This window comes from Streptomyces acidiscabies, from assembly GCF_020010905.1.
GTDB classification, from domain to species: Bacteria; Actinomycetota; Actinomycetes; order Streptomycetales; family Streptomycetaceae; genus Streptomyces; species Streptomyces acidiscabies.
Genome location: NZ_JAGJBY010000002.1, coordinates 1668522 through 1783864 on the forward strand (window position 1 = coordinate 1668522; position 115343 = coordinate 1783864).

The 115343-nt window shown below is 70.2% G+C and carries 104 protein-coding genes and 4 pseudogenes (2 of these 108 cut by a window edge); 69 read left to right on the top strand and 39 right to left on the bottom strand.

What is annotated here, in order from left to right:
* On the bottom strand, positions 1 to 332 hold the 5' portion of the coding sequence (locus J8M50_RS34445) for an HSP90 family protein (protein ID WP_029183882.1). Its footprint begins 1501 nt before the window's first position; only the first 332 of its 1833 coding nucleotides appear in the window; the start codon lies at positions 330 to 332; the stop codon falls past the left edge of the window.
* Positions 333 to 501: 169 nt separating this feature from the next.
* On the opposite strand from J8M50_RS34445, the gene J8M50_RS34450 reads away from it, so the two are divergent.
* The 8 genes and pseudogenes from J8M50_RS34450 (at position 502) to mutM (ending at position 8727) form a co-directional block, all read left to right on the top strand.
* Positions 502 to 3720: a helicase-related protein gene (locus tag J8M50_RS34450; RefSeq protein ID WP_010353880.1), complete on the top strand. Its 3219-nt coding sequence runs from the start codon at positions 502 to 504 to the stop codon at positions 3718 to 3720.
* A 31-nt stretch (positions 3721 to 3751) separates the two neighbouring features.
* A pseudogene (gene rsmD, locus J8M50_RS34455) lies at positions 3752 to 4363 on the top strand (16S rRNA (guanine(966)-N(2))-methyltransferase RsmD); the annotation flags it as partial.
* A gap of 26 nt (positions 4364 to 4389) precedes the next feature.
* Positions 4390 to 4869 (top strand): pantetheine-phosphate adenylyltransferase, encoded by a 480-nt coding sequence (gene coaD / locus J8M50_RS34460; protein WP_010353878.1) that lies wholly within the window; start codon positions 4390 to 4392, stop codon positions 4867 to 4869.
* 66 nt (positions 4870 to 4935) lie between these two features.
* Positions 4936 to 6024: a DivIVA domain-containing protein gene (locus J8M50_RS34465; protein ID WP_010353877.1), complete on the top strand. Its 1089-nt coding sequence runs from the start codon at positions 4936 to 4938 to the stop codon at positions 6022 to 6024.
* Between the two features lie 144 nt (positions 6025 to 6168).
* Positions 6169 to 6813 carry a YceD family protein gene (locus J8M50_RS34470; RefSeq protein WP_010353875.1) on the top strand — a complete coding sequence of 215 codons (645 nt, stop codon included), beginning with the start codon at positions 6169 to 6171 and terminating at the stop codon, positions 6811 to 6813.
* Positions 6814 to 6815: 2 nt separating this feature from the next.
* Positions 6816 to 6989 carry a 50S ribosomal protein L32 gene (gene rpmF, locus J8M50_RS34475; protein ID WP_007493396.1) on the top strand — a complete coding sequence of 58 codons (174 nt, stop codon included), beginning with the start codon at positions 6816 to 6818 and terminating at the stop codon, positions 6987 to 6989.
* Between the two features lie 17 nt (positions 6990 to 7006).
* A complete protein-coding gene (gene rnc / locus J8M50_RS34480; protein ID WP_010353874.1) occupies positions 7007 to 7798 on the top strand; it encodes a ribonuclease III in 792 nt (263 codons plus the stop codon).
* A 68-nt stretch (positions 7799 to 7866) separates the two neighbouring features.
* On the top strand, positions 7867 to 8727 hold the full coding sequence (mutM, locus tag J8M50_RS34485; RefSeq protein ID WP_010353873.1) for a bifunctional DNA-formamidopyrimidine glycosylase/DNA-(apurinic or apyrimidinic site) lyase: 861 nt from the start codon (positions 7867 to 7869) through the stop codon (positions 8725 to 8727).
* Here mutM and J8M50_RS34490 read toward each other — a convergent pair.
* Positions 8700 to 9098, bottom strand: coding sequence for a winged helix-turn-helix transcriptional regulator (locus J8M50_RS34490; protein ID WP_010353872.1), 399 nt, complete (start codon positions 9096 to 9098; stop codon positions 8700 to 8702). The two genes, mutM and J8M50_RS34490, sit on opposite strands and share 28 nt — an antisense overlap.
* A gap of 67 nt (positions 9099 to 9165) precedes the next feature.
* On the bottom strand, positions 9166 to 10179 hold the full coding sequence (locus J8M50_RS34495) for a CAP domain-containing protein (RefSeq protein WP_029183881.1): 1014 nt from the start codon (positions 10177 to 10179) through the stop codon (positions 9166 to 9168).
* A 136-nt stretch (positions 10180 to 10315) separates the two neighbouring features.
* Between J8M50_RS34495 and J8M50_RS34500 the strand changes: the two genes are divergently transcribed.
* From J8M50_RS34500 to J8M50_RS34515, 4 genes are all read left to right on the top strand, one after another.
* Positions 10316 to 10597 (top strand): acylphosphatase, encoded by a 282-nt coding sequence (locus J8M50_RS34500; protein ID WP_010353870.1) that lies wholly within the window; start codon positions 10316 to 10318, stop codon positions 10595 to 10597.
* A 367-nt stretch (positions 10598 to 10964) separates the two neighbouring features.
* The gene (locus J8M50_RS34505; RefSeq protein WP_010353869.1) at positions 10965 to 11168 is read left to right on the top strand and encodes a hypothetical protein; all 204 of its coding nucleotides are present in this window, start codon (positions 10965 to 10967) and stop codon (positions 11166 to 11168) included.
* Between the two features lie 200 nt (positions 11169 to 11368).
* Positions 11369 to 15268, top strand: coding sequence for an SMC hinge domain-related protein (locus J8M50_RS34510; protein ID WP_029183880.1), 3900 nt, complete (start codon positions 11369 to 11371; stop codon positions 15266 to 15268).
* A 192-nt stretch (positions 15269 to 15460) separates the two neighbouring features.
* Positions 15461 to 16876: a sugar porter family MFS transporter gene (locus tag J8M50_RS34515; RefSeq protein ID WP_010353867.1), complete on the top strand. Its 1416-nt coding sequence runs from the start codon at positions 15461 to 15463 to the stop codon at positions 16874 to 16876.
* Positions 16877 to 17000: 124 nt separating this feature from the next.
* On the opposite strand, the gene J8M50_RS34520 is transcribed toward J8M50_RS34515, so the two are convergent.
* A complete protein-coding gene (locus J8M50_RS34520) occupies positions 17001 to 17216 on the bottom strand; it encodes a hypothetical protein (RefSeq protein WP_010353866.1) in 216 nt (71 codons plus the stop codon).
* A gap of 55 nt (positions 17217 to 17271) precedes the next feature.
* Entirely contained in the window at positions 17272 to 18243 is a 972-nt protein-coding gene (locus J8M50_RS34525; protein ID WP_010353865.1) for an LLM class flavin-dependent oxidoreductase, read from the bottom strand.
* A 123-nt stretch (positions 18244 to 18366) separates the two neighbouring features.
* Here J8M50_RS34525 and ftsY point away from each other — a divergent pair, with 123 nt between their 5' ends.
* Complete coding sequence (ftsY, locus tag J8M50_RS34530; protein ID WP_010353864.1) at positions 18367 to 19545, top strand: signal recognition particle-docking protein FtsY; 1179 nt, start codon at positions 18367 to 18369, stop codon at positions 19543 to 19545.
* A gap of 146 nt (positions 19546 to 19691) precedes the next feature.
* Here ftsY and J8M50_RS34535 read toward each other — a convergent pair whose 3' ends face one another.
* Positions 19692 to 20345 (bottom strand): bifunctional DNA primase/polymerase, encoded by a 654-nt coding sequence (locus J8M50_RS34535; protein ID WP_010353863.1) that lies wholly within the window; start codon positions 20343 to 20345, stop codon positions 19692 to 19694.
* Positions 20346 to 20805: 460 nt separating this feature from the next.
* Between J8M50_RS34535 and nsdA the strand changes: the two genes are divergently transcribed.
* The 6 genes from nsdA to ftsH all read left to right on the top strand — a co-directional run bounded on the left by nsdA (position 20806) and on the right by ftsH (position 30431).
* A complete protein-coding gene (gene nsdA, locus J8M50_RS34540; protein ID WP_010353862.1) occupies positions 20806 to 22284 on the top strand; it encodes a transcriptional repressor NsdA in 1479 nt (492 codons plus the stop codon).
* A gap of 317 nt (positions 22285 to 22601) precedes the next feature.
* The gene (locus J8M50_RS34545) at positions 22602 to 23936 is read left to right on the top strand and encodes an ammonium transporter (RefSeq protein WP_010353861.1); all 1335 of its coding nucleotides are present in this window, start codon (positions 22602 to 22604) and stop codon (positions 23934 to 23936) included.
* A complete protein-coding gene (locus J8M50_RS34550; RefSeq protein ID WP_010353860.1) occupies positions 23933 to 24271 on the top strand; it encodes a P-II family nitrogen regulator in 339 nt (112 codons plus the stop codon). The genes J8M50_RS34545 and J8M50_RS34550 overlap by 4 nt, the downstream gene beginning before the upstream one ends.
* A 26-nt stretch (positions 24272 to 24297) precedes the next feature.
* Positions 24298 to 26739 (top strand): [protein-PII] uridylyltransferase, encoded by a 2442-nt coding sequence (locus tag J8M50_RS34555; RefSeq protein ID WP_010353859.1) that lies wholly within the window; start codon positions 24298 to 24300, stop codon positions 26737 to 26739.
* Positions 26740 to 26847: 108 nt separating this feature from the next.
* Positions 26848 to 28395, top strand: coding sequence for a signal recognition particle protein (gene ffh, locus J8M50_RS34560; protein WP_010353858.1), 1548 nt, complete (start codon positions 26848 to 26850; stop codon positions 28393 to 28395).
* A gap of 101 nt (positions 28396 to 28496) precedes the next feature.
* Entirely contained in the window at positions 28497 to 30431 is a 1935-nt protein-coding gene (gene ftsH, locus J8M50_RS34565) for an ATP-dependent zinc metalloprotease FtsH (RefSeq protein WP_010353857.1), read from the top strand.
* Here the strand turns inward: ftsH and J8M50_RS34570 are convergent.
* A complete protein-coding gene (locus J8M50_RS34570; protein ID WP_029183879.1) occupies positions 30428 to 31225 on the bottom strand; it encodes a class I SAM-dependent methyltransferase in 798 nt (265 codons plus the stop codon). The genes ftsH and J8M50_RS34570 overlap by 4 nt on opposite strands.
* A gap of 214 nt (positions 31226 to 31439) precedes the next feature.
* Between J8M50_RS34570 and proS the strand changes: the two genes are divergently transcribed.
* The 18 genes from proS to J8M50_RS34660 all read left to right on the top strand — a co-directional run bounded on the left by proS (position 31440) and on the right by J8M50_RS34660 (position 46198).
* Positions 31440 to 32855 (top strand): proline--tRNA ligase, encoded by a 1416-nt coding sequence (proS, locus tag J8M50_RS34575; RefSeq protein ID WP_010353855.1) that lies wholly within the window; start codon positions 31440 to 31442, stop codon positions 32853 to 32855.
* 262 nt (positions 32856 to 33117) lie between these two features.
* On the top strand, positions 33118 to 33723 hold the full coding sequence (locus J8M50_RS34580; RefSeq protein ID WP_029183878.1) for a hypothetical protein: 606 nt from the start codon (positions 33118 to 33120) through the stop codon (positions 33721 to 33723).
* A 254-nt stretch (positions 33724 to 33977) separates the two neighbouring features.
* Complete coding sequence (gene rpsP, locus J8M50_RS34585) at positions 33978 to 34397, top strand: 30S ribosomal protein S16 (protein ID WP_010353852.1); 420 nt, start codon at positions 33978 to 33980, stop codon at positions 34395 to 34397.
* 5 nt (positions 34398 to 34402) lie between these two features.
* Complete coding sequence (locus J8M50_RS34590; protein WP_003973401.1) at positions 34403 to 34642, top strand: RNA-binding protein; 240 nt, start codon at positions 34403 to 34405, stop codon at positions 34640 to 34642.
* 139 nt (positions 34643 to 34781) lie between these two features.
* Complete coding sequence (rimM, locus tag J8M50_RS34595) at positions 34782 to 35348, top strand: ribosome maturation factor RimM (RefSeq protein WP_010353849.1); 567 nt, start codon at positions 34782 to 34784, stop codon at positions 35346 to 35348.
* Complete coding sequence (trmD, locus tag J8M50_RS34600; protein WP_010353848.1) at positions 35348 to 36181, top strand: tRNA (guanosine(37)-N1)-methyltransferase TrmD; 834 nt, start codon at positions 35348 to 35350, stop codon at positions 36179 to 36181. The genes rimM and trmD overlap by 1 nt, the downstream gene beginning before the upstream one ends.
* Positions 36182 to 36316: 135 nt before the next feature.
* Positions 36317 to 36667, top strand: a complete 351-nt coding sequence (rplS, locus tag J8M50_RS34605; RefSeq protein ID WP_010353847.1) for a 50S ribosomal protein L19 — start codon at positions 36317 to 36319, stop codon at positions 36665 to 36667.
* Positions 36668 to 36703: 36 nt separating this feature from the next.
* The gene (gene lepB, locus J8M50_RS34610) at positions 36704 to 37381 is read left to right on the top strand and encodes a signal peptidase I (RefSeq protein WP_010353846.1); all 678 of its coding nucleotides are present in this window, start codon (positions 36704 to 36706) and stop codon (positions 37379 to 37381) included.
* Complete coding sequence (lepB, locus tag J8M50_RS34615; protein ID WP_029183877.1) at positions 37374 to 38477, top strand: signal peptidase I; 1104 nt, start codon at positions 37374 to 37376, stop codon at positions 38475 to 38477. The genes lepB (J8M50_RS34610) and lepB (J8M50_RS34615) overlap by 8 nt, the downstream gene beginning before the upstream one ends.
* Positions 38365 to 39339: a signal peptidase I gene (lepB, locus tag J8M50_RS34620; RefSeq protein ID WP_075661112.1), complete on the top strand. Its 975-nt coding sequence runs from the start codon at positions 38365 to 38367 to the stop codon at positions 39337 to 39339. Before lepB (J8M50_RS34615) ends, lepB (J8M50_RS34620) begins: the two co-directional genes overlap by 113 nt.
* Positions 39340 to 39456: 117 nt before the next feature.
* Entirely contained in the window at positions 39457 to 40254 is a 798-nt protein-coding gene (gene lepB / locus J8M50_RS34625; protein WP_029183876.1) for a signal peptidase I, read from the top strand.
* 76 nt (positions 40255 to 40330) lie between these two features.
* A complete protein-coding gene (locus J8M50_RS34630; RefSeq protein ID WP_029183875.1) occupies positions 40331 to 40822 on the top strand; it encodes an NUDIX hydrolase in 492 nt (163 codons plus the stop codon).
* A gap of 56 nt (positions 40823 to 40878) precedes the next feature.
* On the top strand, positions 40879 to 41187 hold the full coding sequence (locus J8M50_RS34635; RefSeq protein WP_010353840.1) for a DUF2469 domain-containing protein: 309 nt from the start codon (positions 40879 to 40881) through the stop codon (positions 41185 to 41187).
* 79 nt (positions 41188 to 41266) lie between these two features.
* Positions 41267 to 41668 (top strand): YraN family protein, encoded by a 402-nt coding sequence (locus tag J8M50_RS34640; RefSeq protein WP_075661110.1) that lies wholly within the window; start codon positions 41267 to 41269, stop codon positions 41666 to 41668.
* Position 41669: 1 nt separating this feature from the next.
* Positions 41670 to 43286: a YifB family Mg chelatase-like AAA ATPase gene (locus J8M50_RS34645; protein ID WP_010353838.1), complete on the top strand. Its 1617-nt coding sequence runs from the start codon at positions 41670 to 41672 to the stop codon at positions 43284 to 43286.
* A 61-nt stretch (positions 43287 to 43347) separates the two neighbouring features.
* Entirely contained in the window at positions 43348 to 44493 is a 1146-nt protein-coding gene (dprA, locus tag J8M50_RS34650; protein WP_010353837.1) for a DNA-processing protein DprA, read from the top strand.
* A gap of 253 nt (positions 44494 to 44746) precedes the next feature.
* On the top strand, positions 44747 to 45580 hold the full coding sequence (whiG, locus tag J8M50_RS34655) for an RNA polymerase sigma factor WhiG (RefSeq protein WP_029183874.1): 834 nt from the start codon (positions 44747 to 44749) through the stop codon (positions 45578 to 45580).
* Between the two features lie 63 nt (positions 45581 to 45643).
* Entirely contained in the window at positions 45644 to 46198 is a 555-nt protein-coding gene (locus tag J8M50_RS34660) for a TetR/AcrR family transcriptional regulator (RefSeq protein WP_029183873.1), read from the top strand.
* Between the two features lie 178 nt (positions 46199 to 46376).
* Here J8M50_RS34660 and J8M50_RS34665 read toward each other — a convergent pair whose 3' ends face one another.
* Positions 46377 to 46841, bottom strand: coding sequence for a murein hydrolase activator EnvC family protein (locus tag J8M50_RS34665; protein WP_010353834.1), 465 nt, complete (start codon positions 46839 to 46841; stop codon positions 46377 to 46379).
* A 267-nt stretch (positions 46842 to 47108) separates the two neighbouring features.
* Here J8M50_RS34665 and rpsB point away from each other — a divergent pair, with 267 nt between their 5' ends.
* From rpsB to J8M50_RS34715, 10 genes are all read left to right on the top strand, one after another.
* Positions 47109 to 48059, top strand: coding sequence for a 30S ribosomal protein S2 (rpsB, locus tag J8M50_RS34670; protein WP_010353833.1), 951 nt, complete (start codon positions 47109 to 47111; stop codon positions 48057 to 48059).
* A gap of 138 nt (positions 48060 to 48197) precedes the next feature.
* Complete coding sequence (gene tsf, locus J8M50_RS34675) at positions 48198 to 49034, top strand: translation elongation factor Ts (protein WP_010353832.1); 837 nt, start codon at positions 48198 to 48200, stop codon at positions 49032 to 49034.
* 161 nt (positions 49035 to 49195) lie between these two features.
* Positions 49196 to 49945 carry a UMP kinase gene (gene pyrH, locus J8M50_RS34680; RefSeq protein WP_010353831.1) on the top strand — a complete coding sequence of 250 codons (750 nt, stop codon included), beginning with the start codon at positions 49196 to 49198 and terminating at the stop codon, positions 49943 to 49945.
* Positions 49946 to 50063: 118 nt separating this feature from the next.
* Positions 50064 to 50621, top strand: coding sequence for a ribosome recycling factor (gene frr, locus J8M50_RS34685; RefSeq protein WP_010353830.1), 558 nt, complete (start codon positions 50064 to 50066; stop codon positions 50619 to 50621).
* The gene (locus J8M50_RS34690; RefSeq protein WP_086013999.1) at positions 50621 to 51724 is read left to right on the top strand and encodes a phosphatidate cytidylyltransferase; all 1104 of its coding nucleotides are present in this window, start codon (positions 50621 to 50623) and stop codon (positions 51722 to 51724) included. Before frr ends, J8M50_RS34690 begins: the two co-directional genes overlap by 1 nt.
* 102 nt (positions 51725 to 51826) lie before the next feature.
* Positions 51827 to 52933 (top strand): dual-specificity RNA methyltransferase RlmN, encoded by a 1107-nt coding sequence (gene rlmN, locus J8M50_RS34695; protein WP_010353828.1) that lies wholly within the window; start codon positions 51827 to 51829, stop codon positions 52931 to 52933.
* A gap of 159 nt (positions 52934 to 53092) precedes the next feature.
* Positions 53093 to 54133, top strand: coding sequence for a thiamine ABC transporter substrate-binding protein (locus J8M50_RS34700; protein ID WP_050987223.1), 1041 nt, complete (start codon positions 53093 to 53095; stop codon positions 54131 to 54133).
* A 14-nt stretch (positions 54134 to 54147) separates the two neighbouring features.
* On the top strand, positions 54148 to 55746 hold the full coding sequence (locus tag J8M50_RS34705; protein WP_010353826.1) for an ABC transporter permease: 1599 nt from the start codon (positions 54148 to 54150) through the stop codon (positions 55744 to 55746).
* Positions 55747 to 56772: an ABC transporter ATP-binding protein gene (locus J8M50_RS34710; RefSeq protein WP_010353825.1), complete on the top strand. Its 1026-nt coding sequence runs from the start codon at positions 55747 to 55749 to the stop codon at positions 56770 to 56772.
* Between the two features lie 9 nt (positions 56773 to 56781).
* Complete coding sequence (locus J8M50_RS34715; RefSeq protein ID WP_010353824.1) at positions 56782 to 57555, top strand: maleylpyruvate isomerase family mycothiol-dependent enzyme; 774 nt, start codon at positions 56782 to 56784, stop codon at positions 57553 to 57555.
* A gap of 33 nt (positions 57556 to 57588) precedes the next feature.
* On the opposite strand, the gene J8M50_RS34720 is transcribed toward J8M50_RS34715, so the two are convergent.
* The 7 genes from J8M50_RS34720 to J8M50_RS34750 all read right to left on the bottom strand — a co-directional run bounded on the left by J8M50_RS34720 (position 57589) and on the right by J8M50_RS34750 (position 64159).
* A complete protein-coding gene (locus J8M50_RS34720; protein ID WP_100216766.1) occupies positions 57589 to 58281 on the bottom strand; it encodes an LAETG motif-containing sortase-dependent surface protein in 693 nt (230 codons plus the stop codon).
* 158 nt (positions 58282 to 58439) lie between these two features.
* Positions 58440 to 59582: an LOG family protein gene (locus J8M50_RS34725; protein WP_010353820.1), complete on the bottom strand. Its 1143-nt coding sequence runs from the start codon at positions 59580 to 59582 to the stop codon at positions 58440 to 58442.
* 23 nt (positions 59583 to 59605) lie between these two features.
* On the bottom strand, positions 59606 to 60028 hold the full coding sequence (locus J8M50_RS34730) for a VOC family protein (RefSeq protein WP_010353819.1): 423 nt from the start codon (positions 60026 to 60028) through the stop codon (positions 59606 to 59608).
* Between the two features lie 100 nt (positions 60029 to 60128).
* Complete coding sequence (locus tag J8M50_RS34735) at positions 60129 to 61421, bottom strand: hypothetical protein (protein WP_010353818.1); 1293 nt, start codon at positions 61419 to 61421, stop codon at positions 60129 to 60131.
* Entirely contained in the window at positions 61403 to 62143 is a 741-nt protein-coding gene (locus tag J8M50_RS34740; RefSeq protein WP_010353817.1) for an ABC transporter ATP-binding protein, read from the bottom strand. The genes J8M50_RS34735 and J8M50_RS34740 overlap by 19 nt, the downstream gene beginning before the upstream one ends.
* Positions 62144 to 62324: 181 nt before the next feature.
* Positions 62325 to 63683 (bottom strand): aspartate aminotransferase family protein, encoded by a 1359-nt coding sequence (locus tag J8M50_RS34745; RefSeq protein WP_040836487.1) that lies wholly within the window; start codon positions 63681 to 63683, stop codon positions 62325 to 62327.
* Positions 63680 to 64159, bottom strand: coding sequence for an Lrp/AsnC family transcriptional regulator (locus tag J8M50_RS34750; protein WP_010353815.1), 480 nt, complete (start codon positions 64157 to 64159; stop codon positions 63680 to 63682). The genes J8M50_RS34745 and J8M50_RS34750 overlap by 4 nt, the downstream gene beginning before the upstream one ends.
* A gap of 184 nt (positions 64160 to 64343) precedes the next feature.
* On the opposite strand from J8M50_RS34750, the gene J8M50_RS34755 reads away from it, so the two are divergent.
* From J8M50_RS34755 to J8M50_RS34775, 5 genes are all read left to right on the top strand, one after another.
* Entirely contained in the window at positions 64344 to 65783 is a 1440-nt protein-coding gene (locus J8M50_RS34755; protein ID WP_010353814.1) for a gamma-aminobutyraldehyde dehydrogenase, read from the top strand.
* Positions 65784 to 65929: 146 nt separating this feature from the next.
* On the top strand, positions 65930 to 67162 hold the full coding sequence (locus tag J8M50_RS34760) for a sensor histidine kinase (protein ID WP_010353813.1): 1233 nt from the start codon (positions 65930 to 65932) through the stop codon (positions 67160 to 67162).
* Positions 67159 to 67842 (top strand): response regulator transcription factor, encoded by a 684-nt coding sequence (locus tag J8M50_RS34765; RefSeq protein ID WP_010353812.1) that lies wholly within the window; start codon positions 67159 to 67161, stop codon positions 67840 to 67842. Before J8M50_RS34760 ends, J8M50_RS34765 begins: the two co-directional genes overlap by 4 nt.
* Before the next feature lie 109 nt (positions 67843 to 67951).
* Complete coding sequence (locus J8M50_RS34770; protein ID WP_040836484.1) at positions 67952 to 68860, top strand: SGNH/GDSL hydrolase family protein; 909 nt, start codon at positions 67952 to 67954, stop codon at positions 68858 to 68860.
* Between the two features lie 142 nt (positions 68861 to 69002).
* On the top strand, positions 69003 to 71330 hold the full coding sequence (locus tag J8M50_RS34775) for an MMPL family transporter (protein ID WP_010353810.1): 2328 nt from the start codon (positions 69003 to 69005) through the stop codon (positions 71328 to 71330).
* 111 nt (positions 71331 to 71441) lie between these two features.
* On the opposite strand, the gene J8M50_RS34780 is transcribed toward J8M50_RS34775, so the two are convergent.
* The 6 genes from J8M50_RS34780 to J8M50_RS34800 all read right to left on the bottom strand — a co-directional run bounded on the left by J8M50_RS34780 (position 71442) and on the right by J8M50_RS34800 (position 76698).
* Positions 71442 to 72380 (bottom strand): protein-ADP-ribose hydrolase, encoded by a 939-nt coding sequence (locus J8M50_RS34780; protein ID WP_010353809.1) that lies wholly within the window; start codon positions 72378 to 72380, stop codon positions 71442 to 71444.
* A gap of 1 nt (position 72381) precedes the next feature.
* On the bottom strand, positions 72382 to 72504 hold the full coding sequence (locus J8M50_RS49385) for a hypothetical protein (RefSeq protein WP_010353808.1): 123 nt from the start codon (positions 72502 to 72504) through the stop codon (positions 72382 to 72384).
* Positions 72505 to 72619: 115 nt separating this feature from the next.
* Positions 72620 to 73438: an SIR2 family NAD-dependent protein deacylase gene (locus J8M50_RS34785; RefSeq protein WP_010353806.1), complete on the bottom strand. Its 819-nt coding sequence runs from the start codon at positions 73436 to 73438 to the stop codon at positions 72620 to 72622.
* A gap of 177 nt (positions 73439 to 73615) precedes the next feature.
* Positions 73616 to 74320, bottom strand: coding sequence for an LAETG motif-containing sortase-dependent surface protein (locus J8M50_RS34790; RefSeq protein WP_010353805.1), 705 nt, complete (start codon positions 74318 to 74320; stop codon positions 73616 to 73618).
* Positions 74321 to 74484: 164 nt separating this feature from the next.
* Complete coding sequence (locus J8M50_RS34795) at positions 74485 to 75390, bottom strand: DUF8832 domain-containing protein (RefSeq protein ID WP_010353803.1); 906 nt, start codon at positions 75388 to 75390, stop codon at positions 74485 to 74487.
* Between the two features lie 117 nt (positions 75391 to 75507).
* Positions 75508 to 76698 carry a serine hydrolase domain-containing protein gene (locus J8M50_RS34800; RefSeq protein ID WP_010353802.1) on the bottom strand — a complete coding sequence of 397 codons (1191 nt, stop codon included), beginning with the start codon at positions 76696 to 76698 and terminating at the stop codon, positions 75508 to 75510.
* Between the two features lie 334 nt (positions 76699 to 77032).
* On the opposite strand from J8M50_RS34800, the gene J8M50_RS34805 reads away from it, so the two are divergent.
* The gene (locus J8M50_RS34805; protein WP_010353801.1) at positions 77033 to 78718 is read left to right on the top strand and encodes an RNA polymerase sigma factor; all 1686 of its coding nucleotides are present in this window, start codon (positions 77033 to 77035) and stop codon (positions 78716 to 78718) included.
* Here the strand turns inward: J8M50_RS34805 and J8M50_RS34810 are convergent.
* Entirely contained in the window at positions 78700 to 79041 is a 342-nt protein-coding gene (locus tag J8M50_RS34810; RefSeq protein ID WP_010353800.1) for a winged helix-turn-helix transcriptional regulator, read from the bottom strand. The genes J8M50_RS34805 and J8M50_RS34810 overlap by 19 nt on opposite strands.
* Before the next feature lie 69 nt (positions 79042 to 79110).
* On the opposite strand from J8M50_RS34810, the pseudogene J8M50_RS34815 reads away from it, so the two are divergent.
* A pseudogene (locus J8M50_RS34815) lies at positions 79111 to 79710 on the top strand (NADPH-dependent F420 reductase); the annotation flags it as partial.
* A 36-nt stretch (positions 79711 to 79746) separates the two neighbouring features.
* Here J8M50_RS34815 and J8M50_RS34820 read toward each other — a convergent pair.
* Positions 79747 to 80433: a glycerophosphodiester phosphodiesterase gene (locus tag J8M50_RS34820; protein ID WP_010353798.1), complete on the bottom strand. Its 687-nt coding sequence runs from the start codon at positions 80431 to 80433 to the stop codon at positions 79747 to 79749.
* Positions 80434 to 80720: 287 nt separating this feature from the next.
* Positions 80721 to 81773, bottom strand: a complete 1053-nt coding sequence (locus J8M50_RS34825) for an adenosine deaminase (RefSeq protein WP_010353797.1) — start codon at positions 81771 to 81773, stop codon at positions 80721 to 80723.
* A 596-nt stretch (positions 81774 to 82369) separates the two neighbouring features.
* Here J8M50_RS34825 and J8M50_RS49825 point away from each other — a divergent pair.
* Positions 82370 to 83503: a DUF4190 domain-containing protein gene (locus J8M50_RS49825; RefSeq protein ID WP_223786374.1), complete on the top strand. Its 1134-nt coding sequence runs from the start codon at positions 82370 to 82372 to the stop codon at positions 83501 to 83503.
* A gap of 651 nt (positions 83504 to 84154) precedes the next feature.
* On the opposite strand, the gene tnpA is transcribed toward J8M50_RS49825, so the two are convergent.
* Positions 84155 to 84583, bottom strand: a complete 429-nt coding sequence (gene tnpA, locus J8M50_RS34835; RefSeq protein WP_075661098.1) for an IS200/IS605 family transposase — start codon at positions 84581 to 84583, stop codon at positions 84155 to 84157.
* 51 nt (positions 84584 to 84634) lie between these two features.
* On the opposite strand from tnpA, the gene J8M50_RS34840 reads away from it, so the two are divergent.
* On the top strand, positions 84635 to 85678 hold the full coding sequence (locus J8M50_RS34840; RefSeq protein WP_010353794.1) for an RNA-guided endonuclease InsQ/TnpB family protein: 1044 nt from the start codon (positions 84635 to 84637) through the stop codon (positions 85676 to 85678).
* Here the strand turns inward: J8M50_RS34840 and J8M50_RS34845 are convergent.
* Entirely contained in the window at positions 85661 to 86887 is a 1227-nt protein-coding gene (locus J8M50_RS34845) for an IS110 family RNA-guided transposase (RefSeq protein ID WP_061335571.1), read from the bottom strand. The two genes, J8M50_RS34840 and J8M50_RS34845, sit on opposite strands and share 18 nt — an antisense overlap.
* A 594-nt stretch (positions 86888 to 87481) precedes the next feature.
* On the opposite strand from J8M50_RS34845, the pseudogene J8M50_RS34850 reads away from it, so the two are divergent.
* Positions 87482 to 87703, top strand: a pseudogene (locus J8M50_RS34850) (zinc ribbon domain-containing protein); the annotation flags it as partial.
* 18 nt (positions 87704 to 87721) lie between these two features.
* Here J8M50_RS34850 and J8M50_RS34855 read toward each other — a convergent pair.
* A pseudogene (locus tag J8M50_RS34855) lies at positions 87722 to 88033 on the bottom strand (hypothetical protein); the annotation flags it as partial.
* A gap of 414 nt (positions 88034 to 88447) precedes the next feature.
* Between J8M50_RS34855 and J8M50_RS34860 the strand changes: the two are divergent.
* The 6 genes from J8M50_RS34860 to J8M50_RS34885 all read left to right on the top strand — a co-directional run bounded on the left by J8M50_RS34860 (position 88448) and on the right by J8M50_RS34885 (position 94886).
* A complete protein-coding gene (locus J8M50_RS34860) occupies positions 88448 to 89968 on the top strand; it encodes a gamma-aminobutyraldehyde dehydrogenase (RefSeq protein WP_010360233.1) in 1521 nt (506 codons plus the stop codon).
* Between the two features lie 60 nt (positions 89969 to 90028).
* Positions 90029 to 91279, top strand: coding sequence for a polyamine ABC transporter substrate-binding protein (locus J8M50_RS34865; protein WP_010360234.1), 1251 nt, complete (start codon positions 90029 to 90031; stop codon positions 91277 to 91279).
* Positions 91280 to 91284: 5 nt separating this feature from the next.
* Complete coding sequence (locus J8M50_RS34870; RefSeq protein WP_178855102.1) at positions 91285 to 92427, top strand: ABC transporter ATP-binding protein; 1143 nt, start codon at positions 91285 to 91287, stop codon at positions 92425 to 92427.
* Positions 92424 to 93338 (top strand): ABC transporter permease, encoded by a 915-nt coding sequence (locus tag J8M50_RS34875; protein ID WP_029184644.1) that lies wholly within the window; start codon positions 92424 to 92426, stop codon positions 93336 to 93338. The genes J8M50_RS34870 and J8M50_RS34875 overlap by 4 nt, the downstream gene beginning before the upstream one ends.
* Positions 93339 to 94130 (top strand): ABC transporter permease, encoded by a 792-nt coding sequence (locus J8M50_RS34880; RefSeq protein WP_010360240.1) that lies wholly within the window; start codon positions 93339 to 93341, stop codon positions 94128 to 94130.
* Between the two features lie 303 nt (positions 94131 to 94433).
* Entirely contained in the window at positions 94434 to 94886 is a 453-nt protein-coding gene (locus J8M50_RS34885) for a bifunctional DNA primase/polymerase (protein ID WP_010360241.1), read from the top strand.
* A 232-nt stretch (positions 94887 to 95118) separates the two neighbouring features.
* Here the strand turns inward: J8M50_RS34885 and J8M50_RS34890 are convergent, their stop codons facing one another.
* The 8 genes from J8M50_RS34890 to J8M50_RS34925 all read right to left on the bottom strand — a co-directional run bounded on the left by J8M50_RS34890 (position 95119) and on the right by J8M50_RS34925 (position 105356).
* Complete coding sequence (locus tag J8M50_RS34890) at positions 95119 to 96681, bottom strand: PucR family transcriptional regulator (protein WP_059046991.1); 1563 nt, start codon at positions 96679 to 96681, stop codon at positions 95119 to 95121.
* Positions 96682 to 96745: 64 nt separating this feature from the next.
* Positions 96746 to 97591 carry an SAM-dependent methyltransferase gene (locus J8M50_RS34895; RefSeq protein WP_010358623.1) on the bottom strand — a complete coding sequence of 282 codons (846 nt, stop codon included), beginning with the start codon at positions 97589 to 97591 and terminating at the stop codon, positions 96746 to 96748.
* Positions 97588 to 99195 (bottom strand): AMP-binding protein, encoded by a 1608-nt coding sequence (locus J8M50_RS34900; protein ID WP_010358624.1) that lies wholly within the window; start codon positions 99193 to 99195, stop codon positions 97588 to 97590. The genes J8M50_RS34895 and J8M50_RS34900 overlap by 4 nt, the downstream gene beginning before the upstream one ends.
* The gene (locus tag J8M50_RS34905) at positions 99192 to 99461 is read right to left on the bottom strand and encodes an acyl carrier protein (RefSeq protein ID WP_010358625.1); all 270 of its coding nucleotides are present in this window, start codon (positions 99459 to 99461) and stop codon (positions 99192 to 99194) included. Before J8M50_RS34905 ends, J8M50_RS34900 begins: the two co-directional genes overlap by 4 nt.
* 30 nt (positions 99462 to 99491) lie before the next feature.
* Positions 99492 to 100685: a ferritin family protein gene (locus J8M50_RS34910; RefSeq protein WP_010358627.1), complete on the bottom strand. Its 1194-nt coding sequence runs from the start codon at positions 100683 to 100685 to the stop codon at positions 99492 to 99494.
* Between the two features lie 31 nt (positions 100686 to 100716).
* Positions 100717 to 101964, bottom strand: a complete 1248-nt coding sequence (locus tag J8M50_RS34915) for a cytochrome P450 family protein (RefSeq protein ID WP_010358630.1) — start codon at positions 101962 to 101964, stop codon at positions 100717 to 100719.
* 12 nt (positions 101965 to 101976) lie between these two features.
* Complete coding sequence (locus J8M50_RS34920) at positions 101977 to 102816, bottom strand: alpha/beta fold hydrolase (protein ID WP_010358632.1); 840 nt, start codon at positions 102814 to 102816, stop codon at positions 101977 to 101979.
* 83 nt (positions 102817 to 102899) lie between these two features.
* Complete coding sequence (locus J8M50_RS34925) at positions 102900 to 105356, bottom strand: type IV secretory system conjugative DNA transfer family protein (protein WP_010358633.1); 2457 nt, start codon at positions 105354 to 105356, stop codon at positions 102900 to 102902.
* Positions 105357 to 105639: 283 nt separating this feature from the next.
* Here J8M50_RS34925 and gabT point away from each other — a divergent pair, with 283 nt between their 5' ends.
* The 4 genes from gabT to J8M50_RS34945 all read left to right on the top strand — a co-directional run bounded on the left by gabT (position 105640) and on the right by J8M50_RS34945 (position 110432).
* Positions 105640 to 106974: a 4-aminobutyrate--2-oxoglutarate transaminase gene (gene gabT / locus J8M50_RS34930; RefSeq protein ID WP_010358635.1), complete on the top strand. Its 1335-nt coding sequence runs from the start codon at positions 105640 to 105642 to the stop codon at positions 106972 to 106974.
* A 433-nt stretch (positions 106975 to 107407) separates the two neighbouring features.
* On the top strand, positions 107408 to 108256 hold the full coding sequence (locus J8M50_RS34935) for an alpha/beta fold hydrolase (protein ID WP_010358636.1): 849 nt from the start codon (positions 107408 to 107410) through the stop codon (positions 108254 to 108256).
* A gap of 13 nt (positions 108257 to 108269) precedes the next feature.
* Positions 108270 to 108914, top strand: a complete 645-nt coding sequence (locus J8M50_RS34940; protein WP_010358638.1) for a phosphatase PAP2 family protein — start codon at positions 108270 to 108272, stop codon at positions 108912 to 108914.
* 72 nt (positions 108915 to 108986) lie between these two features.
* Positions 108987 to 110432, top strand: coding sequence for an aldehyde dehydrogenase family protein (locus tag J8M50_RS34945; RefSeq protein WP_010358640.1), 1446 nt, complete (start codon positions 108987 to 108989; stop codon positions 110430 to 110432).
* 133 nt (positions 110433 to 110565) lie between these two features.
* Here the strand turns inward: J8M50_RS34945 and J8M50_RS34950 are convergent, their stop codons facing one another.
* The 4 genes from J8M50_RS34950 to J8M50_RS34965 all read right to left on the bottom strand — a co-directional run bounded on the left by J8M50_RS34950 (position 110566) and on the right by J8M50_RS34965 (position 113822).
* Positions 110566 to 111681: a phosphoenolpyruvate carboxykinase (ATP) gene (locus J8M50_RS34950; protein WP_010358642.1), complete on the bottom strand. Its 1116-nt coding sequence runs from the start codon at positions 111679 to 111681 to the stop codon at positions 110566 to 110568.
* The gene (locus J8M50_RS34955) at positions 111678 to 112406 is read right to left on the bottom strand and encodes a lactate/malate family dehydrogenase (protein ID WP_010358643.1); all 729 of its coding nucleotides are present in this window, start codon (positions 112404 to 112406) and stop codon (positions 111678 to 111680) included. The genes J8M50_RS34950 and J8M50_RS34955 overlap by 4 nt, the downstream gene beginning before the upstream one ends.
* The gene (locus J8M50_RS34960; RefSeq protein ID WP_010358645.1) at positions 112403 to 112789 is read right to left on the bottom strand and encodes a hypothetical protein; all 387 of its coding nucleotides are present in this window, start codon (positions 112787 to 112789) and stop codon (positions 112403 to 112405) included. Before J8M50_RS34960 ends, J8M50_RS34955 begins: the two co-directional genes overlap by 4 nt.
* A gap of 610 nt (positions 112790 to 113399) precedes the next feature.
* Positions 113400 to 113822, bottom strand: a complete 423-nt coding sequence (locus J8M50_RS34965; protein WP_010358646.1) for an ATP-binding protein — start codon at positions 113820 to 113822, stop codon at positions 113400 to 113402.
* Between the two features lie 168 nt (positions 113823 to 113990).
* Here J8M50_RS34965 and J8M50_RS34970 point away from each other — a divergent pair, with 168 nt between their 5' ends.
* Complete coding sequence (locus J8M50_RS34970; protein ID WP_040838059.1) at positions 113991 to 115271, top strand: tetratricopeptide repeat protein; 1281 nt, start codon at positions 113991 to 113993, stop codon at positions 115269 to 115271.
* On the top strand, positions 115272 to 115343 hold the 5' end (the start) of the coding sequence (locus tag J8M50_RS34975; protein WP_010358650.1) for a GNAT family N-acetyltransferase. Its footprint extends 471 nt past the window's final position; the window shows 72 of its 543 coding nt (coding positions 1–72); its start codon is at positions 115272 to 115274; its stop codon lies off the right edge, out of view. It begins immediately after the preceding gene.

Genomic DNA, 115343 nt, shown 5'->3' on the forward strand with positions numbered 1-115343 from the left:
GAACGCGCCTCCTGGAGACCGTCGGAACGCTTCGAGCTGCGCCCGATCGTCGCCAGCAGACTGTGCACGTCGGACTCGGTCAGGCCGATGCCGGAGTCCTCCACGCGCAGGCCGGAGCCGTCCGTGAACAGGCGAACCCGCGCGGGAGCGTCGGGGTCCTCCGCGCGGCGCGCGGTGATCGCGTCCACCGCGTTCTGGAGCAGTTCGCGGAGGTAGACCCTGGGACTGGAGTAGAGGTGATGGGAGAGCAGGTCCACCAGACCACGCAGGTCGACCTGGAACGTGTGAGGTGACTGGGATGCCTGGGATGACTTCGAGGTCTGGGAGTCCATCGTCACAGCGCCGTTGGGGGGTGAGCTTCGGCGCGGGGTCGGGCGGTCCCGGACTGGGGCGGTGACCGCGGAAGGGATGGCGTGAGGCGCGACATACTAGGGCCCAAGCGACGCGGCTGACCAGGGGTTTCAGGACATGTCTAGGGGATTGTCAGTGGCGTGGTGTGCAATGGATCTCGTGCCCGCACTGGAAGAACCGCTCAAAAAAGTGCTCGGCCCCGCCACCGCGAAGGTGATGGCCGAGCACCTCGGCCTGCATACGGTCGGTGACCTTCTGCACCACTATCCGCGCAGATACGAGGAGCGCGGACAGCTCACCCACCTCGCCGACCTGCCCATGGACGAGCACGTGACGGTGGTCGCGATGGTCGCCGACGCCCGGCTGCACACGTTCGCTTCCTCCAAAGCGCCCCGCGGCAAGGGACAACGACTGGAAGTCACCATCACCGACGGCAGCGGGCGCCTCCAGCTCGTCTTCTTCGGCAACGGCGTGCACAAACCCCACAACGACCTCATCCCCGGCACCCGCGCGATGTTCTCCGGCAAGGTGTCCGTCTTCAACCGCCGCCTCCAGCTCGCGCACCCCGCGTACCAGCTCCTCAAAGGCGATGACACCGAGGCGGGCGAGTCGGTGGAAACCTGGGCGGGCGCCCTGATCCCGCTCTACCCCGCCACCGCCAAACTGGAGTCCTGGAAACTCGCGAAGGCGATCCAGACGGTCCTGCCCACCGCCCAGGAAGCCCTGGACCCCCTCCCGCCCTCCCTCCGCGAAGGCCGGGGCCTGGTCTCCCTCCCCGAGGCCCTCCTCAAGATCCACCAGCCCCACACCAAGTCCGACGTCGCCGAAGCCCGCGCCCGCCTGAAGTGGGACGAGGCGTTCGTCCTCCAGGTGGCCCTGGCCCGCCGCCGCCACTCCGACACCCAACTCCCGGCCGCCCCCCGCGTCCCGTCCCCCGACGGCCTCCTCACCGCCTTCGACGACCGCCTCCCCTTCACCCTCACGGACGGCCAGCAGAAGGTCTCCCGGGAGATCTTCGACGACCTCGCGACGAGCCACCCGATGCACCGGCTGCTTCAGGGGGAGGTCGGTTCCGGGAAAGCTCAACCGCTCGACGCACTGGTGCTCACACCCACCGGATACCGGCAGATGGGGGATCTGGCAGTGGGCGACGAGGTCATCGTGCCGGAGGGCGAGATCGCACTTGTCGACGGTGTCTTCCCTCAAGGGGAGCGGCCTGTCTGGCGTCTGGTCCTCTCCGACGGAAGCTCTGTGGAGTGCGACGACGAGCACCTGTGGATCGTCGGGACGAGCTGTGGATGGCACCGGGGCCAGCCTCCCAAGGTGATGACGACTCGGGAGATCCGGCTGGACACGTTCAAAGCGGACGGGTCCTCGAAGTGGTACATCCCGGCAGCGACCCCCGTCGATCTAGGAGGTGACGCCGGGCTGCCGTTGGATCCGTATCTCTTCGGACTCCTCCTCGGCGACGGCTCGTTCCGCCACAACCTGCGCCTGTCCACGGTCGACGACGAGATCCGCGAGGCCGCCGCAGCCGCGGTGGCGCCGGAATGTCGGCTGGTGCCGGTGAGAGGGTCCCGCTGCGACTACACGATCCAGCTCGCACAACGTGCCGGCGGAGTCCGTAATCCGGTGATCCAGATCCTGCGGGATCTGAAGCTCTGGGGTGAGACGTCGCACGGCAAGTTCGTCCCCGAAGACTTCAAGAACACGTCGGTCAAGAACCGGCTCGCTCTGCTGCAAGGACTGTTGGACACGGACGGCACAGTCGACGCCAACGGCATGAGTATCTCGCTCTGTTCCGCCTCGCGCAGGCTCGCGGACGATGTCGCCTGGCTCGTACGCTCCCTGGGCGGCCGGGCGCGTGTTCTGCCCAGCAAGGCCGCTTTCAACGTATCGGTGGCTCTTCCGGACGAGTACGCCCCGTTCCGCCTGGCCCGTAAAGCCGCCCGTATCCATCCCCGGCCGAAGTACAACACTTTCCGGCGCGGTGTCCGAGCCGTCGAGTACGTGGGCCGCAAACCGGTCCAGTGCATCAGCGTCGCTCACCCCAGCCACGCCTACATCACCGACAACTTCACCGTCACCCACAACACGATGGTCGCCCTGCGCGCCATGCTCGCCGTCGTCGACGCGGGTGGGCAGGCCGCGATGCTGGCTCCCACCGAGGTGTTGGCCCAGCAGCATCATCGGTCCGTCGTCGAGATGATGGGGGATCTCGCCGAGGGCGGGATGCTGGGCGGGTCGGACAAGGCGACCAAGGTGGTCGTGCTCACCGGGTCCATGGGGGCTGCCGCGCGGCGGCATGCGTTGCTCGATCTCGTGACCGGGGAGGCCGGGATCGTCATCGGGACGCATGCGCTGATCGAGGACAAGGTGCAGTTCCATGATCTGGGGCTGGTCGTCGTCGACGAGCAGCACCGGTTCGGGGTGGAGCAGCGGGACGCGCTGCGGGGGAAGGGGAAGCAGCCGCCGCATCTGCTCGTGATGACCGCCACGCCGATTCCCCGGACCGTGGCGATGACCGTGTTCGGGGATCTGGAGACGTCCGTACTCGACCAGTTGCCGGCCGGGCGCTCGCCGATCGCCACGCATGTCGTGCCCGCCGCCGACAAGCCCCACTTCCTCACGCGCGCGTGGGAGCGGGTGCGCGAAGAGGTGGGCAAGGGGCATCAGGCGTACGTCGTCTGTCCCCGGATCGGGGACGAGGAGGACGACAAGAAGGCGAAGAAGGAAGCGCCGGACGGGGACAAGCGCCCGCCCCTCGCGGTTCTGGACGTCGCCGACCAGCTGTCCAAGGGCCCGCTCCAGGGCATCGAGGTCGAGGTCCTGCACGGCCGTATGCACCCCGACGACAAGGACGCGGTGATGCGGAGGTTCGCCGCGGGGGAGACGAACGTCCTGGTCGCGACGACGGTCATCGAGGTCGGCGTCAACGTCCCCAACGCCACCGCCATGGTGATCATGGACGCGGACCGCTTCGGCGTGTCCCAGCTCCACCAGCTCCGGGGCCGGGTGGGCCGGGGTTCGGCACCGGGCCTCTGCCTCCTCGTCACGGACATGCCGGAAGCGAGCGCGGCCCGCCAGCGCCTGAACGCGGTCGCGTCGACGCTGGACGGCTTCGAACTGTCGCGGATCGACCTGGAACAGCGGAGAGAGGGCGACGTGCTGGGCCAGGCCCAGTCGGGCGCGCGCTCCTCCCTGCGGGTCCTGGAGGTCATCGAGGACGAGGAGGTCATCGCGGAGGCGAGGGAGGAGGCGACGACGCTGGTGCGGGAGAACCCGGAGCTGGAGGGACTGCCGGGTCTGAAAACAGCGCTGGACGCGCTGTTGGACGAGGAGAGGGAGCAGTACTTGGAGAAGGGGTGAGCCACACTGGACCCGTACTCGACCCCGTACCAAGGACCTGAAGATGACCCGCGTGATCGCCGGAGAAGCCGGCGGACGTCGACTCGCCGTCCCCCCAGGAACCGGCACCCGCCCGACATCGGACCGTGCACGCGAAGCCCTCATGTCCACCTGGGAGTCCCTCCTCGGCAGCTCCCTCACCGGCGAACGAGTCCTCGACCTCTACGCGGGCTCAGGCGCGGTCGGCCTCGAAGCCCTCTCCCGGGGCGCCGCCCACACCCTCCTCGTGGAAGCGGACCCCAAAGCCGTGAGAACCATCCGCGAGAACGTGAAATCCCTCGCCCTCCCCGGCGCCGAAGTACGCCAGGGCAAGGCCGAGCAGATCATCCAGGCACCCCCCACCACCCCGTACGACATCGCCTTCCTGGACCCCCCGTACGCCGTCACAGATCACGATCTTGGCGAGATCCTCCTCACACTCCGCACCGAGGGCTGGCTCACGCCGGACGCGATCGTCACCGTGGAGCGCAGCACCAGAGGCGGAGAATTCCCCTGGCCGGAGGGCTTCGCACCGCTCAAGGCCCGTCGCTACGGCGAGGGAACGTTTTGGTACGGTCGCGCCGCCACGGGCGACAACGCCCCCACGTGCGAAGACGCACGATGACCGGACCGGAGAGCGAGGGATCGCAAGTGCGCCGCGCCGTCTGTCCCGGGTCGTTCGACCCGATCACCAACGGACACCTCGACATCATCTCCCGCGCCTCCCGCCTCTACGACGAGGTGTACGTCGCGGTGATGATCAACAAATCGAAGCAGGGCCTCTTCGAGGTCGACGAGCGGATCGACCTGATCCGCCAGGTCACGGCCGAGTACGGCAACGTACGCGTGGAGTCCTTCCACGGCCTGCTGGTCGACTTCTGCAAGCAGCGGGAGATCCCGGCGATCGTCAAGGGCCTCAGAGCGGTCAGCGACTTCGACTACGAGCTCCAGATGGCGCAGATGAACATCGGCCTGTCCGGGGTGGAGACGCTGTTCGTGCCGACCAACCCGGCGTACAGCTTCCTGTCGTCCTCGCTCGTCAAGGAGGTCGCGACGTGGGGCGGCGACATCGCGCACCTGGTGCCGCCGATCGTCCTCGAAGCGCTCAACAAGCGCCTGCGCAAGGACTGATGGGACACCGGGGACTACAGTCGCCCTGTCCGTCTCCAACACAGCGGTAGAGAGTGGCGAGCCTAGGTGGACGTACAGAAGAAGCTCGACGAGATCGTCGCCGCGGTCTCCGGCGCGAGGTCGATGCCCATGTCGGCCTCGTGCGTGGTGAACCGCGCCGACCTGCTCGCCCTGCTGGAGGAGGTGCGGGCCGCGCTGCCGGACTCCCTCGCGCAGGCCGAGGAGCTGATCGGCGGCCGTGACCAGATGGTCGACCAGGCCCGCCAGGAGGCCGAGCGGATCATCACCACCGCGCACGCCGAGCGCGGCTCGCTGATCTCCGGCACCGAGGTGGCCCGCCGCTCCCAGGCCGAGGCCGACCGCATCCTCGCCGAGGCCCGCCGGGAGGCGGAGGAGGTCCGCGCCGAGGCGGACGAGTACGTCGACTCCAAGCTCGCCAACTTCGAGGTCGTCCTCACCAAGACGCTGGGCTCGGTCGGCCGGGGCCGCGAGAAGCTCCTCGGCACGGGCCCGGGCCTCGACGAGAACGGCTACGCGGACGAGGACGCCCCCGAGCGCAGCCACGACCCGGAGACCCTGCGCAAGGACGCCGACGCGTACGTCGACGTCAAGCTGGGCGCCTTCGAGGCGGTGCTCGCCAAGACGCTGGAGGCGGTCGGCCGGGGCCGCGACAAGCTGCACGGCCGGATCGCCTCCGACGACCTCGGCTCCCTCGCCGACGACGCCACGACCTTCCAGCACTCCTCCGACGCCGACTTCCTCGCCGACCTCGCGGCCCTCTCCGACCGCGAGGAGTCCTCCCGCACGGGCTCGACCCCGATCCCGGCCCAGCCCGCGCCCCCGGCCGAGCAGCCCGCCGTCCACGGCTACGAGCAGCAGCCCGCGTACGGCTACCAGGACGGCTACGGCGGCTACGGCGGCTACGAGCAGCCGTACGCGCAGCCGGACCCGTACGCCTACCAGCAGGCCGACCCGTACGCGGCGACGGCCTACCAGGGGTACGACCAGCAGCAGGCGTACGAGCAGCAGCCGCAGCAGCCCCAGCAACAGCAGCAGCCGCAGCAGTCGTACGCGCTCGACGAGACGAGCCTCTTCGACACCGGCATGATCACGCCGGAGCAGCTCAGGGCCTACGAGCAGGGGCGCGGCCTGTAGCCGAGCCCGTCACCGGACCCGGATTGGGCTGTGCGCGAATGGTCCAGTATCCTGGCTCTTCGGTCGCGTGTACGTCCGCGATCAACGCTGCCCCGAAGCACCGCTGGGCGGCGCCCTCCAGCTCGGAAGAGATCGAAAACAGGAATGGCCGCGAACGCCCGCCTCGACCACCGCAACCCCCTCGTGTTCGACACGCACGAGCTGGGTCGGCGGCCTGGCGCGCTCCAGCGCCTGACCCGTGAGATCGACGCCCCCAAGGATCTCGGGATCCAGGGTGTCGTCGGAGTGCCGGAAGGCGCCCCGGTCGAACTGGAACTCCGGCTGGAGTCGGTCATGGACGGAGTGCTCGTCACAGGCACCGCCCGTGCACAGGCCGAGGGGGAGTGCGTAAGGTGTCTGGAGCCGGTCGGCCTTGAGGTCGACGCGGACTTCCAGGAGATGTTCTCGTACCCTGACGCCGACGACCGTGGCCGCCCGAAGGCGGAACCGGTCGACGACGCCGAGGAAGACGAGGACACGCTCTTCATCGAGGACGGACTGTTCGACCTCGAATCCGTGCTGCGTGACGCGGTGGTGCTCGCACTGCCGATGCAGCCGGTGTGCCAGGACGACTGCCAGGGACTGTGCTCCGAGTGTGGAGCCAGGCTCTCGGACGACCCGGATCACCGTCACGACGCCGTCGACATCCGGTGGGCGGCATTGCAGGGACTCTCGGGTTCGCTCGAATCCGATGAGAAGGACAAGATCACCGGCGCTGAAGCAGGCGTCGACGAGAAGCAGGAGAAGTAGCCGTGGCTGTTCCGAAGCGGAAGATGTCGCGCAGCAACACGCGCCACCGCCGGTCGCAGTGGAAGGCTGCGGTCCCCACCCTGGTTGCGTGCGAGCGCTGCCACGAGCCCAAGCTGCAGCACATCGCGTGCCCGTCTTGCGGCACCTACAACAAGCGCCAGGTCCTCGAAGTCTGAGGCTGGTGAGAGGCACTGTGTCCACGCCGAAGAAAAACTCTGCGGACAACACGGCCTCGTCCCACACGCTTCTGGAAGGGCGGCTCGGCTACCGGCTGGAGTCCGCCCTTCTGGTGCGTGCGCTGACGCACCGTTCCTACGCGTACGAGAACGGCGGTCTGCCGACGAACGAGCGGCTGGAGTTCCTCGGGGACTCCGTGCTCGGTCTCGTCGTCACCGACACGCTGTACACGACCCACCCCGACCTCCCGGAAGGCCAACTGGCCAAGCTCCGGGCCGCGGTGGTCAACTCGCGCGCACTGGCGGAAGTCGGCCGCGGCCTCGAACTCGGCTCCTTCATCCGGCTCGGCCGGGGTGAAGAGGGCACGGGCGGCCGGGACAAGGCGTCCATCCTCGCCGACACCCTTGAAGCGGTGATCGGCGCGGTCTATCTCGACCAGGGCCTCGACGCGGCCTCCGAACTGGTGCACCGCCTGTTCGACCCGCTGATCGAGAAGTCCTCGAACCTCGGTGCCGGCCTGGACTGGAAGACCAGTCTCCAGGAGCTCACCGCGACCGAAGGGCTCGGTGTCCCCGAGTACCTGGTCACGGAGACCGGCCCCGATCACGAGAAGACCTTCACTGCTGCCGCCCGCGTCGGAGGCGTCTCGTACGGCACCGGCACCGGCCGCAGCAAGAAGGAGGCGGAGCAGCAAGCCGCCGAGTCCGCGTGGCGCGCGATCCGCGCCGCCGCGGACGAACGGATCAAGCAGGAGGCGGCGGCTGCCGAAGAAGCCGCTGCCACCGACGCCGAGTCCGCCTCCGCATAAGTAGTCAGTCACCGAGCGCCCGGCCCCTTCGCGGGGGCGGGCGCTCGGTTCACATCCGGGGGAGCGTCATGCCCGAGTTGCCCGAGGTCGAGGTCGTCCGACGGGGTCTGGAGCGGTGGGTGGCCGGCCGTACGGTCGCCGACGCGGAGGTCCTGCACCCCAGAGCCGTACGCCGCCACCTCGCCGGCGCCGACGACTTCGCCCACCGCCTGAAGGGCCACCGGATCGGTACGCCGTCGAGACGAGGCAAGTACCTCTGGCTCCCCCTCGACGACGGCGGCCAGGCGATCCTCGCCCACCTCGGGATGAGCGGCCAGCTCCTGGTCCAGCCGCCCGACGCCGCCGACGAGAAGCACCTGCGCATCCGTGTCCGGTTCGCCGACGACGTACAGACGCAGCTCCGCTTCGTCGACCAGCGCACCTTCGGCGGGCTCTCCCTGCACGACACGACGGACGACGGCCTTCCGGACGTCATCGGACACATCGCCCGCGACCCCCTGGACCCCCTCTTCGACGACGAGGCGTTCCACGAGGCGCTGCGCCGCAAGCGCACGACGGTCAAACGCGCGCTGCTGGACCAGTCGCTGATCAGCGGGGTCGGCAACATCTACGCGGACGAGGCGCTGTGGCGCAGCCGCCTGCACTACGACCGCCCGGTCACGGGCTTCACACGCCCCCGCACGGCCGAACTCCTCGGCCACGTCCGGGACGTGATGAACGCGGCCCTCGCCGTGGGCGGCACCAGCTTCGACAGCCTGTACGTCAACGTCAACGGCGAATCGGGCTACTTCGACCGCTCCCTGGACGCGTACGGCCGCGAGGGCGAACCCTGCAACCGCTGCGGCACGGCGATGCGCCGACGGCCGTGGATGAACCGGTCCAGCTACTTCTGCCCGAAGTGTCAGCGCCCGCCGCGGGTTTCGTCGTAGCGGTTGCGGGCCACGAGGACGTCGTCCATGTGGCCCTCCACGAACTGGATCAGCGCCAGCAGGCGTTCGGCGACCTCGCGGCCGAGCGGGGTCAACTCGTAGTCCACGCGCGGGGGGTTGGTCGGCTGGGCCTCGCGGTGGACGAAGCCGTCGCGCTCCAGGGCGTGCAGCGTCTGGGAGAGCATCTTCTCGCTGACGCCGTCGACCCGGCGGCGCAGTTCGTTGAAGCGCAGGGAGCCTTCGTACAGGGCCCCGAGCGTCAGACCGCCCCACCTGCCGCTCACGTGTTCCAGCGCTCCCCGCGAGACGCAGGCTTTCGCGAACACGCTGTACGGCAGGTCCTCTAGCGGGGTCTCCTGGGTGCTGGTCATGGGGTAAGCGTAGGCGAAACTAGCGCTTACCGACAGGTTGCACTAACCAGAAGTAAGCGCTAACCGGTCAGTAGCCGAAGTCCTGCGTCCACCACGGCCCACCCGAACCGAAGTGCACCCCGACCCCCAGCGTCTTGAAGTCGCAGTTCAGGATGTTCGCCTTGTGGCCGGGGCTGTTCATCCACGCGTCCATCACGGCCGCGGCGTCGCCCTGGCCCCGGGCTATGTTCTCCCCGGCGAGGTCGGTGATCCCGGCGGCGGCAGCGCGGTCCCAGGGGGACTTGCCGTCGGGGTCGGTGTGGTCGAAGAAGCCCCGCGCGGCCATGTCCTCGCTGAACTTCTGGGCGAGATCCGCGAGGGCGCTGTTCGCGGACAGGGCACTGCAACCGACCTTCGCGCGCTCCTCGTTGACGAGCACGAGGACCTGGGCGGCGGCCTGGAGTTCCGCCGATACGGCGGTCGCGGCCTTCGCCGGTGCCTTCGCGGCGGGCGCCTCTGTCTGCTTCTCCTGCACCGGCGTCTCGGCGGCCTTGGAGGGGCTGGAGGAAGGTTTCGCCTCGGCGGCCTTCTTCGCGGGCGCCTTCTTCTCCTTCTCGGGCGCGGGAGACGTCTTCGGCGCGAGAGAGGGGGACGCCGACGGTGCGGATGCCCTCGGCGCCGTACCGGCTCCGCTGTCCGCCGTACCCGCAGCGCCGCCCTGTTCGGAGGCCGCGTTGGTGGGGGAGTCGGAGGCGCGGACGCGGTCGCCGGAGGCGTCCGAGGCGCTGTCGCCGCCGAGCTTGTAGCTCTCCAGACCCGGGACGATCCCCGACGTCACGGCGACCGCGCCGAGCGCGACGGCGGCGGAGACACCGAGGAGGCCGGTGCGGACGGGGTGCTTCTTGCGGCGCCGGTGCGGGCCGGCGGTGGCTGTCCCGGTGGCGCTGTCCGTCGCGTACAGGTAGTCGGAGCTGAGCGCGTTGGCGTCCGCGTACGCCTCGGGGTCCACGGAGGGGGGCATCCCCATGCCGGGGGTGTGGTCCTGCTCGTGCGTGTGGCCCGTCTCGGCGCGTCCGGCGGCTGCGCGTCGGTGGCGTCCCATCTGCTGGCCTTCCTCGTCCTGCGGCGTTCCGCCCTGAATCACTCGATCGGGTGAGTTTCTTTTGGGTGGGGACGGTACCCCATGACGTCCGAGGAGGAAGTGTCCTGAGCGACATCGGTCTGGTTGGGTGGCCCTTATGAGCGAGGACGCACGACTGGTCGCCTGGGTCCGTGGACACGTACAGGGCGTGGGATTCCGCTGGTTCACCCGGGCCAAGGCGCTGGAGATCGGAGGGCTGAGTGGTTTTGCTCTCAATTTGGCCGACGGGCGCGTACAAGTGGTCGCCGAGGGGACCCGGGGCGGCTGTGAAGGACTGCTGGACTGGCTGACGGGAGACGACACGCCCGGCCGTGTGGACGGTGTCACCGAGATTTGGGACACACCGCGCGGCGGCTACGACGGGTTCGCGATCCGCTGAGTCCTGAGGGGCCGGACGGTGCGCGGGAGGCCTGCCGGGCAGAGCCGCCGGGGAAAAGAAGCAGGTGGTTGCCAAGAAGCGCGCGCTCTGGCAGGCTCCCCGTCCAAGTGTGACCGCCGCGCCCCCGGGCTCCGCGAGGCTCGCAGCACCGCCGAGGGGCGCCGTGCTCGCCGTCCGGGCCGCTCCGTACGGGGCGTGATCGTGTTGACCGTCAAACTTTTTGGTGAGACGCTGAGGGAACCCCGCGCACCTAGCTGTTCGGCATGGATGAACGGCAGCAACAACAGATCCTGCCCAGAGGCCGGGTGCGAATCCCTCACGACCCACACCGCTTCGGTCGGTCACTCAGTGTGGAGGACCATCCATCATGGCAAAGGCGCTTCTCGGTTACGTCGGCGGTTCCGACCCGCGACTCCTCGCCGAGATGCGACGGCTCCAGCAGCGCGTCCAGGATCTGGAATCCGAGCTCGGACGGATCCAGGCCGAGAACGACGCGCTGACGGCTGCCGCTTCTCACGACAGGCTCATGGAGAGCATCGACGCACACCAGCCGGAGCCTGCGTTCACCTGATCGCTAGCTGCACCGCTCCACGGCACCGTTTGAGTTGTCAAGATTTGCAAGGGACGCTTCGGCGTCCCTTCTTTTCTTTCCCCGGCGTCTTTTATCGGCGTCTTGTATTGGGCCCCGTCCACTCTCTTTAACGTGTGGTGTGCCCGGCGCGTTCAGCCATGAAACCGCTGAGCCGTCCGCCGTTGGTAGAGTCCGGCGGCGTGCACCTCAAGGCCCTGACCCTGCGTGGGTTCAAGTCGTTCGCCTCCGCGACCACGCTCCGGTTCGAACCGGGGATCACCTGTGTCGTGGGGCCCAACGGGTCGGGCAAGTCCAACGTCGTCGACGCGCTCACCTGGGTCATGGGCGAGCACAGCGCGAAGTCGTTGCGTGGCGGCAAGATGGAGGACGTCATCTTCGCCGGTACGACCGGCCGCCCCCCGCTCGGCCGGGCCGAGGTCTCCCTCACGATCGACAACTCCGACGGAGCGCTGCCCATCGAGTACGCCGAGGTCACGATCACCCGGATCATGTTCCGGGGCGGCTCCAGCGAGTACCAGATCAACGGCGACACCTGCCGGCTCCTCGACATCCAGGACCTGTTGAGCGACTCCGGCATCGGCCGCGAGATGCACGTTATCGTCGGCCAGGGCCAGTTGGACTCCGTCCTGCACGCCGATCCCATGGGCCGCCGCGCGTTCATCGAAGAGGCGGCCGGTGTCCTCAAGCACCGCAAGCGCAAGGAGAAGGCGCTCCGCAAGCTCGACGCGATGCAGGTCAACCTCTCCCGCGTCCAGGACCTCACCGACGAACTCCGCCGACAGCTCAAGCCGCTGGGCCGGCAGGCCGCAGTGGCCCGGCGTGCGGCTGTCATCCAAGCCGACCTCCGGGACGCCCGCCTCAGGCTGCTCGCCGACGACCTGGTCCGCCTCCGCGCCGCCCTCCAGACCGAGATCGCCGACGAAGCCGCGCTCAAGCAGCGCAAGGAGACGGCCGAGCAGGACCTCAAGAAGGCGCTCCAGCGCGAGGCCCACCTCGAAGACGAGGTCCGCCGCCTCACCCCTCGCCTCCAGCGCACGCAACAGACCTGGTACGAGCTGTCCCAACTCGCCGAACGCGTCCGGGGCACCATCTCCCTCGCCGACGCCCGCGTGAAGAGCGCGGCCTCCGCACCCCCCGAGGAGCGCCGGGGCCGCGACCCCGAGGACCTCGAACGCGAGGCGGCCCGCGTCCGCGAACAAGAAGCGGAACTGGAGGCGGCCCTCGAAGCCGCCGAACGAGCCCTGGAGGACACGGTCGCCCACCGCGCCGACCTCGAACGCGAGTTGGCCGCCGAGGAACGCCGCCTCAAGGACGCCGCCCGAGCCATCGCCGACCGCCGCGAGGGCCTGGCGCGTCTAGGGGGCCAGGTCAACGCGGCCCGCTCCCGGGCGGCCTCGGCCCAGTCCGAGATCGACCGGTTGGCGCTGGCCCGCGACGACGCACAGGCACGGGCGGTCGCCGCACAGGAGGAGTACGAGACCCTGCGGGCCGAGGTGGAGGGCCTGGACGCGGACGACGAAACCTTGACGCAGGCCCACGAAGCGGCGAAACGCGCACTGTCGGAGGCGGAGGCAACGCTGAGCGCGGCCCGAGAAGCGGCGGTGGCGGCGGAACGCCAACGAGCGGCGACGAGGGCGAGGCACGAGGCGTTGTCCCTTGGCCTGCGCCGCAAGGACGGCACGGGGATAGTACTGGCGGCGAAGGACAGGCTCACGGGGGTACTGGGCCCGGCGGCAGAGTTGCTGACGATCGAGCCGGGTTACGAGGTGGCGCTGGCGACGGCGTTCGGGGCGGCGGCGGACGCGGTGGCGGTAACGGGGGTGGGCTCGGCGGCGGAGGCGATCAGGCTGCTGCGGAAGCAGGATGGGGGGAGGGCGACGCTGTTGGTGGCGGGGGGACCGGAGGGGCTTCGGGTTCGGTCGCGGGCGGAGGAGAGCACATCCGCAGCCGATGAGAGTGGCGAGGCCACGTCTTTCAGGGGCGCGGGGCTGTGTCCGATGTGCGGCTACCGCCGTGCGGGCGCGACCACCCACGACGACCCCGCACCTGATGAGCGCGGCGCAACCACATCTTTCAGGGGCGCGGGGCTGTGCCTGATGTGCGGCTACCGCCGCGCGGGCGCGACCACCCACGACGAACCCGCGCATGATGAGCGCGGCGCAACCACGTCTTTCAGGGGCGCGGGGAACTGCGCGATCAACCACGACGAACCCGCACTCAACGACGAAACAGCACCTACCCCCAGGGGCGCGGGGAACTGCGCGACAAGCCACAACGAACCCGCACCCGCCACACCTCCTCTCGCCACCGACCTCGTCCGCGCCCCCTCCGACCTCCTCCCGGCGATCCACCACCTCCTCCACAACATCGCCGTAGTCAACACCCTCGAAGACGCCGAGCACTTGATCCGCCAACACCCCCACCTCACCGCAGTCACCACAGAAGGCGACCTCCTCTCCCCCCACTTCGCCCACGGCGGCTCCGCAGGCGCCCCCAGCCTCCTCGAAGTCCAGGCGTCAGTGGACGAAGCAGCGGCGGAACTGGAAGAACTCGCCGTCCGCTGCGAAGAGTTGGCGGCACAACAGGACACCGCGAAAGAGCACCGCAAGGAATCCGCAGCCCGAGTGGAGGAGCTGGCCGACCAACGCCGCACCGCAGACAGGGAAAAGTCCGCAGTGGCCCAACAACTCGGCCGCCTAGCAGGCCAGTCGAGAGGCGCAACCGGCGAGGCCGAGAGAGCCACCGCAGCAGCAGCCCGCGCACAGGACGCCCTGGACAAGGCACGGGAAGAAGTCGAGATCCTCGCCGAACGCCTCGCGGTAGCCGAGGAGTTGCCCGTAGAAGAGGAACCCGACCACGCCGTACGCGACCGCCTCGCAGCGGACGGCGCCAACGCCCGCCAGACGGAGATGGAGGCCCGCCTCCAGGCCCGTACGCACGAGGAACGCGTCAAGGCCCTTGCAGGCAGGGCCGATTCACTGGACCGCGCGGCGAGAGCGGAGCGCGATGCGAGGTCGAGGGCGGAACAACGGCAACGCAGGCTGAAGTACGAAGCCTCCGTGGCAACGGCCGTGGCGGACGGCGCCCGGCACCTGCTGACCCACGTGGAAGCCTCCCTGCGCCAGGCGGAAGCCGAACGCGCCGAGGCCGAGGCGGAGAAGGCCACGAGGGAACAGGAGCTGGCGGCGGAGCGAACCGTAGGCCGGGACCTGAAGTCCGAGCTGGACAAGCTGACCGACTCGGTGCACAGGGGAGAGGTGCTCGGCGCCGAGAAGCGGATGCGGATCGAGCAGGTCGAGACGAAGGCGCTGGAGGAGCTGGGGGTCGAGCCGGAGGGCCTGGTCACGGAGTACGGCCCGCACCAGCTCGTACCGCCGTCGCCCCCGGCGGAGGGGGAGGAGCCGCAGGAGGACCCCCAGCCGGTCCCCTTCGTCCGCGTGGAGCAGGAGAAGCGCCTGAGGTCGGCCGAACGGGCGTACCAGCAACTCGGCAAGGTGAACCCCCTCGCGCTGGAGGAGTTCGCGGCGCTGGAGGAACGCCACAAGTTCCTCAGCGAGCAGCTCGAAGACCTGAAGAAGACGCGCACGGACCTCCTCCAGGTGGTGAAGGAGGTGGACGAGCGCGTCGAGCAGGTGTTCAGCGAGGCGTTCCGGGACACGGCGAGGGAGTTCGAGGGGGTCTTCGGGCGGCTGTTCCCCGGCGGTGAGGGCCGCCTGATCCTGACGGATCCGGACAACATGCTGACGACGGGCGTGGACGTCGAGGCCCGCCCGCCCGGCAAGAAGGTCAAGCGGCTGTCGCTGCTGTCGGGCGGGGAACGGTCCCTGACGGCCGTAGCGATGCTGGTGTCGATCTTCAAGGCGCGGCCGAGCCCGTTCTACGTGATGGACGAGGTGGAGGCGGCGCTCGACGACACGAACCTCCAGCGGCTGATCCGGATCATGCAGGAGTTGCAGGAGTCGTCGCAGCTGATCGTCATCACGCACCAGAAGCGGACGATGGAGGTCGCGGACGCGCTGTACGGGGTGTCGATGCAGGGGGACGGGGTCTCGAAGGTGATTTCGCAGCGACTGCGGTGAGTTCAAGACTTGAACACATCACCGTCCAGGAGTGACTGTCATCTCACATCCCCCCACATTGGACTTCACAACTTGAAGGCATAGGCTCTGGGGCGTTGCTTTTCCCTTCAGGTGGTGGGCGGCGGCGTGCTGTGCGCCACTGGAGGGGCTGACCGTGGCCGGCAGCGTTGCCGGTGGCCCGAGGAGTTGATCGTGACCAGCACAGCGCAGGCGTCCAAGTCAGGAGCCCAGGCTCATCCCGACCATCTCGGGCACGTCATCTTCATCGCCGCCGCCGCGGCGATGGGCGGGTTCCTGTTCGGGTACGACAGTTCCGTCATCAACGGCGCCGTCGAGGCGATCCGGGACCGGTACGACATCGGGTCCGCAGCTCTCGCGCAGGTCATCGCGATCGCGCTGATCGGCTGTGCGATCGGGGCGGCGACGGCGGGGCGGATCGCCGACCGGATCGGGCGGATCCGGTGCATGCAGATCTCCGCCGTGATGTTCACGGTCAGCGCGGTCGGCTCCGCGCTGCCGTTCGCGCTCTGGGACCTCGCGCTGTGGCGGGTCGTCGGCGGGTTCGCGATCGGGATGGCGTCCGTCATCGGTCCCGCGTACATCGCCGAGGTCGCGCCGCCCGCGTACCGGGGGCGGCTCGGGTCCTTCCAGCAGGCCGCGATCGTCATCGGGATCGCGATCTCGCAGCTCGTCAACTGGGGGCTGCTGAACGCCGCCGGCGGGGATCAGCGCGGGAAGCTGATGGGGATCGAGGCCTGGCAGGTCATGCTGGGTGTGATGGTCGTACCGGCCGTGCTGTACGGGCTGCTGTCCTTCGCGATTCCCGAGTCGCCGCGGTTCCTGCTGTCCGTCGGCAAGCGGGAGCGGGCGCGGGAGATCCTCGTGGAGGTCGAGGGCGAGAGCGCCGACCTCGACGCGCGGGTCGCCGAGATCGAGCACGCGATGAAGAGCGAGCACAAGTCGACGTTCAAGGACCTGCTCGGCGGCGGCTTCTTCTTCAAGCCGATCGTCTGGATCGGCATCGGGCTCTCCGTCTTCCAGCAGTTCGTCGGCATCAACGTCGCGTTCTACTACTCGTCCACGCTGTGGCAGTCGGTGGGCGTCGACCCGACGGACTCGTTCTTCTACTCCTTCACGACGTCGATCATCAACATCGTCGGTACGGTCATCGCGATGATCTTCGTCGACCGGGTGGGCCGCAGGCCGCTCGCGCTCATCGGCTCCGTCGGCATGGTGATCGGCCTCGCGCTGGAGGCGTGGGCGTTCTCGTACGACCTCGTCGACGGCAAGCTCCCCACGGCGCAGGGCTGGACGGCGCTCGTCGCCGCCCACATCTTCGTCCTCTTCTTCGCGCTGTCCTGGGGCGTCGTCGTCTGGGTCTTCCTGGGCGAGATGTTCCCGAACCGCATCCGAGCAGCGGCCCTCGGCGTCGCCGCCTCCGCGCAGTGGATCGCCAACTGGGCGATCACGGCGAGCTTCCCGTCCCTGGCCGACTGGAACCTCTCCGCGACGTACATCATCTACACGGTCTTCGCGGCCCTCTCCATCCCCTTCGTCCTCAGGTTCGTCAAGGAGACAAAGGGCAAGTCCCTGGAGGAAATGGGCTGAGGCCCTCCCCGATCCCGGGGAGAAGGACCAAGTCCCCGCTGTCCTTCTCCCCGAACACGTCCGCCGCTCCCGGGTTTTTGGGGGCGGCGGATTTCGTGTACGAGGGTGAGGTGACCGCGGGGGTTCACCAGATGACGATCCCACCGCCGGTTTCCCGCGCCCGCAGCGAGGCCGCCTCGATGATCCTCAGCCGGAGCTCGATGCCGGACCGGTGTTCCTCCAGCTCCCGGGGCCGGTCGGTGGTGGTGGCGATCAGATCGAGGTGCTCCCGCAACAGCGCGACCTCACGCAGGAGGTCCGGTACGTCGGGGATGCGGAGCTTGCCGGTTGCGTCGCGCACGAATACATCTACGCAGAGGCTCATAGGCCGCCCATTGAATCACCGGCGAGCCCTTTCAGGCACCGGCTTTCGGCAGCACCTGCTCCGTGAACAACCGCAGGCTTCGCCAGGCCTCCTCGATCGGCATGCCGCCTGCCAAGGGGTGGAGTACGAGGTTGTCGAGGTTCTGGGTCAGGCATTCCGTCGGGGTGAGGATTCTGTATACGCCCTCCTCTCGGAGTTCGTCGATCGTGGTAGCTGCTGAGCGGACCACCGAGTGGATGTCCGTCGACTGCCAGGCGGCGTACGTGCGGGCCTCGTGGAGGAAGTGGTGGCCGTGGGTCTGCCAGGTTTTGTCGGGGGTTTCCGAGATGTGGAGGAGGGGGGTTTCCGCGGGGGGCATCAGGACCCAGCCTTCCGTGCCGTATTCGTTCAGGCGGGCCTTGTAGTACGTCTCCAGGGCTGGGAGGTGGGCGCTGGGGAAGAACGGGAGGCCCAGGCGGGCCGCTCGGCGGGCGGACGCCTGGGAGGAGCCGCCCACCAGAAGGAGGGGGTGCGGGGATGTCGCCGGGCGCGGGGTCACTCGTACCCTGCGGCCCCGGTACGTGAAGGGCTCGCCGGTCCACGCCTGGAGGAGGGTTTCCAGGAGCTCGTCCTGGAGACGGCCCCGCCGCTCCCAGGGGACGCCCGCCCGGTCGTACTCCTCGCGGCGGTAGCCGATGCCGGTCACCGTCATCAGGCGGCCCGCGCTCAGGAGGTCCAGTACGGCGATGTCCTCCGCCAGCCGCAGGGGGTCGTGCAGCGGGCCGATCGCCGCGGAGACGGTCACCGCGAGGCGCTTCGTCGCACCCAGCACCGCGCCCGCGAACGTGAACGGCGACGGCAGCCAGTTGTTCTCGGCGCCGTGGTGCTCCTCCGTCTGGACGGTCGTGACGCCGTGGTCGTCGGCGTACGCGGCCATGCGGAGCGCCGCCTGATAGCGGGCCGCGAGCTCGGCGGGGGTGGCGTCCGGGGCGGCGAGGTTGAAGCGCAGCACGGAGACGGGCATGGCGGGCCCCTTCGTCGGTGGGGGAGGGACCGTAGCTGACGGCACGTCAGATCTCCAGGGGTTCGCCGGGCCCTGTGCGGCCGACGACCCCCCGATCGAGAGGTCACGCATACTGGACTAGTTATGGAAACCGTCATCCTTGTAGTCATCATCGCCGTGGTCCTTCTCGGGGCGATCGGTGGACTCGTGGTCGGGACGCGGCGCAAGAAGTCGCTGCCCGCGCCGCCGCCGTCCACCACGCCCGACCTGACCGCGCCACCGGCCGAACCGCACGTCGGTGACGAGGCCGAGACGCCGCGCGACGAAGAGCGGCGAACCATAGAAGAGGTCGACCTGCCGGTCGTGGCGGAGCCCGAGGCTCCCGCGATCGAGGTCCCCGAGCCCACGGCCGGGCGGCTCGTCCGCCTCCGTACGCGGCTCTCCCGCTCCCAGAACGCGCTCGGCAAGGGGCTGCTCACGCTGCTGTCGCGCGAGCACCTCGACGACGACACGTGGGAGGAGATCGAGGAGATCCTCCTCACCGCCGATGTCGGGGTGAAGCCGACGCAGGAACTCGTCGACGGGCTTCGCGCGCGCGTGAAGGTGCTCGGTACGCGGACGCCGGACGAGTTGCGGGGGTTGCTCCGGGAGGAGCTGCTCAAGCTGGTCGGTACGGATGTGGACCGTGTCGTGAAGACCGAGCCCGAGGGGCGTAAGCCGGGTGTCGTCATGGTCGTCGGGGTCAATGGGACCGGGAAGACGACCACGACCGGGAAGCTGGCGAGGGTGCTTGTCGCGGATGGGCGGACCGTCGTCCTCGGTGCTGCCGATACGTTTCGTGCCGCCGCCGCCGATCAGTTGCAGACGTGGGGGGAGCGGGTCGGGGCGTACACCGTGCGGGGGCCTGAGGGTGGGGATCCTGCCTCCATCGCCTTCGACGCGGTGAAGGAGGGCAAGGAGATGGGCGTCGATGTGGTGCTCATCGATACTGCCGGGCGGTTGCATACCAAGACCGGGCTCATGGATGAGCTGGGGAAGGTCAAGCGGGTTGTCGAGAAGCAGGCGCCGTTGGATGAGGTGCTGCTTGTGCTGGACGCGACCACTGGGCAGAACGGGCTTGTTCAGGCTCGGGTGTTCGCGGAGGTCGTTGACATCACCGGGATCGTGCTCACCAAGCTGGACGGGACTGCCAAGGGTGGGATTGTCGTGGCGGTTCAGCGGGAGCTGGGGGTGCCGGTGAAGTTGATCGGGCTGGGGGAGGGGGCGGACGATTTGGCGCCGTTTGAGCCGGAGGCGTTCGTTGACGCACTTATCGGGGACTAGGGGTGCCTACTGGGGTGCCTGGTTCTGTGGGTTGGCGGCTGCGGGATCGTCGTGGCTTGTCGCGCAGTTCCCCGCGCCCCTAAAGGACGACAGCTTGCCGCTAGTTCAAAGTGCCCGTCCCTTCGGGGGCGGGCACTTCGGCGTTCTTACGCCCTTGATCTGTGTGCCACATACGCCAGCGTTCCCAGCAACAGCCTCGCCGCCGGAGGCTTCGTTGCTGAGTCCAGGTCCGGGGGGCGTAGCCACGTCACCGGGCCCAGACCTCCCCTGTCCGACGGTGGGGCCGTGATGTATGCGCCCTTGCCCAGGCCCCTCAGGTCCAGGGTTGTCGGGTCGTCCCAGCCCATGCGGTACAGGAGGTCGGGGAGGGAGGCCGCCGCGCCGGGGGCCACGAAGAAGTGGGCTCGGCCGTCCGGGGTTGCCGTTACCGGGCCCAGGGGCAGGCCCATGCGCTCCAGGCGGCTCAGGGCTCTGCGGCCCGCCGCCTCCGCCACCTCGATCACGTCGAACGTGTGGCCCACCGGCAGCATCACCGTCGCGTCGGGGATGTCGGACCACACCGTCGTGGCCTCGTCGAGGGTGGCGCCCGCCGGGAGGTGGGGGGCGAAGTCGAGGGGGTGGGCGCCGGGGGTGCGGCAGGGGTGGCCGCAGGAGCACGTGCCGGAGACGGTGTGCGCGCCGGGGACGACGTCCCAGCCCCACAGGCCCGTTAACTCGGCGATGGCCGTGCACTCGGGGGAGCGACCGCGTCTGCGCGCGCCGGAACGGATCTCGCGAATGCCGCCGATCGTGAAGCCCATGCCCCCTCCAACGGGTCCGACGCACCGGTGGTCACGCAAAGGGCGCGTGGCGTGACTCTCCGTACTCATGATCTCCGGAATGCCCTTGGACCGGGGCGGCGCACTGAAGCGCGGGGGTGGTGAACTCGCCCGTGCGCGCCCCCGAGTGCACCTTTCCGTTCGCTCGGGCCGTCCCGTGTCAAGTCAATCGCGTGCGTGCCACTCTGAGTTCATCCGAAGGGGTGGCGAATGGTGGCGATTCCCGGAACGCCATGGCCGGACGGGTGATCGTAGGATTACTTTGAGTTTGCGGGGCCTGGGGGTACACGCACCGGTGGGTATGCCGGAGGCAAGCCGTCCTTCCGTTCGAAGGGTGACAAACGCCGGACGGCAGGGCTATTTACCGGCATTCTGATAGGGCTTGGCGCAGTCGGACCACGCGGTCCGCACTGCAAGTGGTCTCAGGGATGGGGGCGTTCCAGTGAGCGGCAACGAAAGCGGCGGGACGAGCACGGACAAGCGTCCGAACGAACTGCTCTCCTCCTGGTTCGTCCGCAGCGGCTGGTCCAAGGGTGAACTCGCCCGGCAGGTCAACCGCCGCGCCCGTCAGCTGGGCGCCAACCACATCTCCACCGACACCTCGCGCGTACGCCGCTGGCTGGACGGCGAGAACCCCCGCGAACCCATCCCGCGCATCCTCTCCGAGCTGTTCTCCGAGCGGTTCGGCTGCGTCGTCTCCGTCGAGGACCTCGGCCTGCGCGCCGCCCGCCAGTCCCCGTCCACCGGCGGCGTCGACCTCCCCTGGACCGGCCCCCAGACGATCTCCCTGCTCAGCGAGTTCTCCCGCAGCGACCTGATGCTGGCCCGCCGCGGCTTCCTCGGCACCTCCCTCGCCCTGTCCGCAGGACCCACCCTCATCGAACCCATGCAGCGCTGGCTGGTCCCCTCCCCGCCGAGCGCCCCCCGCAACTCCGGCCCCCTGCCCACCAGCCGTGCCCGGGGCCGCCTCTCCCGGCAGGAACTGGAGCTGCTGGAGGCGACGACCTCGATGTTCCGCAAGTGGGACGCCCAGTGCGGAGGCGGACTGCGCCGCAAAGCCGTCGTGGGCCAGCTCCACGAGGTGACCGACCTCCTCCAGGAACCCCACCCCGAGGACACCGCCAAACGCCTCTTCAAGGTCGCCGCCGAACTCGCCGAACTCGCCGGCTGGATGTCGTACGACGTAGGGCTCCAGCCCACCGCGCAGAAGTACTTCGTCCTCGCCCTGCACGCCGCGAAGGAAGCCGGGGACCGCCCCCTCGGCTCGTACGTCCTGTCCAACATGAGCCGCCAGATGATCCACCTCGGACGGCCCGAGGACGCCCTCGAACTGATCCACCTCGCGCAGTACGGCAGCCGCGACTGCGCGAGCCCGCGCACCCAGTCCATGCTGTATGCGATGGAGGCCCGCGCCTACGCCAACATGGGCCAGCCGGGCCGCTGCAAACGAGCCGTGCGGATGGCCGAGGACACCTTCGCCGACGCCGCCGAATGGGACGAGCCCGACCCCGACTGGATCGGCTTCTTCACCGAGGCCGAGCTGTACGGCGAGAACAGCCACTCCTACCGCGACCTCGCCTACGTGGCCGGCCGCAGCCCGACGTACGCCTCCCTCGCCGAACCCCTGATGCTGCGCGCCGTCGACCTCTTCGCGCGGGAATCCGACGACTACCAGCGCTCCTACGCCCTCAACCTGATCGGCGTCGCCACCGTCCATCTCCTCAAGCGGGAGCCCGAACAGAGCGCCAAATACGCCACCGAAGCCATGGCCGCCGCCAAGCGGGTCCGTTCCGAACGCGTCAACACTCGTATCCGAAAGACCGTCGACAACGCGGCCCGCGAATTCGGCGACCTCACCGACGTCGTCGACCTCACCGACCGCCTCGCCGCCGAACTCCCCGAGACCGCCGAAGCGGTCTGATCCCACGAACCCCGGCCGCGGCCGGCCCTCCCGAACTGCCCGACTCGGCTCCCCCATGCCAGGTCATTTCGGAGGTCCGGCCGCGGTCGGCCCGTGTCCGGAAGGGGAAGGTTGCGCCACGATAACGATCCCCGCGGCCAACATCAGGCAATTCACCGACCCGTAACACAGGCGACCCCTTCGTCACCGCCGCGAAACAGCGAGGGGCCCGGGCCGAAACCGCGCTGCGCCAGTCTCAAGGCCCATAACCGGCCCGCCCCCACTCCGCAGCCGAGGCCTTCGCCCGCACGGGGCCGTACGACGACGAGGAGACGCCGATGGCTCCAGCCATCACGCTCGCCGCAGACAAACTGTCTGCCGCCAACACAGGCTTCATGCTCATCTGTTCAGCCCTCGTGCTGATCATGACGCCCGGCCTGGCCTTCTTCTACGGTGGCATGGTCCGCGTCAAGAGCACGCTGAACATGCTGATGATGAGCTTCATCAGCATGGGGATCGTCACCATCCTGTGGGTGCTCTACGGCTTCTCCATGGCGTTCGGCACGGACCACGGCTCCCTCATCGGCTGGGAGTCCGACTTCGTCGGCTGGTCCGGCATCGACAAGATGGACATCTGGTCCGGCTACACCATCCCGGTGTTCGTCTTCGCCGTCTTCCAGATGATGTTCGCGATCATCACTCCCGCGCTGATAAGCGGCGCCGTCGCCGACCGTGTCAAGTTCTCCGCCTGGGCGCTCTTCGTCGCCCTGTGGGCCACGGTCGTCTACTTCCCCGTCGCGCACTGGGTGTGGGGCACCGGCGGCTGGGCCTTCGAACTCGGCGTCATCGACTTCGCCGGCGGTACGGCCGTCCACATCAACGCGGGCGCTGCGGCCCTCGGCGTGATCCTCGTCATCGGCAAGCGCGTCGGCTTCAAGAAAGACCCGATGCGTCCGCACAGCCTCCCCCTCGTGATGCTGGGCGCGGGCCTCCTGTGGTTCGGCTGGTTCGGCTTCAACGCCGGGTCCTGGCTCGGCAACGACGACGGCGTCGGCGCGCTCATGTTCGTCAACACGCAGATCGCCACCGCCGCCGCCATGCTCGGCTGGCTCGCCTACGAGAAGATCCGCCACGGCGCCTTCACCACGCTGGGCGCGGCTTCCGGCGCGGTCGCGGGCCTCGTCGCCATCACGCCCTCCGGCGGCGCGATCACCCCGATCGGCGCGATCGCCATCGGCGTCATCACCGGCGTCGTCTGCGCCATGGCCGTCGGCCTCAAGTACAAGTTCGGCTACGACGACTCCCTCGACGTCGTCGGCGTCCACATGGTCGGCGGCATCCTCGGCTCCCTGCTCATCGGCTTCTTCGCCAGCGGCAAGGGCCAGTCCGACGTCAAGGGCCTCTTCTACGGCGGCGGCCTCGACCAGTTCTGGAAGCAGTGCGCGGGCGTGTTCGCCGTCCTCGCCTACTCCCTCATCGCCTCCGCGGTCCTCGCCTTCCTCATCGACAAGACCCTCGGCATGCGCGTCGACGAGGACGAGGAGATCTCCGGCGTCGACCAGGCCGAACACGCCGAGACCGCCTACGACTTCAGCGGCGCCGGCGGCGGCATCGTCAAGTCGTCCGCCGTACCCGCCGGAGCCGGGGCCGAGTCCAAGAAGGTGGACGCATGAAGCTCATCACCGCCGTCGTCAAGCCCCACCGGCTCGACGAGATCAAGGAAGCCCTCCAGGCCTTCGGCGTCCACGGACTGACGGTCACCGAGGCGAGCGGCTACGGTCGACAGCGGGGACACACCGAGGTCTACCGGGGTGCCGAGTACACCGTGGACCTCGTCCCCAAGATCCGCATCGAAGTGCTGGCCGAGGACGACGACGCCGAACAGGTCATCGACGTCATCGTCAAGGCCGCCCGCACCGGCAAGATCGGTGACGGCAAGGTCTGGTCCCTCCCGGTCGACACGGCCGTCAGGGTCCGCACCGGCGAGCGCGGCCCGGACGCGCTCTGACCGAAGAACAGAACAGGAGTCGCTGGGTGACGAGCACGGACGAGCGAAGCGGAACAGAGGACTCGGGACCCAGCGGCTACGCGGCGGCCCGGCTGCACCTCCTCACCGAGGGAGGTACGGCCGGGCCGCCGCGCCGTACGGCCCTGTCCGAACTGACGGACGACTGGCTGGCCGGCCTGTTCACCTCGGCCACCGGCGACCTGAGAGGCATCTCCCTCGTCGCCGTCGGCGGCTACGGACGCGGCGAACTCTCCCCCCGCAGCGACCTCGACCTCCTCCTCCTGCACGACGGCAGCGACACCAAGGCCGTCGCCACCGTCGCCGACCGCCTCTGGTACCCCGTCTGGGACCTCGGCCTCGACCTCGACCACTCCGTCCGCACCCCCGCCGAGGCCCGCAAGACCGCCGCCGAGGACCTCAAGGTCCAGCTCGGCCTCCTCGACGCCCGCCACCTCGCCGGCGACCTCGGCCTCACCTCCGGACTGCGCACGGCGATCCTCGCCGACTGGCGGAACCTTGCCCCCAAACGCCTCCCCGAACTCCGCGAACTGTGCGCCGAACGCGCCGACCGGCAGGGCGAGTTGCAGTACCTCCTCGAACCCGACCTCAAGGAAGCCCGCGGCGGCCTGCGCGACGCCACCGCACTGCGCGCCGTCGCCGCCTCCTGGCTCGCCGACGCACCCCGCGAAGGCCTCGACGACGCTCGCAGACGCCTCCTCGACGTCCGCGACGCCCTCCACCTGACCACCGGCCGCGCCACCGACCGCCTCGCCCTCCAGGAACAGGACCAGGTCGCCGCCGAACTCGGACTCCTCGACGCCGACACCCTGCTGCGGCAGGTCTACGAATCCGCCCGGATCATTTCCTACGCCAGCGACGTCACCTGGCGCGAAGTGGGCCGCGTCCTGCGCTCCCGCGCGGTACGGCCCCGGCTGCGGGCCATGCTCGGCGGCGGCAAACAGGTCGTCGAACGCTCCCCCCTCGCGGAAGGAGTCGTCGAGCAGGACGGCGAAGTCGTCCTCGCGCGTGCGGCCCGCCCCGAACGCGACCCGGTGCTGCCGCTGCGCGCGGCTGCGGCTGCCGCCCAGGCCGGGCTTCCGCTCTCCCTGCACGCCGTACGACGCCTCGCCGCGACCGTACGGCCCCTGCCCACACCCTGGCCCGCAGAGGCCCGCGAACAACTCGTCACCCTGCTCGGCTCCGGACAGCCCACCATCGACGTATGGGAAGCACTGGAGGCCGAAGGGCTGATCACCCGGCTGCTCCCCGACTGGGAACGCGTCCGGTGCCGCCCGCAGCGCAACGCCGTACACATCTGGACCGTCGACCGACACCTCATCGAAACAGCCGTCCGCGCCTCCGAGTTCACCCGGCGGGTGAGCCGGCCCGACCTGCTGCTCGTGGCCGCGCTCTTCCACGACATCGGGAAGGGGTGGCCCGGGGACCACTCCGTGTCCGGCGAGATCATCGTCAAGGACGTCGCCGCGCGGATCGGATTCGACCGTACGGACGTGGCGGTGCTGTCGACCCTCGTACGGCACCACCTGCTGCTCGTCGACACGGCGACCCGGCGCGACCTCGACGACCCGGCGACCGTCAGGTCCGTCGCGGAGGCGGTCGGCACGCAGAGCACGCTGGAGCTGCTGCACGCGCTCACCGAGGCCGACGCGCTGGCCACCGGGCCCGCCGCCTGGTCCTCCTGGCGGGGCTCGCTGGTCGCGGACCTCGTGAAACGGGTCGGCTCGGTGCTGGCGGGCGAGGAGCCCTCCGCGCCGTCCGCCTCCGCGCCCACCGCCGAACAGGAACGCCTCTCCATCGAGGCGCACCGCACCGGGGGGCCCGTGCTGGCGCTGCGCGCCCAGACCCACGAGGAGGAGATGGACCCCGGCGAGCCACTGGGCGTCGAACTGCTCATCGCCGTCCCGGACCAGCCGGGCGTGCTGCCCGCCGTGGCCGGGGTGCTGGCCATGCACCGGCTGACGGTCCGTACGGCCGAACTCCGCGAACTGGAACTCCCCGACGGGGTCGACGACCAAGGGGCCGTGCTGCTCCTGGACTGGCGGGTCGCGGCGGAGTACGGCTCCCTGCCGCAGGCCGCACGCCTTCGCGCGGACCTGGTGCGCGCGCTGGACGGCTCCCTGGACATCGCCGGACGGCTGGCGGAACGGGACGCGGCGTACCCCCGCCGCCGGGGCTGGGTGGCTCCGCCACCCCGGGTGACCGTCGCCTCGGCGGCTTCCCGGCACGCGACGGTGATCGAGGTGCGGGCTCAGGACGCGCCTGGACTGCTGTTCCGGATCGGGGCGGCGCTGGAGGACTCGGGGGTGCGGGTGCGGAGCATGCACGTCAGCACGCTGGGGGCCAACGCGGTGGACGCGTTCTATGTGACGTCGGCTTCGGGGGCACCGCTGCCGGGGGACGAGGCGGGGGCGGTGGCTCGGAAGCTGGAGGAGATGCTTCGGGCGTGAACTGGGGTCCCCGTCCATTGAATGCGATGGGCGGGGACGATTTGCTTGTACGGCCGGATACCCTGGAAGACGCTCACCCTGCTCCCGACTCCGAGGACCGACGCCGCCGTGTTCGATACTCTCTCCGACCGCTTGCAAGCCACTTTCAAGACCCTCCGGGGTAAGGGTCGGCTCAGCGAAGCGGACATCGACGCCACGGCCCGTGAGATCCGGATCGCGCTCCTCGAAGCGGACGTCGCTCTGCCGGTCGTCCGTTCGTTCATCAAGAACGTCAAGGAGCGTTCCCTCGGGGCCGAGGTCTCCAAGGCGCTCAATCCCGGCCAGCAGGTCCTCAAGATCGTCAACGACGAGTTGGTCACGATCTTGGGCGGCGAGACCCGCCGTCTCCGCTTCGCCAAGACCGCCCCCACCGTCATCATGCTCGCAGGCCTCCAGGGCGCCGGTAAGACCACCCTCGCCGGCAAGCTCGGCAAGTGGCTCAAGGACCAGGGGCACTCGCCCCTCCTCGTCGCCTGCGACCTCCAGCGCCCCAACGCCGTCAACCAGCTCAGCGTCGTCGCCGAGCGCGCCGGGGTCGCCGTATACGCCCCCCAGCCGGGCAACGGCGTCGGTGACCCCGTGGCCGTCGCCAAGGACTCCATCGAGTTCGCGAAGTCGAAGGTCCACGACATTGTCATCGTGGACACCGCCGGTCGGCTGGGTATCGACGCGGAGCTGATGCAGCAGGCCGCGGACATCCGCGATGCCGTCTCGCCGGACGAGATCCTTTTCGTCGTCGACGCCATGATCGGCCAGGACGCCGTCAACACGGCGGAATCCTTCCGCGACGGCGTCGGCTTCGACGGTGTCGTGCTGTCCAAGCTCGACGGCGACGCCCGAGGCGGCGCCGCGCTGTCGATCCGGCAGATCACCGGCAAGCCGATCATGTTCGCCTCGAACGGCGAGAAGCTGGACGACTTCGACGCGTTCCACCCGGACCGGATGGCCTCCCGCATCCTCGACATGGGTGACCTGCTCACCCTGATCGAGCAGGCGGAGAAGACGTTCAGTCAGGAAGAGGCCCAGAAGATGGCCTCGAAGCTGGCGTCGAAGAAGGGCCAGGACTTCACCCTGGACGACTTCCTGTCCCAGATGGAACAGGTCAGGAAGATGGGGTCGATCTCGAAGCTGCTCGGCATGCTCCCCGGCATGGGCCAGATCAAGGACCAGATCAACAACCTGGACGAGCGGGACGTCGACCGCACCGCCGCGATCATCAAGTCGATGACCCCGGCGGAGCGCACGGACCCGATGATCATCAACGGCTCGCGCCGCGCGCGTATCGCGAAGGGCTCCGGCGTCGAGGTCAGCGCCGTGAAGGGCCTGGTGGAGCGGTTCTTCGAGGCGCGGAAGATGATGTCGAGGATGGCGCAGGGCGGCGGGATGCCCGGCATGCCCGGCATCCCGGGGATGGGCGGCGGCCCCGGCCGCGCGAAGAAGCAGCCCAAGCAGGCGAAGGGCAAGCAGCGCTCCGGCAACCCGATGAAGCGCAAGCAGCAGGAGCTGGAGGAGGCGCAGCGCCGGGAGGCTGCGGCGCAGGGGAACGCGTTCGGGGTGCCGCCGCAGGGCGCGCAGGACTTCGAGCTGCCGGACGAGTTCAAGAAGTTCATGGGCTAGCGACTTGGCTTTAAAGAATCTTGTACGTCATGACAGGGCACCCCTCTTCGGAAGGGTGCCCTTCGTGTGCCTCGCGCGGGACGCTGTCGTACCGTCCGGGTATGACGAACCCTGCCCCGCCGCGCAAGTCGCCGGACCAGCCCTGGCGTACCGAGGGGACCCCCGAGGAGCCGCCGAAGCCGCCGGGCGGGCGGCGGTTGCGGGGTGGCTGGTGGCGGCTGATCTTCACGGCGCTGGTCGTGTACCTGCTGGCGAACATCGTCCTGTCGTACTTCGGCGACGAGAACGAGCCGACGATCTCGTACACGGAGTTCAGCAAGCAGGTCGACGCGGGCAACGTCAGCAAGATCTACGCCAAGGGCGACGCGATCCAGGGGCAGCTCAAGAAGGAGCAGAAGAACCCGGACGGCGGCGAGAAGTACACGAAGTTCAACACCGAGCGCCCGACCTTCGCGGACGACAAGCTGTGGGAGGGGCTGGCGAAGAACAACGTCACCGTGACCGCGGAGCCGGTCGTCCAGCACCGCAGCTTCCTGGTGAACCTGCTGATCTCGTTGGCGCCGATGCTGCTCCTGGTCGTGCTGTGGATCTTCATCGCGCGCCGGATGAGTGCGGGCATGGGCGGTGCGGGCGGCATGCTGGGCCGCAGGTCGGCGCCGAAGCCGGTGGAGCTGGAGGCGGGCCAGAAGCGGACGACGTTCGAGGACGTCGCCGGGATCGATGAGGTCGAGGGTGAGCTGAACGACGTCGTCGACTTCCTGAAGAACCCGGACGCGTACCGCAAGATGGGCGCGAAGATGCCGCGCGGCGTGCTGCTCGCGGGCCCTCCCGGTACCGGCAAGACGCTGCTGGCGCGTGCGGTGGCCGGGGAGGCGGGGGTGCCGTTCTTCTCGGCGTCCGCGTCGGAGTTCATCGAGATGATCGTCGGCGTCGGGGCGTCCCGGGTGCGCGAGCTGTTCGCGGAGGCGCGGAAGGTGGCGCCGTCGATCATCTTCATCGACGAGATCGACACGATCGGCCGCGCGCGGGGCGGCGGTTCGGGCATGGGCGGTCATGACGAGCGTGAGCAGACGCTGAACCAGATCCTGACGGAGATGGACGGTTTCTCGGGTTCGGAGGGCGTGATCGTCATCGCGGCCACGAACCGCGCGGACGTCCTGGACCCGGCGCTGACGCGTCCCGGCCGCTTCGACCGGGTCGTGCAGGTGTCACCCCCCGACCGGGGTGGCCGCAAGGCGATCCTGGAGATCCACACCCGCCAGATCCCGCTGTCCCCGGACGTGGACCTCGCGCAGGTCGCCCGCACGACCCCGGGGATGACCGGCGCGGAACTGGCCAACCTGGCGAACGAGGCCGCTCTCCTGGCCGTGAAGCGCAAGCAGGACCAGGTGACCCAGACCGACCTCTCGGAGGCCCTGGAGAAGGTCCAGCTGGGCGCGGAACGGCCGCTGGTGATGCCGGAGGAGGAGCGGCGCCGTACGGCGTACCACGAGGGCGGTCACGCCCTCCTGGGCATGCTCCAGCCCGGCGCCGACCCCGTCCGCAAGATCACCATCGTCCCGCGCGGGCGCGCGCTGGGCGTCACGCTGTCCACGCCGGACTCCGACAAGTACGCGTACACCGAGGAATACCTCCGGGGCCGGATCATCGGCGCGCTCGGCGGGATGGCGGCCGAGCAGGTCGTGTACGGGGTGATCACGACCGGCGCGGAGAGCGACCTCGAACAGGTCACCAACATCGCGCGCGGGATGGTCGCCCGCTGGGGCATGAGCGAGCGCGTCGGCCGCCTCTCGGCGCTCCCGAACGACGCCCAGTCCGCGTACGGTCTTGCCGCCGCGCCGCAGACCCTCGACGTCATCGACGACGAGATGCGGCGCATCGTCGACGAGTGCTACGAGGAGGCGTGCCGCAAGCTGGTCGAGCACCGGGGCCAACTCGACGCGCTGGCCGAGGCGTTGCTGGAGAGCGAGACGCTGGAGGAGGCGGACGCGTACCGGGTCGCGGGGATCACGCGGTTGATGAAGGACGCGGATTAGGGCACGCGGGCGATCAGGTACCGGAACACGTTCGGCATCCACACCGTGCCGCCCGGCTGTACGTACGGGTGCAGCGCTTCCCGGATCTCCTTGTCCACCTGGTCCTGGCCGCTCGCCTCGACGGCCGCGTCGAACAGCCCGGTCGACAGCAGCCCCCGTACGGCGCTGTCGGCACCGGCGTATCCGAAGGGGCACGCGACCCGTCCGGAGCCGTCGGGTTTGAGGCCCGCTCGGTGGGCGATCTCCTCCAGGTCGTCGCGGTGGGCGGGGCGCCAGCCGCCGTTCAGGGGGTCGGCGAGGCGCAGGACGGCCGAGGTGGCGCAGCGCTCCGGCGGCCCCCACCCGGCGAGGACGACGGGCGCGCCGCGTTCGGCGAGGCGGACGGCGTCGATGTCGAGGAGTGCGGTGGCGTCGAAGGCGGTGATCAGGGTGTACGGCTCGCGGGCCGGGGGCAGCGTGCTGCCGAGGTACGTGTTCCCGCGCGCGTGGGGTGACCAGTGGTCCGGCGTGAGGCGCTCGCGCGCGAGGGCGAGGCGCTGGGGTGAGCGGGGTTCGATCCCGCTGATGGCGGCTCCCCGGGAGGCGGCCATCAGGAGGGCCAGCCCCGATCCGCAGGAGAGGCCGAGGAGCCGGGTGCCGGGGCCGACGTCGAGGCGGTCGTACGCGGCCTCGTAGAGCGGGACGAGCATCCGCTCCTGGATCTCGGACCAGTCACGCGCGCGGGCACCCGGTTCCGGCGGCGGGGCGGTGCCCGCGTGGGAGGTGGGGGTCTGGCGCACGAGCGTAGGTGTCATCGAAAAGCGCCCCAATCCGCCGAGAGTTCTCGAAGTGTGTCGCCGTGTCGATCAGCGTGGGCCCCCGTGCAGTGCTGCGGCACTTTTCCCCGCAGTTGTCAGGTAACTCCCGTACGGGGGTGCCGTCCAGGGGTCGAAGGGCCCGGTTTACGGGGCTGTCGGCGCGGGGGAAAAGAATTCACATCCCGGCAACGTGGGCCCGTAGCATCGCGCCATGGCGAAAGCACCCGTTCTCACGGCGCGGGCCACCGACTTCCCGCGCTGGTACCAGGATCTGATCACCAAGGCCGAGCTGGCCGACAACGGCCCGGTGCGCGGCACCATGGTGATCCGACCGTACGGGTACGGGCTGTGGGAGCGGACGCAGGCGGAGCTGGACGCCCGGATCAAGGCGGTCGGCGCGGAGAACGCGTACTTCCCGCTGCTGATCCCCGAGTCGTACCTCACCCGCGAGGCCGACCATGTCGAGGGCTTCGCGCCGGAGTTGGCGGTCGTCACGCACGGCGGCGGCAAGGAGCTGGAGGAGCCGGCGGTCGTCCGCCCGACCTCGGAGACGATCGTCAACGAGTACTTCTCGAAGTGGGTCCAGAGCTACCGGGATCTGCCGCTGTTGATCAACCAGTGGGCGAACGTGGTCCGTTGGGAGCTGCGCCCCCGGCTCTTCCTGCGCACGACGGAGTTCCTGTGGCAGGAGGGCCACACGGCGCACGCGACGTACGAGGAGGCGCGGGACTTCGCGGCGCGCATCCAGCGGGAGGTGTACGGCGACTTCCTGGAGAACGTCCTCGCGATCGACTTCGTGTCGGGCCGCAAGACGCCCAGGGAGCGTTTCGCTGGGGCGATCAACACGCTCACGCTGGAGAGCATGATGGGCGACGGCAAGGCCCTCCAGATGGTCACCAGCCATGAGCTGGGCCAGAACTTCGCGCGGGCCTTCGACACGCGCTACCTGTCCCGGGAGGGCACCCAGGAGCACGTCTGGCAGACGTCCTGGGGCTCGACGACCCGCCTGCTCGGCGCGCTGGTGATGACGCACGGCGACGACGACGGTCTGCGCGTCCCGCCCCGGCTCGCGCACGTCCAGGTGGTCGTCGTGGCCGTGAAGGACGACGAGGCGGTTCTGGCCAAGGTCCGCGAGGTCGCCGAACGGCTGCGCGCGGCGGGCCTGCGCGTGCGCGTGGACGACCGGACCGACACCCCCTTCGGGCGCCGCGCGGTCGACTGGGAGCTGAAGGGCGTCCCCGCGCGCGTGGAGGTCGGCCCGCGTGACCTGGCGAACGGCACCGCGACCCTCGTCCGGCGCATCCCCGGCACCAAGGAGCCGGTCGCGCTCGACGCGCTCGCCGCGCTGTTGCCCGGGTACCTGGAGGACGACCAGGCGCTCCTGCTCCGCCAGTCCCGTGCGCGCCGGGAGTCCCGTACGGCGGACTGCGCGACCGCCGAGGAGGCGATCGAGGCGGCGAGCGCGGGGAGTTGGGCTCGCGTGCCGTGGTCGGTGCTCGGCGAGGAAGGTGAAGTCAGGCTGGGGGAACGGGGGTTGACCGTACGGTGTCTGCTCGCTCAGGACGGGTCGGTGCCGAGCGACGGGGACGCACCCGGTAACGTCGCCATCGTCGCGCGCGCTTACTGAGGGCGGTGCCCCGGGGGCGCGAGGGCGACCGAAAGGCCTCTTGCGCCCTGGGGGATCACAGCTCCCCCGGCGCGTGGATACGGCGTACGCGCCGGTGCGTATCTGTGACTACGCACCACCTTGCGGTGAGCTGCGAGGCTTCTCCGCAGATCAGCGCACCCGCCCTCGTCTTTGCGCATCAGTGCCAACTGACGGGTACGTGCAAATTATTTGGGATGCCCCGGAATAGGAACACAGCGGCACTCCCGCTCGTTGTCATTACGTGAGCACGACACAGACACCACCTGTTCTCGCCGCAGAGTTGGCAGAGGCGTGGGCCGATATCCAGCGGTACCACCCCGAACTGCCCGACCTTGCCGCGCCAGAGTCCCTGATCGGGGAGTCGTCGTCCGCGTGCGGTCACGAACTCTCCTTCGAGCGACTGCTTCACGAAGCAGTCCATGGCATCGCCGCCGCGCGCGGCGTGCGTGACACGTCCCGCGCGGGGCGGTACCACAACCGCAGATTCCTCTCGATCGCCGAGGAGCTGGGCCTCGACCACCCCGAGGAGCCGCATCCCAGCAGCGGGTTCTCACTGGTGACGCTCAGCCCCGAGGCGAAGCGGCGCTACCGGCCCACCATCGAGCGCCTCCAGCGGGCGCTCAAGGCCCACACGGCGGCGACGACCGCGGAGACGACGCGCGCGTTCCGCGGGCCCGCCGCCCGGCACGGCTCCTCCGGGGGCGGTGTGCGGGTCAAGGCCGTGTGCGACTGCGGGCGCAACGTCCGGGTCGTCCCGTCGGTCCTCGCGCAGGCGCCGATCGTCTGCGGGGGGTGCGGGAAGCCGTTCCGCATCCCTGAGATCTCAGAGATCGTCGGGGCGGCGTAGCGGCCACCGTATGCACCGGCATCTCGTGGCTGCCGGTTCGGCCGTAGCGACTGCCATGCGCACCCCCGTGCGCATGGCAGTCCACCCGCGACGGAAGCTCCCCCCACCCTGTGGCACAATGGCTAGCTGTACTCGCAGTCGCACAGGACCCCTCTCTCCTCCGGCTGACGCGTCCATCGGGCACTCGGGTACCGCAACCCCACGCGGCTCGCTCGCCGTGCCCAACCACGTCAAAATCAGGAGAGTCCACTTCCGTGGCAGTCAAGATCAAGCTGAAGCGTCTGGGCAAGATCCGTTCGCCTCACTACCGCATCGTCGTCGCCGACTCCCGCACCCGCCGTGACGGCCGTGCGATCGAGGAGATCGGCAAGTACCACCCGACCTACCACCCGTCGGTCATCGAGGTGGACGCTGAGCGTGCCGCGTACTGGCTGGGTGTCGGCGCGCAGCCGACCGAGCCCGTCCTCGCGATCCTGAAGAAGACCGGCGACTGGCAGAAGTTCAAGGGCGAGCCCGCCCCGGCTCCGCTGCTCGTCGCCGAGCCGAAGAAGGCGCGTCCCACGTTCGAGGCCCTTGGCGGCGACGACGAGGGCAAGGGTGAGGCGATCACCCAGAAGAAGAAGGCCGAGAAGAAGGACGAGGCGTCTGCCGAGTCCGAGTCGGCCGAGGCCTGAGCAGCATGCTCGAAGAGGCGCTTGAGCACCTCGTGAAGGGCATCGTCGACAACCCCGACGACGTGCAGGTCGCCTCGCGCAACCTGCGTCGCGGGCGCGTGCTGGAGGTCCGGGTCCACCCGGACGACCTCGGCAAGGTGATCGGCCGCAACGGCCGCACCGCGCGCGCTCTGCGTACGGTCGTGGGCGCCATCGGCGGTCGTGGAGTCCGGGTCGACCTCGTCGACGTGGACCACGTGCGCTGACTTAACCGCACGCAACACCGGCTCGGGCCGGGGAGGGCCTTTTCGGGGGCTGTCCCCGGCCCGCAGTCGTATCGGCCCAGTCGTATCGGCCCACGCACGGGCCCGTCGTATCGGTCAGTTCCGACAGGAGATCAAGCAAGTGCAGCTGGTAGTCGCTCGCGTCGGCCGTGCCCACGGCATCAAGGGCGAGGTCACCGTGGAGGTCCGCACCGACGAGCCGGAGCTGAGGCTCGCTCCCGGCGCCGTCCTGGCCACCGACCCGGCCGCCACAGGACCCCTGACCATCGCCACCGGCCGCGTCCACAGCGGCCGGCTCCTCCTGCGCTTCGAGGGCGTCGCCGACCGCACCGGCGCCGAGGCCCTGCGCAACACCCTCCTGATCGCCGACGTCGACCCTCAGGAGCTGCCCGAGGAGGAGGACGAGTACTACGACCACCAGCTCATGGACCTGGACGTCGTGACCGTCGACGGCACCGAGGTCGGCCGCATCACCGAGATCTCCCACCTGCCCTCCCAGGACCTCTTCATCGTCGAGCGCCCCGACGGCAGCGAGGTGATGATCCCGTTCGTCTCCGAGATCGTCACGGAGATCGACCTGGAGGAACAGCGCGCGGTCATCAATCCGCCGCCGGGTCTGATCGACGACCAGGCGGCCCGCGACGAAGTCGCTGATGAGCACAGTGCGTCGGCAAGGGACGAGGCGTAATGCGGCTCGATGTCGTCACGATCTTCCCCGAGTACCTCGACCCCCTGAACGTCTCCCTCGTCGGCAAGGCCCGCGCGCGCGGACAGCTCGACGTCCGGATCCACCACCTCCGCGACTGGACCCACGACCGCCACAACACGGTCGACGACACCCCCTACGGCGGCGGCCCCGGCATGGTCATGAAGACCGAGCCCTGGGGCGACGCCCTGGACGAGATCCTCGCCGACGGGTACGACACCGGCGCCCGCGCCCCCGCGCTGATCGTCCCCACGCCCAGCGGACGCCCCTTCACGCAGGAACTCGCCGTCGAACTCTCCGAGCGGCCCTGGCTGGTGTTCACCCCGGCCCGGTACGAGGGCATCGACCGCCGGGTCATCGACGAGTACGCGACCCGGATGCCGGTGTACGAGGTGTCCATCGGCGACTACGTCCTCGCCGGCGGCGAGGCGGCCGTCCTCGTCATCACCGAGGCCGTCGCGCGGCTGCTGCCCGGCGTGCTCGGGAACGCCGAGTCGCACCGGGACGACTCCTTCGCGCCCGGCGCGATGGCGAACCTCCTCGAAGGGCCCGTCTACACCAAGCCGCCCGCCTGGCGCGGCCGGGAGATCCCCGAGACGCTGCTCAGCGGCCACCACGGGAAGATCGCCCGCTGGCGGCGCGACGAGGCGCTCACGCGGACCACCGTCAACCGGCCCGACCTGATCGAGCGGGCCGACCCCGAGGGCTTCGACAAGAAGGACCGGGAGATGCTCTCGATCCTGGGCTGGGCGCCCGACCCGGCGGGTGCGCCGTACGGCCGATTTTGGCGTCGTGTGGTTGACGTGGAAGAATAGGCCGCTGCTGCCTCGCCGTCCGGCGTTCGCCCCTGCCACAGGGGGACACGACGTCCGCTCCGACGGGAACGGCAGCCCTTCAGAACTTCTAGTTTCCGCCTATGACCTGTGGCATGGGTGAAGAAAGCAGACAACATGTCCCACCTGCTCGACACCGTCGACTCCGCGTCGCTGCGCAGCGACGTCCCGGCCTTCCGCCCGGGTGACACCGTCAACGTCCACGTCCGCGTCATCGAGGGCAACCGCTCCCGTGTGCAGCAGTTCAAGGGCGTCGTCATCCGCCGCCAGGGCGCCGGTGTCCGCGAGACCTTCACGGTCCGCAAGGTCTCCTTCTCCGTCGGCGTGGAGCGTACCTTCCCGGTGCACACCCCGATCGTCGAGAAGATCGAGCTCGTGACCCGCGGTGACGTGCGTCGCGCGAAGCTGTACTACCTGCGCGAGCTCCGCGGCAAGGCCGCGAAGATCAAGGAGAAGCGCGACAACTGAGGTGCTCACAGCGGGGCCGGATAACATCTGGCCCCGATGGACACCGAAGTACGATCAACCGAACGCGACCGCTCACCAGGTCCCGCCGATCAGGCGCAGGACCCGGAGGGCCGGTCGCGTTTCGCATGGCTGCCGGGGGGCCGGATCAGCCTGACTCTCCTCCTCTGCCTGGTCTTCTCCCTCCTCCTCAGCGCGTTCGTGGCCAAGCCCTTCCAGATTCCCAGCGGATCCATGGAGAACGGATTGAGGATCGGGGACCGGGTTCTCGTAAATAGGTTGGCGTACCGTTTCGGTGCCGAACCGCGTCGCGGCGACGTCATCGTGTTCGACGGCACCGGGTACTTCGGGAACTCCGACTACGTCAAGCGCGTAGTGGGGGTAGGCGGTGACCGTGTGGTCTGCTGCGACAAGGAGGGGAGGATCCAGGTGAACGGCCGGTCCGTCGACGAGTCGGCGTTCCTCTTCCCGGGCGACAGCGCGTCCTCGGTGCCTTTCGTCGTGGTCGTGCCCCAGGGCACGCTCTTCGTCCTCGGCGACCACCGCAGCCGCTCCAGCGACTCCCGCGACCACCTCGGCTCGCCGGGCGGCGGAATGATCCCCGTCGGCGCCGTCGTCGGGCGCGCCCAGTACGTCGTCTGGCCCTGGAGCCGGATCGGGCGGGTGCGGGGCGAGGAGGGCGCCTACGCGGGCGTGCCGGAGGGTGCGCATGGGTAACCGCGGCAGACCGCGCAGGGTGCCGGAGAGCGCGGCCGAGGAACTCCTGCCCACCGGGTCGCGGCGGACGTCCGCCGCGACGTCCGGCGGGGGCGGGCGCTCCCGCGCGGACCGGCGCAAGCTCCAGCGCAAGGTCAAGCGCAAGCGGCGGCGCTCGGCGATGCGGGAGATACCGCTGCTGGTCGGGGTCGCCGTCCTGATCGCGCTGGTGCTGAAGACGTTCCTGGTGCAGGCGTTCGTCATCCCGTCCGGGTCCATGGAGCAGACCATCCAGATCGGGGACCGGGTCCTCGTGGACAAGTTCACGCCCTGGTTCGGGTCGAAGCCCGAGCGCGGGGACGTCGTCGTCTTCAAGGACCCCGGCGGGTGGCTCGCGGACGAGCAGTCGACGGCCAAGAAGAGCGACCCGATCGTCGTCAAGCAGTTCAAGGAGGCGCTGACCTTCATCGGGCTGCTGCCGTCCGACAACGAGAAGGACCTGATCAAGCGGGTCGTCGGGGTCGGCGGTGACGTCGTCAAGTGCTGCGACGCGAACGGCAAGGTCACCGTCAACGGCGTACCCCTCGAAGAGACGTCGTACCTGTATCCGGGGAACGAACCCTCCCAGACCCCCTTCCAGGTCACCGTCCCCCAGGGGCGGCTGTGGGTGATGGGGGACCACCGCGCGAACTCCGCGGACTCCCGCTCGCACCAGAACACGTCGTACGGCGGGACGGTCGCCGAGGACGAGGTCGTCGGCCGGGCCATGGTCATCGCCTGGCCGGTCGGTCACTGGACGAGCTTCAAGGATCCGCAAACCTTTGCTTCTGTGGCGAAGTCCGCGTCACAGAAGTCCGCCGCCTCCTCGCCGTCGCATAGGGTTGCCCAGGACGATCCGAACGGAACCGTCCGACTCCCGAGCCCTGCGGAACTCCCGCTCGTTATGGGAGTAGTGGGCCTGCGCCGTAGGTGGGGCAGGCAGCGGCACAGAGTGAGGAGCAGGCGTGGGGGATGTGGCGGTTGGCGCACGGTCCGGACAGGACGGCGAGGATCACCGCGGACGTTCCGTGGAAGACGCCGTCCCGGGGACGGACGACGCCGTGACCTCCGGGAGTGAGCCGGTGGCGGACGGCCCCGGAGACGGGCAGCCACCCGAGGACACGGGCTCGTCCGGGGACGGTTCGGCGCCCAAGGCGAAGAAGCCGCGCTCCTTCTGGAAGGAGCTGCCGATCCTCATCGGGATCGCGCTCGTCCTCGCGCTGCTGATCAAGACGTTCCTGGTGCAGGCGTTCTCGATCCCCTCCGACTCGATGCAGAACACCCTCCAGCAGGGTGACCGGGTGCTCGTCGACAAGCTCACGCCGTGGTTCGGGTCCGAGCCCGATCGCGGTGAGGTCGTCGTCTTCCACGACCCGGCCGACTGGCTCGCCGGCGAGCCGACCGCCGACCCGAACGCGATCCAGACGTTCCTGAGCTGGATCGGCCTCATGCCGTCCGCGCAGGAGAAGGACCTGATCAAGCGGGTCATCGGAGTCGGCGGCGACACGATCGAGTGCAAGGGGACCGGGCCGCTCAAGGTCAACGGCAAGGCGCTCAACGAGCCGTACGTGTACCCCGGGAACACGCCCTGCTCCATGGACGACCAGGGCGGGCAGTTCACCGTCAAGGTGCCCAAGGGCATGATCTGGGTCATGGGCGATCACCGGCAGAACTCCCGGGACTCCCGCTACAACCAGTCCGACAAGAACCACGGCATGGTTCCGGTCGACGAGGTCGTGGGGCGCGCGATCGTGAAGGCGTGGCCCATCAACCGCTGGGGCACGCTGCCGGTTCCCGACACGTTCGACCAGTCCGGGCTGAACAACCAGTCGTCGGCCGCGCTGAGCGTGGCTCCGCAGGGGGTCGCGCTGGTGGGGATGGTGCCGGTGGTGCTGTGGCGGCGGCGGAAGTATGTGGGGGCGGCTGGGGAACGGGGCTGAGGCTTCTTCCAGGCCAGGGTTTTTCGGGGCCCGTCGGGACGCACTGGGTGCGTTCTGGCGGGCCCTGTGGTGTGAAGGGCTGACCTTGTTCGGTACCGCCCGGTAGGGTGCCGGGTCATGGGTGGTGAGAGTGTGACGCGTACGGCTCCGCGCGGCGGGCAGGGTGGCGGGCAGGCTTCTTCGGCGGGGGCTCCTGCGGGCGGGCGGCTCGGGAACAGGCTGTCCGGGGTGGCGGTCGCCCTCGGGATCGTCATGTTCCTGGGAGGGTTCGCCTGGGCTGCCCTCGTCTATCGGCCGTACACCGTGCCGACGAACTCCATGTCGCCCACGATCCAGGCCGGTGACCGGGTGCTCGCCGAGCAGATCGGCGGGGACGAGGTGCGGCGGGGCGACGTCGTCGTCTTCAACGACAAGACGTGGGTCGAGAACGCGGCCGTCGTCAAGCGGGTCGTCGCGGTCGGCGGGGACACGGTCGCCTGCTGCACCGGCGGGAAGCTGACGGTCAACGGCAAGCAGATCACCGAGCCGTATCTGGCGGACGGGGTCGCGGAGGTCACCGGGTTCCCGACGATCACCGTCCCGGAGGGGCGGCTGTTCCTTCTCGGTGACGAGCGGCAGGGGTCGCTGGACTCGACCGCGCACCTCACGGATGCGGCGCAGGGGACGGTGGCTCGTACCGCCGTGAAGGCGCGGGTGGATGCCGTGGTGTGGCCGATGAACGGGATGCTGAAGAAACCGGCCGGGTTCGAGGTGCTGGGGGCGTTGTCGCAGCCGGGGCCGGTTCGGATGATCGTGGGGTTGATCGTCGTGGGTGGGGTGTTGGTGCTGGGCGGGGGTGCGTACGGGCCTGTCGCGGGGTTCGTGGGGCGGGTGCGGCGGCGGGGGGCGGCTCGGGCGGCGGCCGGTGCGGCTTGAGGGGGCTGGGGTGGGTGGCGTGAACGGCGGGGCCGAGGGTGCTAGTGGGGCGGCCGGTGCTGCCGAGGCCCTTGCCCTGGCTTCGGGGCCGCTGCGGAAAGTCGCTCGCGTTGTGCTGCTCGATCCTGCGGACCGGGTTCTGCTCCTGCACGGGCATGAGCCCGACGATCCCGGGAACGACTGGTGGTTCACCCCCGGCGGAGGCGTCGAGGACGGGGAGACGCGGGAGGACGCCGCCCTGCGGGAACTCGTCGAGGAGACCGGGATCAGGGACGTGCGGCTCGGGCCCGTACTGTGGCGGCGCGTGTGTTCGTTCCCCTTCGCGGGGCGGCGGTGGGACCAGGACGAGTGGTACTACCTCGCGCGTACGACGACGACCGTGACCCGCCCCACGGCCCTCACCGAGCTGGAGCGGCGCAGCGTCGCCGGTGCACGGTGGTGGACCTGTCGGGAACTGGGCCGGTCGCATGAGACGGTGTATCCGACCAGACTTGCCGAGCTGCTGCGCCGGCTGCTCGACGAAGGGCCCCCGCCCAGGCCCGTGACCCTTGACACGGAAATCGTCTAGGGGCGCGCGGGACTGGCGCACAATGGTGGGACCGCACGGCTGAAGGGGAACATGCCATGAGCGCCGAGGACCTCGAAAAGTACGAGACCGAGATGGAGCTGAAGCTCTATCGGGAGTACCGCGATGTCGTCGGGTTGTTCAAGTATGTGATCGAGACGGAGCGGCGGTTCTATCTCACCAACGACTACGAGATGCAGGTGCACTCGGTCCAGGGTGAGGTGTTCTTCGAGGTGTCCATGGCGGATGCCTGGGTCTGGGACATGTACCGGCCGGCTCGGTTCGTGAAGCAGGTCCGGGTGCTGACGTTCAAGGACGTGAACATCGAGGAGCTGAACAAGAGCGATCTGGAGTTGCCGGGGAACTGAGTGCGTCACCTGTACGGGTGACGGAGTTTTCCACAGGTCCCGGTCTGTCCACCAAGATCCTTCCGGGTTCGCCGGGTGCGTGATCGTCGGTGCCGGAGGTGGTGCCGACATGAACACGGATCTGGCACGCAAGGCAATCGGAGAGTACGGCGAGGAGCTGGCCGCGCGGCGGCTGGCCGACGCCGGGATGACGGTTCTGGAGCGCAACTGGCGCTCCGGCCGGGCCGGTGAGATCGACATCGTGGCGCGGGACGGGGACGTCCTGGTCGTCTGCGAGGTGAAGACACGGCGGGACGGGCCCTTCCAGCACCCCCTCGCCGGTGTCACCCCCCAGAAGGCGGACCGCCTGCGGGGCCTCGCCGAACACTGGCTCCACACGCATGGCGGCGCGCCGCCCGGGGGCGTCCGCATCGACGTCGTCGCCGTGCTCCTGCCCCGGCGCGGGGCCGCCGTCATCGAGCACGTGCGGGGGGTGGCCTGAGATGGGGTTCGCACGCACGTGTTCCGTGGCCCTGGTGGGGGTCGAGGGGGTCGTCGTCGAGGTCCAGGCGGATCTGGAGCCGGGGGTGGCGGCGTTCACGCTGGTGGGGCTGCCGGACAAGAGCCTGACGGAGAGCCGGGACCGGGTACGGGCGGCTGTGGTCAACTCGGGTGACGAGTGGCCGCAGAAGAAGCTCACGGTCGGGCTCAGCCCGGCGTCGGTGCCCAAGGCGGGCTCCGGCTTCGACCTCGCCGTCGCCTGCGCGGTGCTCGGCGCGGCGGAGCGGATCGACCCGAGGGTGCTGGCCGACATCGTGATGATCGGCGAGCTGGGGCTGGACGGACGGGTGCGTCCCGTGCGGGGCATCCTGCCCGCCGTGCTGGCCGCCGCCGAGGCGGGGTACCAGCAGGTCGTCGTCCCGGAGTGCGCGGCGGCGGAGGCGTCGCTGGTCCCCGGGGTGTCCGTGCTCGGGGTGCGCAGCCTGCGGCAGCTCGTCGCCGTCCTCGCGGACGAGCCGGTGCCCGAGGAGGCGCCGGACGAGGCGGGGCGGCCCGATCCGCTGCTGGCGGGCCTGCGGGTGCCCGGGACGGGCGCGGCCACCGGCATGGGCGCGGCCCAGTACGACCAGGGACACGACCTCGCCGACGTCGTGGGCCAGCGCTCGGCCCGTACGGCGGTGGAGGTCTCGGCGGCCGGTGGCCACCACCTGTTCCTGGAGGGGCCGCCAGGTGCCGGCAAGACCATGCTGGCGGAGCGGCTGCCGGCCGTGCTGCCCCCGCTCGGGCGGGAGGATTCCCTGGAGGTCACGGCCGTCCACTCGGTGGCCGGTCTGCTGCCGCCGGGCAAGCCGCTCGTCGACGTGGCCCCGTACTGCGCCCCGCACCACTCGGCCACGATGCAGGCGCTCGTCGGAGGCGGCCCCGGCATCGCCCGGCCCGGAGCGGTGTCCCTGGCTCATCGGGGCATTCTCTTTCTCGACGAGGCCCCGGAGTTCAACAGCACCGCGCTCGACGCCCTCCGCCAGCCCCTGGAGGCGGGGCACGTGGTGATCGCCCGCAGCGCGGGCGTGGTGCGGTTCCCGGCGCGCTTCCTCATGGTGCTGGCGGCGAACCCGTGCCCCTGCGGGAGGTTCTCGCAGCGGGACACGCTGTGCGAGTGCCCGCCCTCCGTGATCCGCCGCTACCAGGCACGGCTCTCCGGGCCGCTCCTCGACCGGGTCGACCTGAGGGTCGAGGTGGACCCCGTCAGCCGCGCCGAACTGACGCACCGGGGACCCGGCGGGGAGTCCACGGCGACGGTCGCCGCCCGGGTGCTGGCCGCCCGGGAGCGCTCGGCGGCCCGGCTGGTCGGCACGCCCTGGCGGACCAACAGCGAGGTACCCGGCCGGGAGCTGCGCAGCCGCTGGCACGCGGTGCCCGGAGCGATGGACGAGGCCGAGCGGGGCCTCGAACGCGGTGTGCTCACCGCCCGGGGCGTCGACCGCGTCCTGCGGGTCGCCTGGACGGTCGCCGACCTCGTCGGCCACGACCGCCCCGACGCGACCGATGTCGCCCTGGCGCTGCAACTGCGGACCGGGGTGCCGCGCGGGGTGCCGATGGCGATCGGCGTGCTGACCTGAACCAGGCGGTCGGGCCGCGTACCGGCACCCGGTGCGCGGTCCCTCCCGGAAGGAGCTGTGGGTGGACGAGGAAGAGCGGGTGGCGCGGGTGTTTCTCGGGCGGGTTGTCGAGCCTGGGGATGAGGTTGGGGGGCGGTGGATTCGGGGCGTTGGGGCTGTGGAGGCCGCTCGGTGGGTTCGGTGGGGTGGGGGTGCGCCTGAGGGGGTCAGTGAGCGGCGGTGGAGTGGGATGCGGGGGCGGGCCTTGGAGGCTGATGGGGAGCGGGATCTTGAGGTGGCTCGGGGGGTGGGGGCTCGGTTTGTCTGTCCGGGGGAAGCAGAGTGGCCTTCCACGCTTGATGAGTTGGGGGATGCGCGGCCTCTGGGGTTGTGGGTGCGGGGGCGGGCCAGTTTGAGGGTGTGGGCTCTGCGGTCGGTGGCTGTGGTGGGGGCTCGGGCCTGTACGGAGTACGGGGCGCATGTGGGGGCTTCCATGGGGGCGGGGCTGGCCGAGCGGGGGTGGGTCGTTGTCTCCGGGGGTGCGTACGGGGTCGATGGGGCCGCTCATCGTGGGGCGCTCGGGGTGGGTGGTGCGACCGTTGCCGTCCTGGCCTGTGGGGTCGATCAGGCATATCCGCGTGGGCATGCGGAGTTGATCGAGCGGATCGCCGAGCAGGGGCTGGTGGTGGGGGAGTTGCCGCCGGGAGCGCATCCGACGCCGAGCCGGTTCGTGCTCAGGAACCGGGTGATCGCCGCGTTGACGCGGGGGACCGTCGTCGTCGAAGCGGCCCTGCGCAGTGGGTCGTTGGTGACCGCGCGGGCCGCGCTGCGGCTGGGGCGGCACACGATGGGCGTGCCGGGGCCGGTGACGAGCACGCTGTCGGCAGGGGTGCATGAACTGCTGCGCGGCGAGGGGCAGGTGGTGACGGACGCCGCCGATGTCGTGGAGCTGGTGGGGGAGATGGGGGAGCTGGGGCCCGAGCGGAGAGGGCCCGTGCTGCCCCGGGATCTGCTCGGGGCGGCCACCGCACAGGTGTTGGACGCGCTGCCGGGCGACCGGGCCGCCGGTGTCGCGGAGATCGCGCGGGCCGCGTTGACCTCCCGGGACGAGGCCGTCGCCCGGCTGTACGAACTGCGCGCGCTCGGGTACGTCGAACGACACGGCGAGAGCTGGAAGTTGACACGCCAGGCGGTGATGTCCGTTCGGGGCCCTCGGAGCCGTCGGTGAGGTTCGTGGTTCGGCCGTCCGAGGGAACGCGTAACCCCTTGGGAATTCCGGCAGTTGACGGACGCGACAGATCACACGAGTACCGGGTGGAGCCCTGGGGGACGGGAGAGTGAACGTATCTGCGCACCGTCCGGGGCCCGTTCTTCGCACACCGCGACAGCTCTGTCACGCTACGCTCACGAGGATTCCGGCACAGACCGGCCGTAGGCACTCCTACCCCACGTACTCACGGCAGAACGGCACAAGGCGACGAATGCCCCAGCACACCTCCGGGTCCGACCGGACGGCTGTCCCCCCAGCCGCCCGGGACGGTGGCAGCGTGCGGCCCGCTCCCTCGACGCTCGACGAGCTGTGGCGGTCGTACAAGGAGACGGGGGACGAACGGCTGCGGGAGCAGCTCATCCTGCACTACTCGCCCCTCGTGAAATACGTGGCGGGGCGGGTCAGCGTGGGGCTGCCGCCCAATGTGGAGCAGGCGGACTTCGTGTCGTCCGGGATCTTCGGGCTGATCGACGCGATCGAGAAGTTCGACGTCGACCGGGAGATCAAGTTCGAGACGTACGCGATCACCCGGATTCGGGGGGCGATGATCGACGAACTGCGGGCGCTGGACTGGATTCCGCGGTCGGTGCGGCAGAAGGCGCGGAACGTGGAGCGGGCGTACGCGACGCTGGAGGCGCGGTTGCGGCGGACGCCGAGCGAGCAGGAGGTGGCGGCGGAGCTGGGGATCGCCGTCGAGGATCTGCACGCCGTGTTCAGTCAGCTGTCGCTGGCCAACGTCGTCGCGCTCGATGAGCTGTTGCATGTCGGGAGCGAGAGCGGGCTCAGCTTCGTGGACACGCTGGAGGATCACGCCGCCGACAATCCCGTCGAGGTCGCCGAGGACCGGGAGTTGCGGAGGTTTCTGGCGCGGGCCATCAACACGCTGCCCGACCGGGAGAAGACCGTCGTGACCCTCTACTACTACGAGGGGCTCACGCTCGCGGAGATCGGGAACGTGCTCGGGGTGACCGAGAGTCGGGTCAGTCAGATCCATACGAAGTCGGTGCTGCAGTTGCGGGCGAAGCTGGCCGGGTTCGGGAGGTGAGACTCCCGTGCGGCGCGGTGCGTCCGTACAGTGGATGCCGTGCCAAGGATTCGAGCGGCCTCCGTGGCCGAGCACCGGTCGATGCAGCGAGCTGCCCTGTTGGACGCGGCTCGGTCTCTGTTGTCCGAAGGGGGGACGGAGGCGCTGACGTTTCCGGCGCTCGCCGAGCGGACCGGGCTCGCGCGGTCGTCCGTGTACGAGTACTTCCGGTCCCGTGCGGCTGTCGTCGAGGAGCTGTGCGAGGCCGATTTCCCGGTGTGGGCCGCTGAGGTCGAGGTGGCCATGGGGGCGGTCGAGGGGGGTGCGGGGAAGGTCGAGGCGTACGTTCGCAAGCAGTTGGAGCTGGTCGGGGATCAGCGGCATCGGGCTGTCGTCGCCATCTCCGCGAGCGAGCTGGACGCGGGGGCCCGGGAGAAGATCCGGGCCGCGCACGGGGCGTTGGTGGCGATGATCGTCGAGGCGTTGGCGGAGCTGGGGCATGCGGAGCCTCGGCTGGCGGCGATGCTGGTTCAGGGGGTGGTGGATTCTGCCGTGCGGCGGATCGAGTTGGGGGTTGAGGAGCCTGGGGTGGTTGCCGAGGCTGCGGTGGGGATGGTGTTGCGGGGGGTTTGTGGGTGACCGGTTGCGGGGGGCTGGGGTGGGGGCGTTTTCGCTTGCCCGCGCTGGCGGGTGCCGCTGCGCCCACCCGTGCCGCCCCATGGGGGTACCTCCCAGGCCCTTCGGGCACTGGGGGAGGCACGACTGCCCGCAGCTACGCGGGGGCAGTGGAGTGGGTGCGGGGCGGTGGGTGGCGCAGTTACGTGGGTGGAGTGTTCAGGTAGGGGAGCAGTCTTGGTGGGGTTCGGGGGAGGAGTGACAGCGGGTTCAGGTAGGTGTCCCCCCGTTTCAGGCCCCAGTGGAGGCATGACGTCGGGCAGTGGGTTCCTGTGGGTTCTACCTTGCCGATGATCTCGCCCTCCTCTACCTCGTCTCCCTTGGAGACCGTGGGGTGGACCGGCTCGTAGGTCGTGTGGAGTCCTGTTGCTGTCAGGTTCAGGGTGATGACTCCTCTGCCTGCTACTTGGCCGGCGAACGTCACTCGGGCGTGGGCCACTGCTCGTACCGGGGTGCCGGGTGGGGTTGAGAGGTCTACGCCTCGGTGGCCTGCCGTGTAGGGGGTTGGGGGTGGGGTGTAGGGGCGGAGGATCGGGGGGTGGGGGGTTACCGGCCACGTTGTGGTCGGGGGGAGGAGCAGGAGCAGGGCGTAGAGGGCTTTGTGCATGCGCCGAGCGTGGCTCTCCCCGGCCTTGCGCGTTCACGCCTGTGGAGTACTCCGGGGTTGTGGACAGCGGCGTCATCCGAGGGTGTACGCGTCCCGTACACTTTTAGCGGCGATCCGGGTCACCGGGTCGACTTCGCACGCCCCGGTACGGGGCCGGAAACGGTCCGTACTCTGCGCCTCTCGGTCCTCGTGGCTCGGCGCATCGCGGGCGTCAGGCACGGGAGCCGTCCGGTTCCCGTGGCAACCGAGAAAACTAGGAGTGCGGCCATGGCCGTCGTCACGATGCGGGAGCTGCTGGAAAGCGGCGTCCACTTCGGTCACCAGACCCGTCGCTGGAACCCGAAGATGAAGCGCTTCATCTTCACCGAGCGCAACGGCATCTACATCATCGACCTGCTCCAGTCGCTGTCGTACATCGACCGCGCCTACGAGTTCGTCAAGGAGACCGTCGCCCACGGCGGCACGGTCATGTTCGTCGGTACGAAGAAGCAGGCGCAGGAAGCGATCGCCGAGCAGGCGACCCGCGTCGGCATGCCGTACGTCAACCAGCGCTGGCTGGGCGGCATGCTCACCAACTTCTCGACCGTCTACAAGCGCCTCCAGCGTCTGAAGGAGCTTGAGCTCATCGACTTCGAGGACGTCGCCGCGTCCGGTCTGACCAAGAAGGAACTCCTCGTGCTCTCGCGCGAGAAGGCCAAGCTGGAGAAGACCCTCGGTGGTATCCGCGAGATGTCCAAGGTTCCCAGCGCCGTCTGGATCGTGGACACCAAGAAGGAGCACATCGCGGTCGGTGAGGCGCGCAAGCTGAACATCCCGGTCGTCGCGATCCTCGACACCAACTGCGACCCCGACGAGGTCGACTACAAGATCCCGGGCAACGACGACGCGATCCGCTCCGTCACCCTGCTCACCCGCGTCATCGCCGACGCCGTCGCCGAGGGCCTCATCTCCCGTTCCGGCGTCAACACCGGCGACAAGGGTGACAAGGCCGTCGCCGAGCCGCTCGCCGCCTGGGAGCGCGACCTCCTCGAGGGCGAGAAGAAGGCCGACGAGGCGCCCGCCGCCGAGGCCCCCGCCGCTGAGACCGAGGCCGCCGAGGCTGAGGCCCCCGCCGCCGAGGAGGCTCCGGTCGCCGAGGCTCCGGCCGCTGAGGAGGCCCCGGTCGCCGAGGCCGCCGCCGAGGTCGAGGCGCCTGCCGCCGAGGCCGAGCAGGCCTGATCCGCCACCGTCAGCGTTGACGGCGGGGGCGACGACATCCGAGTCGCCCCCGCCGTTCACCAGCAGGTTCCGCGCCACCGCTACACGTGGGCCGGGACCGGGTAGATCTTCCAGACTTCGAGAAAGACTTACAGACTCATGGCGAACTACACCGCCGCCGACGTCAAGAAGCTCCGCGAGCTGACCGGTGCCGGCATGATGGACTGCAAGAAGGCCCTGGACGAGGCCGAAGGCAACGTCGAGAAGGCCGTCGAGGCGCTGCGCATCAAGGGCCAGAAGGGCGTCGCCAAGCGCGAGGGCCGCTCCGCCGAGAACGGCGCCGTGGTCTCGATCATCGCGGAGGACAACTCCACCGGCGTCCTCGTCGAGCTGAAGTGCGAGACCGACTTCGTCGCCAAGGGCGAGAAGTTCCAGGCCGTCGCCCGCCAGATCGCCGAGCACGTCGCCGCGACCTCCCCGGCCGACCTCGCCACCCTCCTCGGCTCCGAGATCGAGGCCGGCAAGACCGTCCAGGCCTTCGTCGACGAGGCCAACGCCACCCTCGGCGAGAAGATCGTCCTCGACCGCTTCGCGCAGTACGGCGACGGCTTCGTCTTCGCGTACATGCACCGCACGATGCCCGACCTGCCCCCGCAGATCGGTGTCCTCGTCGAGCTGGACAAGCCGAACGCCGAGGTCGCCAAGGGCGTCGCCCAGCACATCGCCGCCTTCGCGCCGAAGTACCTCACCAAGGACGAGGTGCCGGCCGAGCTCGTCGAGTCGGAGCGCCGTATCGCCGAGGAGACCACCCGCGCCGAGGGCAAGCCCGAGGCCGCGATCGCCAAGATCGTCGAGGGTCGCGTGAACGGCTTCTTCAAGGACGCCACGCTGCTCGGCCAGCCCTACGCGCTGGACAACAAGAAGTCCGTCCAGAAGGTTCTGGACGAGGCCGGTGTCACCCTGAAGCGCTTCACGCGCATCAAGGTCGGCATCTGAGTCCGTACCGCGACGAGCACCCGATCCCGATAGGGTCGGGTGCGCGTGACGGACGACCGCAGATCTGACAAGGAGGCCATTGCCGCGCACGGGTTGCGAACACATCCCACCGGCAGTGGCCTTCTTCGTATGTGCACCACGTGAAAGAGACGGGATCACCCATGACCCAGAAGAGCGACGACGGCAAGGTACGCGGCCGGTTCATGCTGAAGCTGTCCGGCGAGGCGTTCGCCGGAGGCGGCGGCCTGGGTGTGGACCCCGACGTGGTGCACAAGATCGCCCGTGAGATCGCCGCCGTCGTCCGCGACGGCGCGCAGATCGCCATCGTGATCGGCGGCGGCAACTTCTTTAGGGGCGCCGAACTCCAGGTCCGCGGCATGGACCGGGCCCGCTCGGACTACATGGGCATGCTCGGCACCGTCATGAACTGCCTCGCCCTCCAGGACTTCCTGGAGAAGGAGGGCATCGACAGCCGCGTACAGACCGCCATCACGATGGGCCAGGTCGCCGAGCCGTACATCCCGCTGCGCGCCGTACGCCACCTGGAGAAGGGCCGCGTCGTCATCTTCGGCGCGGGCATGGGCATGCCGTACTTCTCCACCGACACCACCGCCGCCCAGCGCGCCCTGGAGATCGACGCCGAGGCGCTCCTCATGGGCAAGAACGGCGTCGACGGGGTCTACGACTCCGACCCGAAGACCAACCCGGACGCGGTCAAGTTCGACGCGCTCGGCTACGGCGACGTCATCACCCGCGACCTCAAGGTCGCCGACGCCACCGCCATCACGCTGTGCCGCGACAACAAGCTCCCCATCCTCGTCTTCGAGCTGCTGGCCGAGGGCAATATCGCGCGCGCCGTCAAGGGTGAGAAGATCGGCACTCTGGTGGGTGACCAGGACACCCGGGCCTGACCGGGGGATGGACAATGTCCTGCCGGTCGGGAACCGTGCAGGAAGAAGACGCGACGCAGCCGGCCGCCGCCGACAGGTAACCGCAGCCGGGCCTACTCAAGACACGCAGGAGCAAGTGGTGATCGAAGAGACCCTCCTCGAAGCCGAGGAGAAGATGGAGAAGGCCGTCGTGGTCGCCAAGGAGGACTTCGCCGCGATCCGCACCGGCCGTGCGCACCCGGCGATGTTCAACAAGATCGTCGCCGAGTACTACGGTGCGCCGACGCCGATCAACCAGCTGGCCTCGTTCTCCGTGCCGGAGCCGCGCATGGCCGTCGTCACCCCGTTCGACAAGACGGCGCTGCGCAACATCGAGCAGGCGATCCGGGACTCCGACCTCGGGGTGAACCCCAGCAACGACGGCAACATCATCCGCGTCAACTTCCCCGAGCTGACCGAGGAGCGGCGCCGCGACTACATCAAGGTCGCGCGCGGCAAGGCCGAGGACTCCCGGGTCTCCATCCGCGCGGTGCGCCGCAAGGCCAAGGACACCCTGGACAAGCTCGTCAAGGACAAGGAGTCCGGCGAGGACGAGGTCCGCCGTGCGGAGAAGGAACTCGACGACCTGACCTCGAAGTACGTCGCTCAGGTGGACGAGCTGCTCAAGCACAAAGAAGCGGAGCTGCTCGAAGTCTGATGAACGACTCTTCCTGGGGGGCGCCGCCACAGTCCGGGCAGGCCGGGTATTGGGGGGGCGCTCCGGCGGGTCCCGCGTACGATGCGCCGCAGGCGCAGCAGACTCGCCCCATGCCCATCGTGCCCGACGTACCCGCTCATGGCTCAGGCCAGGATGACGACCGGTGGGCCGCCGCAGCGGGCGGTGGTCCCCTGTTCCGCGACGAGACCCCGTCGGCGCAGCCCCCGGCGGCGGTGCCGCAGAAACCGGAGCCCATGGCCGACGAGCGGCAGCCCGCGCCGCAGAAGAAGAGCGCCGGGCGTGATCTGGGTGCGGCCATAGGGGTCGGCGTCGGGCTCGGGGTGGTGATCGTCGCCTCGCTGTTCATCGTCAAGGCCGTGTTCGTCGGGGTGATAGCGGTCGCCGTCGTCGTCGGGCTGTGGGAGCTGACGAGCCGGCTCCAGGAACGCAAGGGGATCAAGGCGCCGCTGGTGCCGCTCGCCGTCGGCGGCGCCGCGATGGTCGTCGCCGGGTACGTACGGGGGCCCGAGGGGGCCTGGGTCGCCATGGCGCTCACGGCCCTCGCGGTGCTGGTCTGGCGGATGACGGAGCCCCCCGAGGGGTACCTCAAGGACGTCACCGCCGGGGTCTTCGCCGCGTTCTACGTGCCCTTCCTGGCCACGTTCGTCGCGCTGATGCTCACCGCGGACGACGGTCATCGCCGGGTGCTCGTCTTCCTGGTCCTGACGGTCGTCAGCGACACAGGGGCGTACGCCGTCGGCTGGCGCTTCGGCAAGCACAAGCTCGCGCCCCGCATCAGCCCCGGCAAGACCCGCGAGGGCCTGTTCGGCGCGATCGCGTTCGCCATGGTCGCCGGTGCGCTCCTCATGCAGTACGTCATCGAGGACGGCACCTGGTGGCAGGGCCTCCTCCTCGGCCTCGCGGTCGCCGGGAGCGCCACGCTCGGTGACCTCGGCGAGTCGATGATCAAGCGTGACCTGGGCATCAAGGACATGGGAACCCTGCTGCCGGGCCACGGGGGGATCATGGACCGCCTGGACTCCTTGTTGCCCACGGCGCCGGTGGTGTGGTCGCTGCTGGTGCTGTTCGTCGGCTCCGGCTGACCTTGTCCGAAGCGCTGAGCCCTCGCCCTTCCCGGGCGGGGGCTCTTCGCGTGGGGCGACCGGGCGGCGTACTCGTGGGGATCTGCGACACTGGTGAGTGTTATGCCTAAGCCCGGAGAACTTACATTCGTCGCCCCCCGCGAAGCCAAGAAGCCGCCGCGGCACCTTGCCGACCTCTCGCCCGCCGAGCGGAAAGAGGTCGTTGCCGAGGTCGGGGAGAAGCCGTTTCGTGCGAAGCAGCTTTCGCAGCACTACTTCGCGCGGTACGCGCATGATCCGGCGGAGTGGACCGATATCCCGGCCGGGTCGCGCGGCAAGCTTCAGGAAGCTCTGTTTCCTGAGCTGATGACTGTCGTGCGGCATCTGTCGACCGATGAGGGCACCACCCGTAAGACGCTGTGGCGGATGTTCGACGGGACGCTCGTCGAGTCCGTGCTGATGCGGTACCCGGACCGGGTGACCATGTGCATCAGCTCGCAGGCCGGGTGCGGGATGAACTGTCCGTTCTGCGCTACGGGGCAGGCGGGGCTGGACCGGAATCTGTCCACCGCCGAGATCGTGCACCAGATCGTGGACGGGATGCGCGCGCTCCGGGACGGGGACGTGCCCGGTGGGCCGGCGCGGCTCTCCAACATCGTCTTCATGGGGATGGGCGAGCCCCTCGCCAACTACAAGCGCGTCGTCGGTGCCATCCGCGCGCTGACCGATCCCAACCCCGACGGCCTCGGGCTCTCGCAGCGAGGGATCACCGTCTCGACCGTAGGGCTCGTTCCGGCGATTCATCGGTTCGCCGACGAAGGCTTCAAGTGCCGGCTCGCGATCTCCCTGCATGCGCCTGACGACGAGCTGCGCGACACCCTCGTCCCCGTCAACACCCGCTGGAAGGTCCGCGAGGTGCTGGACGCCGGGTTCGAGTACGTCGAGAAGTCGGGCCGTCGGCTGTCGATCGAGTACGCGCTGATCCGGGACATCAACGACCAGGCGTGGCGCGGTGACCGGCTCGGGCGGCTGCTGCGGGGGAAGCCCGTGCACGTCAACCTGATCCCGCTCAATCCGACGCCCGGCTCGAAGTGGACCGCGTCGCGGCCCGAGGACGAGAAGGCGTTCGTGGAGGCCATCGCGTCGCACGGCGTGCCGGTCACCGTCCGGGACACCCGGGGGCAGGAGATCGACGGGGCGTGTGGACAGCTCGCCGCTACCGAACGGTAAGCTCGTAGTCGTACAGACATATATCCGACAGGGGAGCGCGACAGCGCTGAGAGTGCGGTGAGCAGGCCGCAGACCCTCTGAACCTCGCCCAGGTCATTCTGGGTAGGAAGTTCGGTCATCACCGTGAAGAAGTTCGTCGTTGTCGCCGTGGGTCTCGGCATGGTCGCGCTGTCCGCGTGCGGATCATCCGACAAGTCCGATAGTCAGACCTCGTCTGGCTCCAAGACCGTCACCCTCGTCAGCCACAGCTCCTGGGCCGTCTCCAAGCCCGTCCTCGCCGCCTTCGAGAAGGCCTCCGGCTACAAGGTCAAGGTCCTCACGGACGGCGACGCGGGCCAGGCCGTCAACAAGGCGATCCTGACGAAGGACAACCCTCAGGGCGACGTCTTCTTCGGCGTCGACAACACCCTCCTGTCCCGCGCCCTCGACAACGGCCTCTTCCAGCCGTACGAGGCGAAGGGGCTGGCGCAGGTCGGCGAGGAGTATCAGCTCGACGCCGGGAAGCACCGGGTCACGCCCATCGACTACGGCGACATCTGCGTCAACTACGACAAGAAGTACTTCGCCGACCACAAGCTCGCGCCGCCGGCGTCGTACGACGATCTGGTCAAGCCCGCGTACAAGAACCTGCTGGTCACCGAGAACGTCTCCACCTCCTCCCCGGGTCTCGGCTTCCTGCTCGGGACGGCCGCGAAGTACGGCGACGACGGGTGGCAGGACTACTGGAAGAAGCTCAGGGCGAACGGCGTCGAGGTCGTCGACGGCTGGGACCAGGCGTACAACGAGGCGTTCTCGGGGTCGGCCGGCGGCAAGAAGGCGAAGGGGGACCGGCCGCTCGTCGTGTCGTACGCCTCCTCCCCGCCCGCCGAGGTGATCTACGCCGACCCGAAGCCGGCCACCGCGCCGACCGGTGTCGTCGACGGGACCTGTTTCCGGCAGATCGAGTTCGCCGGGCTGCTCAGCAACGCGAAGAACACGGCCGGCGGCAAGGCGCTGATCGACTTCCTGATCGGCCGGGAGTTCCAGCAGGACATGCCGCTGAACATGTTCGTGTACCCGGTGCTCCAAGGGGCCGCTGTTCCGGCCGAGTTCACGAAGTTCGGCCCCGCCGCGAAGTCCCCCGAGACGATGGCCCCGGCGAAGATCGCCGCCGACCGTGACGACTGGGTCAAGACGTGGGCCTCTCTCGTCCTCAAGTAGTCCGGCTGGGCCTGATGGCCCTGCCGCTCGCGTTCTTCGGGATCTTCTTCGCCTACCCGGTCGTCGCGATCCTGCTGCGCGGCCTGCACACGGACGGCACCTGGCAGCTCGGCCGGCTGGGGGACGTCCTCGGCCAGTCCGACATCCGGCACGTCCTGTGGTTCACGACCTGGCAGGCCCTCGCCTCCACCGCGCTGACCCTGCTGATCGCGCTGCCGGGCGCGTACGTCTTCGCCCGCCTCGACTTCCCCGGCCGCCAGGTGCTGCGCGCGGTCGTCACGGTCCCGTTCGTGCTGCCGACGGTCGTCGTCGGTACGGCGTTCCTGGCGCTCGTCGGGCGCGGCGGCCTGACCGACGAGCTGTGGGGCGTACGGCTCGACACGACCGTGTGGGCGATCCTGCTGGCGCACGTCTTCTTCAACTACGCGGTCGTCGTCCGGACCGTCGGCGGGCTCTGGGCCCAGCTCGACCCGCGTCAGGAGGAGGCGGCGCGGGTGCTGGGGGCCTCGCGGCTGCGGGCGTTCCTCAGCGTCTCCCTCCCCGCGCTCGGACCGGCCGTCGCGGCTGCCGCGCTGATGGTGTTCCTGTTCACGTTCACGTCGTTCGGGGTCGTGCAGATCCTCGGCGGGCCGACGTTCTCGACGCTGGAGGTCGAGATCTACCGGCAGACGTCCGAGATCTTCGACCTCTCAACGGCCGCTGTCCTCACGGTCGTTCAGTTCGCGGCGGTGGGGGCGATCCTCGCCGTGCACGCGTGGACCGTACGGCGGCGGGAGACGGCGCTGCGGCTGGTGGACGCGTCGCTGACCGCGCGCAGGCCGCGCGGGGGGCAGTGGGTGCTGCTCGCCGGCGTGTTGCTCTCCATCGCCGTCCTGCTCGTGCTGCCTCTCGCTGTTCTGGTCCAACGCTCCCTCGGCGGCACGGACTTCGCGTACTACCGGGCGCTCACCTCCGACGAAGGCAACGTCTTCCTGGTGCCGCCGATCGAGGCGATCGGCAACTCGCTGGAGTACGCGGTCGTCGCGACCGGGATCGCGGTGCTGATCGGCGGGCTCGCCGCCGCCGCGCTGGCCCGGCGGGACGCGGGGCGGCTGGTGCGGGGGTTCGACGCGCTGCTGATGCTGCCGCTCGGGGTGTCGGCGGTGACCGTCGGGTTCGGGTTCCTGATCTCGCTCGACGAACCGCCGCTGGATCTGCGGAGTTCGTGGATTCTCGTGCCGCTGGCGCAGGCGCTCGTGGGGGTGCCGTTCGTCGTGCGGACGATGCTGCCGGTGCTGCGAGCCGTGGACCAGCGGTTGCGGGAGGCCGCCGCCGTGCTCGGGGCGTCGCCGTGGCGGGTGTGGCGGGAGGTCGATCTCCCGTTGGTGCGGCGGGCGTTGCTCGTCGCCGCCGGGTTCGCCTTCGCCGTGTCGCTCGGGGAGTTCGGGGCGACCGTGTTCATCGCGCGGCCCGACAACCCGACGCTGCCCGTCGCCGTGGCGCGGCTGCTGGGGCGGGCCGGGGAGCTCAACTACGGGCAGGCGATGGCCCTTTCGACGATCCTGATGCTGGTGTGCGCGGTGGCTCTGCTGGTGCTGGAGCGGCTGCGGACCGAGCGGAGCGGGGAGCTGTAGATGCTGAGGCTTGAGGGTGCGACCGTGCGGTTCGGGGGGCGGGCCGTGCTGGACGCCGTCGATCTGGAGGTGGGGGAGCACGAGGTGGTGTGCGTGCTCGGGCCCAGCGGGAGCGGGAAGTCGACGTTGCTGCGGGTCGTTGCCGGGCTCCAGTCCCTTGACGCCGGGCGGGTGTTGCTCGGGGGGAAGGAGCAGGGTGGGGTGCCTGTGCATCGGCGGGAAGTGGGGCTGATGTTCCAGGACCATCAGCTGTTTCCGCAGCGGGATGTCGCCGGGAACGTCGCTTTCGGGCTGCGGATGCACGGTGCGTCTCGGGGGGAACAGGCGGCGCGGGTCGAGGAGTTGCTCAAACTCGTCGGGCTGCCCGGGGCCGGGCGGCGGGCCGTCGGGGCGTTGTCCGGGGGTGAGCAGCAACGGGTCGCGCTGGCGCGGGCGCTGGCTCCCCGGCCCCGACTGCTCATGCTGGACGAGCCGTTGGGGCAGCTGGACCGGTCGCTGCGGGAGCGGCTCGTCGTCGAACTGCGGGAGCTGTTCGGGGCGTTGGGGACGACGGTGCTGGCCGTCACGCACGATCAGGGGGAGGCGTTCGCCCTCGCCGACCGGGTGGTCGTCATGCGGGACGGGCGGATCGCCCAGTCCGGTACGCCACTCGATGTGTGGCAGCGGCCCGCCGACGCGTTCGTCGCGCGGTTCCTCGGGTTCGAGAACGTCGTATCCGCTTCTGTGACAGGGGAGTTCGCGCTCACGCCGTGGGGGAAGGTGCCGGTGCCCGCCGGGTCGGCGCAGGGGGAGCGGGACGTCCTGGTGCGGGCCGCCGGGGTGCGGTTCGGGGAAGGGGCGCGCTGCACCGTCGTCGGGCGGACCTTCAAGGGGACGCATGTCGCCGTGCAGCTGGCGCCCGAGGGGGGTGCGCCCCGTCTTGAGGCGGCGGTGGCTCTGCGGGAGGCGCCGGCGGTCGGGGACGTCGTCGGGGTGGGGTTCGACGCGGCCGAAGTGGTGGTTCTCGATGGGGACGAATCCGTCTAGCGTCGGAGTATGACGCTTCTTTCTCACGACCGTTACTGCGACGAGATTGCCCTGCGGGTCGGGGAGTTGAGGGACATGGTCGGGTCTGGGACCGACCTCGGGGCCGCCGTGCCGACCTGCCCGGAGTGGTCCGTCGAGGATCTGCTGCGCCATGTGGGGGGTGCGCTCGGGTGGGTCGAGCGGATGGTGCGGGCGCGGTCCGAGGAGCGGATGCCGGAGGTGGTCGCGCCGGAGTTCGCCGGGGACGCCGGGGCGCTCGGGGCGTGGCTGGCGGAGACCGGGGACGGGGTCGTGTCGGCGCTGCGGGACGCCGGGGCCGAGGCGCGGGTGTGGGCCTGGGCGGATCGGTGGGACGCCGGGTTCTGGGCGCGGCGGATGACGCACGAGCTGACCGTGCACGGGGCTGACGCGGCGTTCGCGGCGGGGGTGCCGTACGGCGTCGCGGCCGAAATCGCCGTCGACACGCTCGACGAGTGGCTGGAGATCGTCGTGTGGGTGCAGCGGAACATGCCGCACGTCGCCGCCGAGGAGCTGCGGGAGGTGGCCTCGCGGGGGAGCCTGCATCTGCACGCGACCGATGTGCCGGGGGCCGAGTGGGTCGTGGAGTGGGGGGCCGACGGGGTGACGTGGCGGCGGGGGCACGAGAAGGCGGACGTGGTGATGCGGGGGGCGCTCACCGATGTGATGCTCGCGTTCTATCGGCGGTTGCCGTTGGACGCGGTGGAAGTGGTGGGGGAGCGGCGGGTGTTGGAGTACTGGTTGGAGCGGGCGAGCATGGGGTGAGCACCCCCGGGTGGGAGTACTCACCCCGGGGCGTCAGCGGTTGCTGCTGCCCTTCCTGCGCATGCCGAAGAAGATCGCGCCGCCGCCGATGACGACCAGGACCGCGGCGATGCCGGCGATCAGGCCGGTGTTGGAGTTCGCGCCGGTCTCCGCGAGGTGGGAGTCGCCGACCGCGGGCGTGGGGGCGTTGTTCACGGGGGTGACCGGGGTGCTGCTGTCGCCGGGGGTGGGCGACGGCTGCGGGGTGGACGGGGATGCGGAGGGGGACGGGCTCGGGGAGGCGTCCGACTCCGAGGGGGACGGCGACGGGGAGGGGGACTCCTCCGCCTTGCACGCCTTCGAGGGGGTGGTGAGGTTCTCGCTGATGTCGTCGTTCACGAGCTTGCCGGCCGTGACGTGGACGCGGTACTCCGCGTTCGGCTGCCAGTCCTCGGCGAAGGTGATGGTCGTGCCGGTGAGGCTGCCCTTCACCTCCTGCTCTCCGACCTTGCGGAGGTCGCTGCCGTTGTTCTCCAGGTAGACGGCGACCGTGGCGGTCACTCCGGTGGCGTCCGTGTCTTTGACGGTGATGACGCCCTTGTCGCCCTCACAGGAGGCGGCGGCGGAGAAGTCCCGGATGTTGCAGGCGAACGCGCTCGTGGACGCGGAGAGGACGACGGCCGCGGAAGCGGCGGCTACGCCGAGCATACGAGCCGAACGAGCGGCGGTGCGGCGGGATATGGACACGTTTGTCCTTTGCGGGGAGGCGCAAGTGCGGGGGGTTGAAGGGGAGCTGGGCCCCTTGCGGGACGCATCAACATCCCCTTGAGGCTCACAGGTGTATAAGCGCGCCATAAGAAGTGTCAACGCGCGCATCCCATTTGACCCCCGGCTTTGCTTGCTTATTAATTACCCGCGCGTTTCAAAGCTTCGGGCGCGTCCTCGATCCGGTCCACGAGCGTGATCCGCGCCGCCATCGACCTGTCCTTCGCCAGCGCCTCCAACAGCGGCCAGGCAGGCAGGCGCCTGGTCCAGTGCGCCTCGTCCACCAGCACCATCGGCCTCGGCTCGCCCCGCGACTCGTAGTAGTTCGGCGTCGAGTTGTCGAAGATCTCCTGTACGGTCCCGGCGGCACCCGGCAGGAACACCACGCCCGCCGTGCAGCGCGCCAACAGGCCGTCCTCGCGGGTGGCGTTGGAGAAGTACTTCGCCGTGTGCGCGGCGAACGCGTTCGGCGGCTCGTGGCCGTAGAACCAGGTCGGGATCCCCACCGAGGGCCCACCGCCCGGGTATTGGGCACGCACCTCGAACGCCGCCGACGCCCACTCGGTCACCGACGGGGTGAACGTCGGCGCCTTCGCCAGGAGTTGGAGCGCCTCCTCCAGCATCGCGTCCTCGAACGGGGCCGCGTACGCGCCCAGGTTCGCCGCCTCCATCGCGCCCGGGCCGCCGCCCGTCGCGACGGTCAGGCCGGCTCGGGCCAGCGTGCGGCCGAGGCGCGCGGCGCCGGCGTACTCGTCCGTGCCGCGTGCCATCGCGTGGCCGCCCATCACGCCTACGACCCTTGCGCCGACCAGGAGTTCGTCCAGGGCGTCCGAGACCGCGTCGTCGTGCACCGAGCGGAGCATCGACGCGAAGATGTCGCCGTCGGCCTTCGTCTGCTGGAACCACGCGTACGTCTGGGCGTCGGGGGTGTGCTCGTAGCCCTCCGCCAAGCCCTCGAACAACTCGTCCGGGGTGTACAGGAGGCCCCGGTACGGGTCGAACGGGAGGCCCGGGATCGGGGGGAACACCAGGGCGCCCGCCGATCTCACGTGCGCGTCCGCCTCCGGGGTCATCGGGCAGCCGAGGAAGACGGCGCCTGACGTGTCGGCCGTCAGGAGTGCGGGCGTGCGCGTCGTCAGGTCCACCGCCTGGACGCGGTATCTCGCCAGGGTGCCGACTGTCGCGATCACCTCGTCGAACTCCGGCAGGGATTCGATCTCGCGGTCGGGTATGCCGTCGTACGGCTGGGCGCTGTCGTACCGATGGGCGGGTGTCTGGTCCACCCGCCCATGCTAGGCAGGTCTCGTCAGCCCTGGATCGCCGACGGGTTCATCCAGATGACCTCCCACGTGTGGCCGTCCAGGTCCTCGAAGGCCCTGCCGTACATGAAGCCCTCCATGTCCTGGGGGTCCCTCGGCTCCGTCGCGCCCAGTTCCAGGGCGCGGTCCACCAAGGTGTCCACGGCGGTGCGGCTCTCCGCGCTCAGCGCGATCATGACCTCGCTGGTCTTCGTCGCGTCCGCGATCTCTTTCTTCGTGAACGTCGCGTAGAACGGCTTCACCAGGAGCATCGCCACGATCGTGTCGCTGATCACCACCGATGCCGCGTTGTCGTCGCTGAACTGGGGGTTCAGGGCGTAGCCCAGGTCCGTGAAGAACTTCTTCGACGCGGCGAGGTCCGCTACGGGGAGGTTGATGAAGATCATCTGCTGGTACGCGGGGGTGGTCATCTCGGGGTCTCCCGTGGGTATCGGTTCGTTGTGTTCGGTGGGTAGACCTCGGGGGTCGGCATTACTCATCGGTGGTCGGAGATTTTTTTCGTACGTGTTTTCACGTCGTCAGCGGGAGCGTGGCCAGCTGGGCCACCGCGAGGGTGAGGGGGGCGAAGACCAGGAGGAGGGCCGTTGTGCGGAGGGCTGCCGCCGTGCGGAGTGTTTTCGCCGGGGCGCCCAGTCTCAGGAGGGCCGCTGTCGTGTCCGCTCTCGACTGGCGGGACTCCACCGCCGCCGTGAGGAGTGTGCCGAGTGCGCAGCCGGTGACCAGGAGGGCGCCCAGGGTGGAGAGGGGGCCTGTCGGTCTGTCGCCGTTCAGGGTGGCCATCGTGTAGGCGCCGGAGAGTACCGCGCACAGGATGCCCAGGGGGCGGCCGATCCTTGCCGACTCCTCCATGAGGCCTCTGCCTGCGAGGAGGCGCAGGGCTCCGGGGCGGAAGGTCTGGAGCAGCCGGCCGCAGAGGTGGGTGAGGCCGGGGCCTGCGAGGGCGAGGCCCAGGGCGGTGAGGGTCCAGCCGAGGAGGACGGCTGCGGGGCCTGTGGGGAGGCCGGCGGGGAGGGTGAGGGGGGTGGAGGTGGTTCGGGCCGCGTACGCCTCTACGGCCAGGCCGGCGGCGAGGGTGGCTGCGCCCCAGGGGAGGGCGGTGGGGGAGGGGTGCGGGTCGTCGGTGGTGCTGCTGTCCGCAGCTACGGCGACGGGAGATTCCTCCTCAGCCGGTTCGGCCTTGTGTTTGTCGCCCCCGCGTGCCCCGAACCTTCCGTACGAGCCGAACGTCTCCCTCGCGCTTCCCTTGCCGAAGCCTCCGAAGGCTCGTCGCGTGGCCCGGGCCGCTACCTGGGTGTCCCTGGGGCGGAGCATCAAGGCCACCGCTGCCGAGGAAGCCAGGGGGATCAGGGCCAGGAGGGTCAGGGAGGCCGGCAGGGGGAGGGGGTGGTTGGCTGCCAGGAAGTCTGAGGCCGCTCCGTCGAAGGGGAGGCCTGTCAGGTCGCCGCGGAGGTGCAGGAAGATCAGTAGCGCCAGCGTTGCGCCGAACAGTGTCGACAGCGCCGTTGTCGTTGCCGAGACCGCCATCAGGCGCGCCGGGCCCAGGCCGATCGCCGCCAGGCCCGGGCGTGGGCGGGTTGCCGGGTCTGTGCGGGCCACCGCCATCGCGAAGTAGACCGTTGCCGTCAGGGGGATCGCGCACCAGGCCAGGCGTAGGGCAGAGGAAGCCGTCGCCTCGGGGTGCGTCAGGGCGTGGCCCAGGGTGGAGAGGAGCAGGAAGCCCGTTCCTGTCGCCGCCGCCGAGACCGCCAGGCGGCGCGCGTGGACTGCCGGGTGGGCGGCTCGGGTCAGGCGGAGAGCGAGCACGCGGGGCGGCCTTCCGGGTCGGTGGGCGGGGGGAGGTGGACGGTGGTGACGCGGCGGCCGTCGAGGAGCGGCATCGTGCGGTCGGCCAGCGCCGCCGTGTCCGGGTCACCGGTCGCCAGGACCACCGTGATGCCGTGCGAGCGGGCCGCTGTCGTGAGCGTCCTCAACACGTGGGCCCGGTCCGCCCGGTGGAGGGGAGCCGTCGGCTCGTCGGCGAACAGGACCGACGGCGCCGGTGCCAACGCCCTGGTGATGCACACCCGTTGCCGCTCCGCCTGCGTCAACTCCCCCGGCCGCGCACGCGCCTTGTCCCCGACGTCGAGCCGCTCCAGCCACTCCAGCGCGGCGGCCTTGGCGCGGCGGCGGCTCGTACCGCGCAGCATGAGGGGCAGCGCCGCGTTCTCCCACACGTTCAGCTCCGGGACCAGCGTCGGCGCCGGGTCGATCCAGCCGAAGCGGTCGCGGCGCAGCCGTTCGCGGGCGACCGGGCCCATCGTGTGGACGGGGACGCTGTTGAACCAGACCTCGCCGCGCTGGGCGGGGGTCAGGCCGGAGAGACAGCGCAGCAGCGTCGTCTTGCCGCTCCCGCGTGGCCCGGTGACGGCGAGGATCTCGCCCTCGCGGATGCCCACCGAGACACCATTGAGGCCGGGGGAGCCGTCGCGGTGCGTGAAGTGCAGGGAGCGTGCCCAGAGCACGTCGTTGTCCGGCGGGGCCTCCATGGGCGTACACCTTCGTTCAGATCCGTAGTTCCCGTGTCCGATCCCCCGTGCGGGTGAACGAAAGGCAGGGGGGATCGGTCACTGCACGCTAGGCAGGGGGTTTGTGGATGCCGGACAGCACACGGCCCCGCGACGCCGTTTCTCACTCGAACGGGCGCGCGCGGGGCCGTACATCAGACGATCAGAGCTTTGACCACGCCTCCGTCAGCGTCGTCCGCAGGATCTGCTCGATCTCGTCGAACGTCTCCTGGTTCGCGATCAGCGGCGGCGCCAGCTGTACGACCGGGTCGCCCCGGTCGTCGGCGCGGCAGTACAGGCCGTTCTCGAAGAGGGCCTTGGAGAGGTAGCCGTAGATGATGCGCTCGGTCTCGTCGGCGTCGAAGGACTCCTTCGTCGCCTTGTCCTTGACGAGTTCGATGCCGTAGAAGAAGCCGTTGCCCCGGACGTCGCCGACGATCGGGAGGTCGTGGAGCTTCTCCAGGGTCGCGCGGAACGCGGACTCGTTGTCGAGGACGTGCTGGTTGAGGTTCTCGCGCTCGAAGAGGTCGAGGTTGGCGAGGGCGACGGCCGCCGAGACGGGGTGGCCGCCGAAGGTGTAGCCGTGCAGGAAGGCGTTGTCGTCCCGGTAGAAGGGCTCGGCGAGGCGGTCCGAGATGACGCAGGCGCCGATCGGGGAGTAGCCCGAGGTCATGCCCTTCGCGCAGGTGATCATGTCCGGTACGTAGCCGAACTTGTCGCACGCGAACGTCGTACCGAGCCGCCCGAACGCGCAGATCACCTCGTCCGAGACGAGCAGCACGTCGTACTGGTCGCAGATCTCGCGCACCCGCTGGAAGTAGCCCGGCGGCGGCGGGAAGCAGCCGCCCGCGTTCTGGACCGGCTCCAGGAAGACCGCCGCGACCGTGTCCGGGCCCTCGAAGAGGATCTGCTGCTCGATCTGGTCGGCGGCCCAGCGGCCGAACGCCACGGGATCGTCGCCGTGGATCGGGGCGCGGTAGATGTTGGTGTTCGCGACCTTGTGCGCGCCGGGGACGAGGGGCTCGAAGGGTGCGCGCAGCCCGGGGAGGCCGGTGATGGAGAGGGCGCCGTGGGTGGTGCCGTGGTAGGCGACCGTGCGGGATATGACCTTGTGCTTCGTCGGCTTGCCGGTCAGCTTGAAGTACTGCTTCGCCAGCTTCCACGCCGTCTCGACGGCCTCGCCGCCGCCGGTCGTGAAGAACACCTTGTTCAGGTCGCCGGGGGCCTCCGACGCGAGGCGCTCCGCCAGCTCGATCGCCTTCGGGTGCGCGTACGACCACACCGGGAAGAACGCCAGCTCCTGCGCCTGCTTGAACGCCGTCTCGGCGAGCTCGGTACGGCCGTGCCCGGCCTGGACGACGAAGAGGCCGGCCAGGCCGTCGAGGTAGCGGCGGCCCTTGTCGTCGTAGATGTAGGTGCCCTCGCCGCGCACGATCGTCGGGACGGGGGAGTTCTCGTACGACGACATGCGGGTGAAGTGCATCCACAGGTGGTCGTACGCGGACTTGCTCAGGTCCTTCATCGGGTTCCCCACATGTAGGTCTGCTTCTTGAGCTTCAGGTAGACGAAGCTCTCGGTGGAGCGCACACCGGGGACGGCCCGGATGCGGTGGTTGATGACCTCCAGGAGGTGGTCGTCGTCCTCGCAGACGATCTCCACCATCAGGTCGAAGGAGCCCGCCGTCATCACCACGTACTCGCACTCGTCCATGGCCGTGAGCGCGTCCGCCACCGCCTCGACGTCGCCCTCGACGTGGACCCCGACCATCGCCTGGCGGCGGAAGCCGACGGTCAGCGGGTCCGTGACCGCGACGATCTGCATGACGCCCTGGTCGAGGAGTTTCTGGACGCGCTGGCGCACGGCCGCCTCGGAGAGGCCGACGGCCTTGCCGATCGCCGCGTAGGGGCGGCGGCCGTCCTCCTGGAGCTGCTCGATGATCGCGAGGCTCACGGAGTCGAGGTGCTTGCCGGGGGGCTTGTCGGTGCTTCGGTTGGCCACGAGGGTCACTCTGCATGACGTCTCGTTCGTCCCGCAAGGCCGTTTCGATGAAATCCGTTGTCACGGTGGCTCAGATCTGCGGATTTCGCAAGAGAGCCAGGGGTGGGGGTGTCGGAAAACCGATTCGGCGGACTAGGGTGGTGTCTCAGTCAGTGGACACCTGCGATACCGGGAGGAACCGGCCGTGAGCACCGAATTGCGTCGGCTGCGCAACTACATAGGCGGCGAGTTCCGTGACGCCGCCGACGGGCGGACCACCGAGGTCGTCAACCCCGTCACGGGCGAGGCGTACGCGACCGCCCCCCTGTCCGGCGAGGCCGACGTCGACGCCGCCATGGCCGCCGCCGCAGCCGCGTTCCCCGGCTGGCGCGACACCACCCCCGCCGAGCGGCAGCGCGCGCTGCTGAAGATCGCCGACGCGTTCGAGGAGCGCGCCGAGGACCTGATCGCCACCGAGGTCGAGAACACCGGGAAGCCGGTCGGGCTCACCCGGACCGAAGAGATCCCGCCCATGGTCGACCAGATCCGGTTCTTCGCGGGCGCCGCGCGGATGCTGGAAGGGCGCTCCGCCGGGGAGTACATGGACGGCATGACCTCCATCGTCCGGCGTGAGCCGGTCGGGGTCTGCGCGCAGGTCGCGCCCTGGAACTACCCGATGATGATGGCCGTCTGGAAGTTCGCGCCGGCCATCGCCGCGGGCAACACGGTCGTGCTGAAGCCCTCCGACACGACCCCGGCGTCCACCGTCCTCATGGCCGAGATCATCGGGGCGATCCTGCCGACCGGCGTCTTCAACGTCGTCTGCGGCGACCGCGACACCGGGCGCAGCATGGTCGAGCACCCCACCCCGGCCATGGCCTCCATCACCGGGTCCGTGCGGGCGGGCATGTCCGTCGCCGAGTCCGCGTCCAAGGACCTCAAGCGGGTGCACCTGGAGCTGGGCGGCAAGGCTCCGGTCGTCGTCTTCGAGGACACGGATCTCGCCAAGGCCGTCGAGGACATCTCCGTCGCCGGGTTCTTCAACGCCGGTCAGGACTGTACGGCGGCGACCCGGGTCCTCGTACAGGCGTCCATCCACGACGAGTTCGTGGCCGCGCTCGCCAAGGCCGCCGCCGACACGAAGACCGGGCACCCGGACGACGAGGACGTGCTGTTCGGGCCGCTCAACAACCCGAACCAGCTCAAGCAGGTCTCCGGGTTCATCGAGCGGCTGCCCGCGCACGCCAAGGTCGAGGCCGGTGGGCACCGGGTCGGCGAGACCGGGTACTTCTACGCGCCGACCGTCGTCTCCGGGCTCCAGCAGGACGACGAGATCATCCAGAACGAGGTCTTCGGGCCCGTCATCACCGTGCAGTCCTTCACGGACGAGGACCAGGCCGTCGAGTGGGCCAACGGCGTCGACTACGCGCTGGCCTCCTCCGTGTGGACCAAGGACCACGGGCGCGCCATGCGCATGTCCAAGCGGCTCGACTTCGGGTGCGTGTGGATCAACACGCACATCCCGCTGGTCGCCGAGATGCCGCACGGCGGGTTCAAGAAGTCCGGCTACGGCAAGGACCTGTCCGGGTACGGGTTCGAGGACTACACGCGGATCAAGCACGTGATGACGTCGCTGGACGCGTAGGGGGCTGGGGAGGGCGGCGTACCGCAGAAGTAGTACGCCGTCCTCCGCCTTCGGTATACGTATCGCCAGCTCAGGCAGGATGCCCCGGCCGGTGCGAACAGGCATCGTTCACCATGGACGACGCAGCACCGAGCCGGAGAGGGCAGATGGCCAACACCCTGGAGCGGTACGCCGACCTGCATCCACGGACCGTGGACGCCCTGACGGCGGTCGCCCTGTACGCCTGCGTCCAGTTCGGCGTGTCGATCAGCACGGACGGGAACCCGGCGCCGGACGACAACGCGCCCAAGCTGTTCGTGACCGTCCTGGCGGTGGCGCTGAGCCTCGCCGTGGCGGGGTGCCGCCGGTGGCCGCGCGGGGTACTGCTGGTCACCGCGGCGGGCGCGATGACGCTGATCGGGCTGGAATACCTGCCGAGTCCGATGCTGCTGGCACCGGTGATGGCGGCCCTGTACTGGATCGCGGCCCTGACCGACCACCGGACCAGCCGGACGTACGCCTGGACGACGACGGGCGCCCTCGCCGTCACCGGCGTCGCCGTCGACCCGACCTGGAACCTGTTCCTCCTCAAGACGGTCGGCACCGGGCTGTGGCTGATGTTCCCCGTCGCCATCGGCTCCCGCTCCCGGCTGCGGCGCGCCTACCTTGAATCCGTGCAGGCCAGGGCCGCGCACGCGGAACGCACCCGCGAGGAGGAGGCCCGGCTGCGGGTCACGGAGGAGCGGATGCGCATCGCCCGTGAGCTGCACGACGTGGTGGCCCACCACATGGCCGTCGCCAACGCGCAGGCGGGCACCGCCGCCCACCTCGCCCGCACCCACCCCGAGCAGGCCCAGAAGATCCTCGCCGAACTGGCGGGGACGACGTCCTCCGCGCTCCTCGAACTGCGCGCGACGGTCGGCATCCTGCGCAGCCCCGACGACCCCGACCCCCTCGAACCCACCCCCGGCCTCGACCGCCTCCCCGACCTGATCGCGGGCTGCCGCTCGGCGGGCCTGGACGTCACGGTCGTCGTCGAGGGCGACCCCCAGCCCCTCCTGCCCGGCGTCGACCTCACGGCGTACCGGATCATCCAGGAGGCCCTGACCAACGTCACCAAGCACGGCCACGGCCACGGCGCGGAGATCCGCCTCGCCTACCGGCGCTCCCGCCTCCTCATCACCGTCACCAACGAGGGCACCGCTCCCGAGCCCCCGGGCTCCGGCGGCTTCGGCCTCATGGGCATGCGTGAACGCGCCCACTCGGTCGGCGGCGACCTCCACGCCGGACCCCGCCCCGAGGGCGGGTTCCAGGTGACGACGGCGCTCCCCCTGCACCACCGGACCCACCCCGAAGCCCCCGAAGCCCCCGAAGCTTTCGAAGACAAGGCACCCCTGTGACGATCCGTGTCCTGCTCGCCGACGACCAGGCCCTCCTGCGCGGCACCTTCCGGCTGCTCATCGACTCCTGCGACGACATGGAGGTCGTCGGGGAGGCCGCGAACGGGCGCGAGGCCGTGGAACTGGCGCGGGAGCAGCGGCCCGACGTGGTGCTGATGGACATCCGCATGCCGGGCGCCGACGGGCTCGCCGCCACGGCGGAGATCTGCGCCGATGACGAGCTGTGCGGTACGCGGGTGCTGGTGCTGACCATGTTCGAGACCGAGGAGTACGTCGCTCAGGCGCTCAAAGTCGGGGCCAGCGGGTTCCTCGGGAAGTACGTCACGACCGACGTGCTGCTCAACGGCATCAGAGTGGTCGCCTCGGGGGAGGCGCTGCTGTCGCCGGGGGCCACCCGGGCGCTGATCACCCGGTTCCTCACCTCGCCCGCCGCGCCCGGGAATCTGCTGGCCGCCCCGGAGAAACTGGCCGAACTGACGCCCCGGGAACGGGAGGTGACCGTGTTCGCGGCCGAGGGGAAGTCCAACGACGAGATCGCGGGGGAGCTGACGCTGAGCGTGCTGACCGTGCGGACCCACATCCACCGGGCCATGACGAAGCTGGGCGCCCGGGACCGGGCCCAGCTCGTCGTCATCGCGTACCAGACCGGGCTCGTGCGGCCCTCTCCGCAGGGGTTCTGACGTACATCGCTGGTAGTACACAGGTGACAGCGGTGGTACGACGACGCGGGCACGGCTGTCGAAGAGCCTGGGTGTGACTGTTCGGCGGCGAGAGACAGGACACCCGGATATGAGGACACGAACACGGCTGGGGTTGGCGGGAGCCTTCTCCTGCGCGGTGCTGGTGACGGTGGTGGGGATCGGACGCAGTGGGGGCGGCGGGGGCGGGGGCGGTGATGAGGAGGTCGTGGGGCCGTACGTCGCGCTCGGTGACTCGTACACCGCCGGGCCGAAGATTCCGGGGCAGGGCGGTGTGCCCGCCGGGTGCCAGCGGTCCGACCGGAACTATCCGGCGGTTGTCGCGCGGAACCTCAAGGTGCCGCTCACGGACGTCAGTTGCACCGGGGCGACCATCGACGATCTGACCGCCGCGCAGAAGACCGAGGACGGCAGCAACCCTGCGCAGTTCAGCGCTCTTTCGTCGGCGACCCGGCTGGTCACCCTCGGTATCGGTGGCAACGACATCGGGTTCGCCGCGACGATCACCGAGTGCGTGAAGCTGGGCGTCCGCTACCAGATGGGGAGCCTGCTCAGCTCCAAGGGCGACAGCGCGCCCTGCCGGGAGAAGTACGACGCCGAGGTCGGACGGAAGATCGACGCGCTCGGCGGGAAGCTCGCGGGGGCGCTGGCTGAGGTCGGGCGGCGGTCTCCCGAGGCGGAGGTGTACGTCGTCGGGTATCCGGCGGTCTTTCCCGAACAGGGGGACTCCTGCGGGAGGTTGGGGCTGGCGCCGGGTGACGTCGTGTTCCTGCGGGAGCAGGAGCGGCGGCTCAACTCCGTGCTGAAGAAGGCGGCTTCGGGGGCGGGGGCGTCGTACGTCGACACGTACAAGCCGTCCGAGGGGCTGGGAGCCTGTGCGGGCAAGGGAGTTCGGTGGATCGAGCCGCTGATGCCCGCGGCGCCCGCCGCGCCGGTGCACCCCAATGAGAAAGGGGAGGCGGGGATGGCCGCGGCGGTCCTCGGTGTAGTACTCGAGTAGGAGGCGGTGACTCCGGAAGTACTACCGTTTCGGTAGGGCCTTCCACGGTTTCAGCAGGTCAAAGTGGGAACGACAGTACGACGCGCAAGGGGACCCTTCCCAGCGAGGCTTTAGGTGACACCCGAGATTCTGGAGTATCGCCTTGGCCACCTTCCTGCACCGACTGGGCCGCCTGGCCTTTCGACGACGCTGGTACGTCGTCCTGATCTGGGCCGCCGTCGTCGCCTTCGTGGGCCTCGGCGCCATGAAGGCCACCGGCACCACCGACGAAGAGTTCTCGATGCCCGGCATCGAGTCCCAGAAGGCGTTCGACCTCATGGAGCAGCGCTTCCCGGGCGCGGCGGCCGACGGCGCCACCGCACGGGTCGTGTTCGTCGCCCCCGACGGGCAGAAGGTCACCGCCACCGAGAACAAGAACGCCATCGAGGAGGCCGTCGCCTCGCTCAAGGACGGCTCCCAAGTCGCCGGTGTCGCCGACCCGTTCACCGCGAAGGCGGTCAGTGCGGACGGGTCCACCGCGTATGCCGTCGTCACCTACAAGGTGACCGCCACCGATGTCTCCGACGCCAGTCACACCGCTCTCGACAAGGCCATCGATCACGCTCGTGACGCCGGGCTCACGGTCGAGGCGGGGGGCTCTGCGATGGATGCGGGCGGGGGGCCCGGTGGCGTCGCCGAGGTCATTGGCATCGCCATCGCCGCCGTCGTACTCCTCATCACGTTCGGGTCGCTCGCTGCTGCTGGGCTGCCGTTGCTGACCGCGATCATCGGGGTTGCGATCACGATGCTGTCGATCACGCTGCTGGGGAGTGCCCTCGGGCTGTCCAGCAGTACCGGGACGCTGGCGATGATGCTGGGGCTGGCTGTCGGGATCGACTATGCGTTGTTCGTCGTGTCGCGCTTCCGGGAGGAGCGGGCTCGGGGGCGGGATGCGTACGAGGCTGCGGGGATGGCCGTTGGGACTGCCGGGTCGGCTGTGGTGTTTGCCGGGTTGACTGTGGTCATCGCGTTGGCGGGGCTTGCGGTTGTTGGGATTCCGATGCTGACGAAGATGGGGCTGGCGGCGGCGGGGGCGGTGGTTGTCGCTGTGCTGGTTGCGTTGACTGTGGTGCCGGCGTTGTTGGGGTTCTGGCCTGATGCGGTGTTGAAGCGGGCGGAGCGGGCTGGTCGGGGGGAGTCGGCGGGGCTGGCTGGGTCGGCGGGGCTGGTCGAGCCTGCGGGTCGGAAGGGTCGGAAGGGTCGGAAGGGGCTTAGGGCGTGGAAGGGGCGAGGGGGGTCGGATAATCGCACCGTCGCTCCTATTTCCGCGTCCGCTTCTGCCGCCCCCGACAACATGGGCACCCGCTGGGCCCGCTTCGTCCTCCGTCGGCCCCTTCCCGTCATGATCCTCGGCGTCATCGGTCTCGGCGCCCTCGCGCTGCCCGTGACCGGACTCCAGCTCGGCATGCCGGGCGACGAGGCGAAGCCGACGTCCACCACCGAGCGGCGGGCCTACGACGCGCTCGCCGACGGTTTCGGACCGGGGTTCAACGGTCCCCTCACGATCGTCGTCGACGCCAAGGGCACCGGCGACGTCAAGGCCGCCGCGTCGACGATCAGCGAGAAGATCGCCGGCACCAAGGGCATCGTCTCGGTGTCCCCGGCCCGCTTCGACAAGGCCGGCGACACCGCCGTGTTCAGCGCGACGCCCGCCACCGCGCCGACCGACGAGAAGACGAAGACGCTGGTCAAGACGATCCGCTCGGAGCGGCCCGGCGTCGAGGCGGCGGCCGGCGCGCAGTTCGAGGTCACCGGCACCACCGCCCTCAACATCGACGTCTCCGACAAGGTGCAGGGCGCGCTGATCCCGTACCTCGTCACCGTCGTCGGCCTCGCGATCCTGCTCCTGCTGGTCGTCTTCCGCTCGATCCTGGTCCCGCTCAAGGCGGCGCTCGGCTTCCTCCTGTCCGTCCTCGCGGCGCTCGGCGCGGTCGTCATCGTCTTCCAGGACGGCCACGCGGCGAGCCTGTTCGGCGTCGACCAGACCGGTCCGATCATGAGCCTGATGCCGATCTTCATGGTCGGGATCGTCTTCGGGCTCGCCATGGACTACGAGGTGTTCCTCGTCTCCCGCATGCGCGAGGGCTACGTCCACGGCGACTCCGCCCACGAAGCCGTCGTCTCCGGCTTCCGGCACAGCGCACGCGTGGTCGTCGCCGCCGCGCTCATCATGATCGCCGTGTTCGCCGGGTTCATCGGCGAGAGCGAGTCCATGATCAAGATGATCGGCTTCGGGCTTGCTACGGCGGTGCTGTTCGACGCGTTCGTCGTCCGTATGGCGATCGTGCCGGCGGTGCTTGCGCTGCTGGGGGATCGGGCGTGGTGGCTGCCGAAGTGGCTCGACCGGGTGTTGCCGAACGTCGATATCGAGGGGGAGGCGTTGGTGAAGGCTGCGGACGAGACGCCGGTTCAGGAGCCGGTGAGGGTGTAGGGCGGGGGGCTTGAGGGGCTCGTCGGCGGGCTGGTCGGCGGCGTAGGTCGGGCTCGATGCGGTCGTACAAGGTGATATTCGTACGACGATGTCGAGCCCGGCCGTCCCGCGTCAGCTCTGTCCGAGCACTCGGCGGTACGCGTTCTCGTCGTCCTCGCCGAACACCGTGAACACGACCCGGTCGAACCGGCCGGGGTGGTGGTCCAGCCACTCAGCCACCGTGCGGACCGCCACCGGGGCCGCCGCCTCCTTCGGGTAGCCGAAGACGCCGGTGCTGATCGCGCACAGGCCGACCGTGCGGACGTCGTCCAGCTCGGCCGCGAGGTCCAGGCATGCGCGGTACGACGAGGCCAGGGCCTCCGCGTCGCTCTGTGCCGGGCGGCCCTGGACCACGGGGCCGACCGTGTGCAGTACGTACCTGGCCGGCAGGTGGTAGCCCCGTGTCACCTTCGCGACGCCGGTCGGTTCGGGGGCGCCCTGCGCGTCGTACACCGCCTTGCAGTCGTCCCGCAGGCGCGGGCCCGCCGCGGAGTGGATCGCGTTGTCGATGCAGGGGTGCAGGGGGCGGAAGCAGCCGAGGAGGCCGCTGTTCGCGGCGTTCACGATGGCGTCCGTGGCGAGGGTGGTGATGTCGCCGCGCCACAGGGAGGTACGGCCGTCGGGGGTGGGGAGGTCGGTGGGGGACGTCGTTGTACGCAGCCCGCGTTCGCCGGCCAGCAGCGCGTCCAGTTCGTGGTTCGTGCCCTCGGGGAGGGGGCCGGGGTCGCGCACCGTCAGCAGGGCGCGCAGGACCTGGCGTGCGGTGGCGGGGTCCTGCAACTCGGGGAGCGAGCCGGGGGCCAGGCCGAGGCGTGCTGTCGCCGGGTCACCGTTCATGAGGCGCAGCGCGTTGCGGACGTGCGCGTCCAGCTGGTCCGCCGGGGCGGGGGGTGCGGTGGGGTGGAACGGGGTGTCCAGGTCGACGCCCGTCCGGTACTCGGCGAGGGGGAGGACCCGTGGTCCTCTGCGCGGCGTGAGGAACGTCGGCGGGGTCAGGGGAAAGTCCGGCATCTCAGGGCACCAGGAAATCGTCCGCCCGCACCGGGATGGACAGGGCTCTTCTGCCGAGGTCGGCGGGGACCTCGGGGTGGTTCGGGTTGATACGGACCAGGCGGGCGCCGGGGGTGTGTCGCACGAGGTTCTCCAGGGGGTGGCGGATGACGCCGGGGGTGTTGAAGCCGGCGCCGAGTTCTAGGGCTAGGAGGGTGGGGGGAGGGGTTGGGGGTTGGGGTGGTGGCTGAGTGGTTCGGCTACTGGGCCATGGGGTGGTGGGTGGGGGAGGGGGCGTCGGCTGGGTGGGCGGTGGCTGAGTGGTTCGGCCACTTTGCCAATCGGCCGGCGTTGGTCGGGTGGCTGGTGTGGGTGGTGTGGCCGGCGTGGGTGGTGCGGGTGGCGTGGGCGGTGCGGTCAGTGGCTGAGTGGCTCAGCCACTCAGCCAATGGGAATTGGCTCAGCCATTTTGCCAGTCGCTCGCCCGTGGGCATGAACGCGTCGTCCACGAACCCCGGCCCCACCCGTACGTTGGGGAAGACCTCGCCGCCGCAGTTCGGGCAGACCGGCAGCGCCCCGGGGTCCCGGACCCGGCCGGTCTCGCGGTCGTACGCGGCGAGGATCCGTTCGAGGAACGGTGCGCTCGGCCAGGTCTCGCGTGTGCAGGGCGTCGTGCACTGGAGGAACCCGTAGTCGCCCTGCGGGGTGAAGATCCGGTCGGGGGCGAAGCCGTTGCGGGCGAAGAGGCCGTCGACGTTGGAGGTCAGCACCCAGTGGTCGCGGTCGCCGACGAGTTCGCGGAGCCGCCGGTAGAGGGGGTTCGCGCCGGTGCCGTACCGGATGTCGGTGATGTGGACGGCCCAGTACCCCCACATCATGTCCGGCGGCAACGGCACGCCCAGCAGATAGCGGGAGCGCAGCCCGAGCCGGTGCAGCGCGGGCAGCAGTTCGCGGAAGCGGTCGGCGTCGCCGTAGTCATACCCGGCCGCCGCGCTCAGCCCGGCGCCCGCACCGACGAGCACCGCGTCGGCCTCGTCGAGCCAGCGGTGGAAGGTGTCTCGGAGGGTGCCTCGAACCATCGCCGCTGTTTCCTCGTCTCCGTACCAAGTCCCGTCCCCGGGGCCGGGGTTCCGCTCCAACGTACGGGGGTGGAAAGGGAACGTCCCGGTTCACTTCGGACCGCCGCTGGTCAAAAACCGACCGGAAACGCACGGAAGGCCCGCAGGGAGCTGCGGGCCTTCCACGTACGTGGGTGCTCAGTTGCCGGCGGCCTTGCGGCGGCGCAGCGCGAAGACCGTGCCCGCGCCGACGGCGATCATGCCGACGGCGATCCCGGCGGCCGGAGCGGTGTAGTCGCTCGCACCGGTCTCGGCGAGGTGGGTGGAACCGCCCGCAGGGGTGGGGGCGTTGCCCGCGGGGGCGGCCGGGGTGGAGGTGGAGGGGCTCGGCTCCGGGGACGGTGAGGTCGCCGCCGAGGAAGAGGACGAGGGGGACGGCGAGGGCGAGTTCGGGGCCGACGGGGTCGGGCTCGGCGACGGGTACCACGCGGGGCACGCCTTCGACGGGGTCACCAGCGCCGGCGTGATGTCCTGGTCGACGTACCCGCCCGCCTTGACGTGGATCCGGTACGTCCAGTCCGGCGTCCAGTCGACCGGGATGTCGACGCTGGTGCCCTGCGCCGAGGAGTGCTCGATCGTCTTGCTGCCGATGTCGCGGTACTGGTCGTCCGGCATCGAGAGCTTGATCTGCACCGAGACGGTGGCCGGGGTGCCGGTCGGGTCCACGTCGGTGACGCGGATGAAGCCGTGGCCGTCCGCGCCGCACTCGGCCGAGGCCGAGAAGTCACGGATGTTGCACGCCGACGCGCTGCCCGCGACGGTCAGACAGAGGGCCGCCGCAGCGACCGGAACGCCTATGAGACGTGTCGCGCGCAGCACGCGGACACGGGGAGGAAGGGACACGAACGTCCTTAGGAAAGACCTGTGGAAGAGCCTGACCCCCACGTCCTACAAGTCCGCCGAATCCCCTGTCAATCTACTGTCACCGCAGGTCAGGAGGTGTTCAACGGCTCCCCATGGACACCTCGTCCTCCCCTCAAGCGCCGGTCAAGACGGCCATGCCGCGGTCATCCGTGGGAGTGCTGGTCCGTACCCGCGGTGAACGCCGCCGTGCGCACCTTCCCGTCGGCCTTGAAGTCCAGGAACAGCCGGTACGTTCCCGTGCTCGGCACGTCCGCCGTGAACCGCACCTCCGTCGCCCCGCTCTTGTCGTCGTGCGGATGCACATGCAGGTACGCGAGGTCCCCCGCCCGCAGCGCGACGAGATGCCCGTTCGCCCCGAGGTACGGCTGCAGCCTCACCGGCCGCCCCTCCTTGCTGACCGTGAACCTCAACTCGCTCCCCTCGCCGGCCGCGAGCCCGCCGTCCAGCGCGACGGTGTACCCGTCGACGGTCACCTCCCTCACCGGCGCCGGAACCTTCTCGGCCTCGTACTCCCCGGCGACCGTCAGATCCGACCCCAGCGTGAGGTTCTCCTTCCCCTCGCCCGGCGTGAAGTCCGCGAACACTCGGTAGCTCCCCGGCTCCGACAGCGTCACCGGCGTACTCCACGTCCCGTCCGCCGCCCGGCTCGGGTGCAGATGCCGGTACTCGGTCAGGTCCCGCGAGGCCACGATGAGGTGCAGCTCCTTCTCGTGCTCGACCCGGTACGACGTGACCGGCCTGCCGTCCGTCCCCCGCACGGTGAACCTGATCACCCCGGCCCTGTCCGCCATCAGCGCCTTGCTCTCCAGGTCCAGCGTGTACCCGCCCTCGCTGACCTGGAGCCCGGCGGGGACGGGGGCGGTGCTCTGGCCGCCGGACTCCTCGTGCGAGCCGCTCTCGTGTGCGCCGCCCTCGTGGGACTCGCTCCGGTGAGCGGCGTTCTCCGTGCCGGTGTCGAACGGGCCGACCAGCGCACCCACCCCGTACGCGGCCCCGAACGACACGGCGAGCGCGGCACCGAATGCGCCGATCTTCTGGAGGGGGTTCATGGCGGGCTCCCTGTTCTGCCTCTCCGGTGGTATACCCCAGGGGGGTACGGGACTCCGACTCTATACCCCGGCGGGGTATAGGGAAAGCCGGGTGTTCCACCGGGCGGGGCCTCGCGGTCACCGCACTGCCGCCATGACGATCCGCTGAGCCACCGCGTTCATGTCCTTCCCCTTCGCGTCGGTCGCGGTGATCGAGTAAACGAGCGTGCGCGAGAGGTCGCGGGTGGCTCCGGCTACCGCGCTGTAGCCGGGGCGGGAACCGGTCTTGAGCCAGAAGACCTTGCCGTTCAGCTCACCGCGCTGGAGGCCGGCGGTGTAGGTGGCGCCCTCGATGCCCGCCGGGACCGTGAACATCTCCTCCAACTGGGGCTGCGGGACTATCCGGCCCCGGAACAGGGACGTGATCAGCCGCTCCAGGTCGGCGGTCGTGGAGATCATGTCGCCGGCCGCCGCGCGGTCCGCCTGGTTCCACTCCGTGACGTCGACGAGTTCCGTCGTGCCGTCCGCTTTCTTCACCGCCTGGTAGCCGTGGTTGTGCGGGCCGGCGATGCACGGGTCGGTGCCCGGGAAGTACGTGTCGCGCATCCCGGCGGGGGCCAGGACCAGGCGGGTGGCCTCGGCGGCGTACGAGCGGCCGGTGACCTTCTCTATCAGCAGGCCCAGGATCGTGTAGCCGATGTTGGAGTAGTGCTGGCCCTCGCCGGGGCGGAACTCGGGACCCTTCGCCACCGCCGAGGCCACGACCTGCCGGGGAGTCAGCGTGTCGTAGCGGTGGGCGTACTGCTCCTCGAACGTGCCCCCCAGCTCGTCCCCCGGCTGGATCCCGGACGTGTGATCGAGCAGCTGCCGTACGGTGATGGGCCGGAACTCCCGGCTCAGCAGCCCCGGGAGATACCGCTGGACCGGCGCCCCGAGGTCCACCTTCCCCTCCGCCGCGAGCCGCAGCACCGTCGCCGCGGTCACGACCTTCGTCACCGACCCGGCCCGGAACCGCGCACCCGGATCGGCCGGCGTTCCGCTCTCTATGTCGCGCACCCCCGAACTGCCCCGCCACACCCCGGCCGTCCCGCCGACCCGGACCAGCGCGGAGGTCGCGTCGCCGTTGGGCAGCCCGGCTATCGCGGCGCTCAGGGCTGCGGCGTCCGGGGGAGAGGTCGGCTGCTGGACGCCGGCCGACCCCTTGGCGGACCCGGCGGCCGATCCGTCGCCCGGCCGCGCTGTCGCGAAGACCGGTGCCGCGAGCGGGCCGGCGGCCAGTGCGAGGGCGAGCGAGGCCGCGAGGACGGTCGTACGGCGACGAAGGCGCATGAACAACTCCCGAGGTGAGGCGTCGAAGGTGACGCGACCATCGTCCGACGTGGAGGGACCCCTCCGTATCGGCCGAACGGCCAGTCCTGCCCCGCAGGAAACCCGGACCCCGGCCGCACCAACACCCCACGATTTCCTAGGGGTTCGCCCCTGGGGGCCGACCGGACAGGCCGTCGCGCACCCGAACGAGCTAGGTCAAAAGGACGACAGACCGGCTACGGCACCCCGGCCTCCACCCGAAAAGTGTTATCCCCGCCTCCCTCGCCCCGTCCCCACCTGTGATCCCCGACATTGCCAACAGCCCGCCCCCGGCTGAAAAGGTGCTGGTATGAGAATGGAAGCGGACGGTCGAGCCCGGCGCGGCGGTGCGGTAGGGCGCGCCGGCGGTGACTGGTCCGGCGTGATCGCCGCCGCGCAGGCCGGTGACCGGCGGGCGCTGGACGAACTGGTCCAGGGCTGGCTGCCGCTCGTCTACAACATCGTCGGCAGGGCGCTGAACGGACACGCGGACGTCGATGACGTCGTGCAGGAGACGATGCTGAGGGCCGTCGGCAGCCTCGGCGCCTTGCGCGATCCGGACAGCTTCCGCTCGTGGCTCGTCGCCATCGCCATGCGTCAGATCCGCGACCGGGCCCGCCGCCGCACCCCGCCCCAGCGCCTCGACGAGAACGACCCGCACGACAGCGCGGACTTCGCCGAACTCACCGTCCTCAGACTTCAGTTGGAGGGTCAGCGTAAGGAAGTCGCCGAGGCTGTCCCCTGGTTGGACGCGGAGGACCGCCAACTCCTGTCCCTGTGGTGGCTGGAGGTCTCCGGCGACCTCACCCGGCGCGAACTCGCCGCCGCCGTGGGCATCAGCCGCCAGCACGCGGCCGTACGCGTCCAGCGCGTGAAGGAACGCCTGGAGATCTCCCGGGGAATCGTCCGTGCCCTGGCCGGCGCCTGCCCCAACCTCCGCGACCTGACCGCCCGTTGGCACGGCCGCCCCGACTCCGTCTGGCGCAAACGCCTCGCCCGGCACATCCGGGGCTGCGCCTACTGCGGCGACACCCGCGAACCCGTCGTCCCCGCCGAACGCCTCCTCGTCGGCATCGCCCTCGTCCCCGTCCCGGTCGGCTTCACCCTCTCCCTCGCCCTCGGCGGCAAAACGGCCGCTGCCGCGACCGGAGTCGGGTGGTCCGCGAAGGTCGTGGGAGCGCTCACGAAACCGGCCGTCGCGATGACCGCGGGCGCGACGCTGGTGGCGGGCGGCGCGTACGTCGTCGTCCAGACCCCCGACGACCCTCCGAAGCACGCCGTAGTGATCCCCACGGCCGAGACGACCCCGGCCCCTCTCAACTCCCCTTCCCCGTCCCCGAGTCCGAGCGCCACCCCCACGAAGAAGACGGCGGTGTACGGCAGTGTCGTGGACGCCGTCGACCGCGCCCCAGACCCCAACACCCCACCGGGGAGCCTCCCTCGGCGCCCCGCGCCCGGTGTCGTGAGCAGCGGTGGTGCCAAGGCCGTCATGCAACACCGGGGCGACCATGTGGACTTGACCGGTCAGGGGTACGTCCTCGTGCGCTGGCAGATCTCGCCCAAGTCCCGGCCGGGCGGGCTGGTCATGCCCAGTTGGACCGGACTCGAAGGCAAGTTGTTCCACGTCGCCTCGGCCGGCGGACGCCGCATGGACGACCCGTTGGCAGGCGCACCCGACGGCTACGCGACCGGCATGGGCGGCCCCGCCATCGGCTACACCGTCCTCCCCGACGGCACCCAACAGATGTGGCAGAACGAGTACTTCTACCTCGACGGCTCCGTCACCCTCACCGTCAACGAACGCGGCGCCGACTACGGCATCACCGTCTTCCCCTCCAGCCGCGAGGAGATCGAGAAGGACATCCGGTACGGCCCGCCGCAGGGCGCCATCCGCTACGGCATGGTCCGCGATACGGGGTCCGACGACACCCCCGTCCCCCAATACGCCACACGAGCCACCCCAGTTGACCCGGCGACGGTCCCTCAGCGGTCCGCCCTGTAATCGTCCTGAGCCTCCAGCACGGCGTCCCCGTGATCCACCGCCCACACCCCGAGGGCACCGAGCGCGGGCAGCAACGTCCGCCCCAACGGCGTGAGTTCGTACGCGCCGACGCCGTTCCGTACGGCGAGCCCGTTGAACTCCAGCCGGCGCAAAGCCTCCGTGAGGACCTTCGCGCTGATCCCCCCGATCCGCACACGCAGTTGGCCGTAGCGCACCGGCTCCACGCGCAGCGCCCACAGCACCACCGGGTCCCAGGTGTGCGTGAGCAGGTCGAAGGCGAGACGGGCGCGGCAGTCGGCGAGGAATGGTAGCTCTGTCGTCACGTACCGGATGGTGCCTCACCGGCTCCCTAACGTCACAGAAGTCGACGTCGGAGAAAGGGAGTTGGAATCGTGCGCATCGGGATTCTCGGTACGGGCGGCATGGCGGACGCACTCGGCACGCAGTGGCGACGAGCCGGGCACGAGGTCCTCGCCGGAGGTCGCAGCGGGCCCAACAGCCTTGCGGAAGCCGCTGAGTTCGGGACGGACGCGGTGCTGCTCGCCCTGCCGTACCCCGCGGTGGTGGAAGTGGCGGGCGGCCTTCAGGACGCCTTGCGGGGGCGGGTGTTGGTGGACTGCGCGAACGCTGTCGCCGGACCCGACTTCGCGTTGACGACCCGGGGCGGCCTGTCCGTCGCCGAGCGCATCGCCGCCGCCGTACCGACTGCCCATGTCGTCAAGGCGTTCAACCTGTGCCACGTCGACGTCTGGCGCCTCACCCCGCCCGTCTTCGAGGGCCGCCCGCTCGCCGTTCCGCTGTGCGGGGACGACGAGGGGGCCCTGGACGTCGTACGCCGGCTCGTGCGCGATGTCGGGTGCGAACCCTTGTGCGCGGGGGGAGTTGAGCGGGCGGGGCTGGTGGAGGCGACGGCCGCGCTGCTGATCCGGCTCTGGGTGGGGGAGGGGGCGGACGCGCAGGCGATCGCGCCGCCGGTGCCGTACGCGTGGGGGGACTCAGGCCAAGTCGCCGTCCCCGCCCGCGACTTGCTACTCCCCGCCCCTCAACCCGTGCAGCAGGTCGATCCTGTTGGTCGTGATCGAGTCGACCCCCAGGTCGATCAGGCGGCGCAGGGAGCGGGCCGTGTCGGGGGTCCAGACCGAGAGGAGGTGGCCGTCCCGGTGGACGCGTTCGGCGAGGGGGCGATCGACCAGTGAGAAACGGTAGTTGAGCCAGCGGGGACGGATCGCGGCGAGGAGGGTCGGGCGGACCGGCGCGAGCGAGGTGTGCGTGAGGGCGATCTCGGCGGACGCGTCGGCGCCGCGCACCGCGAGCATCGCCCGGGCGTCGGCGCAGTAGTAGACGCGGTCGGCGGCACCGGCCTCGCGGACCGCGTCCACGACCCGCCGCGCGACCCGCACGTCCCGCGTCCCCGGCAGGTCGACCATCACCCGGGTGTCCTCCGTCGCGGCGAGGGCCTCCACCAGCGTCGGCACGCCGCCCTCCGTCATGCCCCGCACCTCCGCCGCCGACAGCGACCCCAGCGGCCGGTCGACCCCCCAGAGCCGGCTCAGCGTCTCGTCGTGCAGCAGGACCGGAACGCCGTCCCGGGTCAGCCGCACGTCGATCTCGACCGCGTCCGCGCCACGCGACAGCGCGGAACGCAGCGAGTCGAGGGTGTTCTCCCGGAACCGGTAGGGGTCGCCGCGGTGGGCCACGGCCGTCAGGGTCTGCATACGGCCATTGTCACGGGAGGGGGAGGCTCAGGGCACGCGGGGCTCGCAGGGGCGGGCGGGGGCTTTCGGACGGGCGGGGGCGGCGGGTGCCGTGAGCGTTCACGGGACCGTTCACGGCAGCGCTCACGTGATCGTTCACGAGAGCGCTCACGGCACGGTGCGCGCGCCCCCGCCCGGGACCAGCGCTCCCGGAACCGCTCCCGGCACGGTTCACGTGAGCGTTCACGGCACCGTTCACGAGAACGCTCCCGGCACCGTTCACGTGAGCGCTCACGCCCCCCGGCACCTCACGGCGCCAGCCACTCCGCCGTATACGTGTCGATCTCGTCCTTGATCCGCGTCTTGCCGGCGTCGTCCAGGAACGACACCTCGACCGCGTTCTTCGCGAGGTCGGCGACGCCGCGTGCGTCGAGGTCGAGGAGGCGGGCGGCGACGGCGTACTCGTTGTTGAGGTCGGTGCTGAACATCGGCGGGTCGTCCGAGTTGATCGTGACCAGCACGCCCGCGCGGACGAACTCCTTGATCGGGTGCTCGTCGAGGCTGGCGACCGCGCGCGTGGCGATGTTCGAGGTCGGGCAGACCTCCAGCGGGATCCGCTCGGCGGCGAGGTGGGCGAGAAGTTTCTCGTCCTGGGCGGAACTCGTGCCGTGGCCGATGCGTTCAGCACGTAGGTAGGTCAGGGCGTCCCAGACCGTGCCCGGTCCCGTCGTCTCCCCCGCGTGCGGCACCGAGCGCAGGCCCGCGGCGATCGCGCGGTCGAAGTACGGCTTGAACTGCGGCCGGGGCACCCCGATCTCCGGCCCCCCGAGGCCGAACGACACGAGGCCCTCGGGGCGCAGCCGGTCGTCCGTCGCGAGCCGGACGGTCTCCTCCGCCGATTCGAGCCCCGCCTCGCCCGGGATGTCGAAGCACCAGCGCAGGACGGTGCCGAGTTCCTTCTCCGCGGCCTTGCGGGCGTCCTCGATCGCGTCCATGAACGCCTTCGGGTCGATGCCGCGCCGGGTCGAGGAGAAGGGGGTGATCGTCAGCTCGGCGTACCGCACCTGCTGGCGGGCCAGCTCCCGCGCGACCTCGTAGGTCAGCAGGCGGACGTCCTCCGGGGTGCGGATGACGTCCACGACCGACAGGTACACCTCGACGAAGTGCGCGAAGTCCGTGAAGCTGAAGTAGTCGGCGAGTGCCTCGGGGTCCGTCGGTACCTTCGCGTCCGGGTGCCGGCCCGCCAGCTCCGCGACGATCCGCGGCGACGCGGAGCCCACGTGGTGCACGTGGAGTTCGGCCTTGGGCAGACCGGCGATGAACGCGCGCAGGTCGGGGGCGGCGGGTACGGCGTTGCTCATGAGTCCCTCCGGGACAGCGCCTCCGGGGAGCCCCCGGGCGCGGGTGATCGGCTGATCGGTTCCGGATCATCCTAGGCGGGGAGTGTGCGGAAGGAGGGGGGATTTAGCATGGGCGGGACGGGAAAGAGGGGGCCGGGGACATGACGGAGAACACGCGGGACGGGCGGGGGGACGAGGTGTCTCCGGGGGAGGTGGGGGTGCCTGAGCAGGGGGTCGCGGGTGGGGCGGTGCGTGGAGGGGATGCACTTGCGGAGGGGGCGGCAGCTGGGGGCGGGGTGCGTGAAGGGGCCGCGGGTGCTGCGGTGACTGCGGGTGGTCGGACTGGAGACGGGGTGCCTGCGGATGGGGTACCTGGAGGTGCGGTGACCGAAGGCACGGGCTCGGCGTCCGGAGGTTCGGTGACTGCGCGCGGTCGGTCGGGGGATACGGTGCCCGCGGTGGCTTGGCCTGTGCCCGAAGGGGCGCATTCCGGGGGCCCGCGCCGTGACGCCGGTTCCGAGGACGACGGGGTTCAGGACAGGGTTCCGGGGTCTGGTCCGTGGGTGCCTTCGGCGGAGGGGGCGCGAGCTTCGGGGGGTGCCGCGAAGGCGGAGGCTGTGACGCCTCCGGTCGACGCCGGTACACCGGACGCGGTGACACCCTCGCCGGGTGCCGCGATACCGGACGGTGCGACACCCCCGTCCGTCCCCTGGGCGCCGCCCGCCGAGGGCACGTTCGGCTCGGGCGTCCCCCTCGGCCCACCGCCGGTGGTGGGGGAGCGGGGTGCTACGACGCCGGAGACGAAGCCTTTGCCGACGCCCACGGTGTACGACGACCCCGGGACCCCCGCTGCCGCAAATCCGACGAACGCCGGCACGGCAACTCCCGTGAACGACGGCGCCGAAACTCCGGGGTACGACGGTTCCACGCCTTCGGTGAACGCCGGTACCGCAGAGCCCGCGTACGGCGACTCCGCGCGCCTTGCGAAGGACGGTGCCGCAGCTCCTGTACACGACGGCGTCGAGTCGCCCGCGTACGACGCTTCCGCAACCCCCGCCTACGACAAGACGTCCCCGCCCGCCGACCAGCCCCCGTCCTCCTCCCTGAACGACCACCGGATGGTCGCCACCCCCCAGCCGTGGCCCGACCCCTTCGCGGCCCCGCCGGCCAACGCCCCACCCGCCAACGTTCCGCCCGCCTACACCCCGCCCTTCGCCCAACCCCCTGGCCCCTACTCGTCACCCAACTCCTTCGCCCCACTCACACCCCAACCCTCCACCGGTCACATCCCCCCACCGCCCATAGCCCCGGACGGCCCAGGCCCGACCCCCTACGGTTACCCGGCCGCCTACGCCTACCCCGCGCCCTACGGCGGTGCACCGTTCCCCGGTCCGCAGGCCCCCGGAATGCCGGGCGTCGGAATACCCGGCCCGGGAATGCATACTCCCGGCCTCCCTCACCCCAGCGGCTTCCCCGTCACCCCGCCCTACTACGGCTGGCCCAGCACACCCCCCAGCAATGGCCTGGGCACGTCCGCCATGATCACTGGCATCCTCGCGGCCCTGGGCTTCTGCCTGTGGCCGGTGGCGTTCGTGCTCGGCATCCTGGGCGTCGTACTCGGCATCCTCGGCCGCCGCAAAGCGGCCAGAGGCGAGGCGACGAACGGCGGCCAGGCGCTGGCGGGCATCATCTGCGGAGTCGCGGGGACGTTGCTGTCGGCGGGCCTGGCGGTGGTGGTCATTGCGACCTGACGAGACCGGGGGCAGCCCCGCGCGCGCCCCCGAGACGAATATTTCCGGGACGGGCACTGCCGAACGCCGCACGTAAACCCGTCCGGCGAGCGGGCGTCCGGAAGTCTTAGCGGTTTCGCGAGCCCTGGGTGTCGATGTGCGATGCCGTAGCCGGGAGGCGCGTGCGACTGCCAGGTGGCTCGGCGTCCCAGCAGCTCCGAGAGGTGCGATGCCGTAGTCGGAAGATGCGTACACGTGCGACCGGCAGGCGGCCGGGCGTTCCAGCGGCTCCGAGAGCCCCAGGTGGGAGCCCGTAACCAGAAGGCACGAACGCGCGCGACCGGGAAGACGCAGGCCCGCGTCGTCAAGGAGCGGAGGACCAGCCGTCGACACGTGTGCGTGCCACCAGGAAGAAGACTTCGCGCCACACCACCAAGACGCACTCCGCCCTCCCGGCAAACGGGCCCCTGCCTGGGACGAAGCCGCCACGCGATCCGAACTCCCCGCGCAGCCCGGGCCCCACCTCAGCACCTCCTCACCCCACCCGAACCCTCCCCCGAGCCTCCATCCTTTGGTCTTCGCAGGGAATTCCGGCGTTTACGCCGGGAGGGAATACGTTCCCTGGCCCGGAGACGCGGAGCGCCGGAGTTCTCTGCGCTTCTGTGGTGACGGTCAGTCGGGTCGCTTCTGGTTCTCGATGTAGTCCTTGACGGTCTGGATCGGCGCGCCGCCGCAGGAACCGGCGAAGTACGAGGGGGCCCACAGGTGGTCGTGCGTGATCGCCCGGTTCATCGTGTCCGTGTACTCCTGCCGCAGGTAGCGGGAGCTGACGCCCTTGAGGCTGTTGACCAGTTTGGACAGGGCGACCTTCGGCGGGTAGTGCACCAACAGGTGTACGTGGTCGGCCTCGCCGTTGAACTCCCGAAGCTCTGCCTCGAAGCCCGCGCATACGTCGCGCATGATCTCTTCGCAGCGGGTCAGCATGTCTTCGGTGAAGACGCCGCGCCGGTATTTGGTGACGAAGACCAGATGCGCGTGGAGGTTACAGATGACGTGACGACCCCGGCGGATATTGGGGTCTGGTTCCCATCGTGGTGACATAGACCAAGCGTAGTATGATCAAGCGAACTCGACCGGAAGGGGGTGGGCCGGATGATCCGTGCGTACAAGTTCCTCATGCGGCCCACCGCGGGCCAGGCCGCCGCGCTGTCCGCGATGCTGGCCGATCACTGCTCGCTCTACAACGGGGCCCTGCAAGAACGCCGCGACGCCTACCAGCACGTCTCCAGGACGAGAGTCAAGTACGGCGATCAGTCCGCACAGCTCAAGGAGATCCGGGCATTCGACCCGGAGCGTCAGGGCCGCTGGTCGTTCTCCAGTCAGCAGGCCACACTTCGCCGTCTCGACAAGGCATTCACCGCGTTCTTCCGCCGGGTCAAGTCCGGTGAGGCGCCCGGCTATCCGCGCTTTCGCGGGGTGAGCTGGTTCGACACGGTGGAGTTCCCCAAGGACGGGGACGGCTGCCGGTGGGACTCCACCCCGCACGACCCCGTGACCCGCGTTCGTTTCCAGGGCGTCGGCCACGTGAAGGTCAACCAGCACCGGCCGGTGATCGGCAGGGTCAAGACCGTCAGCGTCAAACGCGAGGGACGTAAGTGGTTCGTCGTGCTGACCGCCGAGCGGGAACAGCCCGAGCCGCTGCCGAACACGGGCAGTGTCGTCGGTATCGACATGGGCATAGTGAACTTCCTCGCCGACTCGAACGGCGCCTTCGTGCCCAACCCGCGCCACGGCCGGAAGGCCGCCGCGAAGCTGGAAGCCGCGCAACAGGCATTGTCCCGGTTCCCCCGCCGCAAGGCCAAGGACCGCACCGCCAACCACCGGCGCGCCGTGGAGAAGGTTGCCGCGCTGCACGCCAAGGCCCGCCGTCAACGCCTTGACCATGCCCACAAGGCCGCGCTCGACCTTGTACGGCAGCACGACTTCATCGCCCACGAAGACCTCAAGATCCGCAACATGGGCAGGGCCCCCGCACCGAAGCCCGATCCGGATGAACCAGGCAGCTTCCTGCCCAACGGGGCCGCCGCGAAGGCCGGGCTGAATCGCTCGATCAACGATGCCGGATGGGGGGTGTTCCTGACGATCCTGCACGCCAAGACACCTCACGGTTGCAACGTGTCAAGCAGCGGCGGGTAGTTCGATGCGAAAGGCGAGAGTCTCGTCGAACAGGATGTGTTTCTGGAGGCAGTGGTAGAGCTGGCCGATCATCTTGTTGAACAGGTTCCTCTGAGCGGCGGCGTGCCAGTCCCCGGCCTCGCGGCGTCGGTCGTAGTGTGCCTTGGCCCCGGGGGAGGCGGTTAGGGCTGCGAAGGCCCAGAGGTAGCCGGTGTGGTTGAGCCGGTCGTTCTTCACCCAGCGTCTGGTGATGCTGGACTTCTTCCCAGAGGCCCTGGTGATCGGGGATGCGCCGGCGTAGGCCTTCATGCCGCGGGCGGTGGTGAAGCGGGTGTGATCGTCCCCGATCTCAGCGAGGATCCGGGCGCCGAGCTGGGTTCCGAGTCCGGGGAAGCTCAGGATGATCTCGGCGTCCGGGTGCTGAGGGAAAGCCTCTTCCACCGCCTCGGCGAGCTGGTCGGCGGCGATGCAGGCGGCGTCGAGCTGCCGCAGCAGGGCGAGCATCTGCTTGCCGAGCGCGTCCTCGACCAACGGTGGCTGGTGCGCGTAGTCGGCCCGCAGAACCTCGCGGATGCGTTCGGCGTCGGTGCCGATCCGGCGTTGGCGGCCGGCGCGTTTGAGCGCCGAGTGCAGTTGCGCGATCGACAGCCTGGCGGCTCTCGTCGGGGTGGGTGCGAGTTCCAGCAGGACTCTGGCCTCGGGGCGGCAGAGGCCGTTCTGCCAGTGCAGGTAGGCGTCGAGGGCGGCGGGGAAGTACTCGCGCAGGAGCGAGCGGAGCTGGTTGGACAGCTGCTGCCGGTTCCAGACTGCGTCCTGCTGGGCGCGCGCGAGGACGGCGATGGCGCGGGCAAGGTCGCTGTCCTGCGGCAGCGACCGATGCGCGTGCATATCGGTTCGCAGGATGTTCGCCAGGACGAGGGCGTCGCCGGGGTCGGACTTCTTCCGGGTGACCGCGTGGCGGTCGCGGTAGCGGGCGGCGGCCATCGGGTTGATCGCGTAGACCTGCCGCTTCCCGGTCCGGAGCACGGCGACGAGCAGGCCGCGGGAGGTCTCGATGGCGATCGGAATGGGATCGTCCTCGGTGTCGCCGTGCTCAGCGAGCAGGTCCAGGAGGATCTTGTAGCCGGCTGCGTCGTCGGTGATGTGGCGCTTGGCCAGGAGCTTGCCGTCGTCGTCGACCAGGGCGACGTCGTGCGTCTTCTCGGCCCAGTCGATGCCGCAGTAGATCAACTTCCCTCCTCTATGTGCGGGTGTTCGCGCTGGTCACGAGCGCATGCGGGGCCACGCAGCGACCTAATTCCAGGCCTCGATCACGGATCGGGCCGACACCTCACTAGCCGTTCGTGGCACCAGCTCACCGCACGGGCCCCGGTCTGTTCCCAGAGCTCAGGCGCTCGGGGTAAGCGAGAGATCACCGTGCGACGGGCTCGCACCACCAACTCCAACGAGTGATCAAGCAGACGGTGTTGACGCCGCTGGTGGTCGTGAAGGCGCCGAACGCCGCCGATCTTGGCGGAGGCATCATGGCCAGGCTGAAAGAAGGCGTGCGTCCGGAGCCCACACAACCAACAGCAGCGTCAGCGCTGGGTGGGTGGCGGACACGAGGGCACCCGATGGCACCGCTCTCTGGGAAGGCATCTTGGCCGTGACGTTGAGAGGTATCCGGAACTCACGAGGCCACCACCCGCCAGCTGGGTTGCGCAGCCGTGCTCGTCGGAGACCTTGACGGCCCGGTGGAGTGCAGGCGTCACAACCTGTTCGAACCAACTCGCCGACTGGCGAGAGCCGGTGAGTTCCTTACAGGGGAATTAGGCTGAGAGCGCCGGACGGGAAGTGATCGCCGTGGACCCCCGCAACACTCCTCCGCAAGCGGGAGGTACCCCCACCCGGCGGTGCCCCGAATGCGGGCACACCGCCAAGGAGAACCGGCCCACACAGGAGAAGTTCCACTGCGTCTCGTGCGGCCACAACGCGCACGCGGACACCGTGGGCGCCCTGAACGTTCTACGGGTCGGGCTGGTCCGTCGCGACGCCAACCAGGCATAGCGAGAAGCCCCCTCGTTTACGAGGGGGAGGAGTCACCATCCAGTGCTCGGCGGTCGCGTAGCCCACCCCGTTCACGGTGAACGGCGACTCCCACCACTGGCTGAGGCACCCGGCCCCGATCCGCCCGTCGGCACTCGGCCGATGCCCCCAGAAGTGCAGGTACTTGACCTTGCCCCCCGCCCGGACGGCCCGCACGAGCGCCTCCCGCGAATCGATCACGCCGGCCCCCTCCACACCCGGCCTCTCCACACCGGCCTCCTCCACGCCGACTTCGTCCACACTCGCCCCGTCCACGCCCGCCCTCTCCGAACTAGCCCCGTCCACACCCATCCCCTCCACGCTGGCCCCCTCCTTGCCGACTCCGTCCACGCTCGCTCGCTCCATGCCCGTCCCCTCTGCACCGGCCCCCACGCTGGCCCCCTCCATGCCGACCCCGTCCCTGCCATCTCCGTCCACGCCCACCCCGTCCACGCCCGTCCCCTCCACCCCAACCCCTTCCACCCCAACCCCCTCCCAGCCCCTAACTCTCCGTGCCCAAAGCATCCCACCCCCCACCGACAACCCCACCCCCATTTCCCCCCACCCCCACCCACCTCCTCGACAGATTCCGTCGCGTAACCAAATGGCAACAACGGAATCACTTGTTGGAGCACCACACCTCTGTCAGGATCGGCACTCAAATCCGACCAGAGCCACGCCCCCGCGTCGAACACCGAGACAGGGGCGAAGACGGAGGCGCGCGGCATGCGAGACAACTCGCCCGAGCTGGAACGTTTCGCCCAGGGTGCCCAGTACATCGCAGGCCGCCTCACTCAAGGCACCTCCTCCACCCCCCACACGATCACCGACCCGGCGACGAACACCCCCGTCCTCACCTACACCCCGGCCTCCACGAAGGACGTCGACGAGGCCGTCGCCGCAGCGCACGCCGCCTTCCCCGCCTGGTCCACCGCCACCCCCGCCGCAAGATCGGACGCCCTGCACCGCCTCGTGGAAACCCTCGCCGACCGTGCGGAGCACTTCGCGCGGGTGGAGTCCCTCCAGTGCGGCAAACCCCTGCGGCTGACGCGCGAGTTCGACGTCCCCGGCACGATCGACAACACGGCGTACTTCGCCGGCGCGGCACGCCACTTGCAGGGCCAGTCGGCGGGGGAGTACTCGGCGGACCACACGTCGTACGTGCGCAGGGAACCGATCGGCGTGGTCGGCTCGATCGCCCCCTGGAACTACCCCCTCCAGATGGCCGCGTGGAAGATCCTCCCGGCGATCGCGGCGGGCAACACGATCGTGCTGAAGCCCTCCGAGCTGACGCCCCTGACCGCGCTGATGTTCGCGCAGGCGGCGACGGACGCGGGCATCCCGGACGGCGTCGTGAACGTCGTCAGCGGCACGGGCGCCGAGGCGGGCGAACACCTCGTCGCGCACCCGGACGTGGCGATGACGTCGTTCACGGGCTCGACGGCCGTCGGCAAGCACATCGCGCGGGTCGCGTCGGAGACGGTCAAACGCGTGCACCTGGAACTCGGCGGAAAGGCCCCGTTCGTCGTGCACGACGACGCCGACCTGGAGGCCGCAGCGAACGGTGCCGTCGCGGGCGCGCTGATCAACGCCGGCCAGGACTGCACGGCGGCCACACGCGCGTACGTACAGAGGCCGCTGTACGACGCGTTCGTGCAGCGGACGGCCGCCCTGATGGAGAGCGTCTGCCTCGGTGACCCCTTCGCGGACGGCACGGACCTCGGCCCGCTGATCACGCGCGCGCACAGGGACCGGGTCGCGGGTTTCGTCGACCGCGCGCGTGCGTACGCGCGGGTGGTCACCGGAGGGGCCTGCCCGAAGGACAGGGACGGCGCGTACTATCTGCCCACCCTGATCGCGGACGCCCCGCAGGACAGCGAGATCGTCCGGTCCGAGATCTTCGGCCCCGTCCTGGTGGTCCTCCCCTTCGACAGCGACGACGAGGGCATCCGGCTGGCGAACGACACCCCGTACGGCCTCGCGGCGTCCGTGTGGACCCGGGACGTGTTCCGGGCGAACAGGGCGACGAGGGAGCTGCGCGCGGGGTGCGTGTGGGTCAACGACCACATCCCGATCGTCAGCGAGATGCCGCACGGGGGACACCGGCAGTCGGGTTACGGCAAGGACATGTCACCGTACTCGTTCGAGGAGTACACCCAGATCAAGCACGTCATGTTCGACAACACGGCGGCGGCCCGCAAACCCTGGCACCGCACGGTGTTCGCCGGTGGCCAAAGAAGCAGCTGACAAGGCCGCCGGGAACGCCGCCAAGTCGACCGTCGTCCGTCCGGAAGGGGCAGCACGCGCATGGAGCAGTACGAGCCCGACGACCGCCTGTCACCGGCCCAGCTCGCGGCCATGAGGCGCAGCCTGCGCACCGGCCGGGCCGCGCTGACCCGGCGCTCGCTGCTGCGCGCCTCGACAGGCGGCGCGCTGGCCCTGGCCGGTCTCGGGACGCTGAGCGCCTGCGGCATCCCGGCCGCCGGGAAGACCGCGGGCGGCACGTCCGCCGACGACCGCTCGGCGAAGGAGAAGACGGTCAACTTCTCCAACTGGACCGAGTACATGGACGTCGACGGCAGCGGGAAACGCCATCCCACGCTCGACGCGTTCACCAAGCGCACCGGGATATCCGTCCGGTACACCGAGGACATCAACGACAACAGCGAGTTCTTCGGCAAGATCAAGCCGCAGCTCGCCGCCGGCCAGGACACCGGCCGCGACCTGATCGTCCTCACCGACTGGCTCGCCGCGCGCCTGATCCGGCTGGGGTGGGTCCAGAAACTGGACGCGTCCAACCTGCCGCACGCCTTCGCCAACCTGTCCGCACAGTTCCGCACCCCCGACTGGGACCCGGGACGGGCGTACTCGTACCCCTGGCAGGGCATCTCGACGGTCATCGCGTTCAACAAGAAGGCGCTCGACGGCGTCGAGGTGAAGTCGGTCTCCGACCTCCTCGACAACCGGAAGCTGAAGGGCAAGGTCGGCTTCCTCACGGAGATGCGCGACACCGTCGGCATGACCCTGCTGGACCTGGGCAAGGACCCGGCGACGTTCACGGCGGACGACTACGACGCGGCGATCGCGCGCCTCCAGAAGGGCGTCGACAACGGCCAGATCCGCCGCTTCACCGGCAACGACTACACCGCCGACCTCACCAAGGGCGACCTCGCCGCGTGCATCGCGTGGGCGGGGGACGTCGTCCAGCTGAAGGCGGACAGCCCGGACGTCGACTTCGTCATCCCCGACAGCGGCTACATGACGTCCAGCGACAACCTGCTGATCCCCAACAAGGCGCGCCACAAGACGAACGCCGAACGGCTCATGGACTACTACTACGAGCCCGGACCGGCGGCGCAGCTCGCCGCGTACATCAACTACGTCTGTCCGGTGGACGGCGTCAAGGACGCGCTGGCGAAGATCGACCCGGACGCGGCGGACAATCCGCTGATCATCCCGGACAAGGCGATGCAGGCCAAGTCGCACTCCTTCCGCTCGCTGAGCGCGAGCGAGGAGACCGCATTCGAAGCGAAGTTCGCGAAGCTCACTGGGGCGTGACGACGATGACAGACAACAGCGGCGACGTCCGCCTCTCCGGCATAGGCAAGACGTACGGCGCGTTCACCGCCGTGCACCCCCTCGACCTGACCGTCCCGCAGGGCTCGTTCTTCGCGCTCCTCGGGGCGTCCGGTTGCGGCAAGACGACGACCCTGCGGATGATCGCGGGTCTGGAGGAGCCGACCAGTGGCACCGTCCACCTCGGCGACCAGGACGTCACCCGCCTGCCGCCCCACAAGCGGCCCGTGAACACGGTCTTCCAGTCGTACGCCCTCTTCCCGCACCTCGACATCTACGAAAACGTCGCATTCGGCCTCAGGCGGCGCGGGATCAAGAGCGTGAAGAAAATGGTCGACGACATGCTGGAACTCGTCCAGCTGGGCGAGCAGGCCCGTAAACGGCCCCACCAGCTCTCCGGCGGCCAGCAGCAGCGCGTCGCCGTCGCCCGCGCCCTCATCAACCACCCCAAGGTGCTCCTCCTCGACGAACCCCTCGGCGCCCTCGACCTGAAGCTGCGCCGCCAGATGCAGCTGGAGCTCAAGCGCATCCAGACCGAGGTCGGCATCACCTTCGTGCACGTCACGCACGACCAGGAGGAGGCCATGACGATGGCCGACACGGTCGCCGTGATGAACGCGGGCCGCGTCGAGCAGCTCGGCGCCCCCGCCGACCTGTACGAGAACCCGCGCACGACGTTCGTCGCGAACTTCCTCGGCACCTCCAACCTCATCGAGGCCGAGGTCGACACCAAGAACGGCGACGACATCGTCCTCAAGGCCGAGGACGGGCGGCTCGTCCTGCCCGCGTCCCGCTGTCCCGCCCCGGTGACGCCCGGCGGCAGGCTCCTCGTCGGCGTCCGCCCCGAGAAGGTCGCCCTCGCGCACGCGCACGAGGCGTCCACCGTCCCGGAAGGCCGCAACCGACTGCGCGGGACGATCGCCGACGCCAGCTTCATCGGCGTGTCGACGCAGTACGTGATCCGTACGGCCGTCTGCCCCGAGTTCGCGGTGTACGCCCAGAACGTCGACCGGGACGCGCGCCTGGTACCCGGCGCCGAAGTCGTCCTGCACTGGGCGCCTGCGCACACCTTCGGCCTCGACGCGTCTCAGGACATCGATGCGGGCACCGAGGAAGAGGCGGTCGTCTGATGACCGTCACCGAGGCTCCCGCGCGTGTGCGCAAGACGCGCGTGCGCAAGAGAGGCCGCTGGACGCCGTACTGGCTGCTGCTCCCCGGCATCCTCTGGCTGCTCGTGTTCTTCGCGCTGCCGATGATCTACCAGGCGTCGACCTCCGTGCAGACGGGCTCCCTGGAGGAGGGCTACAAGGTCACCTGGCATTTCGCGACCTACTGGGACGCCCTCCAGGAGTACTGGCCGCAGTTCCTGCGCTCGGTCCTGTACGCCGCCGCCGCGACCGTCCTGTGCCTGGTCCTCGGCTACCCGCTGGCCTACCTGATCGCGTTCCGCGCGGGGCGCTGGCGCAACCTGATCATGATCCTGGTGATCGCCCCGTTCTTCACCAGCTTCCTGATCCGTACGCTCGCGTGGAAGACGATCCTCGCGGATGGCGGCCCGGTCGTCGGAGCCCTCGACACCCTGCACGTCCTGGACGTCACCAGCTGGCTCGGCTGGACGGCGGGCGACCGCGTCCTGGCGACGCCCCTCGCGGTCGTGTGCGGGCTGACGTACAACTTCCTGCCGTTCATGATCCTGCCGCTCTACACGTCCCTGGAGCGCATCGACGGCCGCCTCCACGAGGCCGCCGGTGATCTGTACGCGCGCCCGTGGACGACGTTCCGGAAGGTCACCTTCCCCTTGTCGATGCCGGGGGTCGTCTCCGGGACGCTGCTGACGTTCATCCCGGCGTCCGGCGACTACGTCAACGCCGAACTCCTCGGCTCGACCGACACCCGCATGATCGGGAACGTCATCCAGACCCAGTTCCTGCGCGTCCTGGACTATCCGACGGCTGCCGCGCTGAGTTTCCTCCTCATGGCCGCGATCCTTTTCATGGTCACGTTCTACATCCGCCGTTCCGGGACGGAGGACCTCGTCTAGATGTCCTGGCTCAAGCGTCATCTCGTCGTCATCGCCGGATTGTGCACACTCGCCTATCTGCTGCTGCCGAACGTCGTCGTCACGGTCTTCTCCTTCAATAAACCAAAAGGCCGTTTCAATTACGAGTGGCAGAACTTCTCCCTCGACGCGTGGAAAGACCCGTGCGGCGTCGCCGGAATGTGCGGATCGCTCTCGACCAGCCTCCAGCTCGCGTTCTGGGCGACCCTCGGGGCGACCGCGCTCGGCACGATGATCGCCTTCGCGCTGGTCAGGTACCGCTTCCGCGCGCGGGGCGCCGTCAGCTCGCTGATCTTCCTGCCCATGGCGATGCCCGAGGTCGTGATGGCGGCCTCGCTGCTCACCCTGTTCCTCAACATGGGCGCCCAGCTCGGCTTCTGGACGATTCTCATCGCCCACATCATGTTCTGCCTGAGTTTCGTCGTGACGGCCGTCAAAGCACGCGTCATGTCGATGGACCCGCGCCTCGAAGAAGCCGCCCGCGACCTTTATGCCGGACCGGTCCAGACATTCCTGAGGGTGACCCTCCCTATTGCCGCCCCCGGAATCGCCGCCGGTGCGCTGCTCGCCTTCGCACTATCCTTCGACGATTTCATCATCACCAATTTCAACGCCGGTTCGACCGTCACGTTCCCGATGTTCGTCTGGGGTTCCGCACAGCGCGGTACGCCCGTGCAGATCAACGTCATCGGCACGGCGATGTTCCTCGTCGCCGTCCTCCTCGTGCTGGTCTCCATGGCCGTCGGCAGACGCCGTAGCAAGCACAGGGTTTGACGTCCACGCGGTCCGGGAACACTCGTCGCCGCTTCTGCGCCGACTTCGGTACGGCTCACCCCGCGCGCGTGGCGTACGGCGCCGGACCCGGCGGGTCCGCACCCGGCCGTCCCGTCAGGGAGCGTGCCGAACAGGCCGGTGCCGTGCTCACCGGCGCACGCGGGAGCGGAGACCGGTATGTGATCCGCTTCACTCCGGATAGGTCCCCGAACTCGCGTAATGCTCACCGGGAAACCTCCCTCTCTTCCTCGTGACGCCACACGGCGTCGACGACGGAAGACGACAGAAAGGGAGGTCTTCTCGATGACTGGGGCCAAGACTGCGGTCGAATGGCTGGCATCCGTAGCGCCCGACCCCGACGCCTGCCGGTGGGAATGGGAGCGCAACCCCCTCGGGGTCGCGCTGCTGCCCGCCGGGCGCGCCTGGGACGTGCTGATCCTGCCGGGCGAACTCGGCCGTCCGACCCTCGACATCCTCACCCGCATCCTCGACCGGCCCGGCCCGGTGCTGGTCGACTTCGGCGACAACCGCATGGGGTTCTTCGTGCCGCCGGGCACGGCCGCGCGCTGGCTCGGCACCGGGATCCGCAGCGCCGGGAACGGCACCTGGATCGTCGTCCCGTACCCGGGGCGCTCGACCGGCGCCGTCCGCTGGCTGGTCCCCCCGGACGGCACCGGCACGCTGAACGACCCCGCGCTCCTCGAACTCGCCATGCACGAGGCCGCCGCCGGGCTCGCGGCGAGGGAGGACGGGTGATCACGGGCTGACCGGTCCGCGAGCACACCTCCGCGTCCCCCATTCCGGGGAGGGTGCCCGCGCGCGAACACGCAACGTCGGCCGCCCGTGCGGCCGACGCGGTCTGCGCAGTCGTACAACCTTTCGTATGACCGCGAGTCCCCAAGTCCCCAAGTCCCCGGGTCCCCAAGCCCGCAAATCCCCAAGTTCGTACGCCCCTGAGGCGGCCGTTACGCGACAGTGGCCGCCCGTCCTACGAGTCGGCCGTCGCCTTGAGCGCCAGCCACAGCTCCATCCGCACGTCCGGGTCGTCCAAGGAGCGGCCCAGGATCTCCTCCACGCGGCGCATCCGGTAGCGCAGCGTGTGCCGGTGCACTCCCAGATCGGCGGCGGCCGAGTCCCACTGGCCGTGCCGGGAGAGCCACGCGCGCAGCGAGGCGACCAGGTCCCCCCGGCCCGTCGCGTCGTGCTCGTGCAGCGCCCGCAGGAGACCGTCCGAGAACGCCCGCACCGCGTCGTCCGCGAGGAGCGGCAGGACCGAGCCCGACGCCAGCTGGTCGTGCTCCACGAACGCCCTGCCCCGGCGCCTGGCGACCGACAGGGACTGCTCGGCCTGCTTGTGGCCGACCGCGGCCGTACTGGGCCCTGCCGGGCCCGACAGGCCGATCACCAGGTCGTGGCCCTCCGTCGACCGGTCCGCCTCCACCTCCGCCGCGTACTCCACCGTCTCCGCCAGCACCCCGCCGTCGTCCACCGCGACGACCACCAGCCGTTCGCCCTCCGGGACGACCAGCACGGGTTCGGCCGCGCGGGCTCCCGCGGACTCCAGGGCCTCCGCGAACTCCTCCAGCGGACCCTCGCCGTCCCGCACGCGCGCGCCGGGGCCCGGTTCCGCGACGATCACCCGGAACGGGGCGTCCAGCAGACCGGCGTACAGATCGCCCGCCACCGCGCGCGCGTGGTCCGGTTCGCCCGCGAGGAGCATCCGCAGGACCGCCGCGCCGATGCGCTGCTCGGCCGCGCGCAGGGCACGGGAGCGTTCCGTCGTCAGGGTGAGGAGGGCGATCGCCGAGTGGACGGCGTACCGCTCGGCCGTGCCCGGGGCGGTGGCCGTGCCGACGGCGAGCGCCGCGCGCGGGCGGCGGCCGGTGCCCAGGGAGTGCAGCTCCACCCGGTCCTCGCCGTCGATCACCGAGGAGGCCGGGGCGGGGCGCTCGCGCAGGCGCGCGACGTCCGCCGTGAGGCGGGCCGCCCTGCGCCACGCCCACTCCGGGGCCGCCGCGACGACCGCGCCCGACGGGTCGTACAGCGCCGCCCAGCCGTCCAGGTGGGCCGCCAGCGCCGCCAGCAGGCCCTCGGGGCCGGCGGCCAGGGTCTGGCGCGTCAGCTCGCGCTGAGCGGCGAAGCCGTCCGTCACCGCGCGGTACTGGTCCGCCGCGAGCGCCGCCGATACGGCCTTGCTGATCGCGATGAACGGGGTCCGGCGCGGCACTTCGAGCAGCGGCAGCCCCTCCGCGCGGGCCGCCTCCACCAGCGCCTCGGGGACGTCCTCGTAGTTGACGCCCACCGCGAACCCCAGCCCCACCACCCCCGCCTCCACCAGCCGCCGTACGTACCGGCGCATCGCCTCCGGGTCCTCGGCGTCCAGCTTCAGCGCCGTGGTCAGCAGCAGCTCCCCGCCCTCCATGTACTCCGCCGGGTCCGGCAGCTCGCTCACATGCGTCCACCGCACCGGCACACCGAGCTTGTCCTCGCCCGCGCGCACGACGAGCTTCAGCGCGGAGTGGTGGACGAGGGAGGCGAGGGTGGGGGGCATGGTGCCTTCAGACGCGAGGAGGTCGGGAGCAGTGCCGATTGTGCCTCAGCGCCTGGAGGGACGGTCACCACGCGACGAGCAGCCGGGACAGCCGCACGTGCGCCCCGAACTGCGTCGGCCCACTGATCCGGACCCCGCCCGACCGCACGAGGTCCTTGAGGCGCTGCGGCAGGCCGTCGTCGAAGCGGATGCCGTCCGGCACCGGGACTCCGGCGGCCCGCATCGGCCACTCGATCTCGCGGCAGGTGGTGCTGAGCCAGTCGAGGACCGGCGACCCGCCGGGGCCCGCCAGCGGCACCCAGGTGACCACCTCCGGGTCCGGGAGACCGGCGTCGAGGAACGTCCGGGTGAGGCGGGGCCCGAAGTCGGGTACGGCACCGGCCGCCCGGAAGGGGGCGGGCCACAGCGCGTAGTACCGGTCCCACTCCGGCAGCGGCGGATCGGACGGCGACGTGTTGGTGAAGTCCATCTCGTGCAGGACGACGATGCCGTCCGGCTTCAGCAGGGAGGCCAGCCGGCGCAGCGCCGACGCGGGATCGGGCAGGTACATGAGGATGTACCGGCCGACCAGGACGTCGAACTTCTCCGGCCGGGTGAAGTCGCCGAGGTCCGCGACCTCGTACCGGACCGAGCCCGCGAGCCCCGCCTCCCGCGCGCGTGCCCGCGCGCTGTGGACGCTCCCGGGGTCGCGCTCGATCCCCACGACCTGCCCGCCGGGCCCGACCAGACCGGCCGCCAGCAGGGCGACGTCACCCGGTCCCGAGCCGATGTCCAGGACGCTCATCCCGGGGCGCACTCCGGCCGCGCGCAGGATTCGTTCGGTGAACGGCGAGACCGCCTCGTTCTGGAGGGCGAGCCGCCGACGCTCGCTCTCGGAGTGACCGAGCAGATAGCCACTACGGCGCGTCATGAGGCACCTGCCAGGCGGCGTATCGCCTTGCCGCTCGACGTACGGGCGATCGCGCCCCGCCGGACGAGAACGATCTCGTCCGGCGTAATACCCAGCTCGGCCATCACGCGCGCGCGGATACGGCCCGTCGTGTCACGGCGGCTCGCCTCGTCCCGCCGCGTCGTCTCGACGACGAGCCCGAGCCTGCCGCCCTCGTCGGTCCAGATCTGCTCGGCCAGCACGCCGTGGACCGGGATGCCGGGCGTGTCGCGTACGACGGTCTCGATGTCGCTCGCCCAGTGGTTCGCGCCGAACACGATGATCACCTCTTTCGTACGGCCCACGACGTACAGCTCACCGTCGTACCGCAGGCCCAGGTCACCGGTCGCCACCCAGCCGCCCGGCAACAGCAGGCGACGGCTCTCCTCAGGGGCGTGGTCGTACCCGGTGCCGGTGACGGACGCCCCCCTGACCTCGATGGCGCCGACGGTGCCGTCCTCGGCCGGTACGCCGTTCGCGGCGGTGAGCCGGACCTCCGTACCCAGCACCGGCGTTCCCACACCCACCAGTTCGCGGTACGGCCCGCCGCAGGGCGCCACCGGCACGTACCGGCCCCGGCTGAGCTCGTCCCGGTCGGCGCGCAGCACCGCGGCCGGACGGCCGACCGGGGGGAGGGTGACCGCGAGGGTCGCCTCCGCCAGCCCGTAGGCCGGGAGGAACACGTCCTTCGCGAGTCCGGCGGGGGCGAAACGCTCGGTGAAGGCGTCCTGGAGGCGCCGGTCGACCGGCTCGGCGCCGTTCACCGCGATCCGCCAGCGGGACAGGTCGAGCCCGGCCGACGGCCCCACACCGCGCCGCAGGACGTACCGGTAGCCGGAGTCCGGGGCCATCGTGAACGTGGCGCCCAGCCGCCCCATGGCCGCGATCCACCCGTTCGGGTCCCGCAGGTAGTCCTCGGGCGTCAGCAGATGGATGCCGACGTCGTGCAGCAGCGGCGTCAGGAAGGAACCGATCAGCCCCATGTCGTGGAAGAGCGGCAGCCAGGTGCAGCCGACGTCGGCCGGAGTGAGCCGGGTGCCGTGGGCGATGGCCGCCACCCCGGCCGCCACGTTCCCGTGGCTCAGCACGACACCCCGGGGCTCGCTGCTGGTGCCCGACGTGTACTGGACCACCGCCGGGTCCGACGCGGCCCGTACGACGTACGCCGTTCCTGGCTCGGCGACCTCCGCCACCGGCAGTACGTCGATACCCGCACCTAGCGCCGGGAGCAGCCCGGGCGCCGACAGCACCGTACGCACGCGCGAGCGGCGCAGTGCCGCCGCCGTACGCCGTACGTACGCGTCGGACGACCCGAAGGGCACCGGACCCGGCAGCGGCACCGCGACCGCGCCCGCCGCCAGTACGCCGAAGAACGCGCGCGCGAAGTCCACCGACGTCGGCAGGACGAGCGCGACCCGCTCGCCGGGCTTGACCCCGCGCGACAGCAGTCCCACCGCCACCTGCCCCGCTTCGGCGAACAGGTCGGTGTACGGCAGGGACTCGCCGTCCCGGCCCCGGCGCAGCACGTGCAGGCCGCGCCCGGACCGCCGCACGGCGACCTCGGCGAGCGCCGCGAAGAGGGTCACGGCATGGGCTCCGGGTCCGTGATCAGCCCGGAGACCGCGCCCGCGAACTCCCGTACGGTGCTCGTCTCGAAGACGATGTGGTCCTCCACCTCGATGCCGTAGCGCTGCTCGATCTCCAGCACGATCTGGAGCGCGTGGATCGAGTCGAAGCGCGGCAGGGAGCGCAGATCGGCGTCCACGTCCACCTCCTCGACGGGGACGCGCAGTTGCTCGGCGACGATGCGGCTGACGGTGTGCTCGATCTCGGTGACACGCAGCGGTGACATGGCGTGGGGGTGTCCTGTTCTGTGACGTGGTCAGCGGGGCAGGGCGCGCAGCTTGGCCTTGATGTCGCGCGGGGTCTCCAGCGAGTCGTCGTCCGCGAGGAGCCGGACGATCGACATCACCTTGGCGTCCGCGGAGTCCACCGAGTCGTGCTGGATCGTCTCGATCCGGCGGATGCCCGCCGAGGACGTGGAGTGCGGGTAGAACATGCCCGCCGGGTGCTTGACGCCGCCCTGCCGGTCGGCCAGCCAGATGTAGGCCATGCGCAGGGCGGCGGTCCGGTGGGCCGGGTCGCCGTCGCACAGCTCCCGCAGGAACACCGAGAACGCGCGGCAGTGCCGGGCCTCGTCGCGGGCCAGCAGCCGCCAGATCTTCCGGATCACCGGCTCCGGCGCGTGGGCCGCGAGCGCCTTGTAGAGGGCGGCGGCGCGGGACTCCGAGACGACGTTCATCATCAGGGTCGCCGAGCGCACGTCGCCCTGCGGGTACGGCTCGCGCTTGTAGAGCGCGTGCTTCGAACGCAGCTTGACGCCGATCCGGTCCAGGTAGCGGGCCTGGACCAGCGAGTGCCGGGACTCCTCCGCGCCCCACTGGAGCGCCCAGGACGAGAAGCTCGCCTCGCCCTGCCACTCCCGCAGGAAGTTGTGGGCGCCGGGCAGGGTGCCGAACTCGATGACGGCGGCCTCGGTGAGGCAGTCCACGGTCCGCTCGTCCAGCAGACCGTGCTCGATGCGGTCGAGGTCGATCTCGGTCCAGTCCCAGCGGGTCGTCTCGAACCAGTCGAAGATCTTGTTGAACGTCATGTCGAGGTAGTAGTCGGTGTACAGGTCGTCCGCCATCAGCGCGCGGTGCGCCCGCAGGGCCAGTTCGACCGAGCCGGCGAACCCGCCGGGCGCCACCGCCGACGGCCGCACGATGTCCTCGACGTCCAGGGCCTCCGCCCAGCCGGGTACCGGCCCCGCCGTGTCGGGCCCGACGACGTACACACGGGTCCGGTCGAACCGCGCGTGCGCGCGCAGGGCCCGTACGGAGGGCAGCGGCTCGGCGTCCGCGCCGATCCACACGGCCGCGAGGTCGGCCGACGGGTCGAACTCGTGCAGGTAGCGCTGCCAGTCGGCGTGCGCGGGACGGTCCACGGCGACGTCGCCGAAGGCGGGGAGGGTGAGTTCCCCGGCGGGGGAGACGGCGGTGGTCGGGGCCAGCAGGGCGATTCTGGGCGTGGTCACGAGGAGCGGTCCTCTCTGGTGGTCTGCCGTGTCAGCGCGCCTCGGTACCGGCGGCGGGGCCGAGGAGCACGGGCAGCTCCTCGATGCTGTTGCTGACGAACGACGGCACGGGTCGGGCGGTCCATGTGCCCGGCGGCGCCGGCCGTACCTCGGGGAAGCGGGTGAAGAACCCGGCCAGCGCCGTTTCGAGCTGGAGGCGCGCCAGGTGGATGCCGATGCAGAAGTGCGGGCCGTGCCCGAAGCCGAGGTGGCCCGCCTGCCTGCGGCGGACGTCGAAGCGTTCCGCGTCGGCCCCGTGGTGCTCCGGGTCGCGGCCCGCCGAACCGAACGACGCGAGGACGGCCTCGCCCCGGCGGATCGTTTCGCCTCCTACGACGACGTCCTCGACGGGGTAGCGCATCGGGAACTGGTTCACCGCGCCGTTCCAGCGCATCGTCTCCTCGACGACGGCGCTCCACGGCGCCTCTCCGGCGCGCACGGCCGCGAGTTGCTCGGGGTGGGTGAGCAGGGCGTGGCAGGCGTTGACGAGGACGTTGATGACGCTCTGGTGGCCCGCGAAGAACATCAGCAGGATCATGCCGTGCAGCTCGCTGTCGCTGAGCCGGTCGTCCCCGGCCCGACGCGCCGTCAGCAGCGCGCTGATCAGGTCGTCTCCGGGCGTGTCGCGGCGCTCCGCCACGATCTCCCGCAGCAGCGCCTCGATCCGCGCGTCGGTCTCCAGGACCTGTTCGGGGGTGTTGGTCGTCCGGGTCTGCATCCCGGTGAGCACGTGCAGCAGCCGCCGCTTGGGCTGCGGGACGCCCACCAGGTCCGAGATGACGGCGGTGGGGATCGGGTAGGCGAACGCCTTGCGGAAGTCCACCGGCCGGTCCACGGGCCGCGCGGCGAGCCGGTCGAGGAGCGTGCCGACGAGCTGTTCGACCCCCGGGCGCATGGCCTCCACCCGGGCCGGGGTCAGCGCCTGGTCGACCAGCCCGCGCAGCCGCCGGTGGTCCGCGCCGTGCGCGTTGATGACGCTGTCGGTCGACACGAAGCCGATCAGCGGCCACCCGTCCGGCACCTCGCCGCGCGCCGCCGCACCCCAGTACGCGATCCCCTTGGCCATCCTGGGGTCCGTCAGCACCCGGCGCAGATCGTCGTGGTGCGGAATCGCCCACGCCCGCACCCCGCCGGGGAGCTGGACCGGTACGGCTCTGCCCGCCGCCCGCAGCCGGGCGTTCTCCGCGTGCTGATCCGAACCGTCGACGTCGAGGACGAACGGGCATTCAATCGAATCCACTTTCATCTCCCTCTAGGGGAACGCGACGTGCCGGGACGTTTCCTCCGCCAAGAAGCGTGCGACGTCGGCGCCGAATTCGTCGTACGCGTGGAAAAGGAATCCGTGCCCGGTGCCGGGATAGATCTTCAGCGTGGAATGCGGCAGGTGTTTCGCGAGAATTATGCTTTTCCCGGCGGCGACCATGATGTCCCGTTCGCCGTGGGCGACGAAGGCCGGCTGGGTGATCGACGCGAGGTCCCGGACGGCCGACGGGTCGTGCGCTCCCCAGGCCGCCGCCGCTTTCAGCTGGGCCCGCCAGGAGGGTTCGGCGACGCCCGCGCCCAGGCCCACCCGGCGGACGTACGCGACACCCTGCGTACGGCCCTCCGAGGTCGGCGGGAAGAACAGATGGACGAGGTCCTTGGGGCCGACCTGCGCTTTCGTGATGACCTCCCGGACCCGGCCCTGCGCGGCGAGGTCCTCGCCAAAGCCGCGCGGGGAGGTGCCGGCGAGGACCAGACGGCGTACGAGGTCCGGGCGGACGCGCGCCAGGGTCTGGGCCACGTAGCCGCCCAGGGAGAAGCCGAGGACGTCGATCTCGGTGAGGCCCAGCGATTTCGCGAAAGCGGCGATTCCCTCCGCCATGGCCGCGACCGTGTCCGGGGTCGTTCCGTCCGACAGGCCGACACCGCGATTGTCCGGGACGAACACCTCACGGTCCGCCGCCAGCTTTTCGAGCAGGGCCGGGTCCCACATGTCGAGGGCGGCACGGAAATGCGAGAGGAGTAACAGGGGCGGCATTCCCGTGTCTTTGCCGAGCCGGGTGTAGGCGTAACGGCAGCCGTCGAAGGAGCGGGCGAAGAGCTTTTCCATGAAAACCCTTCGTCGCCGCGATACGGGTGATAGATATGGGTGATATCAGAAAAGTAACCCTGCCCGTAATCGCGTGTCAACGATCAGTATTGGCCATCGACTTGGCTCCGCCGCAGGTCCACCAGCATCGGCGGCGCGTATTCGCCCCGCACGCTGGTCAGGGACAGCACCGCGTGGCCCGGCGGGACCTCGTGGGCCAGTTGGGACGCCGACCAGCGCTCCCGCTCGACCTGACGGACGGTCACCGCGTCCGTGGTGACCGCCTTGCCGGTGACGAGTTTGCGCAGGGCGTGGATCGCGCGGGTCATCGGCTGGTCGGCGAAGACCGTGTGCTTGGCGACCTCGGTCGTCTCGACCCACTCCGTGCCCCACGTCTGGGCGAACCGGTTGCCGTCCCACGTCGTGACACCCGCGTACGCCATCCGGCACCCCACGGCGCCGTACAGCGGCCCGTGCAGGGCCTCCGGGACGTCCCCGACGCTCCGCAGCGCCAGCACCACGCCCGCGTCGCGCGAACGCAGGCGCTGGATGTGCCGCACGGACTCCGCGGTGACCGTCCCGGTCGCGTCGTCGAGCACGAGGCACGCGAAGTGGGTGCGCCGGTCCTCCCGGACGACCGCGTTGAACTGCGCGAGCACCAGGCGCGTGAGGATCCGTCCGGCTTCCTCGTGCCCGCGTGCGGGGAGGTCGATGCGGATGCGGAGGGGGTGGTCGGCGAGGGCGCGGAGGGAGAAGGCGCGGTGGGGGGTGCGGCTGTGGTCCGTGTCCCCGCCGCCCCCCAGGAACTCCGCGAACACCGGCCTGCTCAGCAGCGCCAACCGGTCCGCCAGCGCGCGTCCCGCGTCTGCGGGGGCCCCGGTCTGGCGGATGCGCGCGTCCAGTTCGCGGCGCATGACCTCGTCCCCGGCGAGGGCGTCGCGCAGGGACGCCAGCGCCTCGGGGCTCTCCAGGAGCTCGCGCAGGGCCGGGAGGGTCGGGAAACGGCCGTGTACGGCCCGGTAGGGGCCCAGGAGCTGGGCGAGGGCCGTCGCCGCCTGAGGGGTCGCCAGGTCGCCCACGAGGGCCTCGGAGAGGATCGCGGCGGCCTCGTCGGGGTCGTCGGAACCCGCGTACGGGTCGAGGTCGTGGACGGACGACGGGTCGCCGATACGGACGACGACGTCGAAGGAGTCGTCGGAACCCAGCGGCGCGCCCGCCGAGGACACCGCGACGACCGCACACGCGCCCGTGAGCGCGCGCAGGGCCAGCGATTCGGTCACCGGCTCGATCAGCGTGCGCGTCTTCCCGGAACCCGACGGACCGACCGCCAGCAGCGAGGTCCCCAGCACGTCCGCCCCGAGCGCGGCCCCCGCGTCCCGGTAGGGCACCGGCGCCCGCTCGGCGGACACCCACCGCCCGATCCGCACCTGCCCGGCGAGCAGGTCGTGCGGCGCGGTACGGCGCGGCAGATCGCGCGCGCCCGAGGGATGCGTCCAGGCCGCGCCCCCCTGCCGCAGCACCGCCTCCCGGAACGCCCCGAGCGAGGCGCCCGCGCGCGCGAGGCCGAACGCGTGCTCCACGCGCGCGCAGTCGACGTCGTTCATCCGCCCCGCCGCGACCTCACCGCTCAGCAGGTCGGCCGCCTCCGTCTGCCCGGCGTCCCGCAGCGCGGGCCACTGCGCGCGCGGGCGCTCGACGACGACCTGCACCGGCGCCTCGCCCCTGCGCACGGCCAGCATGTCCTTCGCGTACGGCCACCAGCCCCCGACCTTCGCGAACGGCCACACCACCAGCGCGGTGACCACCGCGTACAGCGAGTCCGTGAACAGGGCCGACGTGAACAGCTCGTAGCTCCCGGAGATCAGCACGACCAGCGAGAACAGCGGGTCCACGACGGGCAGCGAGTCCCAGCCGACCAGCGGGAACGCGTCCGGGAACACGAAGCTGAGCGTCACCAGCGCCGCGACGAACGCGTACACCGCGCGCGCGGGCTGCGGACGGCGCCCGATGAAGTGCCGCACGGCGTCCGGCCAGCTCCCCAGCCGGCCCATCGTGTACATGAGGACGGCGAAGAACAGCCCGTCGTACACGACCCGCGCCTCCGCGCCCTCCGTGGTCTTCGCGGAGGCCATCGTCCCGCCCCACCACCAGTCGCCCGGCGTGAACAGCCGCAGCAGGGTGAACTGGTAGGGGAACGACCCGCGCCGCCACAGCGACCACAGCACGAGCGCGACGACCAGCGGGATCAGCAGGCCGACGACGGTGACGGGGGAGAGGCGCTCACCGTCCTGCGAGGCGTCCTTGGGCGGCCGGAAACCGAACCGCCAGATGCCGGGGCGGGCTTCCGGGCGGGGGGTGTCGAGCCACTCGGAGACGGCACCGGGGGCGGCGGGCTGCTTGCCGTACGGATCGCCGGTCCCGAACGCGCCCCCGGCCCCCGGCGCGCCGGGCGCGTGGGCCGGCTTCGGCGGTACTCCCGCACCACCCTCCGGGGACCCCGCAGGGCGCGGTACAGGGCTCGCATGCGTACCGCGCGCGTCCTGCGTCCCGTCGCTGTTCATCGCCCTGCCCCCTGACCAGCCGCTCAGTCCACCGTCAGCCGTCAATCTAACGCGCCCGCAAAGGGAGTTCACCGCTCCCGCGCCAGACCGCGCCGACACCGCCGTACGCCGTCACTGTCCACGGCGGACAACGCGCCGCCCAGAAGGCGCCCACATGGAGCATGCCCAGCTTGTCCGCCCCGTCCTAACCTGCGAGAAAACGGAGGCGGACGCGCTGGGTACACACACCCCGGTGGACCCCGTCCCGTACGCATCACCCGGTTCGCACCCTCTAGGAGCCCCCATGACCGACCTTCCGCAGGAGCGCCGGATCGTCACCGCGATCCCCGGCCCCAAGTCGCAGGAGCTTCAGGCCCGTCGCCTCGCCGCCGTCGCGCGGGGCGTCGGTTCGGTGCTGCCGGTGTTCACCGCGCGCGCGGGAGGCGGGATCGTCGAGGACGTCGACGGCAACCGGATGATCGACTTCGGCTCCGGGATCGCGGTCACCAGCGTCGGCGCGTCCGCCGAGGCCGTCGTCCGGCGCGCGAGCGCGCAGCTCGCCGACTTCACCCACACGTGCTTCATGGTCACGCCGTACGAGGGGTACGTCGAGGTCGCCGAGGCCCTCGCGGAGCTGACGCCCGGGGACCACGCGAAGAAGAGCGCGCTGTTCAACTCCGGCGCCGAGGCCGTCGAGAACGCCGTCAAGATCGCGCGGGCGTACACGAAGCGTCAGGCGGTCGTCGTCTTCGACCACGGCTACCACGGCCGGACCAACCTCACGATGGCCCTGACGGCCAAGAACATGCCGTACAAGCACGGTTTCGGGCCCTTCGCGCCCGAGGTGTACCGGGTGCCCGTCGCGTACGGCTACCGCTGGCCCACCGGCCCCGAGAACGCGGGCCCCGAGGCCGCCGCGCAGGCCATCGACCAGATCTCCAAGCAGGTCGGCGCGGACAACGTGGCCGCGATCATCATCGAACCGGTGCTCGGCGAGGGCGGGTTCATCGAGCCCGCGAAGGGCTTCCTGCCGGCGCTGAGCAAGTTCGCCGCCGACAACGGCATCGTCTTCGTCGCCGACGAGATCCAGTCCGGGTTCTGCCGCACCGGCCAGTGGTTCGCCTGCGAGGACGAGGGGATCGTCCCCGACCTGATCACCACCGCGAAGGGCATCGCGGGCGGGCTGCCGCTCGCCGCCGTCACCGGGCGCGCCGAGATCATGGACGCCGCGCACGCGGGCGGGCTCGGCGGTACCTACGGCGGCAACCCCGTCGCCTGCGCGGGCGCGCTGGGCTCCATCGAGACCATGAAGGCCCTCGACCTCAACGCCCGCGCGAAGGCGATCGAGGCGACGATGAAGGCCCGGCTGCTCGCCATGGCCGACAAGTTCGACGTCATCGGCGACGTGCGCGGGCGGGGCGCGATGATCGCCGTCGAGCTGGTCAAGGACCGGGCCACCAAGGAGCCGGCTCCGGAGGCCACGGCGGCTCTCGCCAAGGCCTGCCACCAGGAGGGGCTGCTGGTCCTGACCTGTGGAACGTACGGGAACGTCCTCAGGTTCCTGCCGCCGCTGGTCATCGGCGACGACCTGCTCAACGAGGGCCTCGACATCATCGAAGGCGCGTTCGCGGCCATCTGACGGGCGTGTGAAGAACGTGTGCGGGGAGGATGGCGGCTCCGGGTTCGGCCTGTCGCCGGGGCGGGAGCTGCCGTAGTTTCGTTCGTGATGAGAGATACACCCGCTCACGGGAGACCGTGGACGGTGCCGGGCCGGGGCCTCCCCAGCTTCGTCCTGGTCGTGCCTCGCGCACACATCCGGAGCCATTGGTTCCGGTGATCTCCTCACCGATCGGACCGTCGCCCGCCCCAAACCCCCCGGGGCGGCGGCACCCCGATCTGGACGGCCATCCCGGAACCACCCCCCCCTGTTCCGGGATGGCCGACCTCCTTCCAGAGGTGCGAACCACTTACAGGGCCCCGATTCTCCAAATCGGGGTCTTCTTTTTGGAGGATCGACGATACGGTACGTCTCGTCTCGTCAACTGTCTTGGTCAACCGCCTTGGGAGATCTCATGGAACGCTTCGTCGACGTCGCCCCCGGAACCCGCCTCTGGGCCGAGGAACGCGGCGACCCGCACGCGCCCCCGCTCCTGCTCGTCATGGGCGCCCAGGCGTCCGGCCTCGGCTGGCCCGACCCCCTCGTGGACCTCCTCGCCGCCCGGCACCGCGTCATCCGCTACGACCACCGCGACACCGGGCGCTCCACCTGGGGGTTCGATCAGCGGCCGTACCCGATCACCGCGCTCGCGCGGGACGCCGTCGCGGTGCTGGACGCGTTCGGGGTCTCGCGCGCGCACGTGGTCGGGCTGTCGCTCGGGGGGATGCTGACGCAGCTCCTTCTCGCCGATCACCCCGAGCGGCTGCTCAGTGCGACGCTCATGGGGACGAGCGCGCTCAGCGAGACGCCGTACGCGGGCGGGGAGCTGCCCGGTATCGAGGCCGAGGTGCTCGCGCTGTGGTCCACGCCGGTGCCGGACGATCTGACGTTGGACCAGGAGCTGGACCGGCGGGTGGAGCACTGGCGCGCGCTGCACGGGAAGCTGCTGCCGTTCGACGCTGCCTTCTATCGCGCGCTGGAGGGGGCGATCATCGGGCACACCGGGCATCACCGGGTGAACACCGCGCACGGGCGCGCGGACAGTGACGGGATGCTTCGTACGGGGGCGCTCGCGCGGAACGCTGTACCGACGCTGGTGGTCGAGGCGCCGGCCGAGCCGGTGTTTCCGCCGCCGCATGCCCGGCATCTTGTGCAGGTGATCGCGGGCGCGCGCCTGGTGGAGGTGCCGGGGATGGGGCATGCGCTTCCGCCGGAGGTGTGGGGGGTGTTGACGAAGGCGATCCTGGAGCACACGGGAGGCTGAGAAGCTTGAGCCCATGCCGATCAGCGCCCGCCTCCTCGCCGTACCCGCCGTCCTGCTGGCCCTGGTCACCTGGCAGGTGGCGGACAGCGGGCCGCTGCTGCGGTGGGACGAGCGGCTGAGTGCGGCGCTGCGGCATCCCGACCGGTTCGCCGAACTTCTTTCGGATCTCGGGAACGTCCAGGTGGCGCTGCCCGTTCTGCTGGTAGTGGCGGGATACGTGGCCTGGCTGGGGCGCCGGGCGGGCGAACCGCGGTGGTGGGGACCCGCCGCGGCAGCCCTTACGGCGATGGCGCTGGTGCCGCTCGTCGTCGTACCGCTGAAGATCTGGACCGACCGTCCGGGAACCCCGGCCGTCCCCCCGGCGACCGGGTACTTCCCCTCGGGGCACACGGCGACGGCGATGATCGCGTACGGCGGCGCGGTGCTCGTGCTGCTGCCGTGGCTGGCGGCGGGGCGGGCGCGGCGTACGGCGGTCGGCGTGGCGGTCGTACTGGTGGCGGCCGTGTCGTACGGACTGGTCCGGCGCGGGTACCACTGGCCGCTCGACGTGATCGCCAGCTGGTGCCTCGGGGCGGTGCTGCTCGGGGCGTTGCGGCTGGTCGTCGTACGGATCGGTGCGCCGAAGCGGAGTGTGGGCGCCGTGCACTCGGACGCGTAGGACAAACGCCCGATCGGGCGCCCGGCCCTACGGTGGACAGCGACTGTCGACTTTGCGGAAGGGCTCCCGACGATGACTTCCACCCACGCCTTCTGGCTGGCCGGCCGCGAGGCCACCGGCGAGGACACCTTCGACGTGACGTCGCCCTGGGACGGGCGGCTCGTCGGGAAGGTGAGCGTGCCGACCGACGCGCAGGTCGAAGAGGCGGTGGCCGCCGCGCACGCCGTCCAGGGCGAGTTCGCCGCGACCCCGGCGCACGTACGGGCCGCCGCGCTCGACCACGTCAGCAAGCGGCTCGCCGAGCGCGCCGAGGAGATCGCCCAGCTGATCTCCGCCGAGAACGGCAAGCCGGTCAAGTGGGCGCGCGGCGAGGTCGGGCGCGCGGTGTCCGTGTTCCGGTTCGCCGCCGAGGAGGCGCGCCGGTTCAACGGCGGCGAGGCGCAGCGGCTCGACACGGACGCGGGCGGGCAGGGGCGGCTGGCGCTGACCCGGCGGTTCCCGAAGGGGGTCGTGCTCGGGATCGCGCCGTTCAACTTCCCGCTGAACCTGTGCGCGCACAAGGTCGCGCCGGCGATCGCGGCGGGGGCGCCGATCATCCTCAAGCCCGCGCCCGCGACCCCGCTCTCCGGTCTGATCATCGGCGACCTCCTCGCCGAGACCGACCTCCCGGCCGGTTCCTGGTCGATCCTGCCGGTCGCGAACGACCGTATGCCCGCCCTCGTCCAGGACGAGCGGCTGCCCGTCATCTCCTTCACCGGCTCCGAGAAGGTCGGTTACGCGATCATGGACTCGGTGCCGCGCAAGCACTGCACGCTGGAGCTGGGCGGCAACGGCGCGGCGGTCGTCCTCGCGGACTGGTCCTCCGACGCGGACCTCGACTGGGCCGCGACCCGCATCGCGACCTTCTCCAACTACCAGGGCGGCCAGTCCTGCATCTCCGTCCAGCGGGTGATCGTCGACGCGGCCGTGTACGACCGGCTGCTCCCGCGCATCGTCGCGGCGGTGGAGGCCCAGGTCACGGGCGACCCGTCCGACGCGTCCACCGACGTCGGCCCGCTGGTCAGCGAGGACGCGGCCAAGCGGGTCGAGTCGTGGGTGGACGAGGCGGTCGCGGCGGGCGCCGCGCTGCTGGCGGGCGGCAAGCGCGACGCGGCGTCGTACGCGCCGACGGTCCTGACGGACGTCCCCGACGGCGTCACGTTGGCCCGCGAGGAGGTCTTCGGACCGGTCCTGTCGATCCAGAAGGTCGAGGGCGAGGAGGCCGCGTTCGCCGCCGTCAACTCCTCCAAGTACGGGCTCCAGGCGGGGGTGTTCACGCACGACGTGCAGGCGGCGTTCCGTGCGCATCGGGCGCTGGAGGTCGGCGGCGTGATCATCGGCGACGTCCCCTCGTACCGCGCCGACCAGATGCCGTACGGCGGCGCGAAGCTGTCGGGGGTGGGCCGGGAGGGCGTGAAGTTCGCGATGGAGGACTACACGTACGAGCGGGTGCTGGTGTTGACGGGGCTGGCGCTCTGAAGAACCGGGGTATGGCAGGGGTCTTGCTAATGGGAACCATTTTCACATAGAGTCGTTCCCGGCGCTGACCCGCCGTCCCATGAAGAGGCCCGGCACCGATGCCTTCCGGTGCCGGGCCCTTCTGTGCTCGGTTTCAGACGAGCTCGGCCAGCAGCCCGGCGTTCTCCGTGAGGTCGTGGCCGAGGACGACGGGGTGGTGGGGGAGTCGCGCCAACAGGTCGGTCACTTCACGGCGGGACGCCTCGGTGCCGCCGCCGTCCACACGGGCGAGGTCGAAGACGTCGGGGTAGCGGTCCTCGGTCGCGCCGCTCATGAAGTCCGTGTCATTCAGGTGCCGTTCGGTGGAGTCGCGCGCTGGGGCGGCGCCAGGAACGATACGAGGGAAGACGAGGGCCGCGGCTTTGCCGCCGGTCGCGAGCGAGAGGCCGAACCAGCGCGCGAACTGGTCCGGGAAGACCTGGGCCTTGAGCTCCTTGCCGTCCTCCCACAAGGGTTCACGACGACCGGCGAGCAGGGCGGCCGTGACGCGCGCGTCCTGCGTCGGGTGCAGGGCCTCGCCGTTCTTGAGGCGATCCCGCGCGGTGTCGAACCAGCCCAGCGCGTCGAGCAGTCCGAGCCCGATCGCCGCGGCCGAGGGCCAAGGCAGGACGTCCACACGGCCGTTGCCGTCGGGGCGGACGAACACCCGGTCGTTGGCTAGGAGTTGGAAGCCGCGACGGCTCGCCAAGGCCAGGGCGGCGGTCGTCTTGCCCGCGCCCTTCCGCCCGAACACCAGCACCGTACGCCCGACTTGATCCGTCACGGCCGAGGCATACAGCACCGACCAGCCCGACCGCAGCAGGACACCGCGCATGACCTCGCGGGCCAGGCGTGCGGTGGCGAGGGCGACGGGTTCGGATGCGCAGCCGGTGATGGTCAGGTGACCGGACTCCGGCTCGGAGAGGTAGGCGAGCCCCTCGCCGGGGGAGACGGCACGGACGACCGCCGCTTTGTCGTTCCGCGCGACCAGGGTCAGGGCCTTCGCGTACGTGGTGCTGGTGTGCGGGGCCAGGGTTACGGCAAGGGCGGCCTCCGCGTAGGCGTCACGGTCAACTTGAGCGACGACGAGCGGATGCGTCTCGGCAGCCGCTTCCGCCGCTTCCCACCAGGGGTCGAAGTAGCGAACGGCCCAGTCGGTGACGGCCCGTTCGGCACAGGCGACGGTGACGGCAGCGTCGGCGGCCTGGAGGCGTACGAAGTGAGTGGTCACGGCGAGGTCCTTCCGCCCTCAAGACCGAGGAGCAGACGCAGTGACGACACCACCGCACCTGCGGGTCCGTACCGAGTACGGCTGATACCGGCGCTGATTCGTCCCGGTCGCCGGGTCAGTTCGTCGTGCACCTGCTGGAGAGGGACGGGAACAGGCATTCCGTTGACGGTTGTCGACGAGGCACAGATGACGGCGGCGTCACCGTGCTCACCGATGACATGACCGTGCACCGCGTCGACGGGAACGCTGAGCAGTCGTGCGACGGTGAGCCGGTAACGGGCCGTGTCCAGCGCAGAGCCGACGCCGAAGACACGAGGGCAGCCGGATACGTCGGCGAACAGGCGGGTCATGAGGTCGACGGGGTTCGTCACCATCAGCACGGTGCCGGTATAGCCGCGTAGCCGGGCGGCGAGCGCACTGATCACGACTGAGTTCGCCTCTGCACCGCCCATCCGGACGTCCGTGCTGTGGCTGTTCGTGAACTGGGCACGGACGGCGACCACTACGGTCGTGCAGTCCCGCAACTCGTCGATCTCCGCGGCGTACGGCCGTACCGGCGAGCCGTACGCCACGCGCATGTCGTCGAGGTCGTCCCTGAGCGCGGCGGCCTGTTCGGCGCTGCGCGAGACGAGGAGGAGCCGGTCACAGAAGCCGAGCACGACCAGGGCGGCGCCGACCGCTTGGCCGACAGCACCACAGCCGATCACTCCGACGGTGGGCTTCACGAGGCCATCGCCACGACCCTGGTCAACGCACGCTCCCATGTGTCGTTCCGCGTCGCCTCGGACGCGAGGTCCGCCACGAAGGAGCACACCGGCACCGCACGCTCGATGAGTGCCAGGGCGGGAGACGGCAGGGGCAGGTCGGCCGGCGCCGAAAGGTAGGTCGTGACGATGTTGACGGTGTCCATCAGCCAGAGCGCCAGGATGTGCCGTGACCATGTGCCCTCCTTCGCCTGGCGCCGCATGAAGTCGTCGAGACCGATAGCGATGCGCCGAGCGACAGATGGGCCGGGGCGGCTGGTGGCGAGGAACAGGACGGTACGGCTGATGAGCTTGGCCAGGTCGACCATGGCGTCCGCCCGGAGGAGCCCGGGGTCCAGGAGCACTGGCCGTTCGTCCGGGCCATCGGGGAAGAGCACGTGTTCCGGAGGAACGTACCGGTGATCCCGCGCTCTGTGATGTCCCAGGACGGAGCGAGGAGTTGGGCGGTGCTCGGCCGATGGATCGGGCGTAACTCGGTGAGCACCCTGAACAACAACCCCGACGCGTCGTCCGGCCGGGCGAGCAGCACATCACCCAACGTAGGTCCGGACACCGGCTCGGTGAAGACGACACCTGACTTGAGGCCCGCAAGAGCGCACACTCTGGGGCCGGGCACGGTTGTGAGCAGTGTCAGTTGTGCCGCCTCGCGTGCAGGAAGGCTGTCCGGTCGGGCCAGGTACGCCTGTTGAGCCTGACGGACAACGGGCCAAGGGCCGCCGGCGCCGCGCAGGAGGGAGACGAGTGACATGCCGAGGAAGGACGTCTTCGCGTAGAGGGCACGGTCGCCGACGCGGACGCGGTGTACGTACTCGGTGACGCTGGGGACGTGGCTTTCCAGGAGGATGTGCTCCCCGGGCCACAACTCCCCGGCAGCCTGGTGGATGTGTGTCGCGGCGTACACGAACACGTCTGCGATGCCAGGGGCGTTCGGTGAGGAAGCGAGCGTGTTCGTCGTCATCGGTCCTCCAGGCCGAGGGCCAACTCGGCCCAGACGCGCTTGCCGTCGGACAGGCGGTCGACGCCCAGGCGGTCCGACAGTTCCTCGACGATGGGAAGGCCGCGACCCTGGTCGTCCTCCGGGGCCGGGCTCCCGAGGCGCGGCAGGCACCGGCTCCCGTCGCTGACGGCGACACGTACTCGCCGTCCGCCGACGAGGCTGACGGTCACGCGGATCGAGTCACCCTCGGCGTGGCACACGGCGTTGGCGACGAGTTCCGAGACGATCAGCGTCACGGCGTCGCAAAGGCCGCTGAGCGCGAGGCGGTTGAGCGCGGTCGCCACGAACCGCCGTGCGGCGCGGGCGGATTCCGGTACGCGCGGGAAGTTCTTGCCGTGAGTCCTGATGCCGGTCCGGGCCGGGCGGGTCGTGCTGTTCACGGGCGGGGTTCCTCTCTTCGGCTCCCTCATCACCGAGTCAACCGCCGTACGCCCAGGTGACGACGGAACTCCGAGCGGACTTTCCGCCGGACTTTTGCGGCAAGGGGACCTTCCACCGCCCTGGACATGGCTACCGTCAGTGCACGGACGTGGCGCTGGGGGTACGAGATGGCTGAACCGACGCTCTTCGAGCACGCCTGCGTCGCGGCGGGTTGGACAAGACCGGCGGACTTTCTGCGCGCGTTCGAGGAAGCCGCCGACCTGCTCGGCGAAGCGGTGACATTGACGGACCGGCAGGCGAGGAGATGGCGTGGTCCGTGTCCGCCGATGCCGAGAGCGCGGGCGTGGCGGGTGCTGCATGCGATGTTCGCGTGTGACCCGGCAGAGCTGGGCTTTCCCGGGCCGCCGCCGGGTGCCACCGTGAGGGGTGCACCTCTCCTCGTACAGGAAGGTACCGGGGACGTGAAACGTCGGGCGTTCATGCAGGACTCCGCAGGAGCCGTGGCCGGTTCGCTGGCGTCCGTGCGGTCCGCGTCCATCGGTACGACCCACGTCGTCGAACTCCGGGACGGCCTCGACGCCTTGTGCCGACTCGACGATTCCTACGGCGGTGACGACATCCGCCCCTTGGCCCACAAGCACCTCAGACGGATCGAGCGGATCATCAACACCACCCGCTATCCGGAGACGATCGGCCGTCAACTCCAGCTCCTCGCAGGGGAGACGGCCGCCTCCTGCGGCTGGCTGCACTACGACGCCGACAGCCAGGGCCAGGCCCGCAACTATTGGGGCGAGGCCCTCACCACCGCGACAGTCCTCGGCGACGAGGGTCTGGCCATCCGCGTCCTCGGCTTCCTGAGCATGCAGGCCAGCCACGAAGGGCGCCCCCGCGACGGACAGAACCTCGCCCGCGCGGCCCAGGAGAAGGCCGCCCGCTACGGCTCCCCCGTCCTTCAGTCGCTCCTCGCCTCACGCGAGGCGCACGCACTCTCCCTCATGGGCGATTACTCCACCGCGAAGAAGAAGCTGGCCGACTCGATGCGGCTCGTCGAGCGGGGAGCCCGAGGACGCCCCTGTCCGTCCTGGGCCGCCTTCCACGGTCCGGCCGAACTGGACTGCGCCCAGGGCATGTTGTACGCCGAAGCGGGCCGCCATCACGCATCCGCCCAGTTCTTCCGCGCCGCCCTTGCCCACCAGGACCGTACGTACGGCCGCAACCGCGCCCTCTACCGTCTCACCCTGGCCCGCAGCCTCGCCCACGCCGGCGAAGCGGACGAAGCCGCCGCGTACGCCGTCGAGAGCCTGGACCACCTCGCGGAGGTCGAATCGGGAAGAGTCACCCGGCGGCTCAGGGAAGTCACCACGCTGCTGCGGAACGTCGATGCCGTCACCACCCGCGACGCGGTTGGCCGTCTCACCCAGTACATCGACTCCGAAGGAGCCGCCTGAGTGATCTACGACCGGTACGACGCACTCGACGCGGACACCCGACTCGACGCCTTCCTCCCCGCCTACACGGAG

Bases quoted from the DNA above. Each gene is read 5' to 3' on its own strand.
- rlmN (WP_010353828.1), top strand. From the start codon at position 51,827: ATGCCTAAGCCCGGAGAACTTACATTCGTCGCCCCCCGCGAAGCCAAG.
- whiG (WP_029183874.1), top strand. From the start codon at position 44,747: ATGCCCCAGCACACCTCCGGGTCCGACCGGACGGCTGTCCCCCCAGCC.
- J8M50_RS34550 (WP_010353860.1), top strand. From the start codon at position 23,933: ATGAAGCTCATCACCGCCGTCGTCAAGCCCCACCGGCTCGACGAGATC.
- J8M50_RS34545 (WP_010353861.1), top strand. From the start codon at position 22,602: ATGGCTCCAGCCATCACGCTCGCCGCAGACAAACTGTCTGCCGCCAAC.
- J8M50_RS34860 (WP_010360233.1), top strand. From the start codon at position 88,448: ATGCGAGACAACTCGCCCGAGCTGGAACGTTTCGCCCAGGGTGCCCAG.
- J8M50_RS34805 (WP_010353801.1), top strand. From the start codon at position 77,033: ATGGAAGCGGACGGTCGAGCCCGGCGCGGCGGTGCGGTAGGGCGCGCC.
- lepB (WP_029183877.1), top strand. From the start codon at position 37,374: ATGGGTAACCGCGGCAGACCGCGCAGGGTGCCGGAGAGCGCGGCCGAG.
- J8M50_RS34690 (WP_086013999.1), top strand. From the start codon at position 50,621: ATGAACGACTCTTCCTGGGGGGCGCCGCCACAGTCCGGGCAGGCCGGG.
- J8M50_RS34895 (WP_010358623.1), bottom strand. From the start codon at position 97,591: ATGACGCGCCGTAGTGGCTATCTGCTCGGTCACTCCGAGAGCGAGCGT.
- J8M50_RS34945 (WP_010358640.1), top strand. From the start codon at position 108,987: ATGACTTCCACCCACGCCTTCTGGCTGGCCGGCCGCGAGGCCACCGGC.
- J8M50_RS34785 (WP_010353806.1), bottom strand. From the start codon at position 73,438: ATGGTTCGAGGCACCCTCCGAGACACCTTCCACCGCTGGCTCGACGAG.
- J8M50_RS34795 (WP_010353803.1), bottom strand. From the start codon at position 75,390: ATGAACCCCCTCCAGAAGATCGGCGCATTCGGTGCCGCGCTCGCCGTG.
- pyrH (WP_010353831.1), top strand. From the start codon at position 49,196: ATGACCCAGAAGAGCGACGACGGCAAGGTACGCGGCCGGTTCATGCTG.
- lepB (WP_029183876.1), top strand. From the start codon at position 39,457: ATGGGTGGTGAGAGTGTGACGCGTACGGCTCCGCGCGGCGGGCAGGGT.
- J8M50_RS34740 (WP_010353817.1), bottom strand. From the start codon at position 62,143: ATGGAGGCCCCGCCGGACAACGACGTGCTCTGGGCACGCTCCCTGCAC.
- J8M50_RS34780 (WP_010353809.1), bottom strand. From the start codon at position 72,380: ATGCCGGACTTTCCCCTGACCCCGCCGACGTTCCTCACGCCGCGCAGA.
- J8M50_RS34890 (WP_059046991.1), bottom strand. From the start codon at position 96,681: ATGCCCCCCACCCTCGCCTCCCTCGTCCACCACTCCGCGCTGAAGCTC.
- J8M50_RS34710 (WP_010353825.1), top strand. From the start codon at position 55,747: ATGCTGAGGCTTGAGGGTGCGACCGTGCGGTTCGGGGGGCGGGCCGTG.
- J8M50_RS34715 (WP_010353824.1), top strand. From the start codon at position 56,782: ATGACGCTTCTTTCTCACGACCGTTACTGCGACGAGATTGCCCTGCGG.
- J8M50_RS34885 (WP_010360241.1), top strand. From the start codon at position 94,434: ATGACTGGGGCCAAGACTGCGGTCGAATGGCTGGCATCCGTAGCGCCC.
- ftsH (WP_010353857.1), top strand. From the start codon at position 28,497: ATGACGAACCCTGCCCCGCCGCGCAAGTCGCCGGACCAGCCCTGGCGT.
- trmD (WP_010353848.1), top strand. From the start codon at position 35,348: ATGCGGCTCGATGTCGTCACGATCTTCCCCGAGTACCTCGACCCCCTG.
- J8M50_RS34800 (WP_010353802.1), bottom strand. From the start codon at position 76,698: ATGCGCCTTCGTCGCCGTACGACCGTCCTCGCGGCCTCGCTCGCCCTC.
- proS (WP_010353855.1), top strand. From the start codon at position 31,440: ATGGCGAAAGCACCCGTTCTCACGGCGCGGGCCACCGACTTCCCGCGC.
- J8M50_RS34920 (WP_010358632.1), bottom strand. From the start codon at position 102,816: ATGGAAAAGCTCTTCGCCCGCTCCTTCGACGGCTGCCGTTACGCCTAC.
- J8M50_RS34760 (WP_010353813.1), top strand. From the start codon at position 65,930: ATGGCCAACACCCTGGAGCGGTACGCCGACCTGCATCCACGGACCGTG.
- J8M50_RS34700 (WP_050987223.1), top strand. From the start codon at position 53,093: ATGGTCGCGCTGTCCGCGTGCGGATCATCCGACAAGTCCGATAGTCAG.
- J8M50_RS34770 (WP_040836484.1), top strand. From the start codon at position 67,952: ATGAGGACACGAACACGGCTGGGGTTGGCGGGAGCCTTCTCCTGCGCG.
- J8M50_RS34490 (WP_010353872.1), bottom strand. From the start codon at position 9,098: ATGACCAGCACCCAGGAGACCCCGCTAGAGGACCTGCCGTACAGCGTG.
- J8M50_RS34870 (WP_178855102.1), top strand. From the start codon at position 91,285: ATGACAGACAACAGCGGCGACGTCCGCCTCTCCGGCATAGGCAAGACG.
- J8M50_RS34840 (WP_010353794.1), top strand. From the start codon at position 84,635: ATGATCCGTGCGTACAAGTTCCTCATGCGGCCCACCGCGGGCCAGGCC.
- J8M50_RS34705 (WP_010353826.1), top strand. From the start codon at position 54,148: ATGGCCCTGCCGCTCGCGTTCTTCGGGATCTTCTTCGCCTACCCGGTC.
- J8M50_RS34635 (WP_010353840.1), top strand. From the start codon at position 40,879: ATGAGCGCCGAGGACCTCGAAAAGTACGAGACCGAGATGGAGCTGAAG.
- J8M50_RS34865 (WP_010360234.1), top strand. From the start codon at position 90,029: ATGGAGCAGTACGAGCCCGACGACCGCCTGTCACCGGCCCAGCTCGCG.
- rpsB (WP_010353833.1), top strand. From the start codon at position 47,109: ATGGCCGTCGTCACGATGCGGGAGCTGCTGGAAAGCGGCGTCCACTTC.
- J8M50_RS34820 (WP_010353798.1), bottom strand. From the start codon at position 80,433: ATGCAGACCCTGACGGCCGTGGCCCACCGCGGCGACCCCTACCGGTTC.
- ftsY (WP_010353864.1), top strand. From the start codon at position 18,367: ATGGAAACCGTCATCCTTGTAGTCATCATCGCCGTGGTCCTTCTCGGG.
- J8M50_RS34570 (WP_029183879.1), bottom strand. From the start codon at position 31,225: ATGACACCTACGCTCGTGCGCCAGACCCCCACCTCCCACGCGGGCACC.
- J8M50_RS34590 (WP_003973401.1), top strand. From the start codon at position 34,403: ATGCTCGAAGAGGCGCTTGAGCACCTCGTGAAGGGCATCGTCGACAAC.
- J8M50_RS34880 (WP_010360240.1), top strand. From the start codon at position 93,339: ATGTCCTGGCTCAAGCGTCATCTCGTCGTCATCGCCGGATTGTGCACA.
- J8M50_RS34505 (WP_010353869.1), top strand. From the start codon at position 10,965: ATGGCAAAGGCGCTTCTCGGTTACGTCGGCGGTTCCGACCCGCGACTC.
- J8M50_RS34970 (WP_040838059.1), top strand. From the start codon at position 113,991: ATGGCTGAACCGACGCTCTTCGAGCACGCCTGCGTCGCGGCGGGTTGG.
- tsf (WP_010353832.1), top strand. From the start codon at position 48,198: ATGGCGAACTACACCGCCGCCGACGTCAAGAAGCTCCGCGAGCTGACC.
- mutM (WP_010353873.1), top strand. From the start codon at position 7,867: ATGCCCGAGTTGCCCGAGGTCGAGGTCGTCCGACGGGGTCTGGAGCGG.
- J8M50_RS34825 (WP_010353797.1), bottom strand. From the start codon at position 81,773: ATGAGCAACGCCGTACCCGCCGCCCCCGACCTGCGCGCGTTCATCGCC.
- J8M50_RS34495 (WP_029183881.1), bottom strand. From the start codon at position 10,179: ATGGGACGCCACCGACGCGCAGCCGCCGGACGCGCCGAGACGGGCCAC.
- J8M50_RS34745 (WP_040836487.1), bottom strand. From the start codon at position 63,683: ATGAAGGACCTGAGCAAGTCCGCGTACGACCACCTGTGGATGCACTTC.
- J8M50_RS34645 (WP_010353838.1), top strand. From the start codon at position 41,670: ATGGGGTTCGCACGCACGTGTTCCGTGGCCCTGGTGGGGGTCGAGGGG.
- tnpA (WP_075661098.1), bottom strand. From the start codon at position 84,583: ATGTCACCACGATGGGAACCAGACCCCAATATCCGCCGGGGTCGTCAC.
- J8M50_RS34470 (WP_010353875.1), top strand. From the start codon at position 6,169: ATGGCCGCGAACGCCCGCCTCGACCACCGCAACCCCCTCGTGTTCGAC.
- J8M50_RS34905 (WP_010358625.1), bottom strand. From the start codon at position 99,461: ATGTCACCGCTGCGTGTCACCGAGATCGAGCACACCGTCAGCCGCATC.
- J8M50_RS34665 (WP_010353834.1), bottom strand. From the start codon at position 46,841: ATGCACAAAGCCCTCTACGCCCTGCTCCTGCTCCTCCCCCCGACCACA.
- J8M50_RS34535 (WP_010353863.1), bottom strand. From the start codon at position 20,345: ATGGGCTTCACGATCGGCGGCATTCGCGAGATCCGTTCCGGCGCGCGC.
- J8M50_RS34525 (WP_010353865.1), bottom strand. From the start codon at position 18,243: ATGCCCGTCTCCGTGCTGCGCTTCAACCTCGCCGCCCCGGACGCCACC.
- rplS (WP_010353847.1), top strand. From the start codon at position 36,317: ATGTCCCACCTGCTCGACACCGTCGACTCCGCGTCGCTGCGCAGCGAC.
- J8M50_RS34500 (WP_010353870.1), top strand. From the start codon at position 10,316: ATGAGCGAGGACGCACGACTGGTCGCCTGGGTCCGTGGACACGTACAG.
- J8M50_RS34935 (WP_010358636.1), top strand. From the start codon at position 107,408: ATGGAACGCTTCGTCGACGTCGCCCCCGGAACCCGCCTCTGGGCCGAG.
- J8M50_RS34450 (WP_010353880.1), top strand. From the start codon at position 502: ATGGATCTCGTGCCCGCACTGGAAGAACCGCTCAAAAAAGTGCTCGGC.
- J8M50_RS34925 (WP_010358633.1), bottom strand. From the start codon at position 105,356: ATGAACAGCGACGGGACGCAGGACGCGCGCGGTACGCATGCGAGCCCT.
- J8M50_RS34940 (WP_010358638.1), top strand. From the start codon at position 108,270: ATGCCGATCAGCGCCCGCCTCCTCGCCGTACCCGCCGTCCTGCTGGCC.
- J8M50_RS34730 (WP_010353819.1), bottom strand. From the start codon at position 60,028: ATGACCACCCCCGCGTACCAGCAGATGATCTTCATCAACCTCCCCGTA.
- gabT (WP_010358635.1), top strand. From the start codon at position 105,640: ATGACCGACCTTCCGCAGGAGCGCCGGATCGTCACCGCGATCCCCGGC.
- lepB (WP_010353846.1), top strand. From the start codon at position 36,704: ATGGACACCGAAGTACGATCAACCGAACGCGACCGCTCACCAGGTCCC.